This is a genomic window from Micromonospora sp. DT53, assembly GCF_049841535.1.
Lineage (GTDB): Bacteria > Actinomycetota > Actinomycetes > Mycobacteriales > Micromonosporaceae > Micromonospora.
Window position 1 is genome coordinate 56,207 of record NZ_JBNCKM010000013.1, and the last position, 112,878, is coordinate 169,084.

Sequence of the window (112,878 nt, forward strand, 5' to 3'; positions counted from 1 at the left end):
TCCGCCTTCATCTTGGTACAGGGCCAGCGGTACGAGTTCCGGGTGGCCGGCACCGAGGAGGCGTTCCCGCTGCTGTCGGCGAACACCAGCCGGTTCGTGATCCTGCCCTGGCAGGCCCTGCCGGAGCGCAACACCACACCCGCGCCGACCAGCCTGTTGGTCGCCGGGGGTCCGCTGGACGCGGAGGCGCTGCGCGTCGCCGGCGACCAGGGGCAGGAACGCTTCCAGCAGGGTGGCGCGGTCACCGGTCGGGCACGGCTGATCGGGGTCACCGTCGACACCCGGGCAGAAGTCCGGCGCGCGCTCGAAGAGGGCGGGGCTAACGGGGTGCTGGCCTTCGGGTTCGTGGCCGGGGCCGCCGGCGGCACCCTGCTCGGGCTGTTGGCCATCGCGTTCACCGTGCTGGCCGGTGCGCGCGCCCGGGGTCAGGTGCTGTCCCGGTTGCGCACCCTCGGCCTGTCCCGCCGGCAGTGGCGTGGGCTGCTGCTTGTCGAGTTGACCCCGCTGGTCGCGGTGTCGGTGCTGACCGGCGCGATCGTCGGTGCGGTCCTGCCCCTGCTGCTCAACCCGGTGCTCGGCCTGTCCGCGTTCACGAGTGGTGTGCCGGTCCGGGTTGCTTTCGAGCCCAGCCTGGTCGCCGCCGTGCTCGCGCTCGGGGCGGTCGCCCTCGGCTTCGCGGTCGCCGTCGAGGCCCTGAACAACCGCCGGTTGCGCCTCGGAGAGGTGCTTCGGCTCGGAGAGGAGAGCTGAGATGACCGCTACCGCCCAGACTCCAGTGGCGCCTGACCTGGCCGCCCTGCAACAGCGGGCCGCGCAACGTGCCGCCGAGCGGGCCGGTGGGCAGGACCGCCTACGCGGGCACATCGTCTGCGACGGCCTGGTGCGCATCTTCAAGACCGAGGGGGTGGAGGTGGTCGCCCTGCAGGGGCTCGACCTGGTCATCGACCGGGGTGAGCTGGTGGCGATCGTCGGCGCCTCCGGGTCGGGCAAGTCGACCCTGCTCAACATCCTCTCCGGCCTGGACACCCCGACCGCCGGCATCGCCCGGGTGGCCGACTACGACCTGCTCTCGCTGTCCGCCAAACGACGGCTCAGCTACCGCCGGCAGTTGGTCGGGTTCGTCTGGCAGCAGACCGGCCGCAACCTGCTGCCGTACCTCAACGCGCTGGAGAACGTCGAGCTGCCCATGCAGTTGGCCGGCAAGCGCAACGGCAAGGCCCGCCGCGAGCGGGCCCGGGAACTGCTCGACCTGGTCGGCGTGGGCTACTGCGCCGACCGGCGGCCGGGCCAGCTCAGCGGTGGCGAGCAGCAGCGGGTCGCGGTGGCGGTGGCGGTGGCCAACGACCCGGAGGTGCTCTTCGCCGACGAGCCGACCGGTGAGCTGGACGAGGCGACCGGCGCGGAGGTCTTCGCGGCGCTGCGCACCATCAACGCGGAACTGGGCGTGACCATCGTGGTCGTCACCCACGACCACGCCGTGGCCACGCAGGTCCGCCGGACCGTCGCGATCCGCGACGGTCGGACCGCCTCCGAGGTACGCCGGACCGCGCGGACCGACGCCGACGGCAACACCGAGCTGGTCAGCGAGGAGTACGCGGTGCTGGACCGCAACGGTCGGATGCAGCTGCCCGCGGCCTTCGTCGACGCGCTCTCGCTGAAGGAGCGGGTCCGGCTCGACCTGGAGCCGGACCATGTGCAGGTACGGCCCGGCGAGCGGGCCTCGGACGAGCGGGGGACGCGGGCATGAGCCGGCAGGACATGGTGGTGACCGGCGGGGCCGGGTTCAGCGGTGCGCCCTCGGCGCATCCCGAGGAGGTGGTCCGGGTCAGTGGGGTCAGCCGGACCTTCGGCCGGGGTGAGCACGCCGTGCACGCGGTGCGGGACGTGTCGTTCACGGCCAACCGGGGCGAGTTGGTCGCCATCCGAGGTCGGTCCGGTGCCGGCAAGACCACGTTGCTGAACCTGATCGGCGGGCTGGACCGGCCGGACAGCGGTCAGGTGGTGGTGGCCGGGCACGAGGTGACCTCTGCCGGGGAGGCCGAGCTGCTGCGGTTGCGCCGGGGCACTGTCGGGTTCGTGTTCCAGACCTTCGGGTTGGTGCCGATCCTCTCCGCCGCCGAGAACGTGGGCGTGCCGTTGCGGCTGGCGCAGGTGCCGGCCGCGGAGCGGGAAGAGCGCGTCGCGGTGCTGCTGGAACTGGTCGGCCTGGGCGGGCACGCCGCGCAGCGGCCGTACGAGCTCTCCGGCGGCCAGCAGCAGCGGGTCGCGGTGGCCCGTGCGTTGGCCAACGAGCCGGACCTGCTCATCGCCGACGAGCCCACCGGCCAGCTCGACTCGGAGACCGGCCGGTCCATCATGGACCTGCTGCGCGCGGTGGTGCACGCCCGCGGCATGACCGCCCTGGTGGCCACGCACGACCCGGCCCTGATCGACCTCGCCGACCGGGTGCTCGTCCTGCGCGACGGTCGCCTGGTCGACGGCTGACGCTGCCCCTCGGCCCGTGGTCCTGGGCCGTGGTCCGTGGTCCGTGGCCGGCGGGCCACCGGCCAGGACCACGGGCCGCCGTCTGGACTCCGCCTCGGCTCGACCGAGGGCGTCGACACACGCCCTAGCCCTGGTGTGTTCGCTCCCTGTCGAGCTGCCCCAGATATGGGTCGCGCGGTTGGCGTGGGGTGTGCGGGCCGGGTGCTGGGTGTGAGGGCTCGTGCCCTCCTGCCGCCACCGCCGCCTGTCGCTGCCCCAGCTCTGGGGCAGCTCGACAGTGGCGCACGGGCAACCAGGGACCTGGGCCGCCACCGCACGCCGGAGGTAGCCACAGGGCTGACGGCGGCCGACGGGCTCTCCCCGTCGGCGGGGTCAGAGCGCGAGTTTCATGCCCTCGTGGCTGGCCACGAAGCCGAGGCCCAGGTAGAAGCGGTGCGCGTCCGTGCGGGTCTTGTCGGTGGTGAGTTGCACCAGCGCGCAGCCGCGCTGCCGGGCCTGGTCGACCGCCCAGGTCATCAGGTCCCGGCCCAGCCCCTGGCCACGCCGGTCGGACCGGACCCGGACCGACTCGATCAACGATCGCTCGCCGCCGTGCCGACCCAGGCCCGGGATGTAGGTGATCTGCAGGCAGCCGACCAGCTCACCATCCTGCTCGGCCACGATCAGCTGGTTACGCGGGTCCGCGTCGATGGCCGCGAACGCCCTCTCGTACGCGTCGTCGACCTGGGTGAAGTCGCGGGCCTTGCCCAGGACGTCGTCGGCGAGCAGGGCGATGACGGCGGGCAGGTCAACCCGGACCGCCTCCCGGTAGATCACGTCGGTCATGCCGGTGAGCCTGCCACGACGGTCAGCGGGGCGGGCAGCGCAGGCCCTCCCGAGGGACCGTCAGGTCCAGCAGGTAGGCGTCGACCGCGTTGGTGATGCAGGACGTCTGCGGGTAGGCGGTGTGCCCCTCACCCTCCCAGGTGAGCACGCGACCGACGCCCAGCATCGACGCGAGCCGCGGGGTCTGCTCGTACGGTGTCGCCGGGTCGCCGGTGGTGCCGACCACCACGATCGGCGGCGCGCCGTTCGCCTTCCCGGTCGGGTACGGGTCACGCCCGCCCGGCCACTCCACGCAGCTCAACATGCCGACCGCCAACGCCGGACCGAACAACGGGTATTTCCCGCGCCACTCGGACTGCAACTGCCGGATCTGCTCCCGGCTCGGCTTCTCCGTCTCGTCGGCGCAGTTGACGGCCAGGTTGGCGTCGAACAGGTTCGAGTAGTGCCCGTCGTCCTCCCGGCCGGCGTACGCGTCGGCGAGCCGGAACACGTCCTTCGGGTCGCCCTCGGCCAGCTTGTCGATCGCCCGGGCCAGCTCCTGCCAGCCGGATTCGGTGTAGAGCGAGGAGATGACGGCGTAGAACACCCAGCCGGCGGTGGCCTCCCGCCCGTCCGCGCCGCGTACCGGGGAGACCTTGGCCTTGTCGATGGCGGAGGTGACCGCGGCGCGCGCGTCCGGGGCGATCGGGCACCGGCCGGCGTTCGCCGCGCACCAGCGGGTGAAGTTGGTGAAGGCCCGTTCGAAGCCGCGGGCCTGGCTCTCCGAGCCCTCGACCAGCCGCTGCTGCGGGTCGACCGCGCCGTCGAGGACCAGCGCCCGCACCCGCTGCGGGTAGAGCTGGGCGTACGTGGCACCGAGCAGGGTGCCGTACGAGTAGCCCAGGTAGGTGAGCTTGTCGTCGCCCACGGCGGCGCGTACCGCGTCCATGTCGCGGGCGGCCTGCTCGGTGCCGAACAGCGGCAACTGGTCGCCGTAACGATCGCCGCAGCCGCGCCCGATCCGCTGGCTGAGGCCGACGAAGCCGTCGAATGCCGACTGGCTCGCCGGGTCCGGGTCGAAGCCGAAGCTGGCGTCCAGGTCGGAGTCGGAGATGCACTTCACCGGGCTGGACCGGGAAACCCCGCGCGGGTCGAAGCCGACGATGTCGAAGCGCTCGGTGATCGAGGTGGGCAGCCCGCCGAACTGGGGGCCGAAGGAGAGGTAGACGGCGGTGTCGACGCCGGAGCCGCCCGGGCCGCCGGGGTTGACCACCAACGAGCCCACCCGGTCGCGCTGCCTGCTCGACCGGGCGCGCAGCAGGGCGATCTCGAAGGTCTGCCCGGCACCCGGACCGGCGCTCGCCCCGCCGCCGGTGCCCCAGTCACGAGGCACCGCGATGCGGGCGCACTCGTAGCGCATGTTCGGGGCGCTCCGCCCGACCAACTCGTCGGCCACCTCCGGGCAGGGCCGCCAGTTCGGTGCGGTGCCGGTCGGAGCGGCCGCACCCTCCACCTCGGTGCGCGGCGCGAACGCCGGCAGCGTGCAGCCGGCGCTGAGCAGCGCGGCGACGCCGAAGGCGGCCAGAGTGCGACGGACCCGGCGGCTGGTCGCCATCCGAGGCTGGTCGGCGGTGCGGGTCACGTGGTCCTCCGGGATCGGGTCGACGGCCAGGCTACGCCGAGCCGGTGGCGGCTCGGTCCACGGTGGCCGTCGGGTCGCCGCGCAGCACCTGGTCGACGTCGAAGCGGATCGGCCGGTCGAGCTGGTCGTAACGGCAGGATCGGGGGTCGCGGTCCGGCCGCCACCGAACGAACTGGGCGGTGTGCCGGAACCGTTCGCCCTCCATCGCGTCGTAGCCCACCTCGACCACCAGCTCCGGGCGCACCGGCTCCCACTCCAGGTTCTTCGTGCCGGTCCACCGGCTCACTCCACCCGGGATGCGTTGGCCGCGCTCGTGGTCGCCGTGCACCCACGGGTGCTCACCGCCAATGTCCCGATAGGGCGCCAGCTCGTCGAGCAACTCGGCGCGGCGGGCCATGCTGAACGACGCGCTCACACCCACGTGGTGCAGGACCCCGGCGTCGTCATACAGGCCGAGCAGCAGCGAGCCCACCACCGGACCGGACTTGTGCCAGCGGAAGCCGGCCACCACCGCGTCCGCGGTGCGGGCGTGCTTGACCTTGAACATCAGTCGCTTGCCCGGCTCGTACGGCAGGTCGGCCGGCTTGACGATCAAACCGTCCAGCCCGGCGCCCTCGAACACGTCGAACCAGCGACGCGCGGTGTCCGGATCGGTGGTGACCTGGGTGACGTGCACCGGTGGACGCACCCCGGCCAGCGCCTCGACCAGCCGCTCCCGGCGGCGCGGGTAGGGCTTGTCGAGCAGGGCCTCGTCACCGATCGCCAGCAGGTCGAACGCGACGAAGTCGGCAGGGGTGGTCTCGGCCAGCATCTTCACCCGGGACGCGGCCGGGTGGACGCGCTGGGCCAGCAGCTCGAAATCCAGCCGGGGCTGGCCGGAAGGCCCGTCGCGGCGAATCACGATCAACTCACCGTCGACCGCGCACCGCTCCGGCAACTGCCGGCGTGCCTGCTCGACCACCTCGGGGAAGTAGCGGGTCATCGACTTGCCGCCCCGGCTGGCCAACTCGACCTCGTCGCCGTCGCGGAACACGATGCACCGGAACCCGTCCCACTTGGGCTCGTAGGTCACCCCGGGTGTGGTGGGCAGCTTGGGAACGCTCTTGGCCAGCATCGGCTCGACCGGCGGGTTGATCGGCAGGTCCACGCCGACCAGTCAATCAGACGGTGCCGACAGTCGTGAGGCAGATCACCGCGCGGGCCGGGGCGGCGTGTCCGCCCACGCGTCGCTCGTCCCGACCGGGCGAATCGAATAACCCCAGGTCAGAGCTATTTTCGCCAGGTGTCCGAGTGGGTCTGTGACTGCTGCGGGCGGTGGCGGGTGAGCGTCGAGCTGATCCGGGGCCGCTATCGCTTCCGGCTGACCCGCCGCTACCCGGAGCGGTTCGGCGGCGGGCGGAACGTGCTCGGCGAGGTCGGTTCGGTGCCGGAGCTGGAGGAGCTGCTGCGTCGGCGTACCCCGCTCACCCTGGCCGACCTGCACGAGGCCGCCTGATCCGCGCGGCGGGCGCGGCGGTCGGTGGCCGGTAGCCACGGGGTGGCCACACCGCGTCCACCTCCACTGAGGAGGGTCGGACGGGGGTGAGCGCCGGTGTCACAATGCTTTCGGCGGCCTCGTCTGCACCCCTGGCGACGCCGAGCGGCGCCGCCGGGGAGGGGACACCATGCGGTTCGAGGCCGATACCGAGATCACCGCGGATGCCGAGCGGGTCTGGGCGGTGCTTGTCGACGTGCCGCGCTGGCCCGAATGGACGGCCTCGGTGACCCGGGCCGAGCGGGGGGAGCCGGGGCCGCTCGCCGTCGGCGCGACCGCACGACTGACCCAGCCGAAGCTGCGGCCGGCGGTGTGGCGGGTCACCGAGCTGACCGAGCGGCGGGAGTTCGTCTGGGTTTCCGACGCGCCGGGTGTGCGGACCACGGGGGAGCACCGGCTGCTGCCGCTCCCCGACGGGCGTACCCGCGTCGAGCTGGTCATCAACCAGTCCGGTCCGCTGGCGGGCCTGATCGGCTGGCTGTACGGCGGGCTGTTCCGCCGCTACGTGCGGATGGAGGCCGACGGGCTCAGGCGTCGCTGCGAGCGGGAGACGGGCGACCCGACCCCGCCGGCCGTACCCTGACCCCTGTCCGGTCGAGGTCGAGGGGGCACGGTGGCCGAGCTGACGTACCCGGAGGTGGGGTCGACCCGGCGCGGGCCGCTGCCCGACGGGTACCACCACCTGCGCCGCAGGTATCCGTTGCCCGGCGGCTGCTTCGAGACAGCGGCCGACGCGGTGTTGAGCTGGCGGTTGCACCGCGCTGCCGGCGTCCGGATGCGCACCGACGCGCCGCGGGCCACCGACGGTGTGCTGGTGACCGCCGGCCTCGGCGTCGGCCCGGCCCGCCTCTGGGGGCCGTGCCAGGTGGTCTGGAGTGCGGACTCGCCCACGCTCGCCGGTTTCGGCTACGGCACCCTGCCCGGGCACCCGGAGCGGGGCGAGGAGGCGTTCGAGGTCGCCCGCGACGACGCCGGCGCCGTCTGGTTCGAGGTCCGCGCGTTCAGCCTCCCGGACCGGTGGTTCACCCAGGCCGCGGGCCCGGCGGTTCGGGCCGTGCAGCACTCCTACGCCTGGTGGCTCGGGCGCACCCTGCGTCGGCTCTGCGCGGGTCGCTGACCGCCGTCCGGCCGGAGAGGCTCAGAACCTGGCGAACGAGCGGATCGGGGCGCGCGGGCCGTACTTCGGCGCCCGGATGCCGGCGGCCTCCAGCAGCAGACACACCCGGCCCCGGTGACCTCGGAACGGCTCCAGCAGGGCCACCATCCGGGCGTCGTCGCCCCTCGGTTCGCCGGCGAGCGCCCAGGCCACCGTGTTCGGGATGTGGTAGTCGCCGACGCTTACCGCGTCCGGGTCCCCGTACGCGATCCGGACCACCTCGGCGGCCGTCCACGGCCCGATGCCGGGGATCGCGGTCAGCCGGCGGGTGGCGTCGGTGGTGTCGGTGCTGCGCTCCAGACGGTCGGCGAGCGCCGCGGCGCGACGTAGCGTGTCGGCCCGGCGCTGCTCCACCCCGAACGGGTGGAACACCCAGTACGGGGTCGCGGCCACCGCGGCTGCCTCGGGCGGCAGGAGCAGCGGCTGTAACGGGCCGGGAGCCGGCTCCCGGAAGTGCCGCACCGTCGCCGCGTACGCCCGGTAGGCCTCCTTGCCGGTGACCTTCTGCTCGAAGACCGCGCGTAGCAGCCGGGGGAAGACCTGCCCGGTGGCGGGCATCCGGAGCCCTCGGTGTTCCCGGGCCAGCCGGGCGACCAGCGGGTGCGCCGAGGCCAGCTCGGTGAAGCCGGTCAGGTCGTCGCGCAGCCCCGCGATCGCGTCGGCGCGGGCGAGGACGTGCTCGGCGCCGGGCCCGTACCCCTCGGCGAGCAACTCGCCGCCGGCCGGCCGCAGGGCGAGTGTGGCCGGACCGTCCGGGGTACGGCTGGCCCACCAGAAGGTGCCGGCTGCCACCCGGGCGCACGGGTCGTACGGGCTGAAGGTGAGCGCGCGGACCGAAGCGGCCAGCCGGTAGCCGACCGGTGGGCGCAGCACCCTGGTCGCGGCGGGTTCGGTCTCGGTCACCCCGCTACTCTGCCAGGTCAGGGTGGGGGCTGACGACCGCCGTACCGGTCCCGAGCGCGGTTGAGGAGCTTCGCGAGGGTACGTTCGGCCGACCGTCCCGGTGTCGTTGAACCACCCGAATGGCCAGGATTATTCTCGCGAATAGGTGCATAGGGCCCTTATGCCATTTTTGGCGGTGGGCCAGGTATCGACAATGTGGTTGTTTGATGGCCTGCAGGTAAACTCACTGCCCCGGGCCACCTGCGGCGGCCAGTATCCTTCGCACTCGCGGACGAGCGCGGTCCGGCCCGGAGATCGGTGTCCGCCGACGGTCGCCACCAGGCGGTCCCGGCCGACGCCCGATCGTCACGCAGTGTCAACGGGGGTTGTGGAAAGGCATGCAGTGATGGCCGCACGAGCGTGTGTCGAATCATCGCGAGTGGGATGTCAGCCCGCTACCCGTTCGCAGGGCTGACGGGTGCCGCCCGCTGACGAGCGGGCCGTTGCGAGCGGACGGCCCAGCGCGTGATCGCCCTGAAGATCTATCGACTCCTGCCGTCGCCGGCACGGCGGCGGTTGCTGGGCCTGTTGCCCGCGCACCGGCGGATCGGCCTGGTGCAGACGCTCTCCCGGCCGCGCGGCGGCGACACCGTGCATCCCCTCGGCGCCCGGGTGGCCGTGACCGACGGTGGCGTCCGAACCCGGGCCGAGGTCGTCGCCGCGGCCACGCCGTTGGAGCAGTGGCACCGCAACCTCACCGCCGTCACCACGGCGCTGCACACCGCCGGCATCGAATACCACTGCATCCGTAACGACGACCACCTGCGCAGCACCGTCGCGGTCCTCGACGACCACCGGCCGGCGGTACAACGCCTGATCCGCTCCGCGCCGGCACTGTCCGGCGCGGACGTCCGGGTCGTGCAGGTGCAGCCCCGTCGGGACCAGCCGGACGTTGCCCCGACCGAGGTGATCCAGGTCTGCTTCCCGGTGACCGATGCCCGCGCCGGTGTGGTCCTCGGCGCCCAGTACGCGTGCGAGATCGAGTTCTGGAGCCGGCACGGAGACATGGTCCGCGCTCCTCGGCGCAACGGGGTCGTCGACGAGGCGCCCGCCCGGGCACAGCCGGTCCGGGTGGCAGCGGCGCTGATGAGCCACTTCGTGCCCGAGGCCGACGACCACACCTACGGCACCCGCCGAGACCTGGCCGTCCGAGCGCCGGACCGGATCGGCTTCCCGATCGACGCCGTCTACACCTGGGTGGACGGCTCCGACCCACAGTGGCTGAAGCGGAAGTCGCTGGCGCTCGGCGCCCCCGACGGCCCGCTGCACGCGGTCGCCGCGAACTCCTCGCGCTACCACAACCGCGACGAGCTGCGGTATTCGCTGCGGTCGCTGCACAGCTTCGCGCCCTGGCTGCGGCGGATCTTCCTGATCACCGACAGTCAACTGCCGAGCTGGCTCGACCCGAGCCACCCGATGATCACGGTCATCTCGCACGCCGAACTCTTCGCCGACCTCGGTGGCCGATCGTCGTACAACTCGCACGCCATCGAGTCCCGGCTGCACCGCATCGACGGCCTGGCCGAACACTTCCTCTACCTCAACGACGACGTGTTCCTCGGTCGTCCGCTGCTGCCGAACCACTTCTTCCACGCGAACGGGATCGCGAAGTTCTTCCCCTCGCCGGCCCAGTTCGGCCTCGGGGAGGCGAAGCCGGAGGACCCGCCGGTGAAAGCCGCCGGCAAGAACAACCGTCGGCACATCCAGCGGCAGTTCGGCGTGACCATCACGCAGAAGATGAAGCACACCCCGTTCGCGCTGCGCCGCAGCATCATGCAGCAGATCGAGGGCAAGCTGCCGGACGAGGTGATGGCCACCGCGCGGCACCGGTTCCGGCACCACGGCGACCTGTCCATCCCGTCGTCGCTGCACCAGTACTGGGCGTTCCTGACCGCGCAGGCCGTCCCCGGCGACATCGAGTACGAGTACGCCGACCTGGGCCACCCCTCGACCCCCGCCCGGCTGGCCGAGCTGTTGGCCCGCCGGCACCGCGACGTGTTCTGCCTCAACGACACCGACTCCGACCCTCGGTCGTTCGCCGAGCAGGAGCGGATGTTGGCCGACTTCCTGCCGCGCTACCTGCCCTTCCCCGCCCCGTTCGAGCTGCCGGACGACGTGGTGGCGGAACGGCGGAACGTCGGTGCCGGGGAGCTGTGGCGGCGCTCGTACCGCCCGGTGCAGGACGCTCGCCGGCGCGCACCCGTCGACGCCCCCACCATGCCGAACAACATGCTCAACACGGTCACCGACTTCAAGGCCGTCCTGCTCCGGCGCGACGAGTGAGCCCGTGCCAGCCCGGCGTGCCGATGTTCCCCCCGCGTTTCCCGCACCCTCTCCAGTGGAGCCCAGAGTGGTAGACCCCGCCCCGCAGGTCACGATCATCGTCCCGGTCTACAACGTCGCGGACTACCTGCCCGAGACGCTCGAGTCGATCGCGGCGCAGACCGTCTTCAGCCAGTGCCACGTCATCCTGGTCGACGACGGCAGCACGGACGGCTCCGACCTGCTGGCCAAGCAGTTCGCCACGGAGCACCCCAACGTGACAGCGCTGCAACAGCGCAACAGCGGCCCGGGCGCGGCCCGCAACGTGGCGCTCGACCTGGCCGACACCCCGTACGTGGCGTTCGTCGACTCCGACGACCTGTTGCCGCCGCGCGCCATCGAGGTGCTGCTCAAGGCGATCGTGACCCACAAGGCGAGCATCGCCATCGGCGACATGGACACCTTCCCGAAGCCGACCGCGTTCCTCTGGAAGAAGCCGTTCGGCAAGGGCGACCGGCTGCTGGAGACCGTCGTCGACGCGCCGGATCTGATCTTCGACGCCGGCCCGTGCCACAAGCTGTACGACCTCGCCCAACTGCGCCAGCAGGGCCTGCGGTTCCGCGAGGGGGTCCACTTCGAGGACGCCTTCCTGGCCATCCCGATGCTGCTCAAGGCCGAGCGCATCGCCCTGGTCGACGAAGTCGTCTACCAGTACCGCCGCCGGGACACCGGCAACTCCATCATGGACAACCTGTTCCTCCGGGAGCAGAACTACTGGGACCACCTGGAGCTCTGCGAGACCCTCGCCGCTCTGCGGCCCGAGTTGGACGTCTTCCGCCGCGAGGTGCTGGAACGCTTCCTGGTGCGCAGCTACCAGGGCTTCGCGATGCGGGCACACACCCTGTTCGACGACGCCGCGCTGTGGCGGATTTTCGAGAAGTGCACCCAGATCTACCAGGACGTCGATCCGGCATTCATCGCCCGCTGGAGCGCCGACACCCGGCACCGGGTGGCCTACCTCGCCTTCAAGACCTATGACTTCGACCTGTTCGCACGCCCCTGGGAACGGGTGCAGGGCGTCGTCGCCTGCGGCGGCGAGCTGCACCTCGACTACCCGGTCACCCCGGCTCTCCTTCCGTTGACCAGGGTGAGCGCGGTCTCCGTGCGGTTGGAGCAGGCGCGGCTGACCGAGTCCGGGGAAGCCCTCAAGCTGTCCGGGCACGTGCAGATCAACGGCCTGCCCATGCACCGACCGATGCGTACGCCCCTCGCGCTGCGGTTGCGGGGCAGCAAGCTGACGGTGCCCGCCACCCTGGAGCGGCGCAGCGATCTGAAGTCCGCCGACGACAGCCGGGAGTGGTCCGGGTTCGTGGCCGAGGTGCCCGTCGCGCAGATGCGCACCGGCAGCCACCTCCTGCGGCTCGTCTTCCTGACCGAGACGGGTCAGGCGTCCCGGCAGTGTCTGATCTCCGCGGCCTTCCTGCGTGACGCGGTGACGAAGCTCGCCGGGGACACCCGAATCCTTCCGGGTTTCGACGGCCGGGAGAACGCAAATCTGCTGGTACAGCGGGGCGGTGGCGCCGAGGGTCGGCGCCGGTGGCGGCGGATGCTGGTGCGCAAGGACCTCCGACACGCCGTCTCCCGTCGACCCTTCTGGAAGCAGCGCCTGCTGCGCCTGATCACCGAGCCGCTGATGCGTGGGCGCGACATCTGGCTCGTCGGCGAACGCAAGGACACCGCACAGGACAACTCCTGGCACCTGTTCCGCCACCTCCGCAAGGTCGAGCGCAGGCGGAACGCCTACTACGTGATAGCCAGCGACAGCCCGGACCGGGAGCGACTGCGTGGGCTCGGCAACGTCGTCACGTACGACTCGTTCCGGCACAAGTTCCTCATGCTGCACGCCACCAAGCTGATCAACTCCTACGACATCGACTCGTACATGCTGCCGTCCGGCTGGGATCGCGGGCCGTACCTCAAGCACCTCAACTGGCGGATCGGCCCGGCCCGGGTCTTCCTGCAGCACGGCGTCACGGACAAGGACGTCAGCGGCGGGTTGCACCGGGCCAAGACCGGCGTCGACCTGTTCGTCGCCGCGGCGGGCCAGGAGGCCGAGTACGTGTCGAAGCAGTTCGACTACGGCGACGCCGCCCAGCGGTTGGGTTTCCCGCGTTTCGACGCACTGGTCCCGGAGCGAGGTGGGCGGCGGATTCTGCTGATGCCCACCTGGCGCAGCTACCTGGTCAGTCCGTCGTACAACCCCGCGCTGCGTCCCAAGTTCCCGTTCGACACGTCCGGGTACGCCCGGTTCCTGGGCGAGCTGTTCGGCAGCGAGGAGCTGCGACTCAGCCTGCGGCGGCACGGCTACACCCTGGAGTTCCTTCCGCACTACGAGATGCGGAACGTGTCGACGGCGATGGTGCCGGCGGACCCCGCGTTCTCGGTGGTGGACCAGACGCAGCGCAGCGTGCAGGACGCCCTGCGGCAGTGCGACCTCTTCATCACCGACTACTCGTCCACCGCCTTCGACGTCGCCTACCTCGGCACTCCGCTGATCTACGCCCACTTCGACAAGGAGGAGTACTTCTCCATCGGGGGCTACCGCAAGGGCTACTTCGAGCACGAGGAGCACGGGTTCGGCCCGGTCTGCGCGACCGCGGAGGAGACGGTGAACGCGATCGTCCGCTACCTGGAGAACGGGTGTGTCCGCGAGGAGGAGTACTCGCGCCGGGCAGCCGACTTCTTCGCCGTTCAGGACCGCAACAACTCCCAGCGGGTCGCCGCCGCCATCGCGGCGCTGCCGGGGCCGCAGCGGTGACCGGCCCGACGCCCCCGTCGGGGGAGCCGCCCCGCGCGCTCGCCGAACCCACCGGGTTCGTGGAGGTGTACCGCCGGGTGTTGAGCCCGCAGACCCGGCGTGCCATCGCGACGAAGGTGAGCCCCCGGGCGCGGCACCAGCTGAAGCAGTGGGTCGCCCGGGCCGCGCGGGACGGTCACGTCTCCGAGCGCCGGGGCGAACGGCTGGCCCGCCGCCAGCCGGAGTTGCTGGCCGGCGCGGACCGGGTGGTCGTCAGCGCCGACCGGGGACCCCGGGTGGCCCGGATCGGGGCGTCGGTCACACCCCTGATGGCACGACTGGACAATCTCAGCGCGGTGACGGCGGCGCTCGACGAGGCCGGCGTACCCCACTTCCGGGTACGCGGCGAAAGCGCCCGATCGTCGGTGGTGGCCGTCGCCGCCGAGCACCGGGCGCGGTCGTACGCCGCGCTCGCCGCCGCCTGCGGCCGGGTCCCCGGCTACGTCTCCGTGCCGGGCGGCACCGGGCAGCCGGCCGCCGGATTCGAACCGAAGACCTGGGAACGGCTGGCGGACGCCCCGGTGTTGCGGCTGACCTGGTATTGGACGGACCCCCAGCGACGGCTGGTGCTGGGGCAGGAGTACGGGTGCGACGTCGAGTTCTGGATCCGGGAGGGCGACACGCTCGTCGCGCCGCGGCCCAACTCCGTCGCCGGACAGGTGACGGTGGCGGCGCCGCTGGTCCTCGTACCGGAGTCGCGGTTCACCGGCCTGGCGTCCCCGTCCGCGCCGGCGACCGCCTGGACCCGACAGGAGTTCGCCGCGCCGCGCCCCGACGACGTGCCGTTCCCGGTCGACGTGGTCTACACCTGGGTCGACGGCACCGACCCGGCCTGGCTACGTCGACGGGCCGAGGTGGCCGGGGTGCCGTACCACGCGGAGGCGGCCAGCGCGGCCCGCTTCCTCAGCCGCGACGAGCTGCGCTACTCGCTCCGGTCGCTGCACCTGTTCGCGCCCTGGGTACGCCATGTCTACGTGGTGACCGACGATCAGGTGCCGACCTGGCTGGACCCGTCCGCCAGCGGGCTGCGGGTGGTCAGCCACCGGGAGATCTTCACCGACCCGACGGTGCTGCCGACCTACAACTCGCACGCCATCGAGAGTCAGCTGCACCACATCGACGGGCTCTCCGAGCACTTCCTGTACTTCAACGACGACGTCTTCCTCGGCACCGAGGTGCTGCCTCAGGACTTCTTCCTGGCCAACGGCATCTCCCGGTTCTTCCCCTCACCGGCGCTGGTGCCGCCGGGCCCACCCGCGGCCGGGGACATCCCGTCGTCGGCGGCCGGGAAGAACAACCGGGCGTTGATCGCGGAGCGGTTCGGCACCGTGCTGACCCAGAAGATGAAGCACATGCCGCACGCGTTGCGGCGCAGCGTGCTCCAGGAGATCGAGCAGACGTTCCCGCAGCAGTACCGGCGGACCGCGGCGAGTCAGTTCCGCAGCATGGATGACCTGTCGGTCGCCTCGTCGCTGCACCACTACTACGCGTTCCACACCGGTCGCGCGGCGCCGGGGGACCTGCGGTACACCATCGCCGAGCTGTCCCACCCGGACACACCCGCCCGGTTGGCTCACCTGCTCGCCCGCCGGGACCGGCAGGTGTTCTGCCTGAACGACGCGTTCTCCGTCGAGGAGGACCTCGACGGGCAGATGGCGTTGCTCATCCCGTTCCTGGAGACGTACTTCCCGGTGCCGAGCCCGTGGGAACGAGCCTGAACCCATCCCGGACACGACGGTGGCCGGCCGCGCCCTCCCCGGCGACGACCGACCACCGTGCCCTCAGGGGCGATCGGGCTCAGTACGAGTAGCCCGAGCCGCCTGCGTCGTTCGAGCCGCTGTCCGCCGGCGGTGCGACCGCCTTGGGCGTGCCCTTGGGCAGGCAGCTCAGGTTCTTCTTGCCGTCCGGCTGGACCACGAACCAGGTGCCGCCGACAGCCTGGCCCTTCCACTGGCCGGGCTTCTTGTCACCGATGTAGCGGTAGACCGGCCAGCCGCCGACGGTGAGCTGACGGGTGCCGTCCTGCCGGGTCACGCTGCTGACCTTGTCGTCGGAGACGCCGGTGAGCTGCGGGTTGCCGTCGGTCAGCGCCGGGGGCCACACCTCGGCGCACTTGTCGACGCAGTTCGACGACGGCGGGTCGGCGGTGTCCTTGTCGAAGCGGTACAGGATCCAGCCGTCCTGGTCGACGACCACCTTGCCCATCCGGGCGACACTCTTACCTACCAACTTCTCCGTCAGGTCGACGTCCGCGGGCGGGGCGTCGGCGGCCGGCGCCTCCGCGGACGCCGAGGCCTCAGGTTCAACCGTCGCGGTGGGCTCGGCCGCGGCGACGGCGACCGGCTCGGCCGCGCTCGAGTTCGCCCCGTCGTAACCCGCGGGAGCGCAGGCCGTTAGTGCGACCATCGCGCTCGCGACGATGACGGTCCGCTTCATCTGTGCCACGTGCCCTCCTCATTCTTGACAGTTCACCCATAGGTACGGCGGGCAGGCTGTCAAGGTTGAAGTAGTAACAGTGGTCAATTTCACGTAAACCGATTGAACCGTTTCCGGCCGTGCTGCGTACGCCCCCGCGAGGGCCCCTCAACGCAAAGACAGATCGGCGCCGGTCATTGTGACAATGACCGACGCCGATGCGGTAGGCGCGGCTTACATGGGTACGGTGACCAGCGGACTCGCCACACCGTTGGCATCCACCGACTGCACCTGGAGCTGCTTGATGTCCTTCGGCAGAGCCGACGTCGAGGCACTCAGTTCGAGACCCTGCGGTCGCGTGTTGGTGCCATAACCACCATCCGGCACCGACCAACTCGAGATGACCTCGGTGCCGCCGTTCTTGCGCACCACCACCAGCCGGCAGACGCGTGGGCCGGGCAGCTTCCGCAGGCTGAAATTGATCCGGGTGCCGTAGTCCTTCGTCACCAGGAACATGGTGGTCTGCACACCGGTGGTCGGGTCGGTCGCCTCGACCTGGTCGCCCTCCACCTCGGTGCCGCCCACACCCGGGCCGCTCGGAGCGGCCGTCGGCACGCTCGTCGGGGGGTCGTTGGGCGCGCTCGGCGTCGACTCGGCGAGCACCCCCGGCGACTGCTCGTTACCTGTCACGCTGACGAAGCCGTACCCGCTCAGACCGCCGAAGACCACCACCGCGGCGGCCGTCGCGAGCATCTGCCGAAACCGGGTACGCCGCCGGTGGGCCCGGACCGCACCGAGCGTCCGGTCCAGGAGGGCCGGGTCGGTCGCCGTCTGCTCCAGCGCCATCATCGTCTCGCCGTCGATGTCGGAGAGCAGCCCCACCACCGGCACCATCGTCTCCAACTCGGCCGCGCACGCCCAGCAGGTGGCGAGATGTTCCTCGAACCGCTCAGTGTCCTGCTCATCGAGCACACCGAGCGCGTACGCCGCGACGTCCATGTGGTCCGGCCGGCTCATTCTGTCACCCCCCGCTCCTGCAGAGCCGTGCGCAGCGCGCGCAGCGCGTAGTAGACCCTCGACTTGGCGGTGCCCAGCGGCAGGCCCAACTCCTCGGCGGCCTCCGGCACCGTCCGCCCCCGGAAGTACGTCGAGATCAGGATCTCCCGGTGCGACTGACTGAGCGTACGCAGGGCGTCCGCCACCGTCATGGTGCGCAGCACCCGGTCGGTGCTGTCCGCCTCGGCGAACGCGGTGAGGTCCCGGTCGTACGTCTCCGGCGGCCGGGCCTCCTGGCTGCGGTGCTCGTCGATGGCGATGCGGCGGGCCACCGTGACCAACCACGGCCGCAACGACCCCTGCCCCTGGGTGCCCAGGCGGTGCGCGTTGCGCCAGGCCCGCAGCAGCGTCTCCTGGACGATGTCCTCCGCGCGCTGCCGGTCCCCCCCGGTGAGGCGCATGACGAACATCAGCAGCGGGCCGGCGTGCTCGGCATAGAGCTGACGGATCAACTGGTCGGAGTGGCTGGCCTCGGTTGACGTCGCCTGATGGCGCCCGGGCGCCGGTCGCGGCGTCACCGGACCATTCTGGCGAGGCGTCGCCCGCGCGTCGACCCCTCGGGCAGACGAGGTTGACCGTGACGACGGTCGCGCCGACAACCAGTCAACGCGTACCGCGTCGCCATGCCAACCGGCCGCCACCGCGTGCATGCAGACCTCCGGGATGTCCGTGACCAACGCCGGCCCACGAGGTGGGCCGCCCGGTGGTACGCAACACCGGCCCCAACGGATCAACAAACGGCGAAAAAAACTTCTGCGGCGCGGACGAGTGGACGATCAGCGGCGTACCGAGAACAACCCCGGCGGTGGCGGATCGGAGCCCGTCGCGTCCGCATCCCGCACGACAGGCGCTCCACCGGCGAAGCGATCCAGCTCGTCGCCGGCCACCACCCGGCCGGGGAACCAGTCGCCGGCGGCGCGTCTGGTCAGCTCCGGCACCGGCGGTGTGGACCGCCCGGCGACCAGCACCAGATTGCCGTACCGGCGCCCGCGCAGCACCGCGGCGTCCCCGACCAGACAGGCCTGCGGCAGCACCGAACGGACCGTGGCGACCTGCCCACGGGCGTGCCGCAACGGCGGGCCGTCGGCCAGGTTCGCCAGGTACCAACCGGAGGGGCGCAGCACCCGGGCCACCTCGGCCGCGTACTCCACCGACGTCAGGTGCGCCGGGGTGCGCGCACCGGCGAACACGTCGGCGACCACCACGTCGTAGCTCGCCTCCCGGCTGGACGCCAGCACCGCCCGGGCGTCCTCCACCCGGACCCGCAACCGGGCGTCGGACGGCCACGGCAACGCCCGACGGACCAACTCCACAAGCGCCCCGTCCACCTCGGACACCCGCTGGGTCGAGCCAGGTCGGGTCGCGGAGACGTACCGCGGCAGGGTCAGGGCGCCACCACCCAGATGCAACACCCGCAGCGGCTCCCCGGCCGGAGCGATCAGATCCACCGCGGCGGCCAGCCGCCGCACGTACTCGAACTCCAGGTGGGTGGGGTCGGTCAAGTCGACGTGCGACTGCGGCGCGCCGTCCAGCAGCAGCGTCCACGAGCCGGCCCGGTCCGGAGCCGGGACGAGCTCCGCCAGCCCGGTGTCCACCTGCTCGACCACCCGGTCACCCGCCCGTTTACGTCCCATTGGAACCAGTATCCGCGCTCATCGGGCGGCGCGGGCCGCAGCGGTCAACGCACGGTGCAGCAGCCGGGAATCGCCGAGCAGGGCCCGCAGTCGTCGCTCCAGGCCGGCGATCGGGATCAGGTTCTGCGGGGCCCGCGGATCCTTGTACGGGGTCGACGCGAACCGCGGCAGGGTCACCAACGACAGGTCGGCCAACTCGATCGCCGCCTCGACGGGCAGGTCGGCGGAGCACTCCACCCGGACGATGCCCGCCCACGGCGCGCCGATCGCCACCGGCAACCGCAAATACCACGACCAACCACCCCAGGCGGTGCCGAGCCGGAACACCGGGGACCGCTCACCCGACGCCAGACCCGTCACCACGGCGGTCAGCCGGGCATCCAGATACTGGCTGTGCTGCGTCTTGATGTAACCCAGGGTGCGCGGCAACTGCCGACGACTGCGCAACGGGCCGTCCACCACCAACAGATCACCGTCGACCCGGGCGGCGTCGGACACCGCCACCTCCAACGCGGTCAGCGGACCCTGCACGGCGGCCGGCAGCTTCGCCAGCTCCCCGGTGCCACCCACCCGGTGCACCGGGTAACGGATCGCGCCCGCCACCACATCCTGCGCCGACGGGCTCGCGGTGAACAGACCCCGACCCACCCGGGTGCCCGCCAACTGCGCCGCACCCCGACCCAGGTCGCACCGGACCACCCCGGCCGCGTACGAGGCGGCCAACCCGGGGAACGACACACCGTCGGTCTCGGCCGTCCAGATGCTCGCGTCGATGCGGCGAACCCCGTCGACAAGCAACACCACGTCGGGCGCCCGCACCCCCTGGCGTACCCCGATGGCCCGCCAGTCAACGGCGGGCAACTCCACGTCCGCGTCGACCTGGGCGCTGCTCGGCGCGGCCGGGCCGGCGGCGGACGCCTCGAACGACGCCCCGTACGCCGGATCCCACGAATCCACGAAGAACGCGGGGTCACTCACCGGCTGGTCCGTCCCATCCGCGCTGCACTCCTCGCGCTCACCGGCCGGTCCGCTCGACGCGGGCCGACCGGGCATCCTTGCGCACCTCGAAGCGGACCGGGATCCGCTCGGCCAACGCCGGCACGTGGGTGACCACGCCGACCATCCGATCGCCCCGCGCCGCCAGGTTTTCCAAGGTCGCGGCCACCGTGTCCAGGGTCGCAGCGTCGAGCGTGCCGAAACCCTCGTCCAGGACGATCGACTCCAGGCTCGCCGCCGTGGTGGACATCCCGGCCAACTGCTCGGACAGCGCCAACGCCAACGCCAGCGATGCCTGGAACGTCTCACCGCCGGAGAGGGTGCGCACCCCCCGCCGCAGCCCCGCGTCGTGGTGGTCGACCACCACGAACTCGCCCTTGTCGTGCACCAGCTCGTACTGCCCGGAGGACAGCTCCCGCAGGATCCTCGACGCGCCGTCGACCAGCAGGTCCAACGCCTCGGCCAGCAACCACCGCTCGAAGTTGTTGGCCCGCAGGTGCCCGGCGAGCGCGCGCGCCACCTGCGCCTCCCGCTCGTGCCCCGCCCGCTGCTCGCGCAACGTCCCGGCCTGCTCGCGACGCTCGTGCAGCCGCCGCCGGTCGGCGTCGGCCCGCTCCACCGCCACGGTCGCCGCGTGCACCGGGTCGTCCCCGACCGGCACGTCGGCGGCGGCGAAGATGGCCGCGATGGCCCGTTGCACCCCGTCGGCCACCGACTCGGCCTCCGCCACGGCGGCGGCCCGACCGGCCCGGTCGGCGCGGCGGCGGTCCGCCTCGGTGGTCGCCCAGTCGGTCAGCGCCGCCCACGCGGCGGCCACGTCGTCCCGATCGGTCGCCGGTGGACCGAACCGGGCCAATCCGTCCCGGGCGGTGTCGAAGGCCCGCCACGCCGCCCGCAGCCGCTCCTCGGCGGCGTCCACCCCGGCCCGCGCCTGCCGAGCGGTCTCACGCCCGGCCCGGACCGCCGTGGCCGCCTCCTCCAGCGCGCGCCGCAACCGGGCGTGCTCGGCCAACTCCCGGCGCAGCACGACCGGCTCGGCCGCTCCGGAGAGCTGCCCGTCCAGTTCGGCCAGCCGGGCCTCCACCTGCTCCTGCCGGGCTCGGGCCTGCACCAGCAGCCGCTCCAGCTCACGCGCCGCGGTGTCCCGCTGCTGCACGGTCGCCTGCGCGGCCTTGGTCGCGGCCCGCGCGGCCTTGCCCGCCGCCGTGGCGGCGGCCACCGCCGAATCGGCCGGCACCGCCGGCACCTCGGCCACCGGCTGCTCGCACACCGGGCACGCCGCGCCGGCCTGCAGGTGCACCCGCAGGCTCACCGCCAGGTCGGTGGCCTTCGCCTCCTCGTGCGCCCGGAAGGCCGCCTCCAGCTCGGCGTCCGCCCGCTCGGCGGCCACGCGCGCGGCGGCCAGGGCCGCCACCGCCGTGGCGTGCTCGTCGTTCGCCGCCCGCACCGTCGCGCGGACCGTGTCGGCCTCGCCGGACAGCCGGTCCCGATCGTCGTACGCCCGCAGCAGCAGTCGCAGCGCGCTCTCGTCACCGGTGCCGGCCAGCTCGCCGCGCAGCTTCTCCTCCCGCTCCTCGGCCAGCGACACAGCGGTCACCGCCGCCTCGGCCTCGGCCCGCGCCCCGGTGATCGCGCGAGCGACCTCGGCCACCCCACCCGGCGCGCGTACCCCGGTCAGCACGGTCAACTCGTCGTCCAGGGCGGTCAGCGCCGCCGCGGCCTCCCGTGCCGTGACCCGGGCCGCCGCCAGCTCCGGCACCGCGTCGGCCACGGCGGCCGCCAGCTCGGCCATCCGGGCGACCTGGGCGTCGGCCTCGGCCAACGCCTCGTCGTCCACGCCAGTCAACCCGGCGAGCACCTGGTCGACCGCCTCCAGTCGGGCCTCCGCCTGCGCGGCACGCGCCGTCGCCTTCTTCTGCACGTCCTCGTAGACGCCGAGGCCCAGCAGGTTGACCAGGATCTGTTGCCGCGTCGCCGGCTTGGCGTGCAGGAAGTCGGCGAACTGCCCCTGTGGCAGCACCACACAGCTGGTGAACTGCTCGTACGGCAGCCCCACCGCCTCCAGCACCGCCTGCTCCATCTCGGCGGGGGTGCCGGCCACCACCTCGCCGAGGTCGTCCGGGCTCAGACCGGTGTCCAGTTTGGTCACGTCGAAGCCGGCCGGCATCAGCTGCAACCCGGCGTTCGCCGTCTTCACGTTGCCCCGGCCGTCCCGGCGGACCACCCGGGTCGCCACGTACCGGGCACCGCCGGACTCGAAGACCAACCGCACCCGCGCCTCGGTCGCCGACGGCGCGAGCGCGTTCGCCAACCCTCGGGCACCACCCCAGCGGGGCACCATGCCGTAGAGGGCGAAACAGATGGCGTCCAGCACCGTGGACTTGCCCGAACCGGTCGGGCCGATCAGCGCGAAGAAGTCGGCGTCGGTGAAGTCGACTGTGGTCTCGTCCCGGAAGACGGTGAAGCCGGCCATGTCCAACCGCATCGGACGCATCAGTGCTCGACCTCCTCGAAAAGCTCGTCGAAGAGCTCCCGGACACCCTCGTCGGCGTGGCCCCGGCTGTCCAGGTAGTCGGCGAACAACTCCCGGGGCGAACGCCCCGACCGCTGGGCGATGCGCGCGCCGCTGCCCGGCGCGGCCAACAGCTCCGGGTCGATCCGGATCTCCAGGGCCCGGGGGAGCAGCTCCTGGATCTCCTCGCGCAGGCCGGCGCGGGGTTGCTCCCGCACATACACCCGCAACCACGCGTCCGGTGCCTCGATCTCGGCGAGCTGGGCCAGAGTGCCCCGCACCGTGCGCAGGGCGCTCGCCGCCGTCACCGGCACCTCCCGCACCCGGGCGGCGGTGCTGGCGGTCACCTCGACAATCGTCACCGAGGGGACGTTCTCCTGCTCGCCGAAGTCGACGGCGAGCGGGCTGCCGCTGTACCGCACCGGGCAGGGGCCCGCGACCCGCTGCGCCCGGTGCAGGTGACCCAGCGCCACGTAGTGCGCGGTGGCCGGGAAGACGGTGGCCGGAACGGCGTAGCCCAACACGGTGTGCGCGTCGCGCTCACCACCACCGGTGGCCGCGCCGGTCACCGTCAGGTGCGCGGTGACCAGGTGCACCCGGTCCGGTTCGGTGAAACCCTCGGTCAGTCGCCCCAGCACCCGGCCCAGGTGGTCGGCGTACGTCTGGTTGGTCTCCGCGGCGGTCAGCTCGTACATCTCCAACGCGCGCACCGCGTACCGCTGGGACAGGAACGGCAACGCGGCCAGCCTCCACCGCTCGCCACCGGCGGTCGTGCCGTCGATGACGTGCTCGTCCGGATTTTCCCGCACCCCGCCGCGCAGCGTGATGCCGGCGGCGTCGGCCCACGGGCGCAGCGCGTCCAGCGCCGGGCCGTTGTCGTGGTTGCCGCCGATCGCCACCACGTCCGCGCCGGTCCGCCGCAACGCCGTCAACGCCCGGGTGACCAGGCGGGTCGCCTCCGAACTGGGCGCGGCGGTGTCGTAGAGGTCACCGGCGACGATCACCAGATCCGGCTGTTCGGCACGAGCGATCTCGATCACCCCGGCCAGCACGGCCTTGTGCTCGTCGGCCCGGGACTGCCCCTTGAGCACCTTTCCCACGTGCCAGTCGGAGGTGTGCAGGATCTTCATGGCTGTGCTGGCCTTCCGTTCGCGACTGCGGGGCTCGCAAGCTCACTCCTCGCGCTCACCTGTGCTGGCCTTCCGTTCGCGACTGCGGGGCTCGCAAGCTCACTCCTCGCGCTCACCTGTGCTGGCCCCTACCTAGAACGGGATGTCGTCGTCGGTGCCGCCGCCGGAGCCCACCACGGCGAACGGGTCGGCGGACTGGGTGATCGAGCGCAGCGTCTCCGATGGTGCCCGGCCCGCCTCGGAGACCCGGGTGGCCCAGGCCGGGAACGGGAACTCCAGGCAGAGCGGCACCGGGATGTCCGGCTGGTTGACGAACATGGTGCCCGGCTTGGCCAGCAACGCCCGCTGGCGCTGCGCGGGCGGCAGGAAGCCGTACTCCGGGCGGGACGCCTCGGCCGGGTCGAGCCGGCCGACCACCCGGATCGCCGAGTTGGTGACGATCCGCCGCTCCACCTCGCTCGCCGTCTGCTGCGCGCCGATCAGGATCACCCCGAGCGAGCGGCCCCGCTCGGCGATGTCCAGCAGGACCTCCTTGATCGGCGAGGAGCCCTCCCGAGGGGCGTACTTGTTGAGCTCGTCGAGGACGACGAAGAGCAGCGGCTTGGCGGTGCCGGACTTCTCCTTGCGCTCGAACTCGCTCTTGAGCGTCACACCGACCACGAACCGCTGCGCGCGGTCCGGCAGGTTGTGCAGGTCGACCACCGTGACCTGCGCCGACTCGCTCGTGTTGATGGAGTGCGGGCGGCGGGTCGCGAGGTCACCGCGGATCAGTCGGGCGAGGTCCTTCTTACTGCCGATCAACCGCCGGGCGAACGCGTTGACGGTGCCCAGCCCCACCGCGCTGCCCGCCCACTCCGAGCGGGTCTCGTCGTCGTTGAGCTGATCGACGATGTGGTCGACCAGATCGCCGTAGGAGCCGAGCCGGACCCCGTCGATGCTCACCCCGCCGTCGGCGGGCTGGGCGTAGCGGGCCAGGTGCGCGGCCACCGAGTGGACCACCATCGTGTACTGCTGGCGCTCGTCGTCGGCGTCGGCGAAGACGTACGGCAGGAGGCGGTCGGCGCAGAACTCGCTGAGCGTCCAGTAGAACGAATCGACCCCGGTGAGCCGGCTGCTCACATCCGGCGTGCCGGCCGAGTCGCCGACCCGGGGCGGGGCGTACACCCGCACGTCGGGGAAGGCGCCGGCGCTCAACCCGAGCTTCGCGTACGCCGCGCGGGTCGGCTCGTCGAGGCGGGTGTTGGGGTGGTCCAGGAAGAGCAGATCCTCACCCTTGACGTTGAAGATCAGCGCCTTTGCGTTTACCGCGTCGCCGCCCAGCACCCCGGAGCGGAACACCGAGTAGAGCAGGAAGGTGGCGAAGCTGGTCTTGGTGGCCACCCCGGAGATGCCGGAGATGGAGACGTGCGCGCCCCGGCTGCCGTCGAGGAAGTCGGCGTTGAGATAGACCGGGACCCCGTCCCGACCCATCCCCATCGGGATGCGTCGCTCCATCCGGTCGAAGTGCAGCGCGCGCGCCCGGGCGTCGCCCTCGGCCCGGTGCACCACCGCGCCGGGGGTCGGCGGCACGTAGAGCTCGGGGTCGACCCGGGTGGTGGTGATCTCGGCCGCCTCCTGCACCTGGGCGGGCAGCGTGCCGTCGGCGATGGCGAACACGTCGGAGTCGAACTGGGCGCCCTCGTGGCGGGCGCGGACCTGGGTGACCACCCCGGCGATCGTCACCGGCTCCCGGTTGGGCAGCTCCCGTCGGGTGACCACCACGTCGTCGAGTTGGAGGTAGCTGCCGGGCGCCACGGCCGTCCAGAACTGCAACGGGGTGGCGTCGGCGGTGCCGAGCACCCGCCCGACCGCCTCGCCCGGGCTGTCGAGGTCGGCGTCGGTCATCGGGCGACTCGGGTCGGTCGGGCAGCACGGTCGGCACGCATGAGGTGCATCCTGCCCGAGGAGTACGACAGGTCGCCACGCGACGCGGCGGACGACACCATGCGCCGTCACACTCATGACGCTGGGTGCTCATCCGAGCGCACGAGGTGGGCGGGAGTCGTATCGGCGCGCACCGGACTCAACTCCCGGGGCGCCGGTCGCGTTACCTAGGCATGGAGCACTTATGAATGAGGACTTCGGCGCGTTCGTCGCGACGAGCGGTCCGCGACTGCTCCGCTTCGCCGTACTGATCACCGGGCAGCGGGCGGACGCCGAGGACCTGCTGCAGGAGGTGCTGGAGCAGGCGTATCCGCGCTGGCACGTGGTTCGGCAACGGCAGCCGGAGGCCTACCTGCGTCGCGCGATGACCAACCGGTTGGTCAGCCGGTGGCGCTCGCCGTGGAACCGACGTCGGGTCGCCGGCCTTCCGGACGCCCTGCCGCAGCAGGATGAGATGACCCGGGTCGACGACCGGGAGCTGCTGCTGACGGCACTGCGTGAGCTTCCACCCCGGATGCGGGCGGTGGTGGTGGTCCGGTACTGGCTTGGCTTCTCCGAGGCGGAGGCAGCTGCCGAGCTGGAGTGTTCCGTGGGCTCGGTGAAGAGCCAGGCCTCCCGTGGTCTGCACCGCCTGCGGGCCCGACTGGAGGCGACAGGTGTTTCCCCACTCGACCTCGACCTCGCGGAGGAGAACCATGCGTGACCACGAGGTGGCCGCCCTGCTCGACCACGCCGTCGCGACCGTGGAGCTGCCTCCCGGTCTCGCCCAACGGGTCGCCACGAGAAGCCGGGCGCGTCGCCGTTCGCGTCTGCTGCTGTCGGGCGGCACGGTGGCCGTGGTGGTCGCCGCCGGGGCACTGCTGCTCGCGCAACTGGGGCCGGGCGGTGGCGAGGGCGGCGGCACCGGGCCGATCGCCGCCGCCGAGGTTCCGGTCGGGATCGTCGGTCCCGACGGTCGACCGTTGACGCAGGCGCAGGTCGTGGCGGTCGGCCGGGTCGGGACGGAGACGCTCGTGCTGATCCGAAGCGAACCACGCGCCGAGGAGCGGGCCGCCCGGGGACAGGTGGCCGAGGTCCTGGTCGCCCCGGACGGGGGCGAACCGCGCCGTTTGCTCGACCACCTCTCGTACGACCTGGCATGCGTCGACGGTGACGTGGTCTGCGCGACCGTCAGATCCACCGGCGGTGGGCTGGGCGTGGCCGTGGCCCGGCGCTCCGGTGGTCGGCTCTACGTCCTGGCCCAGGCACCGCCGGGGCGTACCGTCGAGGTCGTCGCCAACGGCGTGCCGCATCCGCTCGGCGCGGCGCCGCGGGGCGCGGTGGTCGAGGTGGTCGCCGCCGAGCCGTACGAAGAGGTGCAGGTCTGGGCGAGCACCGAGGACGGCCGGCGATACCAGATCCCGTGGGCTCCCGGGGCGGTGCTCATCGACTGAGATCTCCCGAGCGGGCGTGGCGCAGCAGGAGGACGCCGTCGTCGGCGGCGAGCACGTGCCGCAGTGGCAGGTGCCGGGGCGGTGCGGCGTCGCCGGCGGTGATCCGGCCGGGGCCGGGCCCGGCGAGCAGCGGTGCGACGGTGAGGCACAGCTCGTCCACCAGGTCGGCGGCGGTGAGCGCGCCGAGCAGGTGCGGGCCGCCCTCGCAGAGCAGTTGGGTCAGCCCGCGTCGGTGCAGCTCGGCGAGGCCGGCGGCCAGGTCGACCCGTTCCGTGCCGCAGCTCAGCACGTCGGCGACGTCGGTGAGCCCGGGCGGCGGCTCGGCGTCGGCGTGGGTGAGCACCACCGGGCGGGTCGGCGCGTCGGCGAAGGCGGCCTGCGCCGGGTCCAGGTCGAGCGAACCGGAGACGACCACGAGCGTCGGGTACTCGGCCAGCCCGTTGGCGCGCCGCCAGGCGCGGCGGCGCTCGTCGAGGCGGACCGCCCGGTACCCCTCGTGGCGGAGCGTGCCGGCGGCCACCACCAGGGCGTCGCAGACCATCCGCAGCAGGCCGAACACCCGCTTGTCCGGCTCGCCGGAGAGCCCGGCGGAGTAGCCGTCCACGGTGACCGCGCCGTCCAGGCTGGCCACGAAGTTCACCCGCAGGTGGGGCTCGTCGGCGCGGCCGTAGAGGCCGGTCAGCGCGGTGTCGTCGAGCGGCTGCGTCGACGGGGCCGGCCAGAGCCGCCGGATCGGCATTCCGACGGTCATTCGCCGGCCGGACCGGTGACCGGAGGGGTGGGTTCGGCGGTACGGTGCTGGCAGTCGCACCAGTTCCGGCCCGGGCAGTCGTCGTGTCGCCGGGCCCGGCACGCTCGGCAGATCATGCTCGCAGCCTAAGCCGCGGGAGGACAGGACAGCATGCCGCGTCAGATCTTCCAGATGAAGATGACCCTCGCCGGGGCCCGCCCGCCGGTGTGGCGCCGGGTGCTCGTGCCGGCCGGCTACACGCTGGACCGGCTGCACCGGGTGACGCAGCACGCGATGGGTTGGCGGGACTGCCACCTGCACTCGTTCGAGATCGACGCGGTGCAGTACGGCGAGCCCGACCCGGATGGGGAGTTGGCGCTGCACGACGAACTGGACGTGCGGCTCGACGCGGTGCTGGGCAAGGGCAGCCGGTTCTCCTACACGTACGACTTCGGCGACTGGTGGGAGCACGACCTGGTCGTGGAGGACGCGCTGACCGCTGACCCCGACGAGCGGTACCCGGTCTGCCTGGCCGGCGAGCGGGCGTGCCCGCCGGAGGGTATCGGCGGCCCGTCCGGTTACCAGGCACTCCTGGAAGCCCTGGACGACCCGACCGACGCAGCCGACGTCGTCGGCTCCCGCCACGCGATGCTGCGCGACTGGGCGGGTTCCGCCTTCGTCCCGTCCCGCTTCGACCCCGACCGCGCGACCACCCTCCTCCGCCGCTTCTGCTAACCGTCCCCACCCGCTGTTGATCAAGAAGGTTGCGTCGGCGGAGCCGCGATTCCGGACCGAAACTTCTTGATCACCAGGGGAGGGGCGGGGGGTGCCTTTGGGGTGGGTGGTGTTGCAGTGATCAGCGGTAACGATCTGGGAACGCTCCCAACGTCCTATTGACACTCCCGTTACCCGCCGGCAATCTCATGGGAGCGCTCCCGAGGGTGGCATGGGTCACTCACGCATCCCCCGGCCTGGCGCGATGAGACACCCCCCACCACACACATCAGCCTCACCACCGGAAAGAGGGGTCAGCGCATGAGTGTCACCACGCGGCGTACCCGCCTGGCGGCCGCTGCCCTGGCCGCGATCACCGCTATCGGCGGTCTCGCAGCCTGCGGCAACGACGACGACAAGCCGGCGGCTGGCGAGAAGCCAGCCAAGTTGGTCGTCGACACCTTCAGCGAGTTCGGTTACGACGAGCTCGTCAAGCAGTACGAGAAGGACACCGGCATCAAGGTCGAGCTGCGCAAGACCGCGCAGCTCAGCGAGTACCGGCCGAAGCTGGTTCGCTACCTTGCCACCGGCAAGGGCGCGGCGGACGTCACCGCCCTGGAAGAGGGCATCCTCAACGAGTTCAAGCCCAACGCGCGCAACTGGGCCGACCTCAACCCGTTGATCGCCGACCACTCCAAGGAGTTCCTGCCCTGGAAGTGGGAGCTGGGCAAGGCGCAGGACGGTCGGCTGATCGGCCTGCCGACCGACGTCGGCAGCCTCGCCGTCTGCTACCGCAAGGACCTGTTCCAGGCCGCCGGTCTGCCCACCGAGCGCGACCAGGTGTCGGCGCTCTGGCCGGACTGGAAGGGCTTCCACGACGCCGGTCTGAAGTACAAGCAGGCCACCGGCAAGGCGTTCGTCGACTCGATCACCGCCGTCTCCAACGGTGTGATGTTCCAGGGCAACGGTGACCTGTTCTACGACAAGGAAGACAACATCATCGCGGACACCAGCCCCGCGGTGAAGAACGCCTGGGACACCGCCACGTCGATGGCGGACATCTCGGCCAAGGCGCAGACCTGGTCGCCGGAGTGGTCGGGTGGCTTCAAGCAGGGCACCTTCGCGGCCACCTTCTGCCCGTCCTGGATGCTCGGCATCGTTTCGGACAACTCCGGTGCCGCCAACAAGGGCAAGTGGGATGTCGCGGCCGTTCCGGGCGGCGGCGGTAACTGGGGCGGCTCGTGGCTCGCGGTTCCGGCGCAGAGCAAGTACCCGAAGGAGGCGGCGAAGCTCGCCGAGTACCTGACCAACGCCAAGAGCCAGGTGGAGGCCTTCAAGCTGAAGGGCCCGCTGCCCACCAACCTGGAGGCGCTGAAGAACGAGACGTTCCTCGGCTACACCAACGAGTACTTCAGCAACGCGCCGACCGGCAAGATCTTCGGTGAGAGCGTCGCCAAGATCCAGCCGACCCACCTGGGCCCGAAGCACCAGGCGGTGAAGGAGAACGCCTTCGAGCCGGCCCTGCGGGCGTTCGAGAGCGGGCAGGCCGACAAGGCGAAGGCCTGGGAGCAGTTCACGAAGGACGCAAAGACTCAGGGTGCCTTCTGAGTGATCCCCTGCCGGTGGCGTTCGGGACTTCCCGGACGCCACCGGCCGGTCCCCTCCGCGTAGTGCCCTGCGCGAGGGCCCCCGGGCCTCGCCGGAAAAGGAAATTCGCATGAGCCTGTCGGCCACGACGGCACGGCCGTCGCCAGCAGCACCACCTTCTCCTGACGCCTCTCACCGACGTCGCCGGGGAAGGCTCCTCAACCGCCTCGACGTCAAGTACTCGCCGTACCTCTACATCGCCCCGTTCTTTGTGATCTTCGGCGTGTTCGGGTTGTACCCGATGCTGCGTACCGCCTGGATGTCCCTGCACGACTGGGACATGATCGGCGACCACACGTTCATCGGCTTCGACAACTACACCCGGCTCGTGTCCGACGAGTACTTCTGGAACGCGCTGGTCAACACGTTGGGCATCTTCGCCCTGTCGACCATCCCGCAGTTGTTGCTCGCCCTCTTCCTGGCGAACCTGCTCAACCGGACCTTCCTGCGCGGCAAGACCTTCTTCCGGATGGCCATCTTCGTGCCGAACGTGGTGTCGGTGGCGGCGGTCGCGATCGTCTTCGGGATGCTGTTCCAGAAGGAGTTCGGCCTGTTCAACTGGCTGCTCAGCCTCGTCGGTGTCGACGCGGTCGACTGGGACGGGCAGCGGTGGAGCTCCTGGTTCGCCATCTCCACGATGGTCAACTGGCGGTGGACCGGTTACAACACCCTGATCCTGCTGGCCGGCATGCAGGCGATCCCGAAGGACCTCTACGAGGCCGCGGCGATCGACGGCGCCAGCCCGTGGCGGCAGTTCTGGCAGATCACCCTGCCGATGCTCAAGCCCACCTTCATCTTCGTGGTCATCCTCTCCACGATCGGCGGCATGCAGCTCTTCACCGAGCCCCTGCTCTTTGCCAACGGCAACATCCTCGGTGGCAACCAGCGGGAGTTCCAGACGCTGGCCATGTACATGTACGAGATGGGCATCGAGAACCTGAGCACCGCCGGTTACGGAGCCGCTGTCGCCTGGGCGATCTTCATGATCATCGTCGTGGTGGCGCTGTTCAACTTCCTACTCGTCCGCCGCTCGGCGAAGTGAGGAGAGATCGATGACCTCGGCCTCCCAGCGCCTGTGGCGCACAAGTCCGCTGACCTACGTGGCGCTCGTCCTGGCGGCGCTGCTGTCGATCTACCCGTTCTACTACATGCTGGTGATTGCCACTCGCAGCCTGGACGCGATCAACGACGTGCCGCCACCGATCACCCCCGCCGGGGCGTTCGGTGACAACTTCCAGCGGGTGCTCGACAACGACGCCGCCAACTTCTTCACCGGCATGATGAACTCGGTCATCGTCTCCTCGGTGGTCACCCTGTCGGTGGTGCTCACCGGTTCGCTGGCCGGGTTCGCCTTCGCCAAGCTGCGGTTCAAGGGCAGCAACGCCCTCCTGCTGTCGATCATCGTCACCATGATGATCCCGACCCAGATGGGGCTCCTCCCGCTCTGGGGCATGATGCAGGACCTGGGGTGGTACGACACCCTCTACGCGGTCACCGTGCCGTTCCTGGTCACCGGCTTCGGCGTGTTCATGATGCGCCAGTACGCCAGCCAGGCGATCTCCGACGAGCTGATCGAGGCCGGTCGGGTCGACGGGGCGAGCACGTTCCGGATCTACTGGAGCATCGTGCTGCCCGCGCTGCGCCCCGCCGCCGGCGTGCTCGGTCTGCTGACCTTCATGGAGACCTGGAACTCGTTCCTCTGGCCGTACGCCATCCTCACCCCGGAGAACCCGACCCTGCAGGTCTCGCTCTCCTTCCTCTCGTACGCCTACTACACCGACTACTCCCAGGTGTTCGCCGCCACGGCGATCGGCACCATCCCCCTGGTAATCGTCTTTCTCGTGTTTGGCCGCCAGATCATCGGCGGGATCATGGAAGGTGCCGTCAAGTCGTGAGCAACCCCGCCAGCCCACCCGCCGTCGACGTCCTCGACGAGCGCCCCGGGCTGACCTTTCCACCCGGATTCCTCTGGGGGGCCGCGACGGCGGCGTACCAGATCGAGGGGGCTGCGGCCGTGGACGGCCGTACCCCGTCGATCTGGGACACCTTCAGCCACACCGAGGGTCGGGTCCTCCTCGGGCACACCGGGGACGTGGCGTGCGACCACTACCACCGCCTCGGCGACGACGTCGCGCTGATGGCCGAGCTGGGCCTGAAGTCGTACCGTTTCTCGGTCTCCTGGTCCCGGGTGCAGCCCGGCGGCGCCGGCGCGGCCAACCCACAGGGTCTGGACTTCTACCGGCGACTGGTCGACGAGCTGTTGGCCAACGGCATCGAGCCGTGGCTCACCCTCTACCACTGGGATCTGCCGCAGCCGCTGGAAGACGCCGGCGGCTGGCCGGCCCGGGACACCGCGGCCCGCTTCGCCGACTACACCACGCTGGTGGCCGACGCGCTCGGTGACCGGGTGCGCTACTGGACCACGCTGAACGAACCGTGGTGCTCCGCGTTCCTCGGCTACGGCTCCGGGGTGCACGCCCCCGGCCGCACCGACGGAGCGGCCTCGGTGCGTGCCGGACACCACCTGATGCTCGGTCACGGCCTGGCCGTGCAGGCACTGCGGGCCGTCCGGCCGACCGCCGAGGTGGGCGTGACCGTCAACCTCTACCCGGTCGACCCGGCCAGCGACACCCCCGCCGACTCCGACGCCGCCCGGCGGATCGACGGGTTGGCCAACCGGTTCTTCCTGGACCCGCTGCTGCGTGGGTCCTACCCGGAGGACCTGGTGGCCGACCTCAGCACGGTGACCGACTTCGACCACGTGCGCGACGGCGACCTGGCGACCATCTCCACGCCGCTGGACCTGGTCGGGGTCAACTACTACAGCCGGCACGTGGTCGCCGCACCGGTCGAGGGCGTCGAGGCCGACCCGACCCCCTCGTGCTGGCCGGGCAGCGAGGATGTCCGATTCGTTACCCGCGGAGTCCCGGTCACCGACATGGGCTGGGAGATCGACGCCCCGGGCCTGACCGAGACGCTGCGCCGGGTGCACGGGTACACCGACCTGCCCCTGTACGTCACCGAAAACGGTTCCGCGTTCGTCGACTCGGTGGTCGACGGGCAGGTCGACGACGTCGACCGGCTGGCCTACTTCGACGCCCACCTGCGAGCCGCCCACGAGGCGATCGACGCAGGGGTGCCCTTGCGGGGATACTTTGCCTGGTCGTTGATGGATAATTTCGAGTGGGCCTGGGGCTACACCAAGCGGTTCGGCATGATCCACGTCGACTATGACAGCCAGGTCCGCACCCCCAAGTCCAGCGCCAAGTGGTACGCCTCGGTGATCCGGCGCAACGGTCTGGCCGCACAATAGGCTCGGGCCAGCCATCAGGACGGCCCCGGCGTCCACCTCTCGCAGGTGGCGCCGGGTCCGCCCGCCGTCGGAGGAGCAGACGATGACAACGCAGCGCACCCGGTCGCTCGGGCGCCCGACCCTTGACGCGGTCGCGGCGCGTGCCGGCGTCGGTCGGGGCACGGTCTCCCGCGTGGTCAACGGCTCGCCCCAGGTCAGCCCGGAGGCCCGGGCCGCGGTCCAACAGGCCATCGCGGAGCTGGGGTACGTGCCGAACCGGGCCGCCCGTGCGCTCGTCACCCAGCGGACCGACTCCGTCGCGCTTGTGGTGTCCGAATCCGGCGAGCGGGTCTTCACCGAGCCGTTCTTCGCCGCGATCGTGCGGGGGATCAGCTCGGGGCTGCTGGAGACGCCGATGCAGCTCTGGCTTGCCATGGCACAGTCGCCGGTGGAGCGGGAGCGGGTCGAGCACCACCTCACCAACCAGCACGTCGACGGCGTACTGCTGCTGTCGTTGCACGACTCCGACCCGCTGCCGACGCTGCTGGAGGAGCGCGGCCTGCCCGCCGTCCTCGGCGGTCGGCCCGCCCGAATGCTGCAACCGGGCGCCCAACCGGCCTGGTTTGTCGACGTGGACAACGTTGGCGGGGCCCGGCAGGCGGTGGAGTACCTGGCGAGGCAGGGCCGGCGACGCATCGCCACCATCGCCGGTACGCAGGACATGGGCGTGGGCCTGGCCCGGTTGACCGGCTACACCGAGGCGGTCAAGGCCACCGGGGCTGGTGTCAACCCCGACCTGATCGCGTACGGCGACTTCAGCGAGGGCAGCGGCGCGGCCGCCATGCGTCGGCTGCTGGATGCCTGCCCGGATCTGGACGCGGTCTTCGTCGCCTCCGACCTGATGGCGTTCGGTGCGCTGCGTACCCTGCGCGAGGCCGGCCGGCGCGTGCCGCAGGACGTCGCGGTGATCGGCTTCGACGACGCGACGATCGCCCTGCGGGCGGAGCCGCCGCTGACCACTGTCTTCCAGCCGGTGGAGGAGATGGGCCGGCAGATGGCCCGCCTGCTGGTGGCCCGGATCCGTGGCGAGGAGCTACCCGCCTCCCACATCCTCCTGGACACCCAACTGGTCCACCGAGCCTCCGCCTAACCCCACCCCACCCCACCCCACCCCGGACCCCCCTGGGGCACCCCCACCCCCACCCCCCGGTTGATCATGAAGTTATTGCCATGACACGCCGAGGCGGAGGGCAATAACTTCATGATCAACGAGGGGGCGGGAGGGGTGGGGGGGCGGGTGGGCGGGTGGGGGCCTGGGGGCGGGTTAGGGGGTCCAGCGGCGGAGTTCGCGCTTGGCCAGGGAGTTGCGGTGGACCTCGTCGGGGCCGTCGGCGAGGCGCAGGGTGCGGGTTTGCGCCCAGAGGGCGGCCAGTGGGGTGTCCTGGCTGACGCCCGCGCCGCCGTACCCCTGGATGGCCTTGTCGATCACCCACTCCGCCATCGCCGGCGTGCCGATCTTGATGGCTTGGATCTCGGTGTGCGCGCCCTTGTTGCCGACGGTGTCCATCAGCCAGGCCGTCTTGAGCACGAGTAGCCGGGCCTGCTCGATGCGGACCCGGGACTCGGCGATCCACTCGCGGACGACGCCCTGCTCGGCCAGCGGCCGGCCGAACGCGATGCGCCCGAGCGCCCGCTTGCAGAGCAGCTCCAGTGCCCGCTCAGCCATTCCGATCAATCGCATGCAGTGGTGGATCCGGCCCGGCCCCAGCCGGGCCTGGGCGATGGCGAAACCGGTGCCCTCGGCGCCGATCAGGTTCTCCGCCGGCACCCGGACGTCGGTGAAGTCGATCTCGGCGTGCCCGCCGTGCGAACCGTCGGTGTAGCCGAAGACGCTCATGCCCCGACGGACGTTCACCCCGGGGGTGTCGCGGGGGACCAGCACCATGCTCTGCTGGCGGTGCCGGTCGGCGGTGGGGTCGGTCTTGCCCATCACGATGAAGATCTCGCAGCGCGGGTCCATCGCGCCGGAGGACCACCACTTGCGGCCGTTGATGACGTACTCGTCGCCGTCGCGGGTGATCGAGGTGGCGATGTTTGTGGCGTCGGAGGATGCGACGTCCGGCTCGGTCATGCAGAACGCGGAACGGATCTCGCCCTCCAGCAGCGGCATCAGCCAGCGCTTCTGCTGCGCCTCCGAGCCGAACTCGGCCAGCAACTCCATGTTGCCGGTGTCCGGTGCCGCGCAGTTGACCGCCTCCGGCGCGAGATGCGGGCTGCGCCCGGTCAGCTCGGCCAGGGGAGCGTACTGGAGGTTGGTCAGGCCGGCGCCGTAGCGCGGGTCGGGCAGGAAGAGGTTCCACAGGCCGCGCTTGCGGGCCTCCGCCTTCAGCTCGGCCAGCACCGGGGTACGCGACCACGGGTCCCCGGTGGCCACCTGCTCGGCGTGCACGGCCTCGGCCGGGTAGACGTGCTCGGTCAGGAACCGGCTCAGCTCGTCACGCAGCTCCTCGGTCCGGCTGTCGAATGAGAAGTCCATCACCGCTCCCTGGCGGCGGTCAGCCCGTGCGCGACCAGCGGTGCCACCATCTCGCCGATCCGGTCGAAGCCCTCGCCGAGCGTCTGCCCGAGCGTGTGGCGGTAGTGGATGCCCTCGCAGATGACCGCGAGCTTGAAACAGCCAAGCGCCACGTGCCAGTGCAGTGGCCCGACGTCGACATCGCTGCGTCCGGCGTACCTGTCGATCAGCTCGCTGCCGGTGGGGAAGCCGGCGCGCGGGCCGAGCCCGTCGGCGACGGGGTTGCCCGCGGCGGTGTCGCTGCCGCCCAGCACGTCCCAGTAGGTCAGCAGCAGCCCCAGGTCGGCGAGGGGGTCGCCGAGGGTGGCCATCTCCCAGTCGAGCACCGCGTGCACGGCGACCGGGTCGGCCGAGGCGAGGAGGTTGTCCAGCCGGTAGTCGCCGTGCACGATCCGGCCGGCGTTCGCGCCCTCCGGGGCGGTCGCCGCGAGCAGGTCGCGCAGCTCGTCGATGCCGGGCAGTGGGCGGCTGCGGGAGCGGTCGAGTTGCCCGGCCCAGCGGCGCACCTGCCGGGCGAGGTAGCCCTCGGGGCGGCCGAAGTCACCCAACCCGACAGCGGACGGCTCGACGCTGTGCAGCGCGGCGAGCGTGTCCATCATCGCCATGGCGAGGGCCCGACGGCGCTCGTCGCCCAGCGGGTCGGTCTGCGCGCGGGTGCGGAACACCTCGCCGGGCATCCGCTCCATCAGGTAGAACGGCGCGCCGATCACCTCGGGGTCGGTGCAGAGCAGCAGCGTCCCCGGGACCGGCACATCGGTCGGCGCCAGCGCCGAGATGACCCGGAACTCGCGCGCCATGTCGTGCGCGGTCGCCAGCACGTGCCCCAGTGGGGGGCGGCGCAGCACGACCTCGCGGTCGCCGAGGCGCAACAGGTAGGTGAGGTTGGACTTGCCGCCCGCGATCAGCTGGGCCCGCAGCGGCCCGTCGGCCAGCTCGGGTCGGTGCTCCGCCAGGTGGTCGGCGAGACGGTCCAGGGCCAGCCCCGCTGGGGAGACGGAGACGGCCTCCGGCCGGGGCGCATCGACGGCCGGATCGCTCATCCGACTAGTTGATGGCAGCCCGCTCACGTTGTCAAGGTCAGAATTTCCCCTCGGGACATGCCTCTGCAACAGGGACGAAATGGTCAACTACCAGGCTGGGACCAGCCTGCCGGCCGCTTTCTTTCGCCGGCCCGCCGAGCGGAGGGACAGACATGTTGCTGCGAGTTCGGGTCACCCTGCCGGACCGTCCGGGCACCCTCGGCCAGGTCGCCCGCACGTTGGGCGTCTCCGGGGCGGACATCGTCCAGGTGGTGGTCCTCGAACGGCTCGGCGGGCGGGCGGTGGACGATTTCACTGTCGTCTGGCCGGGTGCGGCGCGGGTGGAGCGGCTGCTGGCCGGCCTCGCGGCGATACCGGGGGTCCGGGTGGACGGTGTGTGGCGGGCGATCGGCGCGCCCACCACCACCGGCCAGGACGCGGAGCTGTTGGCCCAGGTCGCGGCCAACCCGGCCGACGGGTTGGCCACCCTGGTCGACGCGGTGCCCGGGCTGTTGGCCGCCGACTGGGCGGTGGCGGCCGTGGTGCCTGTCGACTGGGCCTCGCGGACCGGGGGCGGCGGGGCGACAGTGGGGCACGCGAGCTGGCGTGCCCCCGTACCCCCGCGGTTGCCGGAGGTGACCCCGCTGCGCGGTCGGTCGATGACCACGCCCGACGGCACCCACCACGCGATCGCCCCGTTCGGCCGGGCGGGCCTGGTGCTGGTGGTGGCCCGCGAGCGCAGCGAGACCCTCTCCGCCGCCTCGTTCCACAGCACCGAGGTGGATCGGCTCACCCAGCTCGTTCGCGCCTGCGCGGTGATCCTCGGTGACCGACTCGATCTCGTCGGCGCGCCCCCGGTGGTCGCCGGCCCCTGAGCGGCCCGAGGAGTTCCCGGGTCGACACCGCCGGGCAACCGGGCGGCAACAGGCCGGGGTGAGGCTCTTACCGGGGAAGGGAGCCAACCATGACGTTGTGGCGGATCCGAGCGACGGTGGACGACCGACCGGGTTACCTGTCGGTGCTCACGGCGAGCCTCGCGCTGCGCGGGGTCAACATCCTCACCGTGCAGGTGCAGCCCACCGAGCAGGGCGCGGTGGACGACTTCCTGGTCGACGCGCCGGACGCGCTCGACGAGGCCGAGCTGATCGCCGCCGTCGAGCGGGGTCGGGGTCGGGACTGCTGGGTGACGCGCAGCGAGGCGCGTGGTCTGGCCGACCAGCCCACCCGGGTGCTCGGGCTGGCCAACCGGCTGGTCCGTGACCCGGACGCGACGGGCGAGACGCTGCGGACGCTGCTCGCTGCCGACGTCGTCAGCTGGCGACCAGCGTCGGTCGGCGTCGAACGGGGGATCACCGGGGCCAGCATGTTGCTGGCCGACCCGGCGGGCGGCTCGTTCGCGCTGCGCCGGGCCGCTCCCGACTTCACCCCGGCGGAGTACGCGCGGGCGCAGGCCCTGGTCGAGCTGTCCGCCACCGTGGCGCGCCGGGCCGCCGAACAGGTCACACTGGTGCTGCCCGACGGCGCGGAGGTGGCCGTCCGGCCGGCCAGCGCCCACGATCTGTCCGGCGTCGTGGAGCTGCACGAGGCGTGCGCGCCGCGCAGCCGGCAGCGGCGTTATCTGGGCGGGACGGCGTTGCCGCAGCCGGCCCGCCTGCGTCGGCTGCTGGAGCCGAGCCGGGGGTTGACGCTGCTCGCCACCACCACCGGCTCCGACGAGTCGGTGGTCGCCATGGCGAACCTGCTCGGCGAGGGTGACGAGGCCGAGGTGGCGTTGCTGGTGCGGGACGACTGGCAGCGGCGCGGGCTCGGCTCGGCGTTGCTGCGCCGGCTGGTTCGGCACGCCGACCGGGCCGGGTATTCAGCGCTGGTGCTGCACGTCCAGGCCAGCAACGACCCCATGCTTCGCACCGTGCACCGGCTGGGTCAGCCCGCGACGGCGGTGCGCGACGGTGGGCTGCTCACCCTCACCGTGCCGCTGGCCGTGTCCGCGCCGACGGACCGGACGGACGCGTTGTCCACGCCTGGCGTCTAGGGACTGCTCAGGGCCGGGCCGGCTCGCGGCGACGGTAGCCGAGGGCCTCGGCCCAGAACGTCCTCGCCCGCTCGGCGTCGGACACGCCCAGGGAGAGCTGCGCGATCAGTGCCATCGCCCGACCGTACGCCGAGCTCGGTCCCGGCCGCGCGCAGCGACCGGCCCAGGAGGAGAGGGGTCGCCGACTATATCGATACTCGATAGCCTGTGGGATCCGGGGGCGGACCGTGACCCTGGTGGCCGTCCAAGACGCAGGCGCAGGGGAGTTCGATGTCACGTGCGGAGCGGGCCGGGCCCGGATGGCGGCGGGTGACCTGGCGGCGGAGGCTGACGTCGGCGGGCGTGCTGCTCGTCCTCCTCGCCGCAGCCCTCGGTGTGGCGCTGTGGGGCAAGGGGCCGTTCGACCGGCGCGCCTATCCGTCGAGCCGGTGGGACAGGTCGATGGGCGCGATCTTCGAGCAGTTCCAGGTGCGTGTGCCCGACTGTGCCCTCGCCGACCTGCGCTACTGGTCGGGGGACTACATCGATGATGTCCTGTATCTGACGTTCGAGGCCGACTCCGCCTGCGTGGACACGTTCCTCGGAGACAACCGGTTGGCGGGCGGCAGGACCGTGGACCGGGACATCGCCTTCACCTTTCGAGGCGACGAGCCTGCGGACTGGGGCTGGTACGAGGACGACGTCGCCGCGTACCTGAAGTTTCGGTCGAGACCGAAACCGGGCACCGAACTCACCGTCGAGGTGACGCCCGACGGCGACCGGCGGCGGGTCTACCTGCGGGGGGTGGAGTTCTAGCGGGTGGGTGACCGGTGCCGGCGGCGGAGACGCTTCCCAACGGGCGGTCGGCCCATTACATTGTCGGTTATCCATGGGAGCGCTTCCATCGCTTTCCGTGGTCACACCGCCACCCCCGCTGTCGCCGGTGGCCCTGCCGCCCGTACGCCGTCCCGCGTCGGTGCGACCGCCGGCGGCGCCTCCGACAGGAGCCCGCCATGCGCCACCTGACCCGGCCGTTCAGCGGCCAGCCTGGCCGGTCGCCGGCCGCCGACCAGCCCTGGCCCCGGCGGCTGCTGACCATCGGCGTCGCGCTGCTCACCGGCGCGTCCCTCGCGGTGACCGTGCCACCGTCCGGTCCCGCCGCCGCCGCTGCGCCGGCGGCGACCTACAACTACGCCGAGGCGTTGCAGAAGTCGCTGCTCTTCTACGAGGCGCAGCAGTCCGGTCGACTGCCCGACTGGAACCGGGTCTCCTGGCGCGGCGACAGCGCGCTCACCGACGGCGCCAGCGCGGGCGTGGACCTCACCGGCGGTTGGTACGACGCCGGCGACCACGTCAAGTTCGGTTTCCCGATGGCGTTCAGCGCCACAATGCTCGCCTGGGGAGCTGTCGAGTACCGCAGCGGCTACACCGCGTCCGGGCAACTGCCGCACCTGCTCAACAACCTGCGCTTCGTCAACGACTACTTCATCAAGGCGCACCCGTCGGCAAACGTCCTCTACGGGCAGGTCGGCAAGGGCGACGACGACCACAAGTGGTGGGGCCCGGCCGAGGTGATGCCGATGGCGCGGCCCGCGTACAAGATCGATGCGAGCTGTGGCGGCGCGGACCTGGCGGGGGAGACGGCGGCCGCGATGGCCGCGTCCTCGATGGTGTTCCGGCCCACCGACGCGACGTACGCGGACAAGCTGCTCGGGCATGCCCGGCAGCTCTACACCTTCGCCGACACGGTGCGGAAGTCCTACCACGAGTGCATCACCGACGCCACGAGCTTCTACCGCTCGTGGAGCGGCTGGCAGGACGAGCTGGTCTGGGCCGCGATCTGGCTGCACCGGGCCACCGGCGAGGCCAGCTACCTGGCCAAGGCCGAGAGTGAGTACGACAAGCTCAACACCGAGAACCAGTCCACCACCCGCTCCTACAAGTGGACCATCGCCTGGGACAACAAGCAGTTCGGGGCGTACGTGCTGCTGGCCAACCTGACCGGCAAGCAGAAGTACGTGGACGACGCCAACCGCTGGCTGGACTACTGGACGGTCGGGGTGAACGGGCAGCGGGTTCCGTATTCACCAGGTGGGATGGCGGTGCTCGACTCCTGGGGCGCGTTGCGTTACGCCGCGAACACGTCCTTCGCCGCGCTGGTCTACAGCGACAAGACCACCGACACCACCCGCAAGGCGCGCTACCACGACTTCGCCGTCCGGCAGATCAACTACGCGCTCGGCGACAACCCGCGCAACTCCAGCTACGTCATCGGATTCGGCGCCAACTCGCCGAAGAACCCGCACCACCGCACCGCGCACGGCTCCTGGTGGGACAGCCAGACCGTGCCCGTCGAGACCCGGCACACCCTCTACGGCGCGCTGGTCGGCGGCCCGTCCTCGGCCAACGACGCGTACAGCGACAGCCGGTCGGACTACGTGATGAACGAGGTAGCCACCGACTACAACGCCGGCTTCACGTCCGCGCTGGTCCGGCTGACCTCCGAGTACGGCGGCACGCCGCTGGCGAACTTCCCGGTCGCCGAGACGCCGGACATCGACGAGCTGACAGTGGAGACCACTGTGACGCAGGCCGAACCTCGGGCCACCGGGCTCAAGGTGATGGTCTACAACAAGTCCGCGTTCCCGGCCCGCGCGTTGACCGACGGCCGGTTCCGCTACTACTTCCGGCCCGACGGCACCGGCCCGGTGCAGGTCACCGCCGGCTACACCCAGGGCTGCCCGTCCCCGACCACCGCCAAGCAGTTCAGCGGCGACATCTGGTACGTCGAGGTGGACTGCGCCGGGTACACCATCGCCCCGGCGGGTCAGTCGCAGCACCGGATGGAGGTCCAGTTCAAGGTCGGCGTACCGGAGGGCGGCACCTGGGACCCGACCAACGACCCGTCCTACCAGGCCACCGCCGGGCCCAACCGGAAGGTGCCGCTCTACTCCGGCGCCACACGCGTCTGGGGCGAGGAGCCGGGACCGTCGGTGCCGGACACCACCGCGCCGAGCGTCCCGGGCAAGCCTGTCGCGTCCGGCCTCGCGCCCCGCTCGGTCACCCTGACCTGGGCGGCGTCCACCGACAGTGGTGGCAGCGGCCTGGCTGGCTACGACGTCCGCGAAATCCAGGTTGGTGGCGACACGGTGCTGAACCGGCCCGTCACCGGCACCTCGCTCACCATCTCGACGCTGCTGCCGGAGCACACGTACGAGTTCGCGGTCGTCGCCCGCGACGGCGCGGGCAACAGGTCGGCGGCCTCACCGGTGCTCACCGTGACCACACCGCCGACCGGCTCGGCCGACACCACCGCGCCGAGCACGCCCGGCACTCCGGTCGCCTCGGCGGTCACCGCCACCGGGCTCACCCTGGCCTGGACCCCGTCGACCGACAACGTGGGCGTCACCGGTTACCGGGTCTACCGCGAGGCCGGCGCCACCGACGTGCTGGTCGGCTCGCCCACCGGCACCACCCAGGCGGTGTCCGGGTTGACCGCCTCGACGGCGTACCAGTTCTACGTGGTGGCCGTGGACGCGGCCGGCAACACCTCCGCGGCGTCCGCCCCGGTCGCGGTGACCACCGCGGCTCCGCCGATCGGCGGCACCTGCACGGTGGGGTACGCGACCACCGACTGGGGAAGCGGCTTCACCGCCAACGTGTCGATCACCAACACCGGCACCACCGTGATCAACGGCTGGTCGCTGCGGTTCTCCTTCGCCGCCGGGCAGAGCGTCAGCCAGGGGTGGTCGGCAGCGGTCAGCCAGACCGGCGCGGCGGTCACCGCGACGAACCTGTCCTACAACGGCACGATCGCGCCGGGCGCGTCGGTGAGCTTCGGCTTCAACGGCAACCACACCGGCACCAACCCGAAGCCCACGGCCTTCACCGTCAACAACACCGCCTGCACCGTGGCCTGAGGCTTCGAACGTTCGAGATCGTGGACAGTTTCCGTCAGCGCTGACGGAAACTGTCCACGATCCGTGCCCGGAGTACGCGCACCGTCGTACCCGGGATGACGGCGTGGGGCGGACGCCAACCGGCAGGCGTCGGACCATCGTGGTGGTATGACTGTCACCGCACGGACGTTCACCATCGCCGGTCTCGTCGTCGGCGCCGCGGGCATCGGCGTGTTGTGGGCCGCCGGAGTCGAGTTCCCCATCGCCGTACCGCCCGGGATCATCATCCTGCTGGCCGGCGCACTCTTCGTCGCGCTCGCCCCGTGGCGTCTGTCGCCCGCGGTGGGCGCGCTGCTGGGCCTGTTCGTGGCCGTAGGGTTCGCGATCAGCCCGACCGGCGTGGACAACCTGCTCGGGCGGCACGGGGCCGACGTGGCGACCGGACAGGCGATCCAGTTGGTCGGGGTGCTGACCGCGCTGGTGGCCGGGGTGCTCGCCACCAACGCCGCCCGGCGGGCGCCTCGGCGCCGCTGACCTCGGCGGGTCGACGTCAGTCGGGGAGGTCGTCGGGGAGCAGGTCCAGATGCGCGGTCGCCGGCCGGCCCAGCGTGGTTCCGAAACTTTTCCGAAACATCATTGACCGGACCGGCGTGTGTGTAAGCATCGATGGAGTTAGATTTCCCCCCTACCGAGACCTCCGGTCGTCCCGCCTCGGCGGCCCGGGTGTTGGCCAATAAGGAGGCCGAGATGGCAATGAGCCCAACCGATTATCCCGGCAGGACTCGGCGACGGCGATCGCCCGCCGTCCGAGCGCTGCTCGCCGGCGCGTTCAGCGTCGTGACTGTGGCCGCCGTGGCGGTGATGATGCCCTCGGCAAACGCCGCCGCGACCACGCTCGGCGCGGCCGCCGCGCAGTCGGGCCGGTACTTCGGCACCGCCATCGCGGCAGGCCGGCTCGGCGACTCGACGTACAGTACGATCGCCGCTCGCGAGTTCAACATGATCACGGCTGAGAACGAGATGAAGCCGGACGCGACGGAGCCCCAGCGGGGCCAGTTCAACTTCAATTCCGGTGACCAGATCTACAACTGGGCGACCCAGCGCGGCCTGAAGGTCCGTGGGCACACCCTGGCCTGGCACGGGCAACAGCCGGGGTGGATGCAGAGCCTGAACGGCAGCAGCCTGCGTCAGGCGATGATCGACCACATCAACGGCGTGATGGGCCACTACCGGGGCAAGCTCGCCGCGTGGGACGTGGTGAACGAGGCGTTCAACGAGGACGGCAGCCGTCGTCAGTCGAACCTCCAGGGCACCGGCAACGACTGGATCGAGGTGGCGTTCCGCACCGCGCGGGCGGCCGACCCGTCGGTCAAGCTCTGCTACAACGACTACAACATCGAAAACTGGTCGTACGGCAAGACGCAGGGCGTCTACCGCATGATCCAGGACTTCAAGTCCCGTGGCGTGCCGATCGACTGCGTCGGGTTGCAGACCCACTTCACCGGCGGCAGCTCGCTGCCGAGCAACTTCCAGACCACGCTGTCCAGCTTCGCCGCGCTCGGCGTGGACGTGGCGTTGACCGAGGTCGACGTCACCAACTCCTCCACCACCCAGTACGCCGGGCTGACCCAGACGTGCCTGAACGTGCCGCGCTGCATCGGCATCACCGTCTGGGGCGTACGCGACAGCGACTCCTGGCGCTCCAACGAGAACCCGCTGCTCTTCGACGGCGGTGGCAACAAGAAGGCCGCCTACAACTCCGTCCTCAACGCGCTCAACGCGGCCCCTCCGACCTCGGGGCCGACCGTGACCCCGACCGTGACCCCGACGGTGAGCCCGACCACGAGCCCGCCGCCGAGTGGCGGCTCCGGCCGGATCACCGGGGTGCAGTCTGGCCGGTGCATCGACGTGCCAAACGCCACGCAGACCAACGGCACACGGGTCCAGCTCTACGACTGCAACAGTCAGTCGAACCAGCAGTGGACGTACACCGCCGGCAAGCAGTTGCGGGTCTACGGCAGCAAGTGCCTCGACGCGAACGGCGCGGGTTCCGCGAACGGCACCGGAATCATCATCTGGGACTGCAACGGCCAGCCGAACCAGCAGTGGAACGTCAACTCCAACGGCACCATCAGCGGCGTGCAGTCCGGCCGGTGCCTGGACGTCTGGGGCACCGGCAACGGCCAGCAGGTTCAGCTGTACGACTGCCACGGGCAGACCAACCAGCAGTGGCGGACCGACTTCGGTGGCGGCGCCACGCCGACGTCGACGCCGACCACGACGCCGCCGACGTCAACGCCGCCGACCACGGCGCCGCCGGGCGGCTGCGCGCTCCCGTCGACCTACCGGTGGTCGTCAACAGGCGCGCTGACGAGCCCGAAGAACGGCTGGCTCTCGGTCAAGGACTTCACAAACGTGGTCTACAACGGCAAGCACCTGGTCTACGCGTCGAACGTCAACAGCGGCGGCTCGTACGGCTCGATGAACTTCAGCCTGTTCACCAACTGGTCCGACATGGCCTCGGCCGGCCAGACCGGAATGAGTCAGGGCACCGTGGCGCCCACGCTGCTGTACTTCGCCCCGAAGAACATCTGGGTGCTGGCGTACCAGTGGGGGCCGACCTCGTTCAGCTACAAGACGTCGAGCGACCCGACGAACGCCAACGGCTGGTCCGCGGCACAGACGCTGTCCACCGCCAACCTCCCCGACGCTCCGTACGGCGTGATCGACCAGACCCTCATCGGCGACGACCAGAACATGTACCTGTTCTTCGCCGGGGACAACGGCAAGATCTACCGGTCGAGCATGCCGCTGGGGAACTTCCCGGGCAGCTTCGGCTCGAGCTACACGACTGTCATGTCCGACTCGACAAACAACCTGTTCGAGGGCGTCGAGGTCTACAAGGTGCAGGGCCAGAACCAGTACCTCATGATCGTCGAGGCGATCGGAAGCCAGGGGCAACGCTACTTCCGGTCGTTCACGTCCAGCAGCCTGGGCGGCTCGTGGACCCCGCAGGCCGCCAGCGAGAGCAACCCGTTCGCCGGCAAGGCCAACAGCGGCGCGACGTGGACCAACGACATCAGCCACGGTGACCTGGTCCGCACCAACCCCGACCAGACCAAGACCGTCGACGCCTGCAACCTGCAGTTGCTGTACCAGGGCAAGGACCCCAACGCGAGCGGCGACTACAACCGGCTGCCGTGGCGGCCGGGTGTGCTGACCCTCCAGCGCTAGGCGTCACTCCCTCCACGGATAACCGGGGCGTGCCCGGCACCATGCGGTGCCGGGTACGCCCCTCCGATTCAGTCGGTCAGGTCGTCGGCGAGCAGGTCCATCAGCAGGGCATCGTGCCAGCGGCCGTCCTCGCCGCGCTCGTAGCGGCGCATGATGCCCACCGGACGGAAACCCACCTTCGCGTACGCCCGGATGGCCGCGCTGTTCGCCGCGGCCGGGTCGATGGTGAACCGGTGGTGGCCGTACTCGTCGATCAGGTGCCGGGCCAGGGTGCGGATCGCGTCGACGCCGAGCCCGGCGCCGCGCACCGCCGGGTCGAGGAAGATGTCCACGCTGGCGTGCCGGTAGTCCGGGTCCGGTTCGGCGTGCCACTGGATCGCGCCGACCACCCGGCCGTCGTGCTCGATGGCGTACAGGGCGAGGTCCTCGTCGCCCAGGTCGGCGTGGACGGCGGCGGTGAGGTCGTCGCCGCCGCGCCACCACCGGCGTACCTCCGGGTCGGCCCGGATGGCCGCGAGGGCCGGCACGTCCGCGACCGTCGCCGGTCGGAGGGTCACCGCATGCCCACGCAGCATCGGCTCAGCCCCGACTCTCGCCGTGCTCGACGCAGACCGCCGACCAGCCGACCGGCAGCACCTGCACCTTCATCCGGCGTCGGCAGGCTGGGCAGTAGCGCGGCGGCTCCAGCGCCCGGGCCGCCGCGCACGACTCGTGCCCGGCGGCCGACGCGTCCTCGCCGCAGCGGTCACACCAGCGCTGCGCTGCCACAACCTCGGTCACGTCGTCCTCACCGGTTCAGCTCAGAGGGTCGCGGACAGGGCCTTGACCGGCATCTTCAGCTCGTCCAGCAGCTCCAGGTCGGCGGTCGCCGGTCGACCCAGCGTGGTCAGGTAGTTGCCGACGATCACCGCGTTGATGCCGCCGAGCAAACCGTCGCGGGTGCCCAGGTCGCCGAGGGTGATCTCGCGACCACCGGCGTATCGCAGGATGGTGCGCGGCATGGCCAGCCGGAACGCGGCGATGGCCCGCAACGCGTCCTTGCCCTCCACCACCGGGCGGTCACCGAGCGGGGTGCCCGGCCGCGGGTTGAGGAAGTTGAGCGGCACCTCGTGCGGGTTCAACTCGGCCAGCTGAGCGGCGAACTCGGCCCGCTGCTCGACGGTCTCGCCGAGGCCGAGGATGCCACCGCAGCACACCTCCATGCCGGAGTCGCGAACCATCCGCAGCGTCTCCCAGCGCTCCTCCCACGAGTGCGTGGTGACCACGTTGGGGAAGTACGACTTGCAGGTCTCCAGATTGTGGTTGTAGCGGTGCACGCCCATGTCGACCAGGTCGTCGACCTGCTCCTTGGTGAGCATGCCCAGCGACGCGGCGACCTGGATGTCGACAGCCGCCTTGATGGCGGCGACGCCCTCGCGCATCTGCTTCATCAGCCGGGCGTCCGGACCGCGGACCGCGGCGACGATGCAGAACTCGGTCGCCCCGGTCGCGGCCGTCTGCTTGGCCGCCTCGACCAGCGACGGGATGTCCAGCCAGACCGAGCGCACCGGCGAGGTGAACAGACCCGACTGCGAGCAGAAGTGGCAGTCTTCCGGACAACCGCCGGTCTTGAGCGAGACGATCCCCTCGACCTCGACCTCCGGGCCGCACCAGCGCATCCGCACGTCGTGAGCGAGCTGGAGGGCGGCGGGCAGGTGCTCGTCGGGCAGGTTCAGCACGGCGAGGATGGCGGCCTGATCGAGGCCGACACCGTCACCCAGGACCTGGGTCCGGGCCTGGTCGAGGATCTCTGGCATGGCTCGTACCCTACTAGGCCTGTGACAGGGCCCCCGGTCGAGCCGGAATGCCCTGGCAGTTGGTGGGCAGCTCACACCGAGTGGATTCGTCGGACCGATGGTGGCGGGTGGTAATTTCGCCCGGCGGGTGTCGGGCTGACCGGCACGCACAGCGGGGGAGGGTTACGGTGGCGGACTGGCTGGCGGCGCTCGACCGCCGCGCACAGCTGCGGGCGAAGGCCGGGCTCACCCGGCGACTGCACCCGCGTCCCGCCGATGATCAGATGACCGATCTGGCCGGCAACGACTACCTCGGCCTGGCCACCCACCCGGAGGTCACCGCCGCGGCCACGGCGGCCCTCTCGGCGTACGGGCTGGGGGCGACCGGGTCGCGCCTGGTCCGGGGCTCCACCGACGCGCACCGGGTGCTGGAGGAGGACCTGGCCCGCTGGCTGGGCACCGACGGCGCCCTGGTGTTCTCCTCCGGCTACCTGGCCAACCTCGGTGCGCTGCGGGCGCTCGTCCAACCTCGAACGCTGCTCGTCTCCGACGCGCACAACCACGCGTCGCTGATCGACGGCTGCCGCCTCTCCGGTGCGGAGACGGTGGTCACCCCACACGCCGACGTGGACGCGGTCGCTGCCGCGCTCGCTGCCGCTCCCGGCCGCCCGGCGGTGGTGGTGACCGAGTCGGTCTTCTCGGTCGACGGCGACCTCGCCCCGCTGGCTCGGCTGCACGCGGTGGCCCGCCGGCACGGCGCGCTGCTGCTGGTCGACGACGCGCACGCGCTGGGCCTGACTGGCCCGGCCGGCGCGGGCGCGGTGGCGGCCGCCGGGCTGGCCGGCGAGCCGGACGTGGTGGTCACCGCCACCCTGTCCAAGGCGCTCGGTGGCGCGGGTGGCGTTGTCGCCGGTCCGGCCGAGTTCGTTAGGCACCTGGTCGAAACCGGGCGCACGTTCATCTTCGACACGGCACTCCCGCCGGCGGTCGCCGCCGGTGTGCACGCCGCGCTGCGGCTCGCCCAGGCCGGCGACGACAGGCGCGCCGAGTTGTCCGACCGGGTGGGGCTGGCGGTTGGTCGACTGCGGGCGGCCGGGCTGACCGTCTCCGCCCCGGACGCGGCGGTGATCTCGGTGACCGCCCCCGGGCCGGAGGCGGCGACCGCCTGGGCCGCGGACTGCCGGGACCGGGGCGTCGCGGTGGGCTGCTTCCGGCCACCATCCACCCCGGACAGCCGCTCCCGGCTGCGCATCACGGTCAGCGCGGGGGTGCCCCGGGCGGCGTTCGAGCGGGCGCTGGACGTCATCGTGGACTGCGCGCCGTGAGCGCGAGGAGTGAGCCGGGTTTGCGAGCCCCGCAGTCGCGAACCGAGGTGGCACCGTGAGCGCGAGGAGTGAGCCGGGTTTGCGAGCCCCGCAGTCGCGAACCGAGATGGCACCATGACCGCGTGGGCGGGGCCGGTTCTGGTTACCGGGACGGACACCGAGGTCGGCAAGACGGTGGTGACCGCGGCGATCGCGGCCGCCGCGCAGGCTGCCGGATTACGGGTGGCGGTGGTCAAACCGGGTCAGACCGGTACGGCCGGCGGTGAGCCGGGCGACGTGGACGCGGTGAACCGGCTGGCTGCGCCGCTGACCGGTCGGACCCTGGCCAGCTACCCGGACCCGCTGGCTCCGTTGGCCGCCGCGCGGGTCGCCGACCTGCCGCCGCTGGAGTTGTACACGGCGGTGGACGCCGTCCGCGCGGAGGCCGACAAGCACGACCTCGTGCTGATCGAGGGCGCGGGCGGGTTGCTGGTGCCGATGGGGCTGCGGCCGTCGGGGGAGCCGTGGACGATGGCCGACCTGGCGGTGTCGCTGGGAGCGCCGGCGGTGGTGGTCGCCCGCGCCGGGTTGGGCACGCTCAACCACACCGCGTTGACCCTGGAGGCGCTGGACCGCCGGGCGGTGCCGGCCGGTGTGGTGATCGGTGCCTGGCCGGCCCGGCCGGAGTTGGTGCACTGGACGAACCTCACCGATCTGGTGCCGAACCTGCTGGGCGCGCTGCCCGACGGCGCGGGCGCGATGGACCCGGGTGTGTTCCGGCGTTCCGCGCCGGGTTGGCTCACCCCGGCCCTGCACGGCGTGCTCGACGACTGGCGGGTCTGGGCCGAGGAGAGCGGCTGAACACCTGACTTTCGTCGGTGTCCGCCCAGGTCGGGCGTGGGTAGCCTGACCGCCGTGCGGATCCTCGACTCCACGCCGCCGGGTTGGCTGCACCGGCGGCGTCGCCTGCTGCTGGACGTGCTGCTCTGGGCGGTGATGGCCGCCCCGGTCGGCTACGCCGAGGCCAGCCCGCCCTATTCGCGGTACACGGTGCCGCTGCTGGTCGGCAAGCTGTTGCTGGTCGGGGTGGCGGTGGCGGCGGGTCGACGCCGGCCGTTGGTCGCCCTGGTGCTGGTGGTGCTCGGGTCGTTGTTCGATGGCAACTTCGTCTTCGCCATTCCGGTCTTCAGCTATCTCGCCGGGCGGCGCAGCCCCACGGTGGGTCCGGCGATCATGGCCTTCGTGCTGATCACGGCCGGTGGCACGGCGCTCAACCTGGGGCTGCTCGGCGCCGGCGCGGCCACCTGGTTCCTGCTCGCCTCGGTGCTGCTCTTCGCCGCCGTGTTCCCCTGGTTGGTCGGCCGGTACCGGCGCCAGCAGCAGGAGTTGACCGACGCCGGGCGCCGGCACGTCGACGCGCTGACCCGCGAGCAGCGGGGTACCGCCGAGCGGATCCGACTGCGGGAGCGGGCCCGCATCGCCGGGGAGATGCACGACTCGCTCGGTCACGACCTCAGCCTTATCGCGTTGCGCGCCGCCGCCCTGGAGGTCGCCGCCGACCTGGACGACAGGCACCGGGCCGCGGCGGGGGAGTTGCGGGCCAGCGTCTCTGCCGCCACCGAGCGACTGCACGAGATCATCGGGGTGCTCCGCGAGGAGGCGGGCGGGTCGGTGCGGCCGAGCGGGGAGACCGTCGCCGACCTGGTCGACGGTGCCCGGGAGGCCGGCATGGCGGTACGGCTGGACGCCGCCCCGGCGGTCGCGGACCTACCGGCGATGACCGGTCACGCGGCGCACCGGATCGTTCGGGAGGCGCTGACCAACGCGGCCCGGTACGCGCCGGGCGCCCCGGTCGACGTGCGTCTCATCCGCGACGCTGACCGGGTCGAGGTGACAGTCGTCAACGCCGCTCCGGCCGCCGGGCCGCTGCCCGCCCCACCGTCGCAGGGCAGTGGGCTGCTCGCCCTCGCCGAGCGGGTCCGCCTCGCCGGTGGGACGCTCAAGGCCGGCCACCGGGCCGACGGCGGGTTCACGGTACGGGCGGTGTTGCCAGCCACCGCGCCGCCGCCCGAGGCGATCGGGTCGGCCGCCGAGGCCGGGCTGACGTCCTGGCCCGACGAGCGGCCCGGTCCGGTGGAGCGGCCGGTGGACGCCGAGCGGCGGCTGCACGACGCCCGGCGGCGGGTTCGGCGCAGCCTGCTGGTGGCGCTCGTCGCGCCTGTCGGCTTCGCCCTGGTGCTCTCGTTCGTCTACTACCCGGTGGCGACCGCGGGGACGGTGCTGGACCGCGCCACCTTCGACCAGATGCGCGTCGGCGCGACCCGGTCGGAGCTGGTCGGGCTGCCCCGGCGGCAGTTGGAACGCCCCACGCCGGTGGACCGGGCCGGCTGCGAGTACTACACCGACGGCAACTTTCCCCTCGCGGAGCCGACCTGGCGGCTCTGCTTCACCGATGGTCGACTGGTCAGCAAGGAGCGGATCGTCTAGTGGACACCGACACGACGGGTGCACCGCCGATCCGGGTGGTGCTGGCCGACGACGAGGCGATGATCCGGGCCGGTGTCCGGGCCATCCTCGCCAGCGATCCCGGCATCGAGGTGGTCGCCGAGGCCGGCGACGGGCACGCGGCGGTGGAGTTGGTCCGTGCCCACCGACCCCGGGTCGCGCTGCTGGACATCCGGATGCCGCGGCTGGACGGGTTGGCCGCCGCCGCCGAGATCCGGCGGGTCGTGCCGGACACCGCGACGATCATGCTGACCACGTTCGGCGAGGACGACCACGTGGCCCGGGCGCTCGGGCACGGTGCCAGCGGGTTCCTGCTCACGGCAGGTGACCCGCGTGAGCTGATCGCCGGTGTGCACGCGGTCGCCGACGGTGGGGCGTACCTGTCGCCGAGGGTGGCCCGCCGGGTGATCGAGCTGGGGGCTGACCGGATGGCCCGTCGACCCGCCGCCCGGGACCGCACGGCCGGGCTGACCGAGCGGGAACGGGAGGTGCTGGCCCTGGTCGGGGCGGGCCTCTCCAACGCCGAGATCGCCCGCCGCCTGCACCTCGTGGAGGGCACCGTGAAGAGCTACCTGACCAGCATCTTCACCCGGTTGGATGTGCGCAACCGGGTGCAGGCGGCGATCCTCGCGTACGAGGCGGGGTTGGTCGACGGCTGAGCGGGGGCCGAAACCCTCGCTCAGCCGCACGTCTTACGCGTCGCGGCGGCGCAGGGCGGCCCGGCCCAGCAGCAGTGCCGCGGCGGCCCACCCGGCGAGCAGGAGCAGCCCGACCAGGGGCGGGTACGGCTCGGTGTCGCCGGCCAGGAAGTGCCCGCCGGCCACGCCGGGGAACACGTCGGCGATTCGGTTCAGCACCTCGATGTCCGGCTCCTGCAACGACAGCGGCACGATCATCAGGGTGGCGAGGAGCACGGTGAGCGTGAGCACCGCGCTGCGTAGCGCGGCGCCGAGGCCCAGGGCGAGCACACCGACCAGCGCCAGGTACGCCGCCACCGCCACGATGTCACCGATCGTGCCGGCGGCCGGGGCGCTGCCCCACTCGCCGAGCACCGGCCGGGCGACCAGGGCGCCGACGCCGCCGAGCAGCAGCCCGAGCGCGAAGGTGACCGTGCCGGCGACCGCGGCCTTGGCCAGCAGCACGCGACCGCGGGACGGGGTGCACTGGAGCGTGGTCCGGATGGTGCCGCTTGTGAACTCGGCGGTGATCGCGAGCAGGCCCAGCGCCAGCACCACGTACTGGGTCAGCTCGACCGAGCCGATCAGCACGCTGCCGACGGTGACGATCCCCCGGTCGTCGGTCGGGTCGTCATTGGTGTTGTCGTTGGCGGCGTAGATGGCCAGTTGACCGGCGCTGGCTGCCATCACCAGCAGACCGGCCAGCGCGGTCCACCAGGTGCTCCGCACCGAGGAGAGCTTGGTCCACTCGGCGGCCACGGCCCCCCGGAAGGTGGCCGGGGCACCGGCGGCCGGCGTGTTGGCGGGTCGGGTGCCCGCGTCGGTCTGCGTGCTCATCGTTGCCCACCCTCGGTCGGACCACCTGCGTACTCGACGCTGTCGGCGGTCAGCTCCATGAACGCCTGCTCCAACGACGCGGCGTGCGCGCTCAGCTCGTGCAGTCGTACCCCCAGCTCGTGGGCCAGGTCCCCGACCTGGTCCGCGGTGACGCCGGTGACGGTCAGCTCGTTCCGGTCGGCCGCCTCGACTGTCGCCCCGGCGGCGGTGAGGCGCGCGGTGAGGGCGGCCAGCCCGTCCGGGTGCGGGCTGCGGACCCGGACGGCGACCGTGCTGCGGGCGATCACCTCGCCGATCGGCGCGTCGGCGAGCAGCCGTCCCCGGCCGATCACCACGAGCTGGTCGGCGGTGAGCTGCATCTCGCTCATCAGGTGGCTGGAGACGAAGACCGTCCGCCCCTCGTCGGCCAACGAGCGCGTCAGCTGCCGCACCCAGCGCACCCCGTCCGGGTCGAGGCCGTTCACCGGCTCGTCGAACATCAGCACCGGCGGGTCGCCGAGCAGCGCGCCGGCGATGCCGAGCCGTTGGCCCATGCCGAGGGAGAGCGTCCGCCCCGGCTTACCGGCGGCCCGCCCGTCCAACCCGACGGTGTCCAACACCTCGTCGACCCGGCGGGTCGGGATGCCGTTGCTGTGCGCCATGGCCCGCAGGTGCGCCCGGCCGGAGCGGGCCGGGTGGATGGCCCGGGCGTCGAGCAGCGCGCCCACCTCGCGCAGCGGTCGGCGTAACTCCCGGTACGCGCGCCCGCCGACCAGTGCCTGCCCGGCGGTGGGACGGTCCAGCCCGAGGATCATCCGCATGGTGGTGGACTTGCCGGCGCCGTTGGGGCCGAGGAAGCCGGTGACCCGGCCAGGGGCGATGTCGACGGTCAGGGCGTCGACGGCGACGGTCGACCCGAACCGTTTCGTCAACCCACGTAATGTGATCATGCGCTGACGCTAGGCGAGCGACCTGTCGTCCCACTGCGGCCGAACGGCACCACCCACCCCTGACTTTCGTCAGGTCGGTCGCGGGCTGATCACTGTACGTACTGCTCCAGCAGTGCCGGGGTGAGCCCGGCCCGGTGGATAGCCTTCAACGCCGCGAGCAGGTCGTCCATCAGCGCCGGTCGGAAGTGCATGAGCAGCACGTCGCCGGGTCGGACCACCTTCTCCGGGGTCTGGTAGCGCACCTTCCCCTCGTGGACGGTCTCCGTCCAGTGGAAGACCGCCTTCGCGCCGCAGTCGTGCGCGGCCTTCAGCGTGGTGCTGTCGTACTCGCCGAACGGCGGGCGGAACAGCGTGGCCCGCTTGCCGAACAGCCCTTCCAGCCGGTCGGCGGCACCGCAGATCTCCTGCTTCTGATAGGCGTACGACCGACCGGCCAGCGACGTGTGCCGGATGGTGTGGTTCTCCACGACCCCGCCGGCCGCCTCGATCTGCCGGAAGTAGTCGGTGTGCTCGGCCGCCGCCGGTGAGTTGAGGAACATCGTGACCGGGATACGCGCCTCCCGGACGAAGTCGATCACCCCCGGCGGGCGGGCCAGCCCACCGTCGTCGATGGTGATGAAGGCGACCTTCTGGTCGGTCGGCAGGCGGTGCCAGAACGGGGCCGAACCGGTCGTGGGCAGCGGCACCGGCAGCGGCAGCGGCGCCTCGGGAAACGTCGGCACCTGGGACACGTACCAGGCCAGGCTCTTGAACGCGGGTTTCGCGGTCGCCGACGGCGAGGCCGAGGGGGTCGGAGCCGGGGCGGACGGGGTCGGCTGGGCCGCGGTGATCCGCCGGGCGTGGGCCGCGTGGCCCGGACCGACTGTGCAGGCAGTCAACGCCAGCAGGGCCAGAAGCGTTACGACGACAGGGATCCGACGGGTGGGGATGGCTGACACGCCCGGAAACATACCGAGCGGATGTCAGGATCCGGTCAGCCCGGTGTCCCGGGGGATCGGCGGACCACGAACGCGTCCGGCATCCGGAAGGTGAGATTGTCCGGGCACCAGGGCGGGCGGAGCACTGTCACCCCGTCCAGCAGCGGCGCGGCCTCGGCCACCACCACGGCCGCCTCCATCCGGGCCAGCACGTCCCCGACGCAGCGGTGCGCGCCCGCCCCGAACGCCAGGTGTCGGCGTGACCCACGCTGGGCCGGACGGAACTCGTCCGGCGACTCCACGACCGCCGGGTCCCGACCGGCGCGGCCCAGCCACAGCACGACGCTGCTGCCCGCCGGCACCGCCGTGCCACCCAGCGTGCTCGCCGTCGTCGCCACCCGCCGCCAGGTGACGATCGGCGGTTCCAGCCGCAGTCCCTCCTCCACCACGTCGGCCACCGCGACCTCGCCGGTGCGCAGGCCGGCCCGCACCGCGGGCTCGCCGGCCAGCCGGTGCAGCAGCAGGGTGAGGAACTGCGAGGTGGTCTCCTGCCCGGCGACCAGCAGGAAGAAGAGCGCGCCGACCACCACGTCCGGCGGGTGCCCGGCCGCGCGCAGGTCGGCGGCCAACCCGCCACCGACGGCCGCGAAGTCACGCAGTACGCGGTGGAACCGGCCCACCTCGGCGGCGAGCGCCACCTGCCGGTCGGCGTCCAGTGGCGCCCAGAACAACTCCAGCGCGGCGCGGGCGAAGTCCTTGACCGCGCCGACCGGCGCGTCCGGCAACTCCACCAGCCGGGCCAGCACCAGCAGCGGCAGGTCGGCGGCGAGGTCCGCGTACAGGTCGACCGGCGCGCCGGTGTCGAGCGTGGCGCCGATCCGGGCGACCCGGTCCCGGACCAGCGCGGCGAGCCAGGGGCGCTGCGCGGCGACCCGGGCGGGATGCAACGCCTCCGCGACGATCGCCCGGATCTGCGGATGGCTGACGCCCGAGTTGTTGGCCAGGGTCGGCGGCAGCCGGAACCGGTGCCCGGCGAGCACCCGCAGCGCGGTCACCGGCATCGGAGTCACCGCGTCCAGCGCGTTGTCCGGCCGATAGGTGACCGGGTCGGCGAGAACCTGACGGACCAGCGCGTGCCGGGTCACGACCAGGTGGGTGCCGCCGACGTGGTCCGGCACCCGGGCCACGTCCGGCCATGCGGGGTCGGCAACCTGCGCCCAGCTGCGGAACAGCACCCGGACACGCTAGCCGGACGCCCCCGGCAGCCCGGCCCGCAGCCGCCAGACGGTGGTGCGCTTCACCCGCACACTCTCCAACGCCTCCGGCACCGGCACGTCGTACGCGGCCACCTCGTCGAAGCGGTCGCGGGGCAGGAACGCCCGGCCGGGGTCACCGACCAGCGCCGGCGCGCCGGCCCGGGTGGCGCGCAGCAGGAACCGCAGGACCCGGCGGGCCATCGCGTCGCTGTAGAAGACGTCCCCGGCGAGCACCACCTCGGCGTCCCCGGCGTCGCCGTCGAGGATGTCGCCGAACTCGGCGTCGACGCGTACCCCGTTGGCCTCGGCGTTGAGGGCGACCGCCGCGACCGCCAGCTCGTCCACCTCGACGGCTCGCACCGACGCCGCGCCCGCGCGGGCGGCGGCGATGGCCACCAGGCCGGAGCCGGAGGCGAGGTCGAGCACCCGGCGGCCGGCGACCAGCTCCGGGTGGTCGGTCACGTGGCGGGCGAGGGCCTGCCCGCCGGCCCAGGCGAACGCCCAGAACGGCGGCGGCCGGTCGGTGGAGAACTCGCCCTCGGTCAGCTCCCACAGCCCGATCGGTTCGTCCGCCTGGTGCAGCCGCACCTCGGGAACGAAGGGAACCGGGGCCAGCCGGGCGTGCAGCCGGACGAACGTGCTGGAGAGCTCGGACACCACGTGATTCTCCCAGCGGCCCGAATCCCGGCGTGTCGCGGGGGAGTGGTGACCGGTTCACCACGGTCGGTGAAAACCCCCTCCGTCCTTGCCGTCCGGTGCGAACACACCCGTCTGGTCGGGCCGGTGCCCCGCTTCTAGCGTTGCGGGGTGGAGGCGACCGAACGGAGGGCGGCGGTGGTGACGGTGTGGCGGTATGCGCTGAGAGCAGGGGTGGTGCTGGCCTGTCTGAGCGGGGTGGAGCTGGCGGTGGCCGCCCCGGCACAGGCGGCCTTCACCACCGAGATGAGTGGGCTGCCGGGGCGGTTCACCGCCGGCGAGCAGGTGCGGACGATCTCCGCGGTGGTGTCCCAGACCGACCGACGCGCCGGGTGCGCGAAGGTGCGCTGGTCGATGGTGCTCAGCGTGCAGGGGGGCCTCCGGCTCGACCAGGTCAAGATGGACCGGGTGGAGGAGACCGGCGACTTCCCGCTGGAGATCCGTACCGAGGGTGACGTGGCCAGGTTGACCGACCGGCAACTCGACCCGGGCACGCTCTGCCCGGGCCGCACGGTCACGGCCCGCTACCGGGTGGCCTTCGCCGAGGACGTCACCCAGGGGCGGGTCACCCTCGCCGCCGAGGCGTACGACGCCAACCTGCGCCTGCTGGCCCGGCAGACCGCCACCCGCTCGGTGGTGGGGGTGGGCGGCGCCCCGACCGGCACACCGAAGCCGACGGCGACCCCGCCGGAGCCCACCGAATCCGCGAGTGCGCCGACCGAGGGCGAGACCACGGCGACGGAGGAGCCGGTGGCGGAGTACCCGGCCGACGCCGCGCCTCCGGCGGCCAGCCGTCCGGTCTCGCAATCCAGCGCGTTCGGCGTGGTGCAGCTCGCGTTCCTGCTCGGCGGACTGCTGCTCTTCCTCGGGATGGGGCTGCTGCTGCGACTGCGGCACCTGACCCGGGCCGCCGCCGGGGACGCCGACGAGGCCGACGACCCCCCGGTGGACCGGCGCTGGGAGCGCCCGGCCGCCGCCGACCCCTGGCGCCGGGCGCACCGCTGATCGGGGGCCGTGGGGCCGACGGTCACCCGCCGGCCCCACGGTGTCACTTCGCGAACGCCTGGAACTCGGCGATCCTGACCTGGCTCCGGGCCGGGCTGGCGGTCGCGCAGTCCGTCGTCGTGGCCGGGTCGTCGTCCTGCTCGCCGGCGTAGTTCGGGCCGCCGGTGCACTGGCTCGCCAGCACCTCGAGGCGCAGGTGGGTGGCGAGGGTGGTGGGCACCGCGAACGTCCGGAGGTTGATGTCGCGGCTGTACGCCCGGTACGCCCCGCCGGGGAACGCGTCCCCCGCGCTGGTGTAGATGCGTTGCCAACGCGTCGGGTCCGCGCAGTCGGTGGTCGTCGCGTTGCAGGCGGACACCGCGAACGAGCGCAGGGCGCTGAGCGCGTTCTGCGCGCCGGTGTCGGCGTCGCCGGTGATCGCCGGGCGCAGCATCGCGCTGACGTTCACCCGCTTGACCGTCTGCGGGGCGTCCCCCGGCAGCGCCACGGTGAGCTGCCGACCGGCCACCCCGTCCAGGGAGGCCCAGTTCGTCGCCTCGGTGTCGTCGACGACCCGGTCCAGGTTGACCCCGTCGCCGGTGACCGTGGCGCCGGACGCGGTGGAGGCGAGGTTGCGGCTCAACCGCAGGTCGACGTAACCCTCCTGACCGGCCTTGGCGACCACGCTGAGCCGCTGGTGCCCGAAGCCGGGAGCCACGGCGAGCAGGTCGTACGTGCCGGCCACCAGCTCCACGGTGTCCGGGATCGGCGTCGCCGGGTCGGTGTCGGCCACCGGCACGGCCCGCGCCTCGTACGCCCCCACGTACACCCGGATCGGCGCGTCGGCGCTGTCCCCGCGCGGGCGCAGGGTGAGCGTCGCGTTGCCACCGCGCGGCGAGGCGAAACTCGGCGTCGGGTCGGTGTCGCCGGCGCCGTTGGTGACGGCGTCCCGGCCCATTCCGGAGCGGGCGAACTCGGCCCAGATCAGGTCCTGGTTCGCGCCGCCGAAACGGAGCAGGTCGGCGGTGAGCATGTTGTCCCGCATGTCGAGCATGCTGACCTGGCTGGCGGCCTGCAGCAGGAACGAGTCGAAGACCAGCTGTGACCAGCGTCGGTTGCCCGGGCACTGATCCGCCGCGACCTTGCCCTGCGCGCAGTCGAGCTGCCGTTGCGGGGTGCCGAGGCCGTACCGCTTGACCAGGGCGGAGCGGACCCGGAAGTTGGTGGCGCCCCAGATCTCCCCGTCGGCGTGCACGGCCGGGCCGGCGGTGTTGTAGCCGATGTCGGAGTAGTTGAGCGGGCTGCGGCTCAGGTCGTAGTTGCGGATGCCGCTGACCAGGTTGCCGGTGACGTAGCCGCCGGTGATGAAGGGCGTCTCGCCGGGCGCGCGCAGCCCGTGCTGGAAGAGGTACTCGGCGGCGAGCAGGTCGCCCCAGGACTCACCCATCGACCCGCCCTGGTGGCCGCTGATCCCGCTGTCCGGGCCGGCGATCATCCGGTTGGTGATCGCGTGGGTGTACTCGTGGCCGATCACCGTCATGTCGTAGTCGCCGTCCACGCACGGCGGGTACGGCCCGCCCGCCTGCGGCTGCCAGAGGTACATGTTCGTGGTCGGCGGCAGCCCGTCGCGCCCGGTGCCCTGGTTGGCGTTGTTCCGGTTGCCGCTCAGCGCGCCCTGCTGGGCCCGGCCCTGCTCGGCGTCCCCACCCAGCCCGGACGGGGTGAGGTTGACCGCCTGGAGGTTCCACGCCGACTCGGTGAAGCCCAACTGGTACGACCAGTCGTGCATCCGGTTGTGCATGGCGAAGAGGTTGGCGATCGACGCGTCCGCGTCGTTGCGCTGGGCGGAGGTGAACACCCCCGGGTTGCACCGGGCCTGGTGCCACTGGTCGGTGAAGGGGTACTCGTAGCGGCGTTCCGGGCTGGTGGGGGCCGGAACGACAGGGGTGCTCGCACCCCAGGACAACACCGTGTTGGCCGAGTTGCCACGCGAGGTGAAGGTCGGTGTGCCGGTGGCCGCGTCGACGTCCCACGGTTGGCCGGTGGCCGGGTCGCGGAAGGCCGCCTGGCAGCCTGGGGCCGGGTCGCCGCACCAGCGCACCCGGGGGTCCTGCCCGGGCCCGAGGTCGCGGGGCGGGGTGGCCGGGAAGACCGCCCAGCTCGGGTTGTCGGAGTCGAAGTCGACGAGGTCCTCACGGACCAGCACCTGCCCGGTGCCGCCATCGACGTAGCTGGTGAACGCGGCCGGATGCTCGGTGTCCGCGCCGATCATGGTGACCTCGTAGGCGGCCCGGGGTCCGTCCAACGGGGTGGGCACGGCCACCGACCGGATGGTGTGGCTGGCCACCGCGCCGGCGGTCAGCTTGGCGTCGGCGAGCGCGGCAGCGTACGCCTGCTCGGCGGTGCGGGTGGCCGGCGCTGGTGCGCCCGTGTTCCGGGCCAACGAGGAGCTGACCGAGAGCACCGCGCCGTCGGCGACCGCGAGGGTGACGAGGCCGTCCGGCCCGGCGGGCAGGTCGCCGAAGCGTTGCCGGAGGGTGACCACGGTGCCGCTGCCGATCGGCCGGACCAGCACCCGTTCCATGCTGGCCACCGCCGCGGCGTCCATGCCGAACAGGTCGCGGTTGGCGGCCAGGTAGGCGCGGGCGGCGGCCTCCGGGTCGGCGGGCAGCCCGCTGGCGAGCGGGGTGCGACCGGGGCCGAGCGCCTGCGGGGTGCCGAGCCGGTTCCACCGGACGTCGGGGTCGACGGCGCGAGCCAGGCCGCGTTGGCGGGCGTCTGGTGCCGCCGTACCGGTGCGGTTGTCGGCGTCGGCGGGCGCGTGCCCCTCGGCGAACGGTCCGGATCGGCGCTCGGACGCCGCCCCGGCGGTGGGGGCCGCGGTGCTCACGCCGGTGGGGAGCAGCGCGGCGACCGTCGCCGTCGTCGCCAGGATGGCGATGAGCCGGCGTCGACGCCGGCTCATCGGGGGTGACCACTCCGGTTGTGGCACGGGACCTCCTCGTGGGAGCGAGATGGCCGGCGATCGCCGACCGTCGCAGCGCGGTGACGCATGTGCATCTGTGGATATCAGTCGGTCGGGGTCGCGGCAAGGTCCCGGGCCGTCGCCGCACCAAGAGATCGAGATAACTCGTGAGAGGGGAGCTCAACGCCTGGGCCGGCCGCGCCGTGGTCAGGGCTCCGCACGCGGTGCGTGGTCAGGCGCTTCGCACGCGGTGCGTGGTCAGGCGGCTTCGCACGCTCTGCGTGGTCAGCGGGCTCCGCACGCTGCGGGTGGTCGAGGGCTCCGCACGCGGTGCGTGGTCAGGCGGCTCCGCACGCTCTGCGTGGTCAGCGGGCTCCGCACGCTCTGCGTGGTCAGGCGCTCGGTGCCCATTCGGGGTCGCGGCCGAACGCGGCCAGCAGGTGGTCCTGCTCGTCGGCGTCGTCGGGCACCCGGACGCCGGTGTGGACCAGGTTGTTGCGCCGGTAGGAGTCGATCTGGCCGGCGAACCACTGGGCGGCGGCGTGCACCGCGTCCGGGTCGAGGCGCGGTTGCGCGCCGATCGCCACCGCCACGTCCCAACCGTGCACGAGGTGCTCGGCGAGGAGTTGCTGGAGGTACTCGGTGGCCGGGGTGTCGCCGGCGGAGAGGTGCACGGTCCGGTCGATCGTGCCGGGGTGGGTGGCGGCGATCTCGGCCTGCGCGGCGGCCTCCCGGGCCGTCGCGATCGGGTCGGCGCCGAGCTGGTCGCCGTCGAGCCGGTCGCCGACGTCGTCGATGCTTCGGCCGGCGAGCAGCGGAACACTCCACCGGTCCTCGGTCACGACGTGGTTGACAAGCGTGCGGACGTCCCAGTCCGAGCAGGGCGTCGGGTCGGACCACTGGCCGGGCTCGATCTGGTCCACCCGGTCGACGAATTCGGCCAGGCTCCGACGGTACGCCTCCAGGAGATCCATGCTGCCGATTGTTCCGGTCGGCGGGCCGGGCCGAGCCCGTTTTGCCCGGCCTGGTGCGGGGGATCGGTGCTGGTCACCCAGCTCAGTCCAGGTCGGCCAGGTCCAGCCCGAGCTCTCGGGCGGTGACCAGCCGGACCCACTCGCCGAACTGCCGGCGGGAGATCACCCGGTCGTGCACGGCGAGTTGGACGGCAAGGCCGTCCATCACCGCGCTGATCCGCCAGGCGGCCCCGTCGGGGTCGGCGCACTGGAAGGTGCCGTCGGCCACCCCGGCGGTGATCACCGCGGCCAGGTCCTGCCGCCAGCGCAGGTCGAGCCGGCGGGAGACCTTCTCCAACTCGGGGGTACGCAGTGACTCGGACCAGCCGTCGATCCACATCGACCAGGAGGTCGCCCGCCCGGCCGGGGTGTAGAGCTTGAGGATCCGGCGGAGTTTGGTCAGCGGTGGGGCCGACGAGCGGGTCACCACGTCCAGCCGGGCCAGGTCCTGTTCGACCGCGTAGGCGAAGGCCTGCGCGAGCAACCGCTCCTTGGTGGCGAAGTGGTAGAAAACCAACGCCTGACTCACGCCCGCGGCATTCGCCACGTCCGCCGTCCGGGTGTTGGCCAGACCGCGCTCCACGATCACGTCGCAGGCGGTGCGCAGCAGGGCATCCAGGCGGATTTCGGCCGCACGTCTCGTCACGACCGTTACCGTAGCCCATCCGACTGAACACGAACAGTTACCACCACGCGCCGATCCACGCAGTGACAGTCGGAAGCCGGACACTTCCTCCGGGTGCCGTCGGTCGTTCCACGGAGAGTGTTCGCCGAGGTCCGCAGCCCGGTGGCGGGGCGAGGAGACGTCGATGGTCGACCATGCGACGTGCTGATGACGATCATTGCATAGTGATGTCGGAGGGTGACGATCGGCGTCGAAATCGCGCACCAGATCAGCCCCCTAGGAAGCCTGTCGGGAGTGGCTCCGGTCCAGCCCCGGCCACCCGAGACGCGCCGAGGCGACCCCGAGTTGGCAGTCAAACACGGGCTCGGCTAAAGTTCTCATCCGTCACCCGGGAACGTCCGGGAGGCGTGCGGACGTAGCGCAGCTGGTAGCGCATCACCTTGCCAAGGTGAGGGTCGCGGGTTCGAATCCCGTCGTCCGCTCGGAGCTGCCGCCACGCATGACGGGGGCAACCTCGGTGGGGTGGCCGAGAGGCGAGGCAACGGCCTGCAAAGCCGTGTACGCGGGTTCAAATCCCGTCCCCACCTCGGCAACAAGCACGGGCGATTGGCGCAGTGGGAGCGCGCTTCCTTGACACGGAAGAGGTCACTGGTTCAAACCCAGTATCGCCCACAGTAGGAGAACGGCTCGTCACTGGAAGACCCGGTGGCGAGCCGTTTCGCTGTGTGGCGCGCCGGTCAGCGGTCGACGCTGAGTCGATAGCCGATTCCCCGCACGGTGTGCACGCGCAGGGCGTCGTCGGCGGCGCGCAGTTTGCGACGTAACCGCTTCACGGCCGAGTGCAGGCTCGACGTGTCGCCGAGGAACGCGCAGCCCCAGACCGATTCGAAGAGCCTCTCGTACGTCCAGACCCCGACCGGTGCGCTGGCGAGTTGGGTGAGCAGGTTGCGCTCGAGTCGGGTCAGGGCCAGCGGTTCTCCGCGCCACGTCACCCGGTGGTCGAGTGGGTCGATCGTGAGGTCGCCGAGGCTGATCCGACCGGCCCCACCAACGGCTGGAGCGACTGCGACCGGATCGGCGGCGACTGCGACTGGAGCGGGGGCGGTGGGGGAGGTGGTGAGCCACGCCGGCCCGCCGGTGATCGGCGCGCCGATCATCGCCTGCAACTCCGCGAGGTCGGTGCAGATCACCAGGGTGCCGAGGCCGTCCAGGCGCCGCACCATCCGCTCGCGCACCGACACGTCAGCGGTCACGCAGAACACGAGGGACACATCGTCGATCACTGTCGTACCTCCCCAGGCGCCAGTAGAAGACAACGCTGTCTGACCGTCGTAGTCAATGGTTTCCGCCCGGCCGCGCGTACTCGCCCCTCAGAAGGTCAACAAGCGGAACTCGCCCACCGGGCGGAAACCGAGGCCGCGGTAGACCGACTCGCCGATGGCCGACGAGGTGAGAGCGGCGGTGCGGGCGCCCCGCTCGCCGGCCAGATCGAGGGCGGCCCTGGTCATGGCCGCGCCGATGCCCCTGCGGCGCTGTTCGGGCTGGGTGCCGACGAAGTAGAGCGTGACCAGACCGTGGCTGACCCAGGCGACGGCGGTCGCGACGACCCGACCATCGTCGAGGCGGCCGACCAGCCGGAGCGCGGTGCCGTCGCCGGTGAACGCCTTCTCCCGCTCGATCGTCGCCGCCACGCCGTCCGCCGGGATTCCGGACACCCGGGCGTAGGCCGGGACGAACGCGGCGAGGTCGGTGGTCTCGGTGATGTGCATACCGGCGGGAGCCGGAACGTCGGCCGCCTCCCCGATCCCCACCGTCATGATCGGCATGCGGGCGACCTCCACCGCGCCGAGGGAGGCCAGGCCGTCCGCAGTGCCGGCGTCGCTGTCCGGGCCAACCCACCAGATCCGGGGTACGCCGTGCAGGCGCTCACGGGCCTCGGCGAGCGCGTCCCGCGGTGTGCGTCCGGCCACCCGTAACACACCGTTGAGGGGCGCGTGCGGCACCTCACTGCGGTAGGTCGGCAGGTCCGGCCCTCCGACGACGCCAATGTTCCAGCCGAGCAGGTACGCCCGGTGCGCAGCCAGCACCGTGTCGAGAGACTCCATGATCTGGATCGTAACGCGGGGCCGACAACCCCCTCTGGCAGCGGAAACAGCTCCCGTCGACGGCTGTGAGCGGCGGTACTTTGTCGATCGTTCCAGATAGCGGGTAGCGTTCAGCCATGGCCCGTACCCGTGAGTTCGACCTCGACGCCGCGGTCGACGCTGCCATGGACGTGTTCCGGAGCAAGGGCTACGAGGGCACCTCGATGCGTGACCTCTCCGAGGCGACAGGTTTGGGCAGCGGCTCGATCTACGCCGCGTTCGGTAGCAAGGACGGCCTCTACCTGGCGGTGCTCGATCTGTACCGGCAGCGCTACGCCACACCGATGGTCGATCTGCTGCGCTCGGGCAACGACGCGCGAGCGGTCATCCGTGAGGTGTTCATCGGCACGGTGGACGACATCACCGGCGACGGCCGGCACCTCTCCTGCCTCATCGTCGGGGCGTCGATGGAGCGGGCGCACCAGGATGTGCGGGTCGCCGAGCGGCTCCGCTCGACCACCCAGTCCCTGGAGTTGGCGCTCTACGACCTGCTTGCCGAGGCGCAGTTGCGGGGTCAGGTCAGCAACGACCGCAGCGCCACCGACCTGGCCGGCTTCCTGGTGACCAGCCTCCAGGGCCTGCGGGTGATGGGTGCCATCAACCCGGACCGGGCGGCGCTGACGCGGTACGCCGAGGTCGCGCTCACCTGCCTGGACTAGCGATCGCGTCGTGGGCGAGCCGGCCGCCCTGGTGTGGCGACCGGCCGGGAAACGACGTCATGTGCCGGCTTCGCCGACGATGGAGAGATGCCGCGTCACAGCGGCGGCGCGATGTCCCGCCGCTCCTCGACCCGCTGATACTCCACCGGCTGCTCGGTGGTGGTGACGACCTGGCGGCGGCGACCCCAGATCAGCGTGGTCATGATCAGGCCGAGCACGCCGGCGCCCATCAGGATCCAGCCGACCACGTCGAGGTTGATGCCGCCGACGCTGGCGTCGAGGGCGAAGGTGAGGATCGCGCCGAGCGCGATCAGGAAGATGCTGGTGCCGATACCCACGACAGCCTCCTTAAGGGGGTGTGGTGCGCTGTCGAGGTTCTTCAGTACCCCACAGCCGACCGGCGCAATCGCCACCGCCCAAGGGTGCCGTGCCAAGCGATCTTGGCATCGGGTAGAGTTCACCTGTCGCCGGCGGTTGTCGGGGACGTGCGGACGTAGCGCAGCTGGTAGCGCATCACCTTGCCAAGGTGAGGGTCGCGGGTTCGAATCCCGTCGTCCGCTCGCATGCGCCCCACGGGGCCGCCACGGGCGATTGGCGCAGTGGGAGCGCGCTTCCTTGACACGGAAGAGGTCACTGGTTCAAACCCAGTATCGCCCACCATCCATTCAGGCAGATCAGCTGGTTCGTTCACCCGGCCGAGCGTCGCCCGGCCGTGCCGGTTGGCCAGTTGGCCGGCTAGTCACCAGCGCGGAGCACCTCGCTCAACCTGTCGCGTCGCCGCAGTGCCGACTCGACAGGTACGACAGTGGTGGCCGCCGCCAGCAGCGCCACGCTCACCAGGCCCAGCAGCCACCACGGCAGGACCGCCGCCGGGTCGGCGGCTTGGCCGGTGAGCAGCCGCAGGTCGAGCGGGCCGAGCGTCAGACGTGCGAGCAGGGCCCCGAGTAGCGGGCCGCACACCGCGGCGACCACGACCGGCGGCAGCAGCTCTCCGGCGGCGACCCAGCGGACGTCGCGTGGCCGCAGGCCGAGGGTCCGCAGCCGGGTCAGGGTCTGCCACCGCGCCGACGCGCCGGCGGCGGCGGCGAGCGTGAGGCCGAGCAACCCCAGCGCCAGCAGCACCGCGGCGGCCGTCCACGCCAGCCGTTGGAGCCCCGCGGTCAACGGAGCCACTCGCTGTGCCCGCAGGACGTCCGCGCGCAGCACGACGTCGGCGGCGACGCCGGTGTTCGACACGGCCCGCGCCGCGCCGGGGCCGGTCACCCAGACGGTGTTCGGAACGGCGGGCAGCCCGGCGTCGGCGAGGGCCGCGGCGTCCACGATGACGACGTCGGTGGCGCCGCCGACGGCGGGAGCGGTGCCGACCGCGGCGAGATGGATCGCCGGGCCGCCGTCCCGGGACAGCTGCAGCCGCGTGCCGGTCCGCAGCTCGCCCCCACTCGATCGGACCAGCGCTGGGACGTCCCCGGGGCCACGACCGGGTGCCGTGAGTCGGGCCAGCGCCGGCGCGTCGGGCAGCGGAGTGGTGGCCAGCAGGCGCTGGAACGCGGCGGCGTCCACGATGACCAGGCGTGGGGTGAGCAGTGTCGATTCGGTGAGGACGCGTGCCGAGTCGGTCACCTGCGCGACGACGACCTGCCCTACCCCGGGTGCGGCGGCGATGCGTTCGGCGAGTGCGGGTGTGGCGGCCTCGGCGTCGTCGCCGACGTCGAGGCGGGCGTCCGCGCCGACGGTGCTCCACGCGCCGTCGGCCAGACCTCGGGTGACGGTGGCGCCGAGGATGAGCGCGAACGACGCGAGCGCCGCGGTGCTGACCAGTACCAGCAGTGGCAGCGCGCGGCCGGCAGTTGTGGCCGCCTGGGCGGCACTGAACACGGCCAGCGGGCGGCGCGAGCGCAGGGCCTGTCGGAGTGCGAACCACGCCCCGAGGGGCAGTAGCCGGAGCAGCACGAGCGCGCCGACGAGCGCGCCCAGAGCGGCGGCGCTGATCGGCAGGGTCAGGTCGCCGCTCAGCTCACCGGTGCCGCCGTCGGAGCTGACGGGTAGGAGCCCGCGCTGGTGCAGTGTGACGAACGCGGCGACCGCGGCGATCAGGACAGCGGCCTCCGTGGCGGCGCGGCGCAGCTGGCCGGTGGCCCGGATCCACCGCCGAGCGGCAGGGTTGGCGGGTTGGCGCCGGTCGCGGCTGGCGCGGGCGGCGGCGAGGGTGCCGAACGCCGGCCCCGCGACGACACCTGCCAGGACCACGGGAACGGCCCAGGCCCAGGAGACGCTCGGAGCGGCCGCGCGGGCCAACGCGAGCCCGACTGCGGCGGCCGTCAGGGACACCACGGTGGACTCGATGACCAGTTCCGCACCGAGGTCAGGTAGCGCCGCCCCACGCTGCCGGGCGGCGCTCAGCGCCGGCGTACGGCGGCGGACCAGCAGGTCGGCGGCGAGCAGCAGGATCAGTATCGTGGCGGTCAGCACCCCGGCGAGCAGGACGGCGGCCTGTGCGAAGGCGGCGCTGCTCCGGGCACGGGCGTCGCGCAGGGCGGTGTCGAGCTGCGACTCCCACTTCAGAGATTCGCCGCGATCGATTGACGAGCCGGAGGCTGCCTTGAGCTTGACCACCTGACCGGCGAGTGTCGCGGTGTTGCCCCAGGTGAGCGCGTCGGGTTCGGGGGCGAAGTGGACGCTGCGCCGCAGTTCGTCCTCGTCGACCGCGAGCCGGGCGTCCGGTAACGACTCGCGCGACAGCAGGCCGGCGAACCGGGTGGTCCCCACGCCGTCGACGCCGGGCACGGGGCGCAGTAGCGCCGGAGCGAGCCGCCAGGCCGGATCGGCGCTGTCCGCGGGTCGGTAGATTCCGCTGATCCGGACGTCCTTGTCGCGACCCTGGCCGTCCCTGACCGCGATTCGATCGCCGGGGCCGAGGTCGAGTGCCGTGGCGTCCACCTCGGAGAGGCCGACCTGCACCGGCCAGGGTGGTCCGTCGTAGGGGGTCTCCAGGTACTCGTCGGTGACGGCGGGGCCGGGCGGGCTGCCGGCGATCCAGGTCACCTCCGGACCGCCGAGGTCACCGGCCAGGTAGGTGAACTGGAAGGTGCGCGGAACGCTGCCGTCGCTGATGTTGAGGATCGGGCCGTTCACAGCGGCGACGGGCGGAAGCAGCGCGGCGTCCAGGTCGGGCCCGAGCGCGTGCCTGGCCCGGGAACGGAAGGTGTCGACGTCCTCGGCGAGGTGGGGCATCCGGACCCGCCCGCCGGTGGGCCCGTCGTCGCGTTCCCAGTTGGCGCGTACGAGGACGTTCGAGTCGGGGCCGGCGCGGCGAACCGTGTCCTGGACGGCGTCGTCGGCGGCGGCGCGCAGCAGCGCCGGCACGGCCCCGGCGAGCAGCGTGACGGCCGCGATGACGACGGCGGTGAGCAGCAGTGGCCCCGCGTCGGTACGGCCCCGGCCGCGGATGCTGGGCCAGTGCAGCGCCGGCCACCGGCGGGTCAGCCACCGGCGGGTCAGCCACCGGTTCACGGCGCCACCCGCAGGTGCGCGGCGTCGGCCCGGCGGACCTGGACGGTGACCACGACGGTGACCGCCAGCACGCATCCGGCCAGCAGCACGGCGAGAAGCGCGGCCTCGGCCGGCCACGGCCAGTGTGGCTGGGTGGCCGGGACGGGCGCGGCGCCGCTGTCGGAGCGCACCAGCAGGGGAGCGACGACGCGGGTGGCGAGCGCGCCGACGGCCGCGCCCGCCGCGAGCAGGGGCAGCAGAACGCCGGCATGCTGGCCGAGCAGCACGGCCCGGATGCCGCGCCGGGACATTCCCAGGCCGCGCAGCCGCGCCACCTCGACGGCGCGGACCTGTAGATCGCAGGTGACGTGCAGGACGACGCCGGCGAGCAGCAGCAGGGCCGCGGCCGGGACGATGAGCCGCAGCGCGGCCGGCAGCCCGGCGCTCAGCGGGCCGTCGGTGAGGCGGGCGGTCTCCGCCTCGCGGGTCGCGACGGTGCCCAGCTGCAGGGCGGTGGCCCGCTCGGCGGCACCGGGACCGGCCGGGTGGCCGACCCACCAGGCGTCGACCGGGAATGTCAGGTCGCCGATGACGGCGCGTGCGCGGGACAGCGCGTCCAGGTCGGCCAGGACGGCGACGGCGCCGGGGGCGGACGGTACGTTCGGCACGACCTCGGTGACGACGACCGGGACGGGCGTGATGCCGATCGTGACGCTGAGCTGGCTGCCGCTCTCGGCACCGACCTCGCTGGCAAAGCGGGCGGAGACGGCGACGGGCACCGGGCCGGGGTCCGGGAAGGCGGTGGCGACGAGGGTCCGGGCGGCGTCCTCGGCACCGCCGCCGAGGTCGACGGTCGCGGCCATCCGCAGCGCGGTTCCCGTCGGCGTGGCGGACACCCCGAGGGTCAGGTCACTCACCTTGCTCGGGATCGGCGGCGCGGACGTGGCGGTCCAGTCCGATCCGTCAGTGGACCTCTCCGCCGACCCGGCGGGCGGCACGGTGAGTGTGAGGGCCACGGCGACCGGTCCGCCGATCTCGTCGGCGGTGACCGGCAGCGCGACCGCGACGAGGCGCAGCCCGTCAGCCGTCGCGCAGGCCGGCAGCCGAAACTCCTGGCCGTTTAGCGGTACGGCGGGACCGGTGCAGGACGTGCGGAGGCCGCTGGCGTCCTGCAGCAGCAGCCGGGGCGTCACGGCGAGCGGGATGTCGCCGGCGGCGGTCCCGCTCAACACGAGCGGGGCGCCAGTCGGGATGGCGAGGCCGGTGACTCGGGTGCGTGGCGCCAGCGCGGCGCCCACGTCCGCCCATCCGCGGTCGTCGTCCAGCCGCCCGCGCAGCAGCGCGTCGGCGCGGGTGGTGTCGACGGCGACCAGCCGGGGCGCATCGCCGGCGCCGCCGAGCCACTGACCGACGGCGGTACCACGGTCGAGGACCGGGCTCACGGCTCCCCTGGTGGCCGCGCTGACGACCGCGCCCTCTCCGACCACCGGGGCCGTGCCGAGGGTGAGTGCCAGGTCGGTACCGACGGAGAGGGCGGCCTGGTCACGCTGCGACTGGTGCCACGTGTTGTCGAAGGCGAGGCCGAAGGTTCCGGCCGCGCAGGCCAGTCCGACGAGCAGCCCGGCGGCGACCGCCTGGGGCCGGCGGGCGGCCTCGGAGACCGCCAGCGGAAGCGCCAGCCCGCGGGCGCGGTACGCCAGCCGGTCGGCGCCGCGAAGGGCGGGCAGTACGACCCGGAGAGCCAGAGCGGTGCCTGCGGTGAGCAGCAGCGTTGGCGCGAGCACACGGACCGCGTCGGCGCGTGGACTGGCGGAGGTGGGCTGCGCGTACAGCTGCCACCATCCGGCGGCGGCAAAGGCCGCGAGCAGCAGGTCGGCGCCGGATCGGGCTAGCAGTTCGCGGCGGGTGCGCTGGTCGCCGGCTGCCGGGACGGGCCGGATCGCCAGGACGGTGAGGACAGCGGCGAGCACCAGCGCGCCGCCGACGACCGCGAGGACCTGGGCGCCGGTGATGGCCGGCCGGACGGTCAGGCCGGCGCCGTCCAGCGGCGGCAGGTGGGTCAGGCCGGCGTGCAGGGCCGACGAGGCAGGTATCGCGAGCGCGGCGGCGACGGCGGCGAGGAGCCCGGCCTCGAGTGTCGCGGTGGCGGCGAGTTGGCGACCGCTGGTGCCCAGGGCGGACCGCAGGGCGGTCTCGTCGGCGCGTATGCCGGTGGTCAACCGGCCGGCGAGGACGAGTGCCGTCGCGGCCAGGACACCGCCGAGGACGGCGATGGCGAGCACCACGGCGGCGGTGACGTGCCGTTGGTGGTCGGCGGCCCGCAGGGTCGCCGGCAGGTCGGTGGAGACACGTGCGAGCTGGACGCGGTCGCCGAGGGTGCCGGCCAGCCGGCCGTCGGCACTGCCGACGGCCCCGGCCACCATCTCCAGGTCGTGGCGGTTGGGGTGGGACAGGTCCGGATGGGCGGTGACCTCCAGCCGGTCGACTGTGGCACCGGTGGTGACCAGGTCGGCGAGGTCGACGAGGAACGGGCCGTAGGCGTTGACCGGCTGCATGAAGCGGCCGTCCCGGTAGCCGGTTGCGGAACCGGCCGCGGCCAGCGGGTCGCGGTCCCAGCCGCGCCCCGGCAGCGGGCGTACCACACCGACGACGAGCACGTCGATGGCCGGGCCGGGCGGGTGGGCCAGCTCGGCGCCGAGGCGCACCCGGCGACCGGGGGTGAGGCCGAGAAGTTGTGCGGTGGACTCCAGCAGCACCGCGTCGCCAGGGTCCTGTGGCCAGCGCCCGGTGACCAGCTCACCTCGGGTCGGCAGGTCGTCCAACCCGGACAGGTACGCCTGGGCCGGGACGGTGGTGCCCTTGGCGAGCGCGGGCGGCAGCGCCCGCAGCACTGTCGACGCCCGCGCGGTCGTCGTCACCGGGAACGGTGCGAGCGCGGAGGCCACCACGGTACGGGTGTCGGCGGCGACGGACGACGTGTCGCGGCCCTCGACGGTGCCGGTGTAGACGGTCACGTCGACGGCGGCGGGGGCGGCGTGGGCCATGGCGACCGCAAGCGCCCGCTCGGCGGTGCGAGTGATCAGCAGGGTGCAGGTGCCCAGCAGGGTCGCGCCGATCGTGACGACCCCGAGGAGGGCCGCCAGCAACGGCCACTGCGCGCGGGTCCGCCGGCTGAGCAGCCTCATCGTCGCGTCACCCGGCGTCCGGCACGGGCGCGTACGGCTGCCCGGCGGCCTGTTCGTCGAGGTGCCCGTCATGGATGCGGATCACCCGGTCGGCCAAGGCCATCATCACCGCGTCGTGCGTCGACACCAGTACGGTGACGCCTTCGGACTCCGCTATCCCCCGCAGCAGGGCCATCACCGACAGGCCTGTCTCGGCGTCCAGTTGCCCGGTGGGCTCGTCGGCGAGCAGAAGCTTGGGCGAGGCGGCCAGCGCGCGGGCGATCGCCACCCGCTGCTGCTGGCCGCCGGACAGCTCGGCCGGCCGCTGCTGGGCGTGGTCGGCCAGGCCGATCAGCTCCAGCAGCAACTCGACCCGCCGCTCGCGCTCGGTCGGGGCGACGCGGGCCATCCGCAGTGGGGCCGCGACGTTTTCCGCGGCCGACAGCACCGGGATCAACCCGAAGCTCTGGAAGACGTACGACACCTTCTCGCGCCGCAGCCGGGACAGGCCATCCTCGTCGAGCGCGGTGACGTCGGTGCCGTCGACGTGCACGGTGCCGGCGTCCGGGCGGTCCAGGCCGCCGATGACGTTGAGCAGGGTCGTCTTGCCCGAGCCGGACCGGCCGACGAGCGCCACCATCGAACCCGCGGCCACGTCGAACGACACGCCGCGCAGGGCGTGTACGACGGTCGGCCCGGTGCGGAAGCGCCGGTGTACGCCGCGCACGCGCAGCAGCGGCTCGCTGCTCATTCGCCGCTTCCCGAGTCGGGACGGATCGTGATGTGGTCGGGTTCCAGGGCCAGCCGGACCCGTCGGGTCAGCGCCAGCGCCTGGCGGAACTCGCGGGGCACCTGGACCCGACCGGCCCGGTCCATCACCGCGTACTCCTCGGCGATCATGTGCGTGTCGCCCTCCGCGTCGGTGGTGCTGCGGCGCAGCACCTCGCTGCTGGTGCGGCCATCCCGGATCGCGACGGTCCGTTCGACCTGGCCGCTGACCTCCGGATCGTGGGTGACCACGACAACTGTGACGCCGTACCGCCGGTTGACGTCCCGCAGCACGCCGAAGACCTCCGCGGACGTGGCGGCGTCCAGTTCGCCGGTCGGCTCGTCGGCGAGCAGGACCCGCGGCTGGTTGGCCAGCGCCACCGCGATCGCGACCCGCATCTGTTGCCCTCCGGAGAGTTGCCCGGGGCGCCGATCGGCGCAGTCGGCGACACCGAGGCTGTCCAGCAGCTCGGCCGCGCGCTCCCGGCGCTCCTCCTTCGCGGTGCGGGCCGCCGTCATCGGCAGGTCCACCATCTCCCGTGCGGTCAGGTAGGGGATCAGGTTGCTCGCCGTCTGCTGCCGGACGAACCCGACGGTGTGTCGCCGGTAGTCCACCCGGTCCGCGCGGGACATCGCCAGCAGGTTCCACTTGTCGACGCGGACCCGCCCGGCGGTGGGGGCGTCGATGCCGGCCAGGATGGAGAGCAGCGTCGACTTGCCCGACCCGGAGGCGCCGACGACGGCGACCAGCTCACCGCTCTCCACGGCCAGGTCCAGGCCCTGCAGTGCCTGCACCTCGATCGAACCGGTCTGGTAGATCCGCACCAGGTTCTCGCAGACGATGAGCGCGTCCCGGCCGAACTCGGGCGCCCGCGCGGATGGCTGCGGCAGGGACAGCGGTGTGCTGGTCATGCCCTTCTCCGTCCGGGTCGTGCCGACGTCGAGCCAACCTCGGATGGCGGTCGGGCCCACGCAGATTGAAGCAGCTTCGCAATCGGCGGCTCCGTTGACCATGCCCTGGGCGGCTTTTCTGCACGTTTGAGGAGGGTCCGCCCGTGCACGACCCGACCGGAACCTCCCGACTACCGGACCCCGGCGGGTTCTGCCAGGGGCAGATTCGCTGCCGGTGAACAGGGGTGTCCCGCGCCGCCCGGTCTCGGCAGGGTGGGGGCATGAGACTGCTGGTGCTGGGCGGTACGGGCTTCGTGGGCGGGGCCACGGTCACCGAGGCCGTGCGCCGCGGTTGGTCGGTGACGGTGTTCAACCGCGGGCTGCACGGCGCGGTGCCGTCCGGCGTACACCGGTTGCGGGGTGACCGCACCGCGCCGGACGGCCTGGCGGCGCTGGCCGGCGGTGAGTGGGACGTCGCGGTGGACACCTGGGACGGCGCGCCACGGGTCGCCCGCGACGCGGCCCGCGCCCTGGTCGACGCGGTCGGCCACTACGTGTACGTGTCCAGCGGGTCGGTCTACGCCGACCAGGCCACCACGGGGTTGCACGAGGAGTCGCCGGTGGTGGACGCCGACCCGGGGTCCGTCGACGGCGACTACCCGCAGCTCAAGGCCGGTGCTGAGCGTGCCGTACGGGAGGTGTTCGGTCAGCGGGCGCTGGTCGCCCGGGCCGGCCTGATCCTGGGCCCGGGGGAGGACATCGGCCGGCTGCCCTGGTGGCTACGACGGATCGAGCGGGCCGGGGACGTGCTCGCCCCCGGGCCGGCCGACCTGCCCGTGCAGTACGTCGACGTCCGCGACCTGGCGGGGTGGCTGCTGGCCGCGGGTGCCCGGCGGTTGGGCGACACGTTCAACGCGATCGGTCGTCCGGCGCAGACCACGATGGGCGAGCTGCTGGGCGTGTGCGTGGCCGCCACCGGCGCCGACGCCCGGCTGCGCTGGACCGATCCGGCGTCGCTCCTCGCCGCCGGTGTGCAGCCGTGGAGCGACCTGCCGATCTGGATGCCGCGCGGCCACCCGCACCGGGGGTTGCTGGAGCAGGACGTGACCAGGGCCCTCACCGCCGGGTTGACCTGCCGGTCGGTGACCGAGACCGTCGAGGACACCTGGCGCTGGCTCCGCGAGGTCGGCGCGGTTCCGCCGCGCGCCGGGCGGCCGCAGCGCAGCTCGATCGGGCTGGACCCGACAGTGGAGGCCGCGGTGCTCGCCGCCTGACCGTCGGCGACGGACACGTCCGCGGTCAGCGTTCGCGGACCACCGCCACCGGGCAGTTGGCGTGCTGGATGAGCTGTTGGCTGACCGAGCCGAGCAGCATGCCGGCCAACCCGCCCCGGCCCCGACTGCCGACCACGACCAGCCGCGCGTCCCGACTCGCCTCGATCAGCATCGCCGCCGGGCTGGTGGAGACCAGGTCGACGGTCACCGCCAGATCGGGAAACGTCCGACGCCACGGCTCCAGCGCCTGCTCGACGGCGGCCCGCTCGTCGGGCGCCCCGGCCGCCCCGCCGGGCCCCGGCGTCCAGGCGTGCAGGACGCGCATCGGCATCTGCCGCTGCGCCGCCCGTTCCGCAGCGAAGCCGAGCGCCACCAGCGAGGGCCCCGAGCCGTCCACCCCGACCGTCACCGGGCGGCCCGACGTGTCGGGCGCGGCGCTGCCGGCCCCGTCCCGAACCACCACGACCGGGCAGTGGGCGTGCGCGGCGACCGACACCGCAGTCGACCCGGCCAGCAGGCCGCCGAATCCGCCGTGGCCTCGGCTGCCGAGCACCAACATTCCGGCCTCGGCCGAGCGTTCCTGCAACACCAGCGCGGGCGGCCCGTCGTACACCTCGCCGGTGATCCGTAGCTCGGGGTTGGCCGCGGCGGCGTCCGCCGCGGCCCTGCGGACCAGGTCGTCGACCTGCCGGCGGGCGGTGTCGTCGGGCCACACGCCGGGCGCCACGCCCGGGCCGACCCAACTGGCCACGGTCAGCCATTCGAAGACGTACGCCAGCCGCACCGGCTGACCGCTGTGCCGCGCCTCCTCCACGGCCCAGTCCAGGGCCACCGAGGCGTCGGTGGAACCGTCGTAGCCGACCAGGATCTCCGCGTCGCGCACGTCGTTCTCCTTCAGGGGGTGGTCGGGTCGGTTTCGCGGACCCAGCGCCATTCGGCGACCTGGGGGTCGTCCTCGCCGTACTGGCGGGTGTAGTCGCGGGCCGCCTGCCGGGCGTCGACCATCCGTTGGCGTAGGTGCGCGGCGCTGGCGGCCAGCCCGGGCACCCGGTCGATGACGTCGATGACCAGGTGGAAGCGGTCCAGGTCGTTGAGCATCACCATGTCGAACGGGGTGGTGGTGGTGCCCTCCTCCTTGTAACCGCGCACGTGCAGGTTGTCGTGGTTGCTGCGGCGGTAGGTGAGTCGGTGGATCAGCCACGGATAGCCGTGGTACGCGAAGATGATCGGCCGGTCCTCGGTGAAGATGGTGTCGAACTCGTTGTCGGTCAGGCCGTGTGGATGCTCGGTGTCCGGCTGGAGTCGCATCAGGTCGACCACGTTGACCAGGCGCACCTTCAAGTCCGGAAGGTTCTGGCGCAGCAGCTCGACGGCGGCCAACGTCTCCAGGGTGGGCACGTCCCCGCAGCAGGCGAGCACCACGTCCGGCTCGGTGCCGCCGTCGTTGCTGGCCCACTCCCAGATGCCCAGGCCACGGCGGGTGTGCTGGATCGCCTCGGTCATCGTCAGCCAGTTCGGCGCCGCCTGCTTACCGGCCACCACCACGTTGATGTAGTGCCGGCTGCGCAGGCAGTGGTCCATGGTGGCGAGCAGCGTGTTCGCGTCCGGTGGGAGATAGACCCGCACCACCTCGGCCTTCTTGTTGACGACGTGGTCGATGAAGCCCGGGTCCTGGTGGGAGAAGCCGTTGTGGTCCTGACGCCAGACGTGGCTGGACAGCAGGTAGTTCAGTGAGGCGATCGGCTGCCGCCAGGGGATGGCCCGGGTCACCTTCAGCCACTTGGCGTGCTGGTTGAGCATCGAGTCGACGATGTGGATGAACGCCTCGTAGCTGGTGAACACGCCGTGCCGGCCGGTCAGCAGGTAGCCCTCCAGCCAGCCCTGGCACAGGTGCTCGGAGAGCACCTCCATGACCCGCCCGTCGGGAGAGAGATGGTCGTCGCCGGGCATGGTGGCGGCCACCCAGACCCGGTCGGTCACCTCGAACGCGGCGCCCAGCCGGTTGGACGCGACCTCGTCCGGGCCGAACAGCCGGAACGTCTGCGGGTTGGCGCTGATGACGTCGCGGATCCACGGGCCGAGCACCCCTGTCGCGCCGGCGATCGGCGTGCCCGGTTCGGGAACCTCCACGCCGTAGTCGCGGAAGTCCGGCAGGGTCAGGTCGCGCAGCACCACGCCGCCGTTGGTGACCGGGTTGGCGCTCATCCGCCGGTCACCGCGCGGCGGCAGCGTCAGGAGTTCGTCCACCGGCGCGCCGGTCGCGTCGAACAGCTCCTCGGGTCGGTAGCTGCGCAGCCAGTGCTCCAACTCGGCCAGGTGCGCCGGGTTGTCGCGTACGCCCGACAACGGCACCTGGTGGGCGCGGTAGGTGCCCTCCACCTGGGTGCCGTCGACCGCACGCGGGCCGGTCCAGCCCTTCGGCGTCCGCAGAACGATCATCGGCCAGCGGGGACGTTCGACGACGCCCCCGGAGCGGGCCCGCCGCTGGATCTCGGCGATCTCGCCCAGCACCCGGTCCAGCGTCGCCGCGAGGGTCCGATGCACCCGGTCGGGCTCGTCGCCGGCCACCACGTACGGCTGGTAGCCCGATCCGCGCAGGAGGTCGAGCAGGTCGGTCTCGGGGATCCGGGCCAGCACGGTCGGGTTGGCGATCTTGTAGCCGTTGAGGTGCAGGATGGGCAGCACCGCCCCGTCGCGCGCCGGGTTGAGGAACACGTCGGAGAGCCAACTGCCGGCCAGCGGCCCGGTCTCCGCCTCACCGTCGCCGATCACGCAGGCCACCAGCAGGTCGGGGTTGTCGAACGCGGCGCCGTAGGCGTGGCTCAACGCGTACCCCAGCTCGCCGCCCTCGTGGATCGAACCCGGCACGTCCGCGGCCACGTGGCTGGGGATGCCGCCCGGGAAGGAGAACTGGCGGAAGAGCCGCGACATCCCGGCCTCGTCGCGCGCCACGTCGTGGTAGCGCTCCGACCAGGTGCCCTCCAGCCAGGTGTTGGCCACGATGGCCGGGCCGCCGTGGCCGGGGCCGGTGACCAGCATGGCGTTGAGGTCGCGTGCCACGATCACCCGGTTGAGGTGGGCGTAGATCAGGTTGAGGCCGGGGCTGGTGCCCCAGTGCCCGAGCAGTCGAGGTTTGATGTCGTCGGGGGTCAGCGGCTCCCGCAGCAGCGGATTGTCCAGCAGGTAGATCTGCCCGACGGTGAGGTAGTTCGCGGCGCGCCAGTAGGCGTCCAGCCGACGCAGTTCGTCGTCGGTGAGGGCGCGGTGCACGTCGAGAGCGGTGTCCATCATGCTGCCTCTCGCGGGTAGGAGTGGGGCGTCCGGCCGGGCCGCCGTGGAAGCCCCGGGTCAGGGCCGTTGGTCCTAGGCCGGGCCGGCGCCAGGCCCGGTCAGCGGCGCCTCGGCCAGGCCGCGGACGACGACCACCGGAGCCGGTGAGTGGTACAGCAGGGACTGGGCGACCGCGCCCAGCATGGCTCGGCCCGGTTCGTCGCCGCGGGCGGCGACAAGCGCCAACTGCGCGTTGCGGGACGCGTCGATCAGCACCTCGGCGGGCTCACCGCGGATCACGCGGCACTCGGTCGGCACCGCGCTGTGCCGGCCGGTGTGCCGGGCCAGTGCCTCGCTGAGCTGCTCGGCGACCGCGTCGGTGTCCTCGTCGTACTCGACGACCCGCAGCGCCAGCAGTCGGGCACCCCGGCGGGCCGCGCACTCCACGGCCCACTGCAGGGCAATGTGTGAGCTGGGGGAGCCGTCGACACCCACCAGCACCGGGCCCGGCGGCGGCGGTTCACGCCGGACCACCAGCAGGGGGCAGCCGGCCCGTGCGGCCAACTGCACGGCGGTCGTCTCGGCCGGGACGCACTGCCCGCTGCCCGCCATTCCGCTGTCGCCGACGGCCAGCAGGAAGGTGGCGTCCGAGCGGCGGATGAGGGTGGGCAGCATGGCGCTCTCGACGATCTCACCGCGTACGGTCAGCCCAGGCTCGGTCTGGTGGGCGAGCTGGGCGGCGCGGGTGATCAGTTCCTCGGCCTGGTCGCGGGGCGCGGCGACGGTGTCCGCGGCGAAGGCCGCGCGCCAGTCGAAGGTGTGCAGCAGGTGCAGTGGCCGGCCGTGTCCGGCGGCCTCCTGCGCGGCCTGTTCGACGACCGGGAGGTCGAGTTCCGACCCGAGGCCGACCAGCACCGCTGCGTCGGCGGGTGCGGCCATCCGATATCACCTCCCGGGCGTCGCGCCCGGCACGACCAAGCTGTCCCTGACCGAGGGTAGTCGGATGAGGACGATGGCGGGCCCCGATCGGCTGCGGCCATCTCTCGTCGTCAACCAGGGTTGACACCGGAGGGCTTGTCAACGTATGTTGACGACATGAGTCAGGCGACAGAACTCGCGGCGGCAGCCGGCAGCACCGACCCCCGGGTCGGGCTGCGCGCCGTCCGCGCGCTACGCCGGCTGCTCGAGCGGCTGGAGGTGGTCCAGGTGGACAACGCCCGACGACAGGGCTGGTCCTGGCAGGAGATCGCCGACACGCTCGAGGTCAGTCGGCAGGCAGTGCACAAGAAGCACGCCGGGCGACCGGCGGTCAACTCATCCTGGGAGGCGTGATGTTCGAACGGTTCACCGACCGGGCGCGCGACGTGGTGCGCCGGGCGCTGGAGGAGGCACGGGTCGAGGGCCAGCGGCCGGTCGGCACCGAGCACCTCCTGCTCGCCCTGCTCGCCGACGACGACGGGCTGGCCAGCCGGGTGCTCGCCGACGCGGGAGTGCGGGCCGACGACCTGCGCGACCGCATCCGCCGCCACACCGCCAGCGGAGGGGCCGGCCTCGGCGACGCGGACGCGGCGGCCCTGCGGGAGATCGGCATCGACCTGGCCGCGATCGTGGCCCGCATCGAGCAGTCCTTCGGCCCGGACGCGCTGCGGGAGGCGGTGCCGGCGCCGCGCCGCCGCTGGGGGCGTAGGCGTTACCTCGGCGGCCCGTTCTCGCCCCGCTCGAAGAAGGCGCTGGAGCTGTCCCTGCGGGAGGCCCTGCGCCTGCGCCACCGCCACATCGGCACCGAGCACATCCTGCTCGGGGTGCTCCGGGAGGGCAACGGGCTGGGGGCGTTGGTGCTCACCGAGTCCGGTGTCGACCTCGACGATCTGCGTTGGCGGGTGGAGCTCGCACTGCGGGCGGCGGCCTGACGGGTGGGGCCGTCTTGAAACCTGTCTGTGGCACTTCCGACGCGGTCCGGTCGCCGGGTCGCTGAAGCCGTCCGGGTGCTGCACACTGACGCCGTGGATGCTGGACAGGACAGGCGGCCCTCGGGCGGCGACGGCGGGCTGCGCTCCGCCGTGGTGGTCAACCCAGTCAAGATCGACGATCTCGACGAGTTGCGCCGCACCGTCGACGACGCCCTGACCGCGGCCGGTTGGCCCGCGCCCCAGTGGTACGAGACGACAGTCGACGACCCGGGTCGCGGTCAGACCGAGCAGGCCGTCAAGGCCGGCGTCGACCTGGTCTTCGCCTGTGGGGGCGACGGCACCGTGATGTCCTGCGTCAGCGGGCTGGTCGGCACCGACGTGGCCCTCGCCGTGCTGCCGCAGGGCACCGGCAACCTGCTCGCCGCCAACCTTGGGCTCTCCACCGACCTGGCCGCCGGGCTGCAGGTCGCTGTGGAACGCGGCCGACGGCTGCTCGACGTCGGCGCCGTCGAGGACCAATACTTCACAGTGATGGCCGGCATGGGCTTCGACGCCCAGATGCTCGCCGCCACCTCCGAGACCACCAAGGCCCGCATCGGCTGGCCGGCGTACGTGATGGGTGCCGCCCGGCACCTACGGGACCGGCCGATGCGGGTGCAGATCCGTGTCGACGACCGCCCGCCGGTGCGCCGCCGGGCCCGTTCGGTCCTGATCGCCAACGTCGGCCGGCTGCAGGGCGGCGTGACCCTGCTGACCGAGGCCGAGCCGGACGACGGCTGGCTCGACGTCGCCGTGCTCACCCCGCGCAACCTGCGGCACTGGCTCGCGCTCGGCTGGGCGGTGATCCGCCGCAGCGGCCAGGTGCCGCAGATGGAGGTGTTCCGGGGGCGGCGCGTCGTGGTCACCAGCAACCGGGCGCAGCCTCGAGAGTTGGACGGCGACCTGATCTCCCCGGGCCGGCAGTTGCGGGCGGAGGTCCGACCCGAGGCGCTCTGGCTGTGCGTCCCCCAGCCCCAGGATGCCCCCGACCTGGCCGTCGACGCGCAGGGTGCCGGGGAGCGGGGCGAGCAGCTGATCGAGGAAGCGCGCCGTGAGTAGCACCCGGATCGTGCCGGAGACCCGGCTGATGGCCGACGAGGAGCTGTCCGCCGACGACGCCTGGCACACACTGCGCCGGCAGGGCGGCTGGCACCTGCTGCGGGACGCGTTCATCCGGTTCCGCTACGGCGACGGGTTCAGCCACTCCCGGGCCTTCGCGCTGCAACTCTGCCTCGCCGTGGTGCCGTTCCTGATCGCCCTCACCGGCCTGATCAGCGAGCTGGGCGTCGAGGAGGGCGGCCAGGTGGTCGCCGACACAGTCCTGGCGCTCACCCCCGGCCAGAGCGCGCAGATGGTCGCCGAGCTGCTCGGGGAGGGCGAACGCGTCGAGGACGCGGGAGAGCTGGCACTCACCCTCGGTCTGCTCACCGGCCTGTTCACGCTCACCACCACGATGGCCCAGATCGAGCGGGGCGCCAACCGCATCTACGGCGTCGAACGGGACCGCCCGGCGGTGCGGAAATATCTGCGTGCCGCCGTCCTGGCCGTCACCGCCGGTCTGCCCGCGCTCGCCGGCTTCCTGATCCTGGTCGGCGGCGGCGCGATCGGCGACTCGGTCCGCGAACACTACGAGTGGGGCGCGGTCGCCAACGGCATCTGGGACGTGGTCCGCTTCCCGCTGAGCCTCGGGTTGACCGTCGTCGCCGTCGCCGTGCTGTTCCGACACGCGCCGCGCCGCAACCAGCCCGGGCTGTCCTGGCTGTTGTTCGGCGCCGGCATCGCCACGGCGCTGTGGTGGTTGGCCAGCCTGCTGCTCGCCGCGTACGTGCGGTTCAGTGACGGTTTCGGGCAGACCTACGGCGCCCTGACCGGCATGATGGCGCTGCTGCTCTGGGCCAACCTGACCGGGATGGCGCTCTTCGGTGGGCTGGCCTTCGCCGCCCAACTGGAGGCGCTGCGCATCGGTGTGCAGGAACCCGCCCAACCGGACCTGTGGGAGCCCGACCCGGACCGCGCCGAGCTGTACGACACCGGGGACATGTCGGCGCTCTAGCGGCGCCGGCGTGTACGACGGACGCGGATCGGGTAAAACGCCTCGCCAGACGCGGATCGGGTACAGCGACTCGCCAGAGGCGACAAGGGAGGTGCGGGGTGACCGCGGTCAAAGAGGTGGCCCGCCGTCCGATCGGTCATTTCGCCGAGCGGAGCATTGCCGGTCTGGTGGCCGTCACCGGTGCCGGGGTGGCCTTCGGGCTGCTGTTGTTGCTCGTCCGGGTGCAGTGGAGCCCGCTGCAGGATGTCGACCACGGGGTCGCCGAGTGGTTCAACGGGCTCGTCGCACCGCACCACGCGCTGGTCACCGTGCTCCAGGCGGTGACGGATCTGGGCGGCCGGCCGATCCTCATCTGGCTGGTCACCATCGCCGTGGTCGGGCTGCTGATCCGGCGCCAACCCCGACTCGCCGTCTACCTGATCATCACGGGGGTCGGTGGCCTGATCCTCGACCCGTCCCTGAAGACGCTTGTCGGCCGGCTCCGCCCGGTCGTGGACGTGCCGATCGCCAGCGCGCCCGGCAACAGCTTCCCGAGCGGGCACGCGCTCGGCTCGGTCGTCGCGTACGGAGCGCTGCTGCTGGTGTTCCTGCCGGCGATGGCGCCCCGCTGGCGCAAGCCCGCCATCGTCGGGGTCGGTGTGCTGGTGGCACTGGTGGGCCTGACCCGGATCGCGCTGGGCGTGCACTTCGTCTCCGACGTGCTGGCCGCCTGGCTGCTGGGGGCCGCCTGGCTGGGCGTCACCGCGTACGCCTTCCGGCTGTGGCGGCGCGAGCGGGGGAGGCCGGTGCCGCCGTTGACCGAGGGCCTGGAGCCGGAGGCGGGGCACGACATCGCCCCCGCCCCGGCCGAGGAACACGTGCTGGCCCACCCCCGTTCGGCGGTGGCCGAGCTGCTGGTCGGCTGGGTGATCGTGTTCGGAGCGCTGTACGGCTTCGGCATGTACGTCAGCTACCACGCCAAGGGCACCTTCTTCGACACCCTCGACACCGAGGTGCCGCGGTGGTTCGCCGAGCGGCACAACGAGGTGCTCACCGAGGTCAGCTGGTGGTGGAGCAAGTTCGGTGACACCCATGCCATCCTGCTGATCTCGCTGGTGTTCTGCCCGCTGGTGCTGGCGGTGTGGCGGCGCTGGCGCCCGGTGCTCTTCGTCGCGCTGGCGATGGTGGGTGAGCTGACCCTCTTCCTCGCGTCGGCCCGCGCGGTCGACCGGCCGCGTCCGCCGGTGGAGAACCTGGACGGGCAGATGCCCACCTCGTCGTTCCCGTCCGGGCACATCGCCGCCACCATCTGCGTCTGGCTGGCGATCACCCTCATCGTGTTCCCGCGTACCGACAGGTGGTGGCGTTGGGTCTTCGTGGCGCTGGCCGTGCTCATGCCGGTGGGGGTGGCCACCTCCCGGATGTACCGGGGGATGCACCACCCGACCGACTTCATGGGCGCGATCCTGCTCTCCGCGCTCTGGATCGGGCTGCTCTACCTGGTGGTCCGCCCGAACGAGGACCTGAAGGAAGGCAACCAGCCGGCCATCGAGTCGGAGGACGTGGACACTCTCGACGACGAGCTGGCGCGGGCCGGCCGGGCCGGCTAGGCGTCGCCGTCGTGCTGCGGGTGATGACCTGGAACATCCGCACCGGCGGCCGGGATCGCGGCGGTTCCGACCGGCTGGACCAGGTGGTCCAGGTCGTCGACGAGCAGGCCCCGGACGTGTTGGCCCTGCAGGAGCTGCGCGGCTTCGACCGGGACGGGCTGATGGCCACCGTGGCGGGCCGGGTGGGGATGACGCCCCACCTGGCCCGGTCCTGCTTCGGGCAGCCGGTGGCGGTGCTGGTCCGACCGCCGTACCGGGTCGTCGGCGCGGGCTCGGTGCGCCGCCCGTTCCACCACGCCGCCGCCCGTGTCGTGGTGGCCACGTCCGCCGGTCCGTTCACCGTGCTGGGCACCCACCTCTACCCGTACTCGGGGGGTCGGCGGCGGATGGAGGTCGACTGGTTGGTGGCCGCGATGCGCCGCGACCAGGGGCCGCTGACGCTGGTCACCGGTGACCTCAACTCGCTCGACCCGACCGTCGACCACACCGCGCGCCTGGCCGGCATGCCCATCCTCTACCGCAGGCGGCACCTGCGTCGCTCCGGCGACGCCGTGGACACCCGCGCGATCGCCCGGCTGCTCGCCGCCGGCCTCGTCGACCTCTGGCCGTCGGGCAACGTCGACGCACCGGAGGCCGCCGGTCTCACCGTGCCCACCCGGCTCGGCGGGGCCGAGTTCGCCGGGATGCGGTTGGACTACCTGCTCGGCAGCACCGCTGTGGCGCAGCGGACGCGAGACTGCCGGGTGATCCGCGACGGCCTGGCGGCCACCGCCTCCGACCACTATCCGCTGCTCGCCACGCTGGAGTTGTTCCCCGGCTGACGCCACCCGCCGGTCCGCGCCGCGGGCACTCCGGGGGCGTGGCGTGGGTCGATTACCGTGCCACCGTGACCGACCGCCGCACCCTCCGCTCGCCGCTGCCCGGTCCGCCCAACGATCACCGGGCCGCGGCGGCGAGGGCACGTCCGGCCGCCGACGCGCTGGCCTCGGGCAGGGCGCAGCCGGCCGCCGTCGCGCCCCCGCTCGTCGCGGCCGTCGCGCGCGGTGTGGCGCTGGTCGTGGTGCTGCCGGTACGCCTGCTCTGGGAGCTGATCGCGGCTGCCGGCCGGCTGCTGCACCGGTACCTGCTCCGCCCGGCGGGCCGGTTCCTGCGGCGCTGGCTGCTGGCCCCGCTGGCCTGGCTTCTGCACCGGCTGGTCTGGCTTCCGCTGCTCTGGTGCGCCCGGCACCTGCTGTGGCGTCCGCTGGTGTGGGTCGTCCGCACGGTTATCTGGCCCGCGCTGGTCTGGTTGAACCGCCATGGGCTGCGTCCGGCCCTCGTCGTCCTGGGGCGCGTGCTGGTCTGGCTCGCCAGGTACCTGCTCCTATGGCCGCTGCGCTTGTTGGGCGCGGTGCTCACGCCCGTCGGTCGGCTGGTCGTCGCCGCGGTGATCGGTGCGTGGCGCACGGCCGGCCGGTTGCTGCGACTGTTCCATCGACTGCTGCTACGCCCGCTCGGGCGAGGGCTGCGCTGGCTGTGGCGGGCCACCGTCGCGCCGGCGGCCCGCTGGGCCCGCCGTTCCGTGCTCGACCCGGCCCGGTTGGCCGTCCGGGAGGTGCTCAGCACCCTGGGCCTGCGCCGTTGAGACGGGTGGGGCTCAGAGCACCAGATTCAGTAGGACGGTCAGCACCACCGAGGCCACGATCGAGAAGAGGATCATCAGGAGGCAGCCGAGGCCACCGCCGAGCGGGCGGATCTCCGTGTTGCCGAAGCGCATGACGTTCACCTGTCCGTGTTCACAGTTGGCGCAGTCGGGGCAGCAGCTGTTCCTGCGCCCAGTCCAGGAACATCGGCTGGGTCTCCCCACCGACCTGGATGATCGCCACGTGGGTGAAGCCGGCGTCGACGAACTTGCGGAACGCCTCGACGTGCGCGTCCACATCCGGACCGCAGGAGATGCCTTCGGCGACGTCCTCCTCGCGGACGAACTGGGTGGCGGCGGCGAAGGCGTCCGGGCCGGGCAGGTCGGCGTTCACCTTCCAACCCATCCCGAACCAGCGGAACTGGTCGTGCACGATCTTGCGGCACTCCGCCTCGTCGGGGCCGTAGCAGATGGCCACCTGGCCGTAGCGGGGCTGGCCGACGCCGCCGGCGTCGTCGTACATCTCGATGATGTGCCGGTCGGGTTCGGTGGAGATGAGGCCGTTGCCGTACTCGGCGGCCAGCGTCGCGGACTGACGACCGGACGCGGCGACGGCCATCGGCACCGGCCGTTCGGGACGGTCCCAGATGTAGGCGTCGGGCACGTCGAAGTGGTTGCCGGAGAAGGTCAAAGTTTCCCCGTTGAGCAACGGCCGGATGATCTGCAACGCCTCCTCGAACATCTCGTGCCGCTGCTGGACGTGCGGCCAGCCGCCGACGACGTGCTCGTTCAGGTTCTCCCCGGCGCCCAGGCCGAGGGTGAACCGGCCGTCCGAGAGCGCCCCGATAGTGCTGGCCTTCTGCGCGACCACGGCCGGGTGGTAGCGGCGGATCGGGCAGGTCACGAAGGACATCAGCTGCGCACGGGAGGTGGCGTGGGCGACCGCGCCGAGCACCGACCAGGCGTACGGGGAGTGGCCCTGGGAGTCCAGCCAGGGGTAGTAGTGATCGGACACCACCAGTTGGTCGAAACCAGCCGCCTCGGCCCGTACCGCATGGTCCACCAGCTGCTTGGGCCCGGCCTGCTCGCTCATCAGGGTGTAGCCGACGCTGACCATCGTGGTATCCCCTCTCACTGACGGATCGTTCCCGAGATACCCCGGTGCACGACGGTCAACCCTCTCGTCCGGTTCGGCTGCCGCGGTGCTTGACGGATCGCGGTCCCCTGCCTACCGTCGCTCTTAACCGGTTAAGAGCTGGGTGTGGCGCACATCCTGTGGTGGGGATGACCGCCCCGTGACGGCCCGCGTTCGCGTGGGCCGTTGCGGCTGTCCGGGCATCGGGGCCGCCAACTGAACCGGTTGCGAGGACTGGTCCGGCTTCCGGGATGAGGTACGACCGTCACCAGCAGCGGAACCACGGTGACCGCACGCAACACCGCCTACAACGGGCGGCTGGCCGCCGGGGCCAGCGTCAGCTTCGGCTTCCTCGGCAGTTGGACCGGCACCGACAGCCGGCCGGCGCTGAGCTGTACGGCGAGCTGACCGTCGGACCGGTGGTCGGGACCGCCTCGGACCCGACCACCGGAGCCCGTCCCGGTCAGTGCTCCCCGGCCAGGTTCACCACGACCACCCCGGCGATGATCAGCGCGATGCCGGTGAGCTTGGCGAGCCCCACCGACTCACCCAGGAACACCGCCCCGATCGCCACGATGGCCGCGGTGCCCAGACCCGACCAGAGGGCGTACGCGACACCCACCGGGATCTCCTTGACGGCCTGGGCCAGCAGGACGAAGGCCAGCGCGTAACCGCCGAGGCACGCCACCGTCGGCCAGAGACGGCTGAAGCCGGCGGTGCTCTTGATCAGGCTGGTCGCCAGCACCTCGGCGAGGATGGCGATCCCCAGCAGCACGTACGCCATGCGGCCCCTCGGTCCTTCGTGGTCGATGAACCCGTCCCGCCCAGGCTAGTGCCGGCGACGTCCGCACCCCGCCGACCCGCCTGCCTCCGGTAGGCGCGGGGGAGAGGACTGGCAGGGTAGATCTTGGACTCTTTCCGTTAGCAGCTAACGGAAAGAGTCCAAGATTGCCGGCTGTGGCGCCTGGGTCGCGCCGCGCGGGACCGCGTTACGGGAGATCGACGCGCTCGGCGGCCAGTTGGGCTGCCCGCATGGTCAGGTAGAGCTGTTCGGGGCGGCTGCTCGTGCGGGCGGCGGCGGTGCGGTAGTCGGCGATCGCCTGGGCCTGGTCACCGGCCATCTCGTGCAGGTGGGCGCGGGCGGCGGCCAGCCGGTGGTGCCCGGCCAGTTGCGGGTCGTGGGTCAACGCGTCGAGGGCGGCCAGGCCGGCGGCCGGCCCGTGCACCATGGCCGTCGCCACGGCCCGGTTGAGGGCCACCACCGCGCTGCCAGCCATGCGTTCCAGCACCTCGTAGAGCGCCAGGATCTGCGGCCAGTCGGTCTGTTCGGTGCTCGGCGCCTCGTCGTGCAGGGCGGCGATGGCGGCCTGCACCTGGTACGGGCCGACCGGCCCACGCGGCAGGGCCCGGGTGACAAGTGCGATGCCCTCGGCGATCGCCGCCGCGTCCCAGCGGGTGCGGTCCTGGTCGGCCAGTGAGATCAGCTCGCCGGACGGGCCGGTCCGCGCCGGGCCGCGTGCCTCGGTGAGCAGCATCAACGCCAACAGCCCGGCCGATTCGCTGTCGTCTGGCAGCAGCGTGTGCAGCGCGCGGGTGAGCCGGATCGCCTCCGCGGCGAGGTCGATCCGGCGCAGGTGCGGGCCGGTGGTGCTGGTGTGCCCCTCGGTGAAGACCAGGTAGAGCACCTGCCGGACGGCGATCAAACGGTCCGCCCGCTCTGTCTGCTCGGGCATCCGGAACGGCAGCCCGGATGCCCGGATGCGCTGCTTGGCTCGACTGATCCGCTGCGCCATCGTCGCCTCGGGCACCAGGAACGCGCGGGCGATCTCGGCGGTGCTCAACCCGCCGACGGCGCGCAGGGTCAGCGCCACCGCCGACGTCGGCGCGAGCGCCGGGTGGCAGCAGAGGAAGAGCAGGACCAGCGTGTCGTCCCGCTCGGCGGTCAACTCCTCGTCCGGGGCTGGCGCGTACCGCTGGTCGTCCGGATCCCGGCTGGCGACCAGGTCCTCCCGGCGGCGTCGGGCCTGCTCACCGCGGACCAACTCGATCATCCGGCGGTAACCGACCTGGATCAGCCAACCACGGGGGTTCGCCGGTAGCCCCTCGGTCGGCCACTGGGTGGCGGCGGCCAGCAGCGCCTCCTGCACCGCGTCCTCGGCGGTGGCGAAGTCACCGAAGCGACGGCTGAGCACGCCGAGGACCTGCGGCGCCAAGTCGCGCAGCAGGTCCTCGATGCGGGGATCGATGTTCAGTCCTCACAGCTCCTGTGGCGGGGCGGACATCACCGGGTGCACCTCGATCGGCATGTTCAGCGGCCGTCCGCCGGGGCCGGGCGCCGTGGAGATGTGCGCGGCCAGCTCCACGGCCCGCTGCGGGCTCTCGCAGTCGACGATCCAGAAGCCGGCCAGGAACTCCTTCGTCTCGGCGAACGGACCCTCGGTGACCACCGGCGTCCCGCCCTCGCCCGCCCGGACGATCCGGGCCTGCTGCGGGCCGCCGAGGCCCTGGCCGTCGACCCACTCGCCGGCGGCGGTGAGCTTGTCGTTGACCTCGCCCATGAACGCGATGTGTGCCCGGACCTCGTCCTGGGTCCAGGTGTCGATGCCCGGGAAGTTGGCCTCGGCGGCGCTGAACTGCATCAGCAGCATGTACTTCATGGTTGGCTCCTCATGCCTGCGCACCCTCGTCGGTGCTCCCACCCTGAGGTAGAAGCAGGCCCTGCCGTTCTCGACACCCCGGCCGAAGATTCTCCAGAATCTTGTCAGTCGACGGCGTCGACCTCCAGCACCAGACTCTGCTCCGGGTGCAGAGCGGGCAGCTGCACACCCACCCGGGCCAGCGCCGCCCCGCTGAGGGTGAGACCACCCGCCAGCCAGGTGGGCGCGGCCAGGTCGATGGTCGCCGGGGCCGGTACGCCCGACACCTGCCGCACCCGGTACCGCCGGCCCGGGTCGAGGCCGGGCAGTCGTACCGCGCCGGGCACCTGCGGCACCGAGGTGGTCAGCCGTGCCACCGCGTACACCGCTCGGGTGTTGTCGTGATCGATCACGCCGTGTGCCCAGACGGCCGGGTCCGGGTGGTCGACCCGGACCACCCGGCCGGCGTGCAGCAGCGGGCGCAGCCGCTTGTGCAGTGCCACCCAGGCGGCCAGCTCGGTCTGCTCGGCGGCGCTGATCGACGCGATGTCCCACTCGATGCCGTGGTGGCCGAAGAGCGCGGTCGACGCCCGGAAACCCAGGTCGTGTACGCGGTTGGTGGTGTGCGAGCGTTCCGGGCCGATGTGGGTGCCGATCAGCTCCGGTGGCAGCAGCAGCCCCGTCCAGCGCTGGATGCTGAGCCGCTCCAGGGCGTCGTTGCAGTCGCTGGCCCAGACCCGGTCGGTGCGGGCCAGGATGGCCAGGTCCACCCGGGCCCCGCCGGACGAGCAGCTCTCGATCTCCACGCCCGGGTGCCGAGCGCGCAACTCGTCGAAGAGCCGGTAGACCGCCAGGGTCTGCCCGTGCACCCCGGGACGGCCCTGATGACCGGCCTCGGTGAGGTCCCGGTTCTGGTCCCACTTCAGGTATCGGATGCCGGGGTGGTCGGTGAGCAGCGTGTCGAGGCGTTCCAGCACATGGGCGTACGCCTCGGGGCGGCCCAGGTCGAGCACCTGCTGGTGACGCCAGGCCGGCGGCAGTCGCCCCGGCACGGCGAGCAGCCAGTCGGGGTGCGCGCGGAACAGGTCCGAGTCGGGGTTGACCATCTCCGGCTCGACCCACAGGCCGAACTGGAGGCCCTGGCCGGTCACGTGGTCGATGAGCGGTTGCAGGCCGTCCGGCCAGACGTCCTCGTCGACGTACCAGTCGCCGAGGCCGGCGGTGTCGTCGCGCCGACCGCGGAACCAGCCGTCGTCCAGCACGAACCGCTCCACGCCGATCTGTGCGGCCCGGTCGGCGAGCGCCCGCAGGCGGTCCAGGTCGTGGTCGAAGTAGACCGCCTCCCAGACGTTGAGGGTCACCGGGCGGGGGGAGCGTGGGTGCCCGGGGCGGGCCCGCAGGTGCGAGTGGAGTACGTCGCTGAGCCCGTCCAGCCCGGCGTCGGACCAGACGGCGTAGAGCAGGGGCGTCTCGTACGACTCGCCGGGGCCGAGCCGGACCTCCCCGGGGGCCACCAGCTCGCCACCACCGACTGTCGACTCGCCGGTGGGCAGACGCTCGGCGAACGTGACGTGGTCGCCACTCCACGCGGTGTGCACCGCCCAGACCTCGCCGTGGCCGAAGCCGAAACCGGCGGTGCCGGCCACCAGCAGCAGCGTGGCGTCATGCCCGGTGCGGCCGCGCCGGCCCGCACGGACCCAGGCGCCGTGCTGCCACGGGTGCCGCTGCGGGGACCGTTCCCGACACCAGCGGCCGGTCAGGTCGAGCAGCTCGGTGGCGACCGCCGGCACCGGCAGCACCGGCGTCAGCTCCCGCAGCTCGTACGCGCCGTCGCCGTCGTTGCGCAGCCGATGCCGGACGGTCAGTAGGCCGTACGGGTCGAGCATGATCTCGATGGTCACTGTCAGCCCGGCCGCCGGGTCCGCCGCCCGCACGGTCAGCAGCGCCGCGCCGGGCCCGCCGTGCCCACCGTCGGAGGGGAGTACGCCCACCACGTCCCCGCCCGCAGCCAGGCGGCCCGGGTCGCGGCCGATGTCGCGCACGTCCACCCCGTCGAGGCGAAAGGAGGTGGACCAGTCCCGTCCGTCACGGTGCCCGGCCAGGCCGGGCCGTCCACTCCAGCCGGCGCTCGCCTCCGGCAGCAGGGACAACACCGTCGGCTCGTCGAAGCCGCTCGGCACCACCGGCGGTACGGTCGCGTCGACGAGCTGGCGCAGGCCGTCGTCGTCGAGGTCACCGACGTCGCCGCCCCAGTGCACGACCCGGGGCAGCCCCGGGCCGCGCGCGTCGAGCACCAGGCTGGTCCGCGCGCGGCGCAGGTGCAGGATCGTCATCCCTTCGAGGCTCCCAAGGTCAGGCCCCGAACGAAGTGCCGCTGGAGCATAAAGAAGATCACCAGGGTGGGGATCGCGACGAGCACGCTGCCCGCCGAGACCAGGTTGTTGTCGGTGAAGAACTCACCGCGCAGGTTGTTGAGTGAGCTGGTCACCGGAAACTTGTCACCGGTCCGCATGAGGACGGTGGCCCAGAAGAACTCGTTGTAGATCCAGGTCACCTCCAGCGTCGCCAGCGCGGCCAGGGCCGGTCGGCACAGCGGCATGGTGACCTGCCAGTACTGTCGCCAGATGCTCGCCCCGTCGACCATCGCCGCCTCGTACAGGTCACGGGGCAGCGCCTTCATGTAGTTGCTGAGCACGAAGACGCAGAAGCCGCACTGGAAGGCCACGTTGATCAGGATCAGGCCCCAGTAGCTGTCGTAGAGCAGCTCCGAGTCGCTCATGAACTCCGGCAGCGGCACCTCGGTGAACAGCCGGAACAGCGGGATGAGCAGCGCCTGCTGGGGCAGCAGGTTGGCGGCGGTGAAGACCCCGAGCAGGACGAGGTTGAGCTTCCAACTGAACCGGGCGATGACGAACGCCACGCAGGAGGCGAGGAAGAGGGTGAGCAGCACCGCCGGCACGGTGATGTACACCGAGTTGAGGAAGTGCTGCCCGAACTCCGCCGTCCGCCAGGCGGTGACGTAGTTGTCGAAGGTCCAGCCGCCGAACGAGACGTACCCGTTCGCGGCTGTGTAGTCGTACGACCGTAGCGAGGTCAGCACCGCCCAGGCGATCGGGAAGAGCCAGGCCAGCGAGACGACGATGAGGAAGCCGTGCAGCAGGATACGTAACGGGGTCAGCTTGCGCCGGCGAACCGGGGTGTCCACGCTCATTCCCGGTTCTCCCTCATCACGGTCGCCAGGTAGATGGTGATGAAGACCAGCGAGACGACCAGCATGATCGTTGCCAGTGCCGAGCCGAAGCCGATCCGGCTCGCCTCGCCCACCACGTTCTGGGTGACCAGCGCGGAGATCAGCTCCAGCCCGTTACGGCCCTTGTTGACCACCCACACCAGGTCGAACGCGCGCAGCGACTCGATCACGGTCACCACCAGCACGATGATGTTGATGGGCCGCATGACGGGGAACACGACCCGGAAGAACGCCCGGCTCTCCGAGGCGCCGTCGACAGCCGCCGCCTCGCGCAGCGACGGATCGACGCCCTTCAGACCGGCCAGGTAGAGCAGCATGATGTAGCCGACGTGCCGCCAGCCGGAGGCGATCATGACCGCCCAGATGTTGACGCTCGAGTCGCCGTACCAGTCGATGCTGCTGCCGAAGACGGCGTTGATCAGGCCCTGGTCCCGGGAGTAGAGCAGCTGCCAGACGAAGCCGATCAGCGCCAGCGAGAGCACCACCGGCAGGTACAACGCGGTCTGGTAGAAGCGGCTGCCGCGCAGCTCCTTGTCCAACAGCACGGCCAGGAACATGCCGAACGGGGTGGCGACCACGAACAGCGCCGCCAGCCAGAGCAGGTTGTGCTGGATCGCCGGCACGAACGGCGGGTAGATGTTCACCACGTCGCTGTAGTTGCGCGCGCCGACGAACTCGATCTCGTTGAGGGGGCCGATGCCGTCCCAGTTGGTGCCGGAGAGCAGCACGGTGGCCGCCGCCGGCAACCAGACGAACCCGGTCACGAGCAGCAGCGGGACGAGCACCATCAGCGTGATGACCACGCGGTCGGTGCGGGACAGGAGCCGTAGCCGCCGGCGACGACCACCCGTGGAGGTGGTCGTGGCCGGCGGCGGCACGGCGCGATCCGCTTGGATCAGGGGCAGGTCGGACACGATGTCCTCCCCCTTCCGCCGTCAGTCAGTGAAGATCGACTTTTTCTGGCTCTCGATGGACGAGGTGAGCCCGTCGATGTCCTTGGGGTTCTTGATGAACTGCTGGATCGCCGGGATCATCACCGTGGAGGCGAAGTCCGGCCGGGTGTCCCGGTCGAGGAACTGGGCGATCTCGGTGGCCGACCCGACCAGTTCGGCGGCCTTCTTCTGCAGCGCGGTGTAGCCGCTGACGTCGGCGCTGGTGTTGGCGACCAGGGTGGTGGGGTCGTTCTTCACGGTGAGGTCTGCGGCGTCCTTGCCACCGAAGTACTCCATCAACTTCAGTGCGTTCGCCTCGTTCTTGGGCTTACGCGCCATCATGTAGCCGTCGATCGGGGCGTCCAGCGCCTTGGCGCCGATGGCCGGGTCGATCTCGGGGAAGGTGAAGAAGTCGAGGTCGCTCTGCTCCTCGTTGCTGAACTGCTGACCGACGAAGAGGCCGAGCAGGTACATGCCGCTCTTCTTCTGCTGCAACGACTGCGCGGCCTCCTGCCAGGTGCGGCCGAGGCTGTCCGGCTGGTGCAGGGGGAGCAGGCCGGCCCAGGTGTCGAAGACCTTCCTGACCTTGTCGGAGGTCCAGGCCTCCTTGCCGGCCATCAGGTCGATGTGGAACTGGTAGCCGTTGATCCGCAGGTTGAGGATGTCGAAGGTGCCCATCGCCGGCCAGCCGTCCTTGTCGGCGAACGCGATGGGGGTGAGGCCGTCCCTCTTCATCTGTGCGCCGAGCGCGGTGAGCTGGTCCAGGGTGGTGGGCACCTGGTAGCCGTGCTGCTGCCACACCGACTTGCGGTAGAACACCGCCCACGGGTAGTAGGACGCCGGTACGAAGTACTGCTTGCCGTCGTCGCCGGTGGACGCCTTCTTGAAGGCGTCGGAGTAGCCGGAGAGCTTGCCCCACACGTCGCTGATGTCACTGGCCAGACCCTTTTGCGCGAAGAAGCGCATTCGGTAGCCGGCGAACCAGGTGAACACGTCGTCCGGCTTGCCCTGTAGGTAATTGTTGATGTTCTCCTGGAACGTGTTGTGGTCGACCGTATTGATCGCGACCTGCACACCGGACGACGTCTTGAACCCGTCGGTGACCTTGACGAGCACGTCCTTGGGCTTCGGGTCGGACTGGTTCGAGCCGAGCGACACGTCCTTGCTGGACCCCCCGGAGCCGGAGTCGTCGCCACAGCCGGCGAGCAGGCCGGTGCCGAGCAGCGCGCCCGTGCCGGCCGCGCCGGCCAGCAACGATCGTCGGTTGATGCCGGCAACTGAGGGCGGTACGAGCCGAGCCAGGTACTCGGCTTGGGATTGGGGACGGGACATCTGTGCCTCCTGCGAATGAGAAGGAGCTACGTCCAGGGACCATCAGGGTGGTGATGGCAGGTTGGCGTCGTGATCACACATTGAGATCCACCGAGAATCCACATTGACGAACACGAACGGCCAGTGGGGCCTCAAGTTACTCTGCGGTCAGGCGCTGTCAAGGGGGCAGTTCGCCTCCGGTAACCCAGCCGTGACACGGCCGTTACCTGGCAAGCATGGGACGGAAACTCGATGTTGGAACCTGTTGACTTCGTGGACCGGCGGGTGCACCCTCAGCTGTCATGCGGCGATGGCAGGGTGACAGCATCTATTTCGGCGGCGACTACAACCCGGAGCAGTGGCCCGAGGAGACCTGGTCCGAGGACGTCGAGCTGATGCGCCGCGCCGGCGTCAACCTGGTCTCCGTCGGCATCTTCTCCTGGGCCCTGCTGGAGCCCACCCCCGGTCGGTTCGAGTTCGGCTGGCTGGACCGGGTGCTGGACCTGCTGCACGACGGCGGCATCCAGGTCGACCTGGCCACCGCCACGGCCAGCCCACCGCCGTGGTTGGCCCGCGCGCACCCGGAGATGCTGCCCCGCCAGGCCGACGGCACGATCCTCTGGCCGGGCGGCCGACAGGCGTACTGCCCCAGCTCGCCCATCTTCCGTGAGCGTTCGCTGGAGCTGGTGCGGGCGGTCGCCGGCCGGTACGCCGAACACCCCGCCGTGGTGATGTGGCACGTCTCCAACGAACTGGGCTGCCACAACGCGCACTGCTACTGCGACGTCAGCGCCGAGGCGTTCCGCCGTTGGCTGCGGGAGCGCTACGGCGACCTGTCCGCGCTCAACGATGCCTGGGGTACCGCGTTCTGGAGTCAGCGCTACGGCGACTGGGCCGAGATCAACCCGCCGCGCACGGTGACGGCCTTCGCCAACCCGACGCAGCAGCTCGACTTCCTGCGCTTCTCCTCCGACGAGTTGCGCGCCCAACTGCGCGCCGAACGCGAGGTGCTCAAGACGCTGGTCCGTCAGCCGATCACGACAAACTTCATGATCGGCATGGGCGTCAAGCAGATGGACTACCAGTCCTGGGCCGACGACGTGGACCTGGTGGCCAACGACCACTACCTGACCGCCGCCGACCCGCAGGCGCACCTTGGTCTCTCGCTCGCCGCCGACCACACCCGGGGCGTCGCCGGCGGCGATCCGTGGCTGCTGATGGAGCACTCCACAAGCGCCGTCCAATGGCAGCCGCGCAACGTGGCCAAGCTGCCTGGGCAACTGCGTCGCAACAGTCTGGCGCACGTCGCCCGCGGCGCCGACGGCGTGCTGTTCTTCCAGTGGCGGGCCTCCCGCGTCGGCGCCGAGAAGTTCCACTCCGCGCTGGTACCGCACGCCGGACCGGACACCAAGGTGTTCCGCGAGGTCTGCCAACTCGGCGCGGACCTCAAGGCCCTCGCGGAGGTACGCGGCAGTCGGGTGGACGCCGACGTGGCGATCCTGTTCGACTGGGAGGCGTGGTGGGGCGTCGAACTGGATTCCCACCCCAGCGTCGACGTCACCTACGCCGACCGGCTCAACGCCCTGTACGGCTCGCTCTGGCGGGCCGGCGTGACCGCCGACATCGTCCACCCGTCGGACGACCTCAGCGGCTACCGGCTGGTCCTGGTGCCGACCCTCTACCTGGTCCGGGACGCCGACGTCGCCGCGCTGCACCGGTACGTCGAGGCAGGCGGCACGGTGGCCGTCACCTACTTCAGCGGCATCGTGGACGCCAACGACCACATCCGGCTGGGCGGCTACCCGGGCGCGTTCCGGGAGTTGCTCGGCGTCCGCACCGAGGAGTTCTTCCCACTGCGCGAGGGCGAGCAGGTCCACCTCGACGACGGCGACACCGCCGACCTGTGGACCGAGTGGGTGCACCCCGACGGCGCCGAGGTGCTGGCGTCGTACACCGACGGGCCCTTGCCGGGCGTGCCGGCGCTGACCCGGCACCGGGTGGGCGACGGCGCCGCCTGGTATGTCGGCACCCGGCTGGACGAGCCGGCCACCGATCGACTGGTGGCCCGCCTGCTCGCCGAGGCCGGCGTCCGCCCGGCGGCGTCGGCGCCGTCCGGCGTGGAGGTGGTCCGCCGCCGCGACGAAGACCGGACCTGGCTGTTCGCGATCAACCACACCGACACCGAGGTACGCCTGCCGGCGCGCGGCGTCGAGCTGTTGACCGGACGGCGCTGCGACGGTGAGCTGGCGCTGCCGGCCGGTGAGGTGGCGGTGGTCCGTGAGGATCGGACCTGACTCCGACGACGGTCACGACGCGAAGGAGGCACCCCCGATGCTCGCCCAGCAGCGGCAGACCGCGATCCTCGATCTGATCCGCCAACGCGGCGGGGTGCGGGTGAGTCACCTGGTCAGCCGGTTCGGCGTGTCCGACATGACGATCCGACGTGACCTGGAGGTGCTGGCCGAGCGGGGCCTGGTCGACAAGGTGCACGGCGGCGCGACCCTCGCCGGTCCCGGCTCGGCCGAGGAACCCGGCTTCGCGGCGAAGTCGATCCGCCAGCAGGCGGAGAAGCGGGCCATCGCCGAGCGGGCGGCAACGATGGTGGAGCCGGGGATGGCCATCGCGCTCTCCGCCGGCACCACCACCGCCGCGCTGGCCACCCTCCTCTCCGACGTACGCGGGTTGACCGTGGTGACCAACTCGATCCCGGTGGCCGACGCGCTCTACCAGAACCCGCGCGCCGACCAGACCGTCGTGTTGACAGGCGGTATCCGCACCCCGTCGGACGCGTTGACCGGGCCGGTGGCCGAGGCGGCGATCAGCGCGCTCAACGTCGACCTGCTGTTCCTCGGTGTGCACGGCCTCAGCCCCCGGACCGGGTTCACCACGCCCAACCTGCTGGAGGCCGGGGTCAACCGCTGCCTCATCGGCGCGGCCCGCCGGCTCGTGGTGCTCGCCGACCACACCAAGTGGGAGACGATCGGCATCGCCACCATCGCCCCGCTGGAAGCCGCAGACGTGCTGATCACCGACGCCGGCTTGCCGACCGAGGCTCGCACCACGATCGGCGACCAGGTCGGCGAGCTGATCATCGTGGACCCCGACTGAGCCCCGCCCGCGTGCGTGCTGACGTCGATCATAGAGTTGTGGTGCCCGGAAGGGGACGTCGTGCGGACTTTGTCCGGCACCACAACTCCATGATCGATCTAGGGATCGGTCACAGACAGGCAGGCGTCGCCGTGGTCGGCCTTCCGCCTGCACCGACGGCGATCGGACATGATCCGGTCGCAGAAAACCCAATGTCGTACGTGCTGCGCGTCCTCGGCCGAGACGGTGGTGCCGCCGAGGTCGACCTGCGGCATGGAGGCCAGGGAACGGGCGAGCGTCCGTGCCAGGTCGGCCGGCGAGCTGGTGATCGCGGATGGGCGGCGCTGATCGACTCGGGTTCACGGAAGTCGGGGTGTCCTGGTCGCCGGGACACCCCGGTTTTCAGGAACCCGAGTTGATCAAGCGGCGCCGGCGCCGACAGCGCCGACTCGGGCGCTTCACAGCCACCTCACAGGGGTGCTGGATAGGGTGCCGTCCGAGTCAACGTCCGACTCCAACCTGGAGCGGTCGGCGTCGCACAGGAGTTCCGATGGTCTTCAAGAAGATGTTGAGCGCGTTCGGTGTGGGCGGTCCCAGCGTGGACACCGTGCTGACCAACCCCAACACCCGGCCCGGCCTGACCCTCGACGGGCAGGTGAACCTCGTCGGCGGCGACGCTGAGGCAGCCATCGAGCAGGTGGTGATCGGCCTGGTCACCCGGGTCGAGGTCGAGGGACACGACACCGAGTACGCGGGCACTATGGAGTTCCACCGCATGGTGGTCAGCGGCCCGCTCCAACTCGCCCCGAAGCAGCAGATCTCCATCCCGTTCCAGCTGCCGGTGCCGTGGGAGACCCCGATCACCGACGTGTACGGCCAGCGCCTGCACGGCATGACGATGGGTCTGCGCACCGAGCTGGCGATCGCCCGAGCGGTCGACAAGAGCGACCTGGACCAGGTGGCGGTGCACCCGCTGCCGGTGCACGAGCGGATCCTGGAGGCGTTCCAGCGGCTCGGGTTCCGCTTCAAGCACGCCGACCTGGAGCGTGGTCACATCCGGGGCGTGCAGCAGACGCTGCCGTTCTACCAGGAGATCGAGTTCTTCGCCTCCCCGCAGTACGCGAACACGATCCGGGAGGTCGAGCTGACCTTCGTGACCAGCCAACGCGGTGTGGAGGTCATCCTGGAGTGCGACAAGCGCGGCGGTTTCCTCAGCGCCGGGCACGACGCGTTCGGTCGCTTCCAGGTGGCGCACACCGACGTCGACCGGGTGGACTGGGCGCAGGTCGTCGACGGCTGGCTGCGCGAGACCACGTCCCGCTACGGCAGCCTGCGCTCCCAGTACGGCGCGAGCCACGGCCACGGTCACAGCCGCGGGCACGGCATGGGCGGCATGGTGGCCGGCGCGGCGCTCGGCGTCGCTGGCGGCATGGTCGCCGGCGAGATGATCGAGGACGCGTTCGAGGGTGACTTCGGCGACTTCGGTGGCGACGAGTAACCGGTCCACAAACGACGACAGTGGCCTCCGGGAGTGTTCCCGGAGGCCACTGTCCTACGCGTGACGCGTCAGTGCTTGTTGCGCTCCCGGCCGGAGCGGCGCGCGGAGCCGGCCTTCGACAGACCACGGCTGACCAGGTAACCACCGGTCAGGATGGTCAGGAACAGCCACGCCCGGTTCGGGTCGTTGATGTTCAGGCCGTTGGTGGCGCTACCCCGCCAGAACGCGGCGATCACCACGAGCGCGACCGCGGCGGCGTAGACCCAGAATTCCGTCGTCAGGAACGCCTGCTTGGTCTCCGTACCCGGCGACGGCATCGGGTCTCGATGTCCGTCCCGCATGGACGGCATCTGCTGGGTCTGCATGTCCCGCATCGACGCGGGGTTCTGCGGGTCGTTCATGGGCCGGTTCATCGGCCGGGTGGAAGCAGCCTGCGTGCTCATCTGGTCCTCCTCAGGATGCGATGAGTCGTACCTGCATTCCCTCGCCCCGCTACCGCGTTTCGGCCACGGCACGGTTCGCTTTCACGGCGGGGACACCCCCCGACTACCCGAGGCCCCTGAGCAGGTAACACCGATCGCCGGCCGGAAAAAATCCGGCCGGCGATCGGGTGGTCGACGGGTCAGCGCAGGCCGTTGCGGATCGCCACGCTCACCAGAAGGCCCGGGTCGTCGGTGATGATGCCGTCGACGCCGAGGTCGATGACCCGCTGCATCACCGTCGCGTCATCGACGGTGTACGGGATCACCTTCAGGTCGTACCGCGTCTGCAGGGTCCGAACGTCCGGTCCGTGGAAGTATGCCGGGTTCTCCCGCAGGTACCAGTCGGTGGAGGCGACCGTGCCCTGCTTCGGGTCGTGCACCTGCCAGTTGGCGGACACCGTGCCGGCGCCCGCGGGCCGGGTCAGCTTGCCGAGGTCCTGGTACTTCCACCAGTCCAGCCCACCGGTCCACGGGCTCTGCACCGACGGGTCGCCATAGACCGCCTCCAGCGAGCACTCGTCGGCGAGGGTCGTGCACTCGGTCGGGCCGTACTGCCAGACCAGGCCGACCGTGCCGATCCGCCGGTCGAGCTGGCGGGCGTACCTGATGGTGCGCCAGTCGAACGACTGGATGGTGGCCCGGCTGGTGAAGCCGGCCCGTTGGATCGCGTCGACGAGCTTGCGGGTGAAGCTGCGGTACGGCTCGGTGTCGTTCACCACCGGGCTGATCTTCGTTTCGATGTTCATTCCGATGTCGGTGCGGCCACTCGCCTTCACCAGGGCGAAGACCTCGTCCAGGGTCGGGATCCGGGCGCCGGGCGCGGGCACCTGGGCGGGCAGCTCGGGCAGCGTCTTCGTGCCGCAGTCGACGGTCTTGAGCTGCGCCAGGGTCAGCTCGTGCACCGGCTTGCCCACGTACGGGAACTTTCGGTCTCCCGGGCGCACCGGGGCGGTGTCGACGCAGTGCGACCCGTTGACGGTGCGATCGTGCAGCACCACGAGCTTGCCGTCGGCGGTCACGTTGGTGTCCAGCTCCAGGGTGGAGATGGCCCGGTTGGACAGCGCGTTCGCGAACGCCGGCAGGGTGTTCTCCGGTCGGGTGGCCCGACCGCCCCGGTGCGCCTGGATGTCGAACGGCGCGGTGTACGCCTTCGGCAGCCGGTAACCGCGCTGCGCCAGCAGGCCGCGCAACCGGTCCGGGTAGTCGGTGATCATGCCGTCCACGCCGTCGTCGATCAGCTTGGCCATGGTCGGCACGTCGTCGACAGTCCACGGGATCACCTTGATCCCGTAGCGGTGCGCCCGGGCGACCATCTCCTTCGTGACGTACGGCTGGTAGCCCGGGTCGGTGACCGTGCCGTTCTGCGGCATCCCGTGCACCGGCGAGAAGGCGGCGGCGCCGAAGCTGCGGATCGCCTTGATCGGGTCGCCGCCGAAGTCGTCGATGTCCAGCCCGCCCAGCCACGGCGACTTACCCGGCTGGCCGGTCTGCAGGAAGTCGTAGTTGGTCAGGGCGACGAGCGGCAGCTTCGGCTCGACCTGACGCATGCGCATCAGCGCGCCCCAGTCGAAGCTCTGGATGGTGACCTGCTTGAGCAGCCCGGCGGCGCGGATCTCGCCCGCGGTGACCCGGACGAACTGCTCGCGGGGGGCGGTCTCGCTCGGCGCGCCCGCCTCGACCTTCGTCTCGACGTTGAGCTTCACGTCCTTCGCCCGGTAGCGGTTGACAAGCGCGAAGACCTCACGCAGCAGCGGCATCCGGGCACCCGGGACGGCGAGCTGGCCGGGCTTGTCCGACAGCGTCCTGGAGCCGCAGTCGAGGGAGCGCACCTGGGCCAGGCTGAGCGTGTTGATGTACTTCCCGACGTACGGGAACTCCGGGTCACCGGGCGTCACCGCTGTGGTGTCGACGCACTTGGTGCCTGTCACCTTCCGGTCGTGGGTGACGACGGCCTGACCGTCCTCGGTGATCTGCACGTCCAGTTCCAGGGTGGTCACCCCGAGTTGGAGGGCGTTGCCGAAGGAGGCGAGAGTGTTCTCCACCCGCAGCCCGAGGCCGCCCCGGTGGGCCTGCACGTCGAATGTCCGGTCCGGTCGCGGCTTCGCCTGTGCGGGCACCGCGAGCCCGGTCGTCACCGTCGCGGCCACCAGGGCCGCGACGGCGGTACGGCGTACTGTGCGCACGCTGTCATCCCCTCCTGCCGGCGGGCATCTCCCACCGGTCGCCGGACAGCATGGACATCTCGGGCTGCGGGCAGGCGGCCAGCGGGCGGCGTGCCGGTGAACCGCCGAGGACGACCTCCCGGGCACGCCGGGTTTGGTCGGCCGGTGGCCGGGCACGCAGTCAGTTCCACAGCTTCTGCGAGGTGATGGACGTGCGTGAGGACGACATGCGGCAGGACGCCGCCCGCGAGGCCGAGGATCGGATCGCCGGCGGCGTGTACGGCAAGGGCGCCCTCGACGAGGTGACCGTGCCCCGCACCGATGTGGAGAGCCAGATCCAGCGCGACGACCCGTTCGATCCCGCGAAGGAACGGATCGACCCACAGGTGCTGCGCGACGGCGGCCCGGTGGGCGGGCAGGGCGCGGTGACCACCACCGGTGGCACCGCCGGGCCGGCGAGCGTACGCCGGGTGGCCCGACAGCCGGAGCGACACCCCGGCAAGGTCGCACCGACCACGACCGGCGATGCCACCACCGGCGGCCTCAGCACCCCGATGGGCGGTGGCACCAGCGACCAGTCCACCTCCGCGACGGGCCCGGCGAAGTCCATCCAGGACAGGTCCAACGACTAGCCCCACCCACCCGCCGCCCCCGCCGAGTCACCAACTCGGTGGGGGCGGCGGGTTTCGTCAGCTCGCGGGGCGCAGGACGCCGAGGCGTTGGGTGGCGCGGGTCAGCGCCACGTACAGGTCGCTGCGCCCGCGTGGCGACTCGGCCACCATCCGGTCCGGGTCGACCACCAGCACCGAGTCGAACTCCAACCCCTTGGCCTGCGCGACGGTCAGCACCACCACCCGGCTCTCCAGCTCCGGATGCTCGCCGACGGCGGCCTCGGGCAGGGCGGCGGTCACCGCCGCGCCCAACTCGCCCACCAGGCCGGCCGGCACGAGCACCCCGAGCCGGCCCTCGATCAGCCCGGCCGCCTCCCGGGTGGCCTCGGCGACCAGTTCCGCCGCCAACCGCCCGTCGGGCACCGTCCGGTCCCACGGGGGTACGCCGCTCTCCCGCACCGAGCGCGGCGGCCGCAGCGCCGGGTCGATCTCGGCCAGCACGTCGGCGGCGACCGCCATGATCTCGGCCGGGGTGCGGTAGCTGACGGTCAGCTCGGTGAGCCGCCACCGCCGCTCGACGTACGGGGCGAGGGCGTCCGCCCAGGAGGGCGTGCCGCTGAGCGCCCCGGTCTGTGCCACATCCCCGACGATCGTCATCGACCGGCTCGGGCAGCGGCGCATCAGCAGTCGCCAGGCCATCGGTGACAGCTCCTGCGCCTCGTCCACGATGACGTGGCCGAACGCCCAGGTGCGGTCGGCGGCGGCTCGCTGCGCGGTGGTCAACCGGTCGGCTTCCTCCTGCCGTTCCAGCAGCCGATCCGCGTCGATCAGGTCGGTCACGCCGAGGATCTCGCCGCCCTCGGCCTCGTCCTCGACGTCGATCGAGCGGGAACCGCGGGCGATCTCGAGCACACCCTCGGCGTACTCCCGTTCCATCACGCGGATGCGGTCCCGCCGGGCGGCGGCGGCCCGTTCGTCCTCGCCGAGCAGCTCGGCGGCCTCGTCCAGCAGGGGAACGTCGGCCGGCGTCCAACCGCCACGGTCGCGTCGCAGCAGCGCCCGCTCGGCCTCGCTGAGCATCGGCGCGGCGGCGGCGATCCGGTCCGGGTCGGCGTACAGGTCGGCGAGCAAACGCTGCGGGGTGAGCACCGGCCACAACCGGTCGAGGGCAGCCCTGATCTCCGACTCCTCGCGCAACTCCCGGCGGATCTCGGCCCGGTCCGCCTCGTCGAGGAGGTTGTCCCCGCCGAGCGGGTCGGCGCCGATGCGTTCGGCCACCTGGTCGGCGAGCGCGTGCACGATCTCCACGTCGAACAGCGTGCGGGCCAGGTTGTGCGGTCGGTCGGCGCGGCGGACCCGGTCCCGGGCGGCGCGCACGATCTCCGGGTCGAGGGTCAGCGTCTCCCGCTCGACCTCGATCTCCAGCGGTTCGTCCGGCACCCACTGCCGGTCCCGTACGGCCAGCGCCAACACCTCGGCCAACACCGCCCGGCCCTTGAGCGCCGCGGTCTCGGCCGGCTCGGCCCGTTGGGCGCTCACCCCGGGAAAGAGATCACCCTGGGTACGCAGCAGCACGCCGGTCTCGGCAAGCGTCGGCAGCACCTGGGAGATGTAGCGCAGGAATGTCGCGTTCGGGCCGACCAGCAGCACGCCGCGGCTGGAGAGTTCACGGCGGTGCGTGTAGAGCAGGTACGCCGCCCGGTGCAGCGCGACAGCGGTCTTGCCGGTGCCGGGGCCGCCCTGGACCACCATGACGCCCGGGAGTTCCGCGCGGATGACCTCGTCCTGTTCGGCCTGGATCGTCTCGACGATGTCGCGCATCCGGCCGGTGCGGCCCGCGTTGAGCGCGGCGAGCAGCGACGCCTCACCGGTCAGCTCCTCGTGGGCGCCGGGGGAGGCGGTGTCGATGTCGAGCACCTCGTCGTTGAGCCCGGTCACCTTGCGCTGCCGGGTGCGCAGGTGCCGGCGACGGCGTACGCCCTGTGGGTTGGCGGCGGTGGCGAGGTAGAACGGGCGGGCGGCGGGGGCCCGCCAGTCCATCAGCAGCGGGTCGTAGTCACCTGTGGTGTCGAAGATGCCGATCCGGCCGATGTAACGACGGGAGTCGTCGTCGCCGTCGAGACGGCCGAAGCAGAGCCCGTTCTCCACGGCGGAGAACTGTTCGACCTGATCGGCGTACATCGCTACCGAGCTGTCGCGCTGCGAGCGGTCCTGGAGGGTGCCGCCGGTGTTGTGCAGCTCGGCGGTGAGCCGGTGGGCGGCCTGCTCACGCAGCTCGTCCAGCCGGTTGTAGAGCATCGAGACGTACTCCTGCTCGCGACCGATCTCGTCGTCGAGCGGCAATTCGCCGGAACCGCCGGAGTGCCTTGACAAGCCGTCTCCCTAAAGATTAGAATCCTTTGCAGGAACGGCTTTTAGCCGTTCTTTTTTGTGCCCTTCGAACTGTTGAAGATAGCGCGTTCCGCCGGTTCTCACCAAGCCGGGCGAGTCGGCGCGCCGGTGATCGCGAGGTGGCGGCGGATGATCCTGCGGACCGGGCAACGAGTGGTCTTCATCGGGGACAGCATCACCGATTGTGGTCGACGCGACGTCGCCGCGCCCTACGGCAGCGGATATGTGAGCCTCGTGCGCGCCCTGGTCGGCGCGCGGCACCCCGAGTTGGAGCTGTCGTGGGTCAACCGGGGTGTGGGCGGCGACACGGTGCGGGACCTCGCCGCCCGCTGGGACGAGGACGCCATCGCCGAGCGCCCCGACTGGCTCGCGGTGCTGATCGGCATCAACGACATCTGGCGACACTACGGTGACCGGCGGGATGAGGCCGTCGGCATCGAGGAGTACGAGCACACTCTGCGTGACCTGCTGCGGCGGGCGGTTTCCGCCACCGGCTGCCGACTGATCCTCGGCGACCCGTTCCTCATCGAGGCCGACCGGAGCGTCCCGCAGCGTGCTGACACCGACCGGTACGCGGCGGTCGTGGCGGGGCTGGCCGCCGAGTTCGACGCGGTGCACGTGGCCAACCAGGCGGCGTTCGACCGGGTGCTGGCGGTGAGTCCGGCGACGCGTTGGGCCGACGACCGGGTCCACCCGTACCTTCCCGGCCACGCGGTCCTCGCCGACGCGTACCTCAGCGCCCTCGGCGTCTCCTGACTCCTGGCCTGACTCGCAGCGAAGCGCCGGGCCGACCGTCAGGTCGACCCGGCGCGAACACCGCGGAGATCAGCCGCGCGCGGCCTGGTAGAGCCGCTCCGGAGTCACGGCTCCGGCGAGCACCCGGCCGTCGTCGGTGAGCAGCACGCTGAACAGTTTGCTGGTGAGCAGCCGGCCGCTGCCCCAGTCACCACTGACCGCCGGCAGCCCGCCGAGCAGCTTCGACATGTCCATGTCCACGTCCGGCGCGGAGCCGGCGGGGGGAACAGCCGGCTTCGTGGCGGGCTTGCGGCCGACGTCGGCGCCGTCGAGGCGGCCGACCAGCACGGTCGTCCAGCCGTCGCCCACCGCGCGTACCTGCGGGTCGCCCGCCGGGCCGGCGTGGCCGGGCTTGCCGCCGGCCGGCCGCTCGGCCTTCTCCTCGGCGACGGTCACGCCCGGCGGCGGGTTGAAGGTGAACTGGTCGGCGTCGGGGCGGCGGTAGTCGACCTGGGTGAAGGCCACCTCGAACGCCGGCCGGTCGCTGCCCTTCGCGAGCACCTCGAAGCGCAGCGGCACGTGCTGCTTGGCGTCGATGGCGATCCGCAACTGGTGCACGAGCGAGGCCCCGTCGCGTGGCTGGAGCACCAACTCGTACGCGTCCTGGCCGGCGACGGTTGCCGACCGGCCGACGCTGACCTCGGTGCTCGGGTCGATCGCGCCCAACGCCAGGTCGGCGGCCTGCTGCGGGGTGGCCGGCAGGTTCGCTGCCGGTTCGGGGGCGGGCTTCCAGGCCCCGGCGTCGCCGCCCAGCGTGCGGTGGGTGGCGGTGTTGCTGCGGCTCTGCCACGTCCACAGGTCCCCGCCGTTGCGGATGATGTCCTGCTCGCCGAGGGTGTCCATCAGCGCGACCCGCTGCTGATCCGGCCCGGAGTACCAGACCCGCAGGGTGTGTGTGCCGGTCAGCAGGGTGGTCAGCTCGTTGCCGGGAAGCAGCCCGACGAGGGATGGCAGACCGAGATCGGCGCGCTGCACCACCGTCCCGGACAACCCCTCCAGCCGGGATGTCTGCAGGTCGACCAGGAGCTGAGCGGCGGTTCGGGGCGGCAGGCTCGGCTCGGCCTCGGCGGCGAACGTGCCGATCGCCGCGCCCCCGCCGATGACGGCGACGGCCGCGGTGGCCGGGACCAGCCAACGAAGGACGGGACGGCTTCTCAGAACGGACATGGTGGCACCTCCTGCGGCCATCCTGCCCTCTCGGTGCTGTGAACGTGCTGAGGACACCGAACCGGGCCGATTGACCCGGGTGGCACCCTTGAGCTGTGCGCGTGCTGGTGGTGGAGGACGAGGCCCGGTTGGCGGCTGCCCTGCAACGCGGTCTCCAGGCGGAGGGGTTCGCGGTGGACGTGGCGGCAACCGGCCCGGCCGGCCTGGACGCGGCCCGGCACGGCGGGTACGACGCGATGATCCTCGACGTGATGCTGCCCGGCCTCTCCGGGTACGAGCTGGTCCGGCGGCTGCGCGCGGAGCAGCACTGGTTGCCGGTGCTGATGCTCTCCGCCAAGGACGGCGAGTACGACCAGGCCGACGGGCTCGACTGCGGCGCCGACGACTACCTCACCAAACCCTTCTCGTATGTCGTGCTGCTGGCCCGGCTGCGGGCGCTGCTGCGCCGGGGCGCGCCGGAGCGCCCGACCGTGCTCGCGGTCGGTGACCTGCGGCTGGACCCGGCCCGCCGACGGGTGACCCGGGCGGACGCCGAGGTGGCGCTGACCGCGCGGGAGTTCGCGCTGCTGGACTACCTGATGCGCCGGCCAGGCCAGGTCATCTCCAAGATCGAGTTGTTGGACCACGTCTGGGACGCGAGCCTGGAGACCGCGCCGAACGCCGTCGAGGTGTACGTCGGCTACCTGCGCCGCAAGCTCGGCCGGGACCGGCTGGAGACGGTCCGGGGCGCCGGTTACCGGTTGGCGACGTGACCGCCGCCGGCCCGGCAGCCACCCGTCGGGCCAGGCCCGGCCGGATGCCGGTCCTCGGGCTGCGCGGGCGGCTGATGGCGATCGGCGTGGTCGGTCTCACCATCGGGCTGGCCCTGGGCGGGGTGGTCCTGCTCGGCGCGCTCGGTTTCGTGCTCCAGCGCACAGTCGACACCGAGGCGTTCCGCACCGCCGACGCGGTCGCCCTGCTCGCCGCCGAGGACGCGCTGCCCGACCCGCTGCCGGTGGCCGGAGGGCAGGTCCGCGTGCAGGTCGTCGACGCCCAGGGGCGGATCCGGGCGGCCTCGATCGACGCCGACCGCCTGGTGCCGATGGTCCGCCCGGAACGACTGAACCGCGACGGTCGGCAGCGGTTGGAGGTGCCCGCCGAGCGGGTCGGGCTCGCCGGCCCGGTTCGGGTGGTGGCCGTACCCGCCGGCACCGCGGCCGACCCGCTCACCGTGCTGGTCGCCCGCTCGATGGCCGACGTGCGGCACAGCACCCATGTGGTCCGGACCATCCTGCTGGTGGCGTTCCCGCTGCTGGTGGCCGTGCTGGCCGGGGTGGCGTGGCGGGTGGTGGGCGCGACCCTGCGGCCGGTCGAGGCGTTACGTCGAGGGGCCGAGGAGATCACCGGTAGGGCCGGCACCGGTCGACTGCCGGTGCCGGCGTCGGCCGACGAGATCCACCGCCTGGCGGTCACCCTCAACGGCATGCTGGACCGGCTGGAGTCCGCCCGCGTCCGGCAGCGGGCCTTCGTCTCCGACGCCGCACACGAGCTGCGCAGCCCGTTGACCAACATCCGGACGGAGTTGGAGGTGGCCCAGCGCCTCGCCGACCGGACCGACTGGACGGCAGTCACCGCCAACCTGCTCGCCGACACCGACAGGCTGAGCCGCCTGGTCGACGATCTCCTGCTGTTGGCCCGCCTGGACGAGACCCCGCCCGGCCGGGGGACCGGCCCGGTGGAGCTGGGCGCGTTGCTGACCGAGGTCGCCGCCCGGTACCCGTCGCCGCCGGTGCGGGTGACGCCACCGGCGGGCCCGCTCTGGACGATCGGCACCGTCGAGGAGCTGCGTCGCGTGCTGGCCAACCTGGTCGACAACGCGGTACGACACGCCTCCGGCAGTGTCGTGCTCGCGGCCGAGGCGACGTCAACGGCGATGACGGTGGCGGGGACGACGGTGGCGGGGACAGCTGTGGCGGGGGCGACGGTCGGGCCTGGCGTCGGGGCGTACCACCTGGTGACGGTGACCGACGACGGCCCGGGGATAGCGGTGGCGGACCGGGAGCGGGTCCTTGACCGGTTCACCCGGCTCGATGACGGGCGAGCCCGCGACGACGGGGGCGCCGGCCTGGGGCTGGCCATCGTCCGGGAGTTGGTCCGACGCGCCGGCGGCAGCATCACCCTGACCGACGCGCCGGAGCAGCGAGGGCTACGAGTGCGCCTGCTGCTGCCAGCGTTGCCGGCCGAGGAAAGCGGTGGTCCAAAGGTTGGCGGTCCGTGACCGCGACGGTGCCCCCACCCACCCGATGGTGGTCCTTTGCTCTGCTTCAACGGGCGCAACAGCTACGCCACGTGATGCCCGTCGAAGCACCTTGAAGCGGCTGCTGCAACGTTTCCGCTGATCGGCAGAGGCGTTGCGCGGAGTGAAGCAGAGCAAAGGCCAGATGAGGCATGGTGCCCGGTACGCCGACTTAACGCGGTGTAACGGTGGTGTCGTCAACGGGTAGACCACGTTGAGTGATGGCAGCGTTAGTTGAACGTGTGGCTTGGCGGGATGCGGCTGGCGGGACACGGACGGGTGGGTCAGCGGCGGCGGGTGCAGACCTGCTTGGAACGGGCCACGGTGTCGGTGGACCAGGCGACGGCCACAGTGAAGCAGAAGTCGTTGGTGCGGTTCAGCGCGTAGATCACGAAGCTGGTGGTGCCGGCCGGCAGCGTCGCGAAGATGTTGTGCGTCTGGCCGGTGCGGCCGCCCGCGATGACCACCGGGCCCTCGCCGCCGGCCGGGTAGGTCCAGTTCAGCGCGATGCTGTCCCGGGTGTCGCGCAGGGTCACCGCGCTGGGTGGGGTCCCGGGCGGTGCCGCGGCGGCGGCCGAGGTGGGCGCCGAGCCGCCCGGGGCGGGCGCGGTGCTGGCCGGCGCGTCGGCGGTGGGGGAGGCGCTGGCCGGCGGAGGGGACGGTTTCTCGTCGCCGTCGACCCCGGCCACCCCGGCGATCACCGCCGCCGCGCCGAGGAGCACCACGACCACGCCGGCCACCAGCACCGGCACCAGCCGGTTGCGCTGCTCCGGCGGCGCGCGGTGCACGGGCACCGGCAGCAGCCGCGACGGCGTGTACGGCTCGACCGCCGCGCGCGGGTCCGGCCGCGCGTACGGCTCGGACGGCGCGTACGGGTCCGGCGACGCGTACGGGTCGGTGGGGGCGGTCGGCCGGTGCAGCCGGTACACCCCGGGCCGCTCCTCCGTGCCGCCGGCCAGCCCGACCACCGACGGCGGCACCGGAGGGTCGGCGGGGTGGGGCGGGGGCTCGTCCACCGGTTCGGTCGGCCATCTGTCGCCCGCCGATCCGACCGCTTCGTCGGAGGGCAGCCGGGGGTTCGGGACCGCCCCGGCGTGGTGGGTCGCGGCGGCTGGCGGGTGGTAGCCGGACTCGACCGGCCCGTCGCCGCGCGGTGGGACACGGGCGGCCGGCACGACAGGTGTGTCCCGGGCCGTGGGCGGGTTGTCGGCGCAGGCGTGGTCGGGATTCGCCGCCGCCCGGGCCAGGGCCGCCACCTGGGAGGCCAGCGGGTCGTCGGCGGGCAGGTGCTGTCGGCACAACTCGCGGGCGAGCGCCAGGTTGTCGTGTGCCTCGGCGAACTGCCCGCAGTCGCGCTGCATCGCCCCGAGCCGCGCCAGCATCTTGATGCCGCTGGGGTGCCCGTCGCCGTACACCTCGCGGTGCAGCTCCCAGGCGTCCTGGAGGCGGTCGCGGGCCACCGTGCACTGGCCGCGCGCGTACTCGACCGTGGCCAGGTCGGCGTGCGCGGCGAGCACCCGCAGCGACTCCGGGCCGTCCTGAGCGGTCAGCTCGATGATGACTTCCTGGTAGAGCCGTGCCGCTCGGGAGTGGCTGCCGACCCGGTGCAGCACCGCGGCCAGGGTCGCCGCGGCGGCCACCGTGCGCGGGTCGGCGCGACCGTGCAGGCGGGTGGTGGCCGCGTACGCGAAGGCGGCCCACCCGCGGGCCGAGTGCGGCTCACCGAGGGCGACCAGCACCCGCGCCTGGAGGCTGGCCGCCTCGGCCAGCTCGGGGGTGGCGTTGGCCGGGCGGGGGTCGGCGTCGGTGAGCGCGTCGGACAGCAACTGCTGTGCGCCGGCCAGATCGCCGGAGGACACGAGGTGGTGCGCCTGATCAGTCAGTTCACCGAAGCCGGAAGACACGCCCCATCGTGCTCATCCGACGACGGTAAGTACAAGACCCGCGCCGGTGTCGATTGGTCAGGATCCGGTCAGGTGCTCGGCCAGGGTCTCGCTGATTCGGCGCAGCTGGTCGACCTGGGCGGGGCTCAACGCGTCGAACAGGTGTCGGCGTACCCCCTCGACGTGGCCGGGCGCGGCGGCCGCGAGGGTGGCGAAACCCTCGTCGGTGAGCAGCGCGATCTGCCCGCGCCGGTCGGTGGGGCAGTCCTCGCGGCGCACCCAGCCGGCGGCCTCCAGGCGGGCCACGGCGTGCGAGAGCCGGCTGCGCGACGACCCCGCGGCCTGGGCCAGCTGGCTCATCCGCAGTTGGCGACCGGGGGCCTCGGAGAGCTGGACCAGGATCTCGTAGTACGCGTGCGGCATGCCCGCCTCGCGTTGCAGCTCGCGGTCGAGAGTGTCCATCAGCACCCGAGAGGCGGCGAGATACGCGCGCCACGTGCGTTGCTCGTCGGGGTCCAGCCAGCGGGTCATGACCGCCATCATACTCTCGATGGTTGAATGTTCAACTAAACTGGGCTAGTCTCGGGTCATGGGTATCCACCGGCTCAACCACGCGGTCCTCTACGTCAGTGACCTCGCCCGCAGCGTCGCGTTCTACCGCGACGTGCTGGGCTTCCGCCCGGTGGCGATGACCCCGGACGGTTTCCGGGGCGCCACCTTCCTCCAGGCCCCGGACTCCACCAACGACCACGACCTCGGCCTCTTCGAGATCGGCGCCGGCGCCGGCCGGTCGACCGCCGGTCGGTCCACCGTCGGCCTCTACCACCTCGCCTGGGAGGTGGACACTCTGGACGAGTTGGCCGCCACCGCCGAGCGACTCGCCGCCGCCGGCGCGCTGGGCGGCACCTCCGACCACGGCACGACCAAGAGCCTCTACGGCAAGGACCCGGACGGTCTGGAGTTCGAGATCGTCTGGCTGATCCCCGCCGACCTGCTCGACGACAGCGCACTGGCCGCCCGCAAGCAGATCGGTCGGCTCGACCTGGACGCCGAGCGGCAGCGCTACGGCGGGCAGACCAGGGGCGGAGTGGGGATCTCCGTCCCGGCCTGATCGGTCGTACGGTAGAACGGACCGATGCCGACCGACCGGACCACCGATTTCCTCCGCGAGCTGCTGGTCCGCCAGTTGACGACCTGGCTGCCCGCAGCCCTGCACCGCTCCCGGCGGGCCACCGTCGCCCTCGCCGGCGCCGACGCGGGCAGCGCGGAGGCCGCGCTGCGCCTGGTCGCCACGCACGGCGACCAGGTTCGCGGCCGGCAGGTGACGGTGCTGGTGCTGGCTGCCGCCGCCGACCTGCCGGCCCGACTCGGCCCGATCGAGGCGGAACTGCCCGCCGAGGTCACCGTGCACCTGCTGCCCGGCGACCCGTACCGGCTGCCGGTCGCGGTAAAGGCCGCCGGGGCCGCCGGCGCGCCGCTGTTCTCCTTCGTGGACCTGCCCGGCGCGGTCACGCCGAAACTGCTCGCCGCCGCGACCAACGGCCGGACCGGAGAGCTGCTGCTGCACACCGGTGACAGCGTCCGAGACGTGCTCGTCTCCGCCGGCTTCCCCCTGGTCGCCGAGGTGGCACCGGTGCTGCCCGGCGGCGAGGCTGCCGGTGTGATCGCGTTCGGCAGTCGCTCGGACCGGAGCCTGGAGGCGGTCCGCGACGCGCTCTGGGCGGTCGGCGCGGACCTCGACGTGCGCTACCGCGACCCGCTCGACCCGACCGGCACGGCTGTCGACGTGGTCGGCGATCCCGACCTCGAACCGTTGGCCCACGAGCTGCTGGCCGAGTTGCGTGCCGGCGGGTCGCGGCCGGTCACCGACCTGCGCCGGCACACCCTCACCGCGACCGTCTATCGGGCTGCCGACGCCAACCAGGCGCTCGCCGACCTGCTCGACGCGGGTGACGTGCGGCGGGAGCGCGAGTCCGGACGGCTGGCCGGCGACGAGATCATCACCCTG

Annotated in this window: 98 protein-coding genes, 5 tRNA genes and 1 pseudogene (2 of these 104 only partly in view); 52 read left to right on the top strand and 52 right to left on the bottom strand. The window is 72.0% G+C overall.

Annotated features, from left to right (window positions below):
• The 3 genes in view from ACLQ3B_RS31360 to ACLQ3B_RS31370 are tightly spaced (at most 11 nt apart) and all read left to right on the top strand, a layout consistent with a single transcriptional unit that may run on beyond the window.
• On the top strand, nt 1–750 hold the final stretch of the coding sequence (locus ACLQ3B_RS31360) for an FtsX-like permease family protein (RefSeq protein ID WP_425784283.1). The gene continues 1,959 nt to the left of window position 1, outside the view; 750 of the gene's 2,709 nt are visible here — the last part of the coding sequence; its start codon lies beyond the left edge, outside the window; its stop codon occupies nt 748–750.
• 1 nt (nt 751) lies between these two features.
• Entirely contained in the window at nt 752–1,747 is a 996-nt protein-coding gene (locus ACLQ3B_RS31365) for an ABC transporter ATP-binding protein (RefSeq protein WP_425784284.1), read from the top strand.
• Nucleotides 1,748–1,758: 11 nt separating this feature from the next.
• Entirely contained in the window at nt 1,759–2,484 is a 726-nt protein-coding gene (locus ACLQ3B_RS31370; RefSeq protein WP_425784441.1) for an ABC transporter ATP-binding protein, read from the top strand.
• A gap of 372 nt (nt 2,485–2,856) precedes the next feature.
• Here the strand turns inward: ACLQ3B_RS31370 and ACLQ3B_RS31375 are convergent, their stop codons facing one another.
• From ACLQ3B_RS31375 to ACLQ3B_RS31385, 3 genes are read right to left on the bottom strand one after another with little or no spacing between them, the layout of a single operon-like run.
• A complete protein-coding gene (locus ACLQ3B_RS31375) occupies nt 2,857–3,309 on the bottom strand; it encodes a GNAT family N-acetyltransferase (protein ID WP_425784285.1) in 453 nt (150 codons plus the stop codon).
• Nucleotides 3,310–3,331: 22 nt separating this feature from the next.
• Nucleotides 3,332–4,903 carry an alpha/beta hydrolase gene (locus ACLQ3B_RS31380; protein WP_425784442.1) on the bottom strand — a complete coding sequence of 524 codons (1,572 nt, stop codon included), beginning with the start codon at nt 4,901–4,903 and terminating at the stop codon, nt 3,332–3,334.
• Nucleotides 4,904–4,961: 58 nt separating this feature from the next.
• Entirely contained in the window at nt 4,962–6,077 is a 1,116-nt protein-coding gene (locus ACLQ3B_RS31385; protein ID WP_425784286.1) for an ATP-dependent DNA ligase, read from the bottom strand.
• 135 nt (nt 6,078–6,212) lie between these two features.
• Here ACLQ3B_RS31385 and ACLQ3B_RS31390 point away from each other — a divergent pair, with 135 nt between their 5' ends.
• The 3 genes from ACLQ3B_RS31390 (at nt 6,213) to ACLQ3B_RS31400 (ending at nt 7,581) form a co-directional block, all read left to right on the top strand.
• On the top strand, nt 6,213–6,425 hold the full coding sequence (locus ACLQ3B_RS31390) for a hypothetical protein (RefSeq protein ID WP_030336201.1): 213 nt from the start codon (nt 6,213–6,215) through the stop codon (nt 6,423–6,425).
• A 169-nt stretch (nt 6,426–6,594) separates the two neighbouring features.
• Complete coding sequence (locus tag ACLQ3B_RS31395; RefSeq protein ID WP_425784287.1) at nt 6,595–7,047, top strand: SRPBCC family protein; 453 nt, start codon at nt 6,595–6,597, stop codon at nt 7,045–7,047.
• Nucleotides 7,048–7,077: 30 nt separating this feature from the next.
• Nucleotides 7,078–7,581 (top strand): DUF1990 family protein, encoded by a 504-nt coding sequence (locus ACLQ3B_RS31400; protein WP_425784288.1) that lies wholly within the window; start codon nt 7,078–7,080, stop codon nt 7,579–7,581.
• 21 nt (nt 7,582–7,602) lie between these two features.
• On the opposite strand, the gene ACLQ3B_RS31405 is transcribed toward ACLQ3B_RS31400, so the two are convergent.
• On the bottom strand, nt 7,603–8,523 hold the full coding sequence (locus ACLQ3B_RS31405; protein ID WP_425784289.1) for a DNA-3-methyladenine glycosylase family protein: 921 nt from the start codon (nt 8,521–8,523) through the stop codon (nt 7,603–7,605).
• Between the two features lie 504 nt (nt 8,524–9,027).
• Here ACLQ3B_RS31405 and ACLQ3B_RS31410 point away from each other — a divergent pair.
• The 3 genes from ACLQ3B_RS31410 (at nt 9,028) to ACLQ3B_RS31420 (ending at nt 15,399) form a co-directional block, all read left to right on the top strand.
• Entirely contained in the window at nt 9,028–10,845 is a 1,818-nt protein-coding gene (locus ACLQ3B_RS31410) for a stealth family protein (protein WP_425784290.1), read from the top strand.
• Between the two features lie 67 nt (nt 10,846–10,912).
• Entirely contained in the window at nt 10,913–13,642 is a 2,730-nt protein-coding gene (locus ACLQ3B_RS31415) for a bifunctional glycosyltransferase/CDP-glycerol:glycerophosphate glycerophosphotransferase (RefSeq protein WP_425784291.1), read from the top strand.
• Nucleotides 13,639–15,399, top strand: a complete 1,761-nt coding sequence (locus ACLQ3B_RS31420; RefSeq protein WP_425784292.1) for a stealth family protein — start codon at nt 13,639–13,641, stop codon at nt 15,397–15,399. The genes ACLQ3B_RS31415 and ACLQ3B_RS31420 overlap by 4 nt, the downstream gene beginning before the upstream one ends.
• Nucleotides 15,400–15,478: 79 nt before the next feature.
• On the opposite strand, the gene ACLQ3B_RS31425 is transcribed toward ACLQ3B_RS31420, so the two are convergent.
• The 8 genes from ACLQ3B_RS31425 to ACLQ3B_RS31460 all read right to left on the bottom strand — a co-directional run bounded on the left by ACLQ3B_RS31425 (nt 15,479) and on the right by ACLQ3B_RS31460 (nt 25,308).
• The gene (locus ACLQ3B_RS31425; protein ID WP_425784293.1) at nt 15,479–16,126 is read right to left on the bottom strand and encodes a hypothetical protein; all 648 of its coding nucleotides are present in this window, start codon (nt 16,124–16,126) and stop codon (nt 15,479–15,481) included.
• 204 nt (nt 16,127–16,330) lie between these two features.
• Nucleotides 16,331–17,113: an anti-sigma factor family protein gene (locus ACLQ3B_RS31430; RefSeq protein ID WP_425784294.1), complete on the bottom strand. Its 783-nt coding sequence runs from the start codon at nt 17,111–17,113 to the stop codon at nt 16,331–16,333.
• Nucleotides 17,110–17,802, bottom strand: a complete 693-nt coding sequence (locus ACLQ3B_RS31435; protein ID WP_425784295.1) for a sigma-70 family RNA polymerase sigma factor — start codon at nt 17,800–17,802, stop codon at nt 17,110–17,112. The genes ACLQ3B_RS31430 and ACLQ3B_RS31435 overlap by 4 nt, the downstream gene beginning before the upstream one ends.
• Before the next feature lie 126 nt (nt 17,803–17,928).
• The gene (locus ACLQ3B_RS31440) at nt 17,929–18,786 is read right to left on the bottom strand and encodes a spermidine synthase (RefSeq protein WP_425784296.1); all 858 of its coding nucleotides are present in this window, start codon (nt 18,784–18,786) and stop codon (nt 17,929–17,931) included.
• A gap of 18 nt (nt 18,787–18,804) precedes the next feature.
• Complete coding sequence (locus tag ACLQ3B_RS31445) at nt 18,805–19,764, bottom strand: hypothetical protein (protein ID WP_425784297.1); 960 nt, start codon at nt 19,762–19,764, stop codon at nt 18,805–18,807.
• Between the two features lie 37 nt (nt 19,765–19,801).
• Nucleotides 19,802–22,276 (bottom strand): AAA family ATPase, encoded by a 2,475-nt coding sequence (locus ACLQ3B_RS31450; RefSeq protein WP_425784298.1) that lies wholly within the window; start codon nt 22,274–22,276, stop codon nt 19,802–19,804.
• Nucleotides 22,276–23,424 carry an exonuclease SbcCD subunit D gene (locus tag ACLQ3B_RS31455; RefSeq protein ID WP_425784299.1) on the bottom strand — a complete coding sequence of 383 codons (1,149 nt, stop codon included), beginning with the start codon at nt 23,422–23,424 and terminating at the stop codon, nt 22,276–22,278. Before ACLQ3B_RS31455 ends, ACLQ3B_RS31450 begins: the two co-directional genes overlap by 1 nt.
• A 132-nt stretch (nt 23,425–23,556) precedes the next feature.
• A complete protein-coding gene (locus ACLQ3B_RS31460; protein ID WP_425784300.1) occupies nt 23,557–25,308 on the bottom strand; it encodes an ATP-binding protein in 1,752 nt (583 codons plus the stop codon).
• 223 nt (nt 25,309–25,531) lie between these two features.
• Here ACLQ3B_RS31460 and ACLQ3B_RS31465 point away from each other — a divergent pair, with 223 nt between their 5' ends.
• Together ACLQ3B_RS31465 and ACLQ3B_RS31470 are read left to right on the top strand one after the other, a co-directional pair.
• A complete protein-coding gene (locus ACLQ3B_RS31465) occupies nt 25,532–26,050 on the top strand; it encodes a SigE family RNA polymerase sigma factor (protein ID WP_425784301.1) in 519 nt (172 codons plus the stop codon).
• Entirely contained in the window at nt 26,043–26,780 is a 738-nt protein-coding gene (locus tag ACLQ3B_RS31470) for a hypothetical protein (RefSeq protein ID WP_425784302.1), read from the top strand. The genes ACLQ3B_RS31465 and ACLQ3B_RS31470 overlap by 8 nt, the downstream gene beginning before the upstream one ends.
• On the opposite strand, the gene ACLQ3B_RS31475 is transcribed toward ACLQ3B_RS31470, so the two are convergent.
• Nucleotides 26,770–27,531, bottom strand: coding sequence for a pyrimidine reductase family protein (locus tag ACLQ3B_RS31475; protein WP_425784303.1), 762 nt, complete (start codon nt 27,529–27,531; stop codon nt 26,770–26,772). The genes ACLQ3B_RS31470 and ACLQ3B_RS31475 overlap by 11 nt on opposite strands.
• Nucleotides 27,532–27,681: 150 nt before the next feature.
• Here ACLQ3B_RS31475 and ACLQ3B_RS31480 point away from each other — a divergent pair, with 150 nt between their 5' ends.
• The 6 genes from ACLQ3B_RS31480 to ACLQ3B_RS31505 all read left to right on the top strand — a co-directional run bounded on the left by ACLQ3B_RS31480 (nt 27,682) and on the right by ACLQ3B_RS31505 (nt 34,313).
• Nucleotides 27,682–28,245 (top strand): plasmid pRiA4b ORF-3 family protein, encoded by a 564-nt coding sequence (locus ACLQ3B_RS31480; protein WP_425784304.1) that lies wholly within the window; start codon nt 27,682–27,684, stop codon nt 28,243–28,245.
• Nucleotides 28,246–28,545: 300 nt separating this feature from the next.
• A complete protein-coding gene (locus tag ACLQ3B_RS31485) occupies nt 28,546–29,832 on the top strand; it encodes an ABC transporter substrate-binding protein (RefSeq protein ID WP_425784305.1) in 1,287 nt (428 codons plus the stop codon).
• 109 nt (nt 29,833–29,941) lie between these two features.
• Nucleotides 29,942–30,913, top strand: coding sequence for a carbohydrate ABC transporter permease (locus ACLQ3B_RS31490; protein WP_425784306.1), 972 nt, complete (start codon nt 29,942–29,944; stop codon nt 30,911–30,913).
• A gap of 10 nt (nt 30,914–30,923) precedes the next feature.
• A complete protein-coding gene (locus ACLQ3B_RS31495) occupies nt 30,924–31,766 on the top strand; it encodes a carbohydrate ABC transporter permease (protein ID WP_425784307.1) in 843 nt (280 codons plus the stop codon).
• Complete coding sequence (locus ACLQ3B_RS31500) at nt 31,763–33,184, top strand: GH1 family beta-glucosidase (RefSeq protein ID WP_425784308.1); 1,422 nt, start codon at nt 31,763–31,765, stop codon at nt 33,182–33,184. Before ACLQ3B_RS31495 ends, ACLQ3B_RS31500 begins: the two co-directional genes overlap by 4 nt.
• Before the next feature lie 82 nt (nt 33,185–33,266).
• Nucleotides 33,267–34,313: a LacI family DNA-binding transcriptional regulator gene (locus ACLQ3B_RS31505; RefSeq protein WP_238671913.1), complete on the top strand. Its 1,047-nt coding sequence runs from the start codon at nt 33,267–33,269 to the stop codon at nt 34,311–34,313.
• Between the two features lie 174 nt (nt 34,314–34,487).
• Here the strand turns inward: ACLQ3B_RS31505 and ACLQ3B_RS31510 are convergent, their stop codons facing one another.
• Nucleotides 34,488–35,699, bottom strand: coding sequence for an acyl-CoA dehydrogenase family protein (locus tag ACLQ3B_RS31510; RefSeq protein WP_425784309.1), 1,212 nt, complete (start codon nt 35,697–35,699; stop codon nt 34,488–34,490).
• Nucleotides 35,699–36,778, bottom strand: a complete 1,080-nt coding sequence (locus tag ACLQ3B_RS31515) for a phosphotransferase family protein (RefSeq protein WP_425784310.1) — start codon at nt 36,776–36,778, stop codon at nt 35,699–35,701. The genes ACLQ3B_RS31510 and ACLQ3B_RS31515 overlap by 1 nt, the downstream gene beginning before the upstream one ends.
• A gap of 152 nt (nt 36,779–36,930) precedes the next feature.
• On the opposite strand from ACLQ3B_RS31515, the gene ACLQ3B_RS31520 reads away from it, so the two are divergent.
• Both ACLQ3B_RS31520 and ACLQ3B_RS31525 read left to right on the top strand, forming a co-directional pair.
• Nucleotides 36,931–37,632, top strand: a complete 702-nt coding sequence (locus tag ACLQ3B_RS31520) for an amino acid-binding protein (RefSeq protein WP_425784311.1) — start codon at nt 36,931–36,933, stop codon at nt 37,630–37,632.
• A gap of 89 nt (nt 37,633–37,721) precedes the next feature.
• The gene (locus ACLQ3B_RS31525; protein ID WP_425784312.1) at nt 37,722–38,789 is read left to right on the top strand and encodes a GNAT family N-acetyltransferase; all 1,068 of its coding nucleotides are present in this window, start codon (nt 37,722–37,724) and stop codon (nt 38,787–38,789) included.
• A 7-nt stretch (nt 38,790–38,796) separates the two neighbouring features.
• Here ACLQ3B_RS31525 and ACLQ3B_RS31530 read toward each other — a convergent pair whose 3' ends face one another.
• Nucleotides 38,797–38,904 (bottom strand): VOC family protein, encoded by a 108-nt coding sequence (locus tag ACLQ3B_RS31530; RefSeq protein ID WP_425784313.1) that lies wholly within the window; start codon nt 38,902–38,904, stop codon nt 38,797–38,799.
• A 155-nt stretch (nt 38,905–39,059) separates the two neighbouring features.
• Here ACLQ3B_RS31530 and ACLQ3B_RS31535 point away from each other — a divergent pair, with 155 nt between their 5' ends.
• The 4 genes from ACLQ3B_RS31535 to ACLQ3B_RS31550 all read left to right on the top strand — a co-directional run bounded on the left by ACLQ3B_RS31535 (nt 39,060) and on the right by ACLQ3B_RS31550 (nt 45,901).
• Nucleotides 39,060–39,584 carry a hypothetical protein gene (locus ACLQ3B_RS31535; protein WP_425784314.1) on the top strand — a complete coding sequence of 175 codons (525 nt, stop codon included), beginning with the start codon at nt 39,060–39,062 and terminating at the stop codon, nt 39,582–39,584.
• A 197-nt stretch (nt 39,585–39,781) separates the two neighbouring features.
• Nucleotides 39,782–42,688 carry a glycoside hydrolase family 9 protein gene (locus ACLQ3B_RS31540; RefSeq protein ID WP_425784315.1) on the top strand — a complete coding sequence of 969 codons (2,907 nt, stop codon included), beginning with the start codon at nt 39,782–39,784 and terminating at the stop codon, nt 42,686–42,688.
• A gap of 147 nt (nt 42,689–42,835) precedes the next feature.
• Nucleotides 42,836–43,201 carry a hypothetical protein gene (locus ACLQ3B_RS31545; protein ID WP_425784316.1) on the top strand — a complete coding sequence of 122 codons (366 nt, stop codon included), beginning with the start codon at nt 42,836–42,838 and terminating at the stop codon, nt 43,199–43,201.
• Between the two features lie 213 nt (nt 43,202–43,414).
• Nucleotides 43,415–45,901, top strand: a complete 2,487-nt coding sequence (locus tag ACLQ3B_RS31550; RefSeq protein WP_425784317.1) for a non-reducing end alpha-L-arabinofuranosidase family hydrolase — start codon at nt 43,415–43,417, stop codon at nt 45,899–45,901.
• A 68-nt stretch (nt 45,902–45,969) separates the two neighbouring features.
• Here ACLQ3B_RS31550 and ACLQ3B_RS31555 read toward each other — a convergent pair whose 3' ends face one another.
• From ACLQ3B_RS31555 to bioB, 3 genes are read right to left on the bottom strand one after another with little or no spacing between them, the layout of a single operon-like run.
• Nucleotides 45,970–46,476 carry a GNAT family N-acetyltransferase gene (locus ACLQ3B_RS31555; RefSeq protein ID WP_425784318.1) on the bottom strand — a complete coding sequence of 169 codons (507 nt, stop codon included), beginning with the start codon at nt 46,474–46,476 and terminating at the stop codon, nt 45,970–45,972.
• A 4-nt stretch (nt 46,477–46,480) separates the two neighbouring features.
• A complete protein-coding gene (locus tag ACLQ3B_RS31560; protein WP_363682414.1) occupies nt 46,481–46,681 on the bottom strand; it encodes a hypothetical protein in 201 nt (66 codons plus the stop codon).
• 20 nt (nt 46,682–46,701) lie between these two features.
• On the bottom strand, nt 46,702–47,697 hold the full coding sequence (bioB, locus tag ACLQ3B_RS31565) for a biotin synthase BioB (protein ID WP_425784319.1): 996 nt from the start codon (nt 47,695–47,697) through the stop codon (nt 46,702–46,704).
• Nucleotides 47,698–47,864: 167 nt separating this feature from the next.
• Between bioB and ACLQ3B_RS31570 the strand changes: the two genes are divergently transcribed.
• The 4 genes from ACLQ3B_RS31570 to ACLQ3B_RS31585 all read left to right on the top strand — a co-directional run bounded on the left by ACLQ3B_RS31570 (nt 47,865) and on the right by ACLQ3B_RS31585 (nt 52,144).
• Nucleotides 47,865–49,001 carry an 8-amino-7-oxononanoate synthase gene (locus tag ACLQ3B_RS31570; protein WP_425784320.1) on the top strand — a complete coding sequence of 379 codons (1,137 nt, stop codon included), beginning with the start codon at nt 47,865–47,867 and terminating at the stop codon, nt 48,999–49,001.
• Nucleotides 49,002–49,115: 114 nt separating this feature from the next.
• The gene (gene bioD / locus ACLQ3B_RS31575) at nt 49,116–49,841 is read left to right on the top strand and encodes a dethiobiotin synthase (protein ID WP_425784321.1); all 726 of its coding nucleotides are present in this window, start codon (nt 49,116–49,118) and stop codon (nt 49,839–49,841) included.
• A 54-nt stretch (nt 49,842–49,895) separates the two neighbouring features.
• Complete coding sequence (locus tag ACLQ3B_RS31580; RefSeq protein WP_425784322.1) at nt 49,896–51,467, top strand: sensor histidine kinase; 1,572 nt, start codon at nt 49,896–49,898, stop codon at nt 51,465–51,467.
• Nucleotides 51,467–52,144, top strand: a complete 678-nt coding sequence (locus ACLQ3B_RS31585; RefSeq protein ID WP_425784323.1) for a response regulator — start codon at nt 51,467–51,469, stop codon at nt 52,142–52,144. The genes ACLQ3B_RS31580 and ACLQ3B_RS31585 overlap by 1 nt, the downstream gene beginning before the upstream one ends.
• Before the next feature lie 33 nt (nt 52,145–52,177).
• Here the strand turns inward: ACLQ3B_RS31585 and ACLQ3B_RS31590 are convergent, their stop codons facing one another.
• From ACLQ3B_RS31590 to ACLQ3B_RS31610, 5 genes are all read right to left on the bottom strand, one after another.
• Complete coding sequence (locus tag ACLQ3B_RS31590; protein WP_425784324.1) at nt 52,178–52,999, bottom strand: ABC transporter permease subunit; 822 nt, start codon at nt 52,997–52,999, stop codon at nt 52,178–52,180.
• A complete protein-coding gene (locus ACLQ3B_RS31595) occupies nt 52,996–53,928 on the bottom strand; it encodes an ABC transporter ATP-binding protein (protein ID WP_425784325.1) in 933 nt (310 codons plus the stop codon). The genes ACLQ3B_RS31590 and ACLQ3B_RS31595 overlap by 4 nt, the downstream gene beginning before the upstream one ends.
• Nucleotides 53,929–54,017: 89 nt before the next feature.
• Nucleotides 54,018–54,866: a polysaccharide deacetylase family protein gene (locus tag ACLQ3B_RS31600; RefSeq protein WP_425784326.1), complete on the bottom strand. Its 849-nt coding sequence runs from the start codon at nt 54,864–54,866 to the stop codon at nt 54,018–54,020.
• Between the two features lie 35 nt (nt 54,867–54,901).
• Nucleotides 54,902–56,080, bottom strand: coding sequence for a cytochrome P450 (locus ACLQ3B_RS31605; RefSeq protein ID WP_425784327.1), 1,179 nt, complete (start codon nt 56,078–56,080; stop codon nt 54,902–54,904).
• Nucleotides 56,081–56,089: 9 nt separating this feature from the next.
• Complete coding sequence (locus tag ACLQ3B_RS31610; RefSeq protein ID WP_425784328.1) at nt 56,090–56,758, bottom strand: class I SAM-dependent methyltransferase; 669 nt, start codon at nt 56,756–56,758, stop codon at nt 56,090–56,092.
• 150 nt (nt 56,759–56,908) lie between these two features.
• On the opposite strand from ACLQ3B_RS31610, the gene ACLQ3B_RS31615 reads away from it, so the two are divergent.
• The gene (locus ACLQ3B_RS31615; protein WP_425784329.1) at nt 56,909–57,802 is read left to right on the top strand and encodes a hypothetical protein; all 894 of its coding nucleotides are present in this window, start codon (nt 56,909–56,911) and stop codon (nt 57,800–57,802) included.
• Nucleotides 57,803–57,845: 43 nt separating this feature from the next.
• Here the strand turns inward: ACLQ3B_RS31615 and ACLQ3B_RS31620 are convergent, their stop codons facing one another.
• From ACLQ3B_RS31620 to ACLQ3B_RS31630, 3 genes are all read right to left on the bottom strand, one after another.
• Nucleotides 57,846–60,773, bottom strand: coding sequence for a M36 family metallopeptidase (locus tag ACLQ3B_RS31620; RefSeq protein WP_425784330.1), 2,928 nt, complete (start codon nt 60,771–60,773; stop codon nt 57,846–57,848).
• A gap of 365 nt (nt 60,774–61,138) precedes the next feature.
• Nucleotides 61,139–61,720, bottom strand: coding sequence for a TIGR03086 family metal-binding protein (locus ACLQ3B_RS31625; RefSeq protein WP_425784331.1), 582 nt, complete (start codon nt 61,718–61,720; stop codon nt 61,139–61,141).
• Nucleotides 61,721–61,802: 82 nt separating this feature from the next.
• Nucleotides 61,803–62,405 (bottom strand): TetR/AcrR family transcriptional regulator, encoded by a 603-nt coding sequence (locus ACLQ3B_RS31630; protein ID WP_425784332.1) that lies wholly within the window; start codon nt 62,403–62,405, stop codon nt 61,803–61,805.
• A gap of 388 nt (nt 62,406–62,793) precedes the next feature.
• Here ACLQ3B_RS31630 and ACLQ3B_RS31635 point away from each other — a divergent pair.
• The 3 genes from ACLQ3B_RS31635 (at nt 62,794) to ACLQ3B_RS31645 (ending at nt 63,056) form a co-directional block, all read left to right on the top strand.
• Nucleotides 62,794–62,866, top strand: a tRNA-Gly gene (locus ACLQ3B_RS31635).
• Between the two features lie 34 nt (nt 62,867–62,900).
• Nucleotides 62,901–62,971 (top strand) — tRNA-Cys (locus ACLQ3B_RS31640).
• 13 nt (nt 62,972–62,984) lie between these two features.
• Nucleotides 62,985–63,056, top strand: a tRNA-Val gene (locus ACLQ3B_RS31645).
• Nucleotides 63,057–63,121: 65 nt separating this feature from the next.
• On the opposite strand, the gene ACLQ3B_RS31650 is transcribed toward ACLQ3B_RS31645, so the two are convergent.
• Both ACLQ3B_RS31650 and ACLQ3B_RS31655 read right to left on the bottom strand, forming a co-directional pair.
• Complete coding sequence (locus ACLQ3B_RS31650) at nt 63,122–63,625, bottom strand: winged helix-turn-helix domain-containing protein (protein ID WP_425784443.1); 504 nt, start codon at nt 63,623–63,625, stop codon at nt 63,122–63,124.
• A 129-nt stretch (nt 63,626–63,754) separates the two neighbouring features.
• Nucleotides 63,755–64,489: a GNAT family N-acetyltransferase gene (locus ACLQ3B_RS31655; RefSeq protein ID WP_425784333.1), complete on the bottom strand. Its 735-nt coding sequence runs from the start codon at nt 64,487–64,489 to the stop codon at nt 63,755–63,757.
• A gap of 116 nt (nt 64,490–64,605) precedes the next feature.
• Here ACLQ3B_RS31655 and ACLQ3B_RS31660 point away from each other — a divergent pair, with 116 nt between their 5' ends.
• The gene (locus tag ACLQ3B_RS31660; protein ID WP_425784334.1) at nt 64,606–65,187 is read left to right on the top strand and encodes a TetR/AcrR family transcriptional regulator; all 582 of its coding nucleotides are present in this window, start codon (nt 64,606–64,608) and stop codon (nt 65,185–65,187) included.
• Between the two features lie 95 nt (nt 65,188–65,282).
• On the opposite strand, the gene ACLQ3B_RS31665 is transcribed toward ACLQ3B_RS31660, so the two are convergent.
• Entirely contained in the window at nt 65,283–65,525 is a 243-nt protein-coding gene (locus ACLQ3B_RS31665) for a DUF6458 family protein (RefSeq protein ID WP_124819826.1), read from the bottom strand.
• Between the two features lie 149 nt (nt 65,526–65,674).
• Here ACLQ3B_RS31665 and ACLQ3B_RS31670 point away from each other — a divergent pair.
• Both ACLQ3B_RS31670 and ACLQ3B_RS31675 read left to right on the top strand, forming a co-directional pair.
• A tRNA-Gly gene (locus ACLQ3B_RS31670) sits at nt 65,675–65,747 on the top strand.
• Between the two features lie 25 nt (nt 65,748–65,772).
• Nucleotides 65,773–65,847, top strand: a tRNA-Val gene (locus ACLQ3B_RS31675).
• Nucleotides 65,848–65,922: 75 nt separating this feature from the next.
• On the opposite strand, the gene ACLQ3B_RS31680 is transcribed toward ACLQ3B_RS31675, so the two are convergent.
• Genes ACLQ3B_RS31680 through ACLQ3B_RS31695 form a run of 4 tightly spaced genes read right to left on the bottom strand, consistent with a single transcriptional unit; the run spans nt 65,923 to nt 73,520 of the window.
• On the bottom strand, nt 65,923–68,697 hold the full coding sequence (locus ACLQ3B_RS31680) for an FtsX-like permease family protein (protein WP_425784335.1): 2,775 nt from the start codon (nt 68,695–68,697) through the stop codon (nt 65,923–65,925).
• A complete protein-coding gene (locus ACLQ3B_RS31685) occupies nt 68,694–71,861 on the bottom strand; it encodes an FtsX-like permease family protein (RefSeq protein ID WP_425784336.1) in 3,168 nt (1,055 codons plus the stop codon). The genes ACLQ3B_RS31680 and ACLQ3B_RS31685 overlap by 4 nt, the downstream gene beginning before the upstream one ends.
• Nucleotides 71,862–71,868: 7 nt before the next feature.
• Complete coding sequence (locus ACLQ3B_RS31690; protein WP_425784337.1) at nt 71,869–72,591, bottom strand: ABC transporter ATP-binding protein; 723 nt, start codon at nt 72,589–72,591, stop codon at nt 71,869–71,871.
• Entirely contained in the window at nt 72,588–73,520 is a 933-nt protein-coding gene (locus tag ACLQ3B_RS31695; RefSeq protein WP_425784338.1) for an ABC transporter ATP-binding protein, read from the bottom strand. The genes ACLQ3B_RS31690 and ACLQ3B_RS31695 overlap by 4 nt, the downstream gene beginning before the upstream one ends.
• A 260-nt stretch (nt 73,521–73,780) precedes the next feature.
• Here ACLQ3B_RS31695 and ACLQ3B_RS31700 point away from each other — a divergent pair, with 260 nt between their 5' ends.
• Nucleotides 73,781–74,773: an NAD-dependent epimerase/dehydratase family protein gene (locus ACLQ3B_RS31700; RefSeq protein ID WP_425784339.1), complete on the top strand. Its 993-nt coding sequence runs from the start codon at nt 73,781–73,783 to the stop codon at nt 74,771–74,773.
• Between the two features lie 25 nt (nt 74,774–74,798).
• Here the strand turns inward: ACLQ3B_RS31700 and ACLQ3B_RS31705 are convergent, their stop codons facing one another.
• The 3 genes from ACLQ3B_RS31705 to ACLQ3B_RS31715 form a co-directional block, all read right to left on the bottom strand.
• On the bottom strand, nt 74,799–75,707 hold the full coding sequence (locus ACLQ3B_RS31705; RefSeq protein WP_425784340.1) for a universal stress protein: 909 nt from the start codon (nt 75,705–75,707) through the stop codon (nt 74,799–74,801).
• On the bottom strand, nt 75,668–78,061 hold the full coding sequence (locus tag ACLQ3B_RS31710) for a phosphoketolase family protein (RefSeq protein ID WP_425784444.1): 2,394 nt from the start codon (nt 78,059–78,061) through the stop codon (nt 75,668–75,670). The genes ACLQ3B_RS31705 and ACLQ3B_RS31710 overlap by 40 nt, the downstream gene beginning before the upstream one ends.
• Before the next feature lie 75 nt (nt 78,062–78,136).
• Nucleotides 78,137–78,982 carry a universal stress protein gene (locus tag ACLQ3B_RS31715; RefSeq protein ID WP_425784341.1) on the bottom strand — a complete coding sequence of 282 codons (846 nt, stop codon included), beginning with the start codon at nt 78,980–78,982 and terminating at the stop codon, nt 78,137–78,139.
• Between the two features lie 156 nt (nt 78,983–79,138).
• On the opposite strand from ACLQ3B_RS31715, the gene ACLQ3B_RS31720 reads away from it, so the two are divergent.
• The 7 genes from ACLQ3B_RS31720 (at nt 79,139) to ACLQ3B_RS31750 (ending at nt 85,258) form a co-directional block, all read left to right on the top strand.
• Nucleotides 79,139–79,375: an HTH domain-containing protein gene (locus tag ACLQ3B_RS31720; RefSeq protein WP_030336062.1), complete on the top strand. Its 237-nt coding sequence runs from the start codon at nt 79,139–79,141 to the stop codon at nt 79,373–79,375.
• The gene (locus ACLQ3B_RS31725) at nt 79,375–79,953 is read left to right on the top strand and encodes a Clp protease N-terminal domain-containing protein (RefSeq protein ID WP_425784445.1); all 579 of its coding nucleotides are present in this window, start codon (nt 79,375–79,377) and stop codon (nt 79,951–79,953) included. Before ACLQ3B_RS31720 ends, ACLQ3B_RS31725 begins: the two co-directional genes overlap by 1 nt.
• Nucleotides 79,954–80,046: 93 nt before the next feature.
• Nucleotides 80,047–81,051, top strand: a complete 1,005-nt coding sequence (locus ACLQ3B_RS31730) for a diacylglycerol/lipid kinase family protein (RefSeq protein ID WP_425784342.1) — start codon at nt 80,047–80,049, stop codon at nt 81,049–81,051.
• Nucleotides 81,044–82,045, top strand: coding sequence for a YihY/virulence factor BrkB family protein (locus ACLQ3B_RS31735; protein WP_425784343.1), 1,002 nt, complete (start codon nt 81,044–81,046; stop codon nt 82,043–82,045). Before ACLQ3B_RS31730 ends, ACLQ3B_RS31735 begins: the two co-directional genes overlap by 8 nt.
• Before the next feature lie 98 nt (nt 82,046–82,143).
• Entirely contained in the window at nt 82,144–83,634 is a 1,491-nt protein-coding gene (locus ACLQ3B_RS31740; RefSeq protein WP_425784344.1) for a phosphatase PAP2 family protein, read from the top strand.
• 11 nt (nt 83,635–83,645) lie between these two features.
• Nucleotides 83,646–84,455: an endonuclease/exonuclease/phosphatase family protein gene (locus tag ACLQ3B_RS31745; RefSeq protein WP_425784345.1), complete on the top strand. Its 810-nt coding sequence runs from the start codon at nt 83,646–83,648 to the stop codon at nt 84,453–84,455.
• 65 nt (nt 84,456–84,520) lie between these two features.
• A complete protein-coding gene (locus tag ACLQ3B_RS31750) occupies nt 84,521–85,258 on the top strand; it encodes a hypothetical protein (RefSeq protein WP_425784346.1) in 738 nt (245 codons plus the stop codon).
• A 151-nt stretch (nt 85,259–85,409) separates the two neighbouring features.
• On the opposite strand, the gene ACLQ3B_RS31755 is transcribed toward ACLQ3B_RS31750, so the two are convergent.
• Nucleotides 85,410–86,372 (bottom strand): TIGR03557 family F420-dependent LLM class oxidoreductase, encoded by a 963-nt coding sequence (locus ACLQ3B_RS31755; protein WP_425784446.1) that lies wholly within the window; start codon nt 86,370–86,372, stop codon nt 85,410–85,412.
• 288 nt (nt 86,373–86,660) lie between these two features.
• On the opposite strand from ACLQ3B_RS31755, the pseudogene ACLQ3B_RS31760 reads away from it, so the two are divergent.
• Nucleotides 86,661–86,798: pseudogene (locus ACLQ3B_RS31760) on the top strand (cellulose binding domain-containing protein); the annotation flags it as partial.
• A gap of 55 nt (nt 86,799–86,853) precedes the next feature.
• Here ACLQ3B_RS31760 and ACLQ3B_RS31765 read toward each other — a convergent pair.
• The 7 genes from ACLQ3B_RS31765 to ACLQ3B_RS31795 all read right to left on the bottom strand — a co-directional run bounded on the left by ACLQ3B_RS31765 (nt 86,854) and on the right by ACLQ3B_RS31795 (nt 94,540).
• Nucleotides 86,854–87,174, bottom strand: coding sequence for a DMT family transporter (locus tag ACLQ3B_RS31765; protein WP_425784347.1), 321 nt, complete (start codon nt 87,172–87,174; stop codon nt 86,854–86,856).
• Between the two features lie 205 nt (nt 87,175–87,379).
• Nucleotides 87,380–88,642: an RNA polymerase sigma factor gene (locus ACLQ3B_RS31770; protein ID WP_425784447.1), complete on the bottom strand. Its 1,263-nt coding sequence runs from the start codon at nt 88,640–88,642 to the stop codon at nt 87,380–87,382.
• Between the two features lie 3 nt (nt 88,643–88,645).
• Nucleotides 88,646–89,047: a YciI family protein gene (locus ACLQ3B_RS31775; RefSeq protein ID WP_425784348.1), complete on the bottom strand. Its 402-nt coding sequence runs from the start codon at nt 89,045–89,047 to the stop codon at nt 88,646–88,648.
• Between the two features lie 104 nt (nt 89,048–89,151).
• Complete coding sequence (locus tag ACLQ3B_RS31780; RefSeq protein ID WP_425784349.1) at nt 89,152–91,359, bottom strand: alpha-galactosidase; 2,208 nt, start codon at nt 91,357–91,359, stop codon at nt 89,152–89,154.
• Nucleotides 91,356–92,237, bottom strand: coding sequence for a carbohydrate ABC transporter permease (locus tag ACLQ3B_RS31785; protein WP_425784350.1), 882 nt, complete (start codon nt 92,235–92,237; stop codon nt 91,356–91,358). Before ACLQ3B_RS31785 ends, ACLQ3B_RS31780 begins: the two co-directional genes overlap by 4 nt.
• Nucleotides 92,234–93,190, bottom strand: a complete 957-nt coding sequence (locus ACLQ3B_RS31790; RefSeq protein WP_425784351.1) for a carbohydrate ABC transporter permease — start codon at nt 93,188–93,190, stop codon at nt 92,234–92,236. The genes ACLQ3B_RS31785 and ACLQ3B_RS31790 overlap by 4 nt, the downstream gene beginning before the upstream one ends.
• Nucleotides 93,191–93,211: 21 nt before the next feature.
• Nucleotides 93,212–94,540, bottom strand: a complete 1,329-nt coding sequence (locus ACLQ3B_RS31795; protein ID WP_425784352.1) for an ABC transporter substrate-binding protein — start codon at nt 94,538–94,540, stop codon at nt 93,212–93,214.
• 281 nt (nt 94,541–94,821) lie between these two features.
• Between ACLQ3B_RS31795 and ACLQ3B_RS31800 the strand changes: the two genes are divergently transcribed.
• Both ACLQ3B_RS31800 and ACLQ3B_RS31805 read left to right on the top strand, forming a co-directional pair.
• Complete coding sequence (locus ACLQ3B_RS31800) at nt 94,822–96,813, top strand: beta-galactosidase (protein WP_425784353.1); 1,992 nt, start codon at nt 94,822–94,824, stop codon at nt 96,811–96,813.
• Between the two features lie 37 nt (nt 96,814–96,850).
• The gene (locus ACLQ3B_RS31805) at nt 96,851–97,627 is read left to right on the top strand and encodes a DeoR/GlpR family DNA-binding transcription regulator (RefSeq protein WP_425784448.1); all 777 of its coding nucleotides are present in this window, start codon (nt 96,851–96,853) and stop codon (nt 97,625–97,627) included.
• Between the two features lie 98 nt (nt 97,628–97,725).
• Here the strand turns inward: ACLQ3B_RS31805 and ACLQ3B_RS31810 are convergent, their stop codons facing one another.
• Nucleotides 97,726–97,935 (bottom strand): hypothetical protein, encoded by a 210-nt coding sequence (locus tag ACLQ3B_RS31810; RefSeq protein WP_425784449.1) that lies wholly within the window; start codon nt 97,933–97,935, stop codon nt 97,726–97,728.
• 221 nt (nt 97,936–98,156) lie between these two features.
• Here ACLQ3B_RS31810 and ACLQ3B_RS31815 point away from each other — a divergent pair, with 221 nt between their 5' ends.
• Nucleotides 98,157–99,104 carry a sporulation protein gene (locus ACLQ3B_RS31815; RefSeq protein ID WP_425784354.1) on the top strand — a complete coding sequence of 316 codons (948 nt, stop codon included), beginning with the start codon at nt 98,157–98,159 and terminating at the stop codon, nt 99,102–99,104.
• 68 nt (nt 99,105–99,172) lie between these two features.
• Here ACLQ3B_RS31815 and ACLQ3B_RS31820 read toward each other — a convergent pair whose 3' ends face one another.
• Together ACLQ3B_RS31820 and ACLQ3B_RS31825 are read right to left on the bottom strand one after the other, a co-directional pair.
• Nucleotides 99,173–99,547 (bottom strand): hypothetical protein, encoded by a 375-nt coding sequence (locus ACLQ3B_RS31820; RefSeq protein ID WP_425784355.1) that lies wholly within the window; start codon nt 99,545–99,547, stop codon nt 99,173–99,175.
• Between the two features lie 179 nt (nt 99,548–99,726).
• Nucleotides 99,727–101,769 (bottom strand): glycerophosphodiester phosphodiesterase family protein, encoded by a 2,043-nt coding sequence (locus tag ACLQ3B_RS31825; RefSeq protein WP_425784356.1) that lies wholly within the window; start codon nt 101,767–101,769, stop codon nt 99,727–99,729.
• A 191-nt stretch (nt 101,770–101,960) separates the two neighbouring features.
• On the opposite strand from ACLQ3B_RS31825, the gene ACLQ3B_RS31830 reads away from it, so the two are divergent.
• On the top strand, nt 101,961–102,380 hold the full coding sequence (locus tag ACLQ3B_RS31830; RefSeq protein ID WP_425784357.1) for a hypothetical protein: 420 nt from the start codon (nt 101,961–101,963) through the stop codon (nt 102,378–102,380).
• 57 nt (nt 102,381–102,437) lie between these two features.
• Here the strand turns inward: ACLQ3B_RS31830 and ACLQ3B_RS31835 are convergent, their stop codons facing one another.
• Nucleotides 102,438–104,732, bottom strand: a complete 2,295-nt coding sequence (locus ACLQ3B_RS31835; RefSeq protein ID WP_425784358.1) for a HelD family protein — start codon at nt 104,730–104,732, stop codon at nt 102,438–102,440.
• Nucleotides 104,733–104,879: 147 nt separating this feature from the next.
• Between ACLQ3B_RS31835 and ACLQ3B_RS31840 the strand changes: the two genes are divergently transcribed.
• Entirely contained in the window at nt 104,880–105,506 is a 627-nt protein-coding gene (locus ACLQ3B_RS31840) for an SGNH/GDSL hydrolase family protein (protein ID WP_425784359.1), read from the top strand.
• Nucleotides 105,507–105,575: 69 nt separating this feature from the next.
• Here ACLQ3B_RS31840 and ACLQ3B_RS31845 read toward each other — a convergent pair whose 3' ends face one another.
• A complete protein-coding gene (locus tag ACLQ3B_RS31845; RefSeq protein WP_425784360.1) occupies nt 105,576–106,712 on the bottom strand; it encodes a LolA family protein in 1,137 nt (378 codons plus the stop codon).
• A gap of 95 nt (nt 106,713–106,807) precedes the next feature.
• On the opposite strand from ACLQ3B_RS31845, the gene ACLQ3B_RS31850 reads away from it, so the two are divergent.
• Nucleotides 106,808–107,464, top strand: a complete 657-nt coding sequence (locus ACLQ3B_RS31850; protein WP_124816037.1) for a response regulator transcription factor — start codon at nt 106,808–106,810, stop codon at nt 107,462–107,464.
• A gap of 74 nt (nt 107,465–107,538) precedes the next feature.
• Nucleotides 107,539–108,969 carry an ATP-binding protein gene (locus tag ACLQ3B_RS31855; protein WP_425784450.1) on the top strand — a complete coding sequence of 477 codons (1,431 nt, stop codon included), beginning with the start codon at nt 107,539–107,541 and terminating at the stop codon, nt 108,967–108,969.
• 302 nt (nt 108,970–109,271) lie between these two features.
• Here ACLQ3B_RS31855 and ACLQ3B_RS31860 read toward each other — a convergent pair whose 3' ends face one another.
• Together ACLQ3B_RS31860 and ACLQ3B_RS31865 are read right to left on the bottom strand one after the other, a co-directional pair.
• Nucleotides 109,272–110,891 (bottom strand): tetratricopeptide repeat protein, encoded by a 1,620-nt coding sequence (locus ACLQ3B_RS31860; RefSeq protein WP_425784361.1) that lies wholly within the window; start codon nt 110,889–110,891, stop codon nt 109,272–109,274.
• Nucleotides 110,892–110,948: 57 nt separating this feature from the next.
• Nucleotides 110,949–111,410 (bottom strand): MarR family winged helix-turn-helix transcriptional regulator, encoded by a 462-nt coding sequence (locus tag ACLQ3B_RS31865; protein ID WP_425784451.1) that lies wholly within the window; start codon nt 111,408–111,410, stop codon nt 110,949–110,951.
• A gap of 49 nt (nt 111,411–111,459) precedes the next feature.
• On the opposite strand from ACLQ3B_RS31865, the gene ACLQ3B_RS31870 reads away from it, so the two are divergent.
• The gene (locus tag ACLQ3B_RS31870) at nt 111,460–111,981 is read left to right on the top strand and encodes a VOC family protein (RefSeq protein ID WP_425784362.1); all 522 of its coding nucleotides are present in this window, start codon (nt 111,460–111,462) and stop codon (nt 111,979–111,981) included.
• Nucleotides 111,982–112,005: 24 nt separating this feature from the next.
• Nucleotides 112,006–112,878, top strand: partial view of a hypothetical protein gene (locus ACLQ3B_RS31875; RefSeq protein ID WP_425784363.1) — the 5' portion only. It continues 9 nt past the right edge of the window; only the first 873 of its 882 coding nucleotides appear in the window; it begins with the start codon at nt 112,006–112,008; its stop codon lies off the right edge, out of view.

What these genes read in the sequence shown, in the direction of transcription:
- ACLQ3B_RS31710 (WP_425784444.1), bottom strand. Translation starts at nt 78,061, where the DNA reads ATGGACACCGCTCTCGACGTGCACCGCGCCCTCACCGACGACGAACTG.
- ACLQ3B_RS31690 (WP_425784337.1), bottom strand. Translation starts at nt 72,591, where the DNA reads ATGAGCAGCGAGCCGCTGCTGCGCGTGCGCGGCGTACACCGGCGCTTC.
- ACLQ3B_RS31475 (WP_425784303.1), bottom strand. Translation starts at nt 27,531, where the DNA reads ATGACCGTCGGAATGCCGATCCGGCGGCTCTGGCCGGCCCCGTCGACG.
- ACLQ3B_RS31555 (WP_425784318.1), bottom strand. Translation starts at nt 46,476, where the DNA reads ATGCTGCGTGGGCATGCGGTGACCCTCCGACCGGCGACGGTCGCGGAC.
- ACLQ3B_RS31700 (WP_425784339.1), top strand. Translation starts at nt 73,781, where the DNA reads ATGAGACTGCTGGTGCTGGGCGGTACGGGCTTCGTGGGCGGGGCCACG.
- ACLQ3B_RS31370 (WP_425784441.1), top strand. Translation starts at nt 1,759, where the DNA reads ATGGTGGTGACCGGCGGGGCCGGGTTCAGCGGTGCGCCCTCGGCGCAT.
- ACLQ3B_RS31655 (WP_425784333.1), bottom strand. Translation starts at nt 64,489, where the DNA reads ATGGAGTCTCTCGACACGGTGCTGGCTGCGCACCGGGCGTACCTGCTC.
- ACLQ3B_RS31755 (WP_425784446.1), bottom strand. Translation starts at nt 86,372, where the DNA reads ATGGTCAGCGTCGGCTACACCCTGATGAGCGAGCAGGCCGGGCCCAAG.
- ACLQ3B_RS31380 (WP_425784442.1), bottom strand. Translation starts at nt 4,903, where the DNA reads ATGGCGACCAGCCGCCGGGTCCGTCGCACTCTGGCCGCCTTCGGCGTC.
- ACLQ3B_RS31840 (WP_425784359.1), top strand. Translation starts at nt 104,880, where the DNA reads ATGATCCTGCGGACCGGGCAACGAGTGGTCTTCATCGGGGACAGCATC.
- ACLQ3B_RS31465 (WP_425784301.1), top strand. Translation starts at nt 25,532, where the DNA reads ATGAATGAGGACTTCGGCGCGTTCGTCGCGACGAGCGGTCCGCGACTG.
- ACLQ3B_RS31495 (WP_425784307.1), top strand. Translation starts at nt 30,924, where the DNA reads ATGACCTCGGCCTCCCAGCGCCTGTGGCGCACAAGTCCGCTGACCTAC.
- ACLQ3B_RS31525 (WP_425784312.1), top strand. Translation starts at nt 37,722, where the DNA reads ATGACGTTGTGGCGGATCCGAGCGACGGTGGACGACCGACCGGGTTAC.
- ACLQ3B_RS31490 (WP_425784306.1), top strand. Translation starts at nt 29,942, where the DNA reads ATGAGCCTGTCGGCCACGACGGCACGGCCGTCGCCAGCAGCACCACCT.
- ACLQ3B_RS31590 (WP_425784324.1), bottom strand. Translation starts at nt 52,999, where the DNA reads ATGAGCACGCAGACCGACGCGGGCACCCGACCCGCCAACACGCCGGCC.
- ACLQ3B_RS31800 (WP_425784353.1), top strand. Translation starts at nt 94,822, where the DNA reads ATGCGGCGATGGCAGGGTGACAGCATCTATTTCGGCGGCGACTACAAC.
- ACLQ3B_RS31595 (WP_425784325.1), bottom strand. Translation starts at nt 53,928, where the DNA reads ATGATCACATTACGTGGGTTGACGAAACGGTTCGGGTCGACCGTCGCC.
- ACLQ3B_RS31795 (WP_425784352.1), bottom strand. Translation starts at nt 94,540, where the DNA reads ATGTCCCGTCCCCAATCCCAAGCCGAGTACCTGGCTCGGCTCGTACCG.
- ACLQ3B_RS31535 (WP_425784314.1), top strand. Translation starts at nt 39,060, where the DNA reads ATGTCACGTGCGGAGCGGGCCGGGCCCGGATGGCGGCGGGTGACCTGG.
- ACLQ3B_RS31530 (WP_425784313.1), bottom strand. Translation starts at nt 38,904, where the DNA reads ATGGCACTGATCGCGCAGCTCTCCCTGGGCGTGTCCGACGCCGAGCGG.
- ACLQ3B_RS31705 (WP_425784340.1), bottom strand. Translation starts at nt 75,707, where the DNA reads ATGGCGCTGGGTCCGCGAAACCGACCCGACCACCCCCTGAAGGAGAAC.
- ACLQ3B_RS31625 (WP_425784331.1), bottom strand. Translation starts at nt 61,720, where the DNA reads ATGGATCTCCTGGAGGCGTACCGTCGGAGCCTGGCCGAATTCGTCGAC.
- ACLQ3B_RS31805 (WP_425784448.1), top strand. Translation starts at nt 96,851, where the DNA reads ATGCTCGCCCAGCAGCGGCAGACCGCGATCCTCGATCTGATCCGCCAA.
- ACLQ3B_RS31845 (WP_425784360.1), bottom strand. Translation starts at nt 106,712, where the DNA reads ATGTCCGTTCTGAGAAGCCGTCCCGTCCTTCGTTGGCTGGTCCCGGCC.
- ACLQ3B_RS31780 (WP_425784349.1), bottom strand. Translation starts at nt 91,359, where the DNA reads ATGACGATCCTGCACCTGCGCCGCGCGCGGACCAGCCTGGTGCTCGAC.
- ACLQ3B_RS31855 (WP_425784450.1), top strand. Translation starts at nt 107,539, where the DNA reads ATGGCGATCGGCGTGGTCGGTCTCACCATCGGGCTGGCCCTGGGCGGG.
- ACLQ3B_RS31545 (WP_425784316.1), top strand. Translation starts at nt 42,836, where the DNA reads ATGACTGTCACCGCACGGACGTTCACCATCGCCGGTCTCGTCGTCGGC.
- ACLQ3B_RS31395 (WP_425784287.1), top strand. Translation starts at nt 6,595, where the DNA reads ATGCGGTTCGAGGCCGATACCGAGATCACCGCGGATGCCGAGCGGGTC.
- ACLQ3B_RS31695 (WP_425784338.1), bottom strand. Translation starts at nt 73,520, where the DNA reads ATGACCAGCACACCGCTGTCCCTGCCGCAGCCATCCGCGCGGGCGCCC.
- ACLQ3B_RS31485 (WP_425784305.1), top strand. Translation starts at nt 28,546, where the DNA reads ATGAGTGTCACCACGCGGCGTACCCGCCTGGCGGCCGCTGCCCTGGCC.
- bioD (WP_425784321.1), top strand. Translation starts at nt 49,116, where the DNA reads ATGACCGCGTGGGCGGGGCCGGTTCTGGTTACCGGGACGGACACCGAG.
- bioB (WP_425784319.1), bottom strand. Translation starts at nt 47,697, where the DNA reads ATGCCAGAGATCCTCGACCAGGCCCGGACCCAGGTCCTGGGTGACGGT.
- ACLQ3B_RS31455 (WP_425784299.1), bottom strand. Translation starts at nt 23,424, where the DNA reads ATGAAGATCCTGCACACCTCCGACTGGCACGTGGGAAAGGTGCTCAAG.
- ACLQ3B_RS31870 (WP_425784362.1), top strand. Translation starts at nt 111,460, where the DNA reads ATGGGTATCCACCGGCTCAACCACGCGGTCCTCTACGTCAGTGACCTC.
- ACLQ3B_RS31540 (WP_425784315.1), top strand. Translation starts at nt 39,782, where the DNA reads ATGCGCCACCTGACCCGGCCGTTCAGCGGCCAGCCTGGCCGGTCGCCG.
- ACLQ3B_RS31685 (WP_425784336.1), bottom strand. Translation starts at nt 71,861, where the DNA reads ATGAGGCTGCTCAGCCGGCGGACCCGCGCGCAGTGGCCGTTGCTGGCG.
- ACLQ3B_RS31550 (WP_425784317.1), top strand. Translation starts at nt 43,415, where the DNA reads ATGGCAATGAGCCCAACCGATTATCCCGGCAGGACTCGGCGACGGCGA.
- ACLQ3B_RS31715 (WP_425784341.1), bottom strand. Translation starts at nt 78,982, where the DNA reads ATGGCCGCACCCGCCGACGCAGCGGTGCTGGTCGGCCTCGGGTCGGAA.
- ACLQ3B_RS31765 (WP_425784347.1), bottom strand. Translation starts at nt 87,174, where the DNA reads ATGGCGTACGTGCTGCTGGGGATCGCCATCCTCGCCGAGGTGCTGGCG.
- ACLQ3B_RS31785 (WP_425784350.1), bottom strand. Translation starts at nt 92,237, where the DNA reads ATGAGCGTGGACACCCCGGTTCGCCGGCGCAAGCTGACCCCGTTACGT.
- ACLQ3B_RS31430 (WP_425784294.1), bottom strand. Translation starts at nt 17,113, where the DNA reads ATGAGCCGGCCGGACCACATGGACGTCGCGGCGTACGCGCTCGGTGTG.
- ACLQ3B_RS31820 (WP_425784355.1), bottom strand. Translation starts at nt 99,547, where the DNA reads ATGAGCACGCAGGCTGCTTCCACCCGGCCGATGAACCGGCCCATGAAC.
- ACLQ3B_RS31440 (WP_425784296.1), bottom strand. Translation starts at nt 18,786, where the DNA reads ATGGGACGTAAACGGGCGGGTGACCGGGTGGTCGAGCAGGTGGACACC.
- ACLQ3B_RS31435 (WP_425784295.1), bottom strand. Translation starts at nt 17,802, where the DNA reads ATGCACGCGGTGGCGGCCGGTTGGCATGGCGACGCGGTACGCGTTGAC.
- ACLQ3B_RS31460 (WP_425784300.1), bottom strand. Translation starts at nt 25,308, where the DNA reads ATGACCGACGCCGACCTCGACAGCCCGGGCGAGGCGGTCGGGCGGGTG.
- ACLQ3B_RS31720 (WP_030336062.1), top strand. Translation starts at nt 79,139, where the DNA reads ATGAGTCAGGCGACAGAACTCGCGGCGGCAGCCGGCAGCACCGACCCC.
- ACLQ3B_RS31480 (WP_425784304.1), top strand. Translation starts at nt 27,682, where the DNA reads ATGCCGCGTCAGATCTTCCAGATGAAGATGACCCTCGCCGGGGCCCGC.
- ACLQ3B_RS31450 (WP_425784298.1), bottom strand. Translation starts at nt 22,276, where the DNA reads ATGCGTCCGATGCGGTTGGACATGGCCGGCTTCACCGTCTTCCGGGAC.
- ACLQ3B_RS31365 (WP_425784284.1), top strand. Translation starts at nt 752, where the DNA reads ATGACCGCTACCGCCCAGACTCCAGTGGCGCCTGACCTGGCCGCCCTG.
- ACLQ3B_RS31815 (WP_425784354.1), top strand. Translation starts at nt 98,157, where the DNA reads ATGGTCTTCAAGAAGATGTTGAGCGCGTTCGGTGTGGGCGGTCCCAGC.
- ACLQ3B_RS31520 (WP_425784311.1), top strand. Translation starts at nt 36,931, where the DNA reads ATGTTGCTGCGAGTTCGGGTCACCCTGCCGGACCGTCCGGGCACCCTC.
- ACLQ3B_RS31515 (WP_425784310.1), bottom strand. Translation starts at nt 36,778, where the DNA reads ATGAGCGATCCGGCCGTCGATGCGCCCCGGCCGGAGGCCGTCTCCGTC.
- ACLQ3B_RS31505 (WP_238671913.1), top strand. Translation starts at nt 33,267, where the DNA reads ATGACAACGCAGCGCACCCGGTCGCTCGGGCGCCCGACCCTTGACGCG.
- ACLQ3B_RS31660 (WP_425784334.1), top strand. Translation starts at nt 64,606, where the DNA reads ATGGCCCGTACCCGTGAGTTCGACCTCGACGCCGCGGTCGACGCTGCC.
- ACLQ3B_RS31865 (WP_425784451.1), bottom strand. Translation starts at nt 111,410, where the DNA reads ATGGCGGTCATGACCCGCTGGCTGGACCCCGACGAGCAACGCACGTGG.
- ACLQ3B_RS31725 (WP_425784445.1), top strand. Translation starts at nt 79,375, where the DNA reads ATGTTCGAACGGTTCACCGACCGGGCGCGCGACGTGGTGCGCCGGGCG.
- ACLQ3B_RS31470 (WP_425784302.1), top strand. Translation starts at nt 26,043, where the DNA reads ATGCGTGACCACGAGGTGGCCGCCCTGCTCGACCACGCCGTCGCGACC.
- ACLQ3B_RS31510 (WP_425784309.1), bottom strand. Translation starts at nt 35,699, where the DNA reads ATGGACTTCTCATTCGACAGCCGGACCGAGGAGCTGCGTGACGAGCTG.
- ACLQ3B_RS31775 (WP_425784348.1), bottom strand. Translation starts at nt 89,047, where the DNA reads ATGAAGTACATGCTGCTGATGCAGTTCAGCGCCGCCGAGGCCAACTTC.
- ACLQ3B_RS31375 (WP_425784285.1), bottom strand. Translation starts at nt 3,309, where the DNA reads ATGACCGACGTGATCTACCGGGAGGCGGTCCGGGTTGACCTGCCCGCC.